The organism is Mycobacteroides sp. CBMA 271, assembly GCF_009729205.1.
Classification (GTDB): Bacteria; Actinomycetota; Actinomycetes; order Mycobacteriales; family Mycobacteriaceae; genus Mycobacterium.
Window position 1 is genome coordinate 1 of sequence record NZ_VTHB01000003.1, and the last position, 113,152, is coordinate 113,152.

General features: G+C 64.3%; 115 protein-coding genes, 2 tRNA genes and 2 pseudogenes (1 of these 119 cut by a window edge). 57 read left to right on the forward strand and 62 right to left on the reverse strand.

Going from position 1 to position 113,152, the window contains the following annotated elements:
* Positions 1-136 precede the first annotated feature (136 nt).
* The 7 genes from FZI91_RS08620 to FZI91_RS08650 form a co-directional block, all read right to left on the reverse strand.
* Positions 137-209 (reverse strand) — tRNA-Arg (locus FZI91_RS08620).
* Between the two features lie 117 nt (positions 210-326).
* Complete coding sequence (locus FZI91_RS08625) at positions 327-1,742, reverse strand: cytochrome P450 (protein ID WP_155938640.1); 1,416 nt, start codon at positions 1,740-1,742, stop codon at positions 327-329.
* Positions 1,739-2,962 carry a DUF6545 domain-containing protein gene (locus FZI91_RS08630; protein ID WP_155938641.1) on the reverse strand — a complete coding sequence of 408 codons (1,224 nt, stop codon included), beginning with the start codon at positions 2,960-2,962 and terminating at the stop codon, positions 1,739-1,741. Before FZI91_RS08630 ends, FZI91_RS08625 begins: the two co-directional genes overlap by 4 nt.
* Complete coding sequence (locus FZI91_RS08635) at positions 2,959-3,462, reverse strand: hypothetical protein (RefSeq protein ID WP_155938642.1); 504 nt, start codon at positions 3,460-3,462, stop codon at positions 2,959-2,961. The genes FZI91_RS08630 and FZI91_RS08635 overlap by 4 nt, the downstream gene beginning before the upstream one ends.
* A gap of 3 nt (positions 3,463-3,465) precedes the next feature.
* A complete protein-coding gene (locus tag FZI91_RS08640; protein WP_155938643.1) occupies positions 3,466-3,945 on the reverse strand; it encodes a helix-turn-helix domain-containing protein in 480 nt (159 codons plus the stop codon).
* 312 nt (positions 3,946-4,257) lie between these two features.
* Complete coding sequence (locus FZI91_RS08645) at positions 4,258-4,674, reverse strand: DUF5313 domain-containing protein (protein WP_155938644.1); 417 nt, start codon at positions 4,672-4,674, stop codon at positions 4,258-4,260.
* A gap of 111 nt (positions 4,675-4,785) precedes the next feature.
* Complete coding sequence (locus FZI91_RS08650; RefSeq protein ID WP_155938645.1) at positions 4,786-5,886, reverse strand: oxygenase MpaB family protein; 1,101 nt, start codon at positions 5,884-5,886, stop codon at positions 4,786-4,788.
* Between the two features lie 87 nt (positions 5,887-5,973).
* Here FZI91_RS08650 and FZI91_RS08655 point away from each other — a divergent pair, with 87 nt between their 5' ends.
* Positions 5,974-6,585, forward strand: a complete 612-nt coding sequence (locus tag FZI91_RS08655) for a TetR/AcrR family transcriptional regulator (protein WP_162525427.1) — start codon at positions 5,974-5,976, stop codon at positions 6,583-6,585.
* 136 nt (positions 6,586-6,721) lie between these two features.
* On the forward strand, positions 6,722-7,663 hold the full coding sequence (locus FZI91_RS08660) for a hypothetical protein (RefSeq protein ID WP_155938646.1): 942 nt from the start codon (positions 6,722-6,724) through the stop codon (positions 7,661-7,663).
* Positions 7,664-7,717: 54 nt separating this feature from the next.
* Here the strand turns inward: FZI91_RS08660 and FZI91_RS08665 are convergent, their stop codons facing one another.
* The gene (locus FZI91_RS08665; protein ID WP_162525478.1) at positions 7,718-8,623 is read right to left on the reverse strand and encodes an MPT63 family protein; all 906 of its coding nucleotides are present in this window, start codon (positions 8,621-8,623) and stop codon (positions 7,718-7,720) included.
* 120 nt (positions 8,624-8,743) lie between these two features.
* On the opposite strand from FZI91_RS08665, the gene FZI91_RS08670 reads away from it, so the two are divergent.
* Positions 8,744-9,745: an immunity 63 family protein gene (locus FZI91_RS08670; RefSeq protein ID WP_155938648.1), complete on the forward strand. Its 1,002-nt coding sequence runs from the start codon at positions 8,744-8,746 to the stop codon at positions 9,743-9,745.
* A 4-nt stretch (positions 9,746-9,749) separates the two neighbouring features.
* Here FZI91_RS08670 and cynS read toward each other — a convergent pair whose 3' ends face one another.
* The 3 genes from cynS to FZI91_RS08680 form a co-directional block, all read right to left on the reverse strand.
* Positions 9,750-10,190: a cyanase gene (cynS, locus tag FZI91_RS08675; RefSeq protein WP_155938649.1), complete on the reverse strand. Its 441-nt coding sequence runs from the start codon at positions 10,188-10,190 to the stop codon at positions 9,750-9,752.
* 36 nt (positions 10,191-10,226) lie between these two features.
* Entirely contained in the window at positions 10,227-10,355 is a 129-nt protein-coding gene (locus FZI91_RS24090) for a hypothetical protein (RefSeq protein WP_255455724.1), read from the reverse strand.
* Positions 10,356-10,467: 112 nt separating this feature from the next.
* A complete protein-coding gene (locus tag FZI91_RS08680) occupies positions 10,468-10,962 on the reverse strand; it encodes a MarR family winged helix-turn-helix transcriptional regulator (RefSeq protein ID WP_155938650.1) in 495 nt (164 codons plus the stop codon).
* A 53-nt stretch (positions 10,963-11,015) separates the two neighbouring features.
* Here FZI91_RS08680 and FZI91_RS08685 point away from each other — a divergent pair, with 53 nt between their 5' ends.
* The gene (locus FZI91_RS08685) at positions 11,016-11,429 is read left to right on the forward strand and encodes a DUF5313 domain-containing protein (protein WP_155938651.1); all 414 of its coding nucleotides are present in this window, start codon (positions 11,016-11,018) and stop codon (positions 11,427-11,429) included.
* A gap of 294 nt (positions 11,430-11,723) precedes the next feature.
* Here the strand turns inward: FZI91_RS08685 and FZI91_RS08690 are convergent, their stop codons facing one another.
* The 3 genes from FZI91_RS08690 to FZI91_RS08700 form a co-directional block, all read right to left on the reverse strand.
* Positions 11,724-11,915: a hypothetical protein gene (locus FZI91_RS08690; RefSeq protein ID WP_155939025.1), complete on the reverse strand. Its 192-nt coding sequence runs from the start codon at positions 11,913-11,915 to the stop codon at positions 11,724-11,726.
* 77 nt (positions 11,916-11,992) lie between these two features.
* Positions 11,993-13,222 carry an Nramp family divalent metal transporter gene (locus tag FZI91_RS08695; RefSeq protein ID WP_162525428.1) on the reverse strand — a complete coding sequence of 410 codons (1,230 nt, stop codon included), beginning with the start codon at positions 13,220-13,222 and terminating at the stop codon, positions 11,993-11,995.
* 94 nt (positions 13,223-13,316) lie between these two features.
* Positions 13,317-14,126 (reverse strand): Ku protein, encoded by an 810-nt coding sequence (locus tag FZI91_RS08700; protein WP_155938652.1) that lies wholly within the window; start codon positions 14,124-14,126, stop codon positions 13,317-13,319.
* Between FZI91_RS08700 and FZI91_RS08705 the strand changes: the two genes are divergently transcribed.
* Positions 14,116-16,431, forward strand: coding sequence for an ATP-dependent DNA ligase (locus FZI91_RS08705; protein ID WP_155938653.1), 2,316 nt, complete (start codon positions 14,116-14,118; stop codon positions 16,429-16,431). The two genes, FZI91_RS08700 and FZI91_RS08705, sit on opposite strands and share 11 nt — an antisense overlap.
* Here FZI91_RS08705 and FZI91_RS08710 read toward each other — a convergent pair.
* Positions 16,399-16,710 carry a DUF4873 domain-containing protein gene (locus tag FZI91_RS08710; RefSeq protein WP_162525429.1) on the reverse strand — a complete coding sequence of 104 codons (312 nt, stop codon included), beginning with the start codon at positions 16,708-16,710 and terminating at the stop codon, positions 16,399-16,401. The two genes, FZI91_RS08705 and FZI91_RS08710, sit on opposite strands and share 33 nt — an antisense overlap.
* Positions 16,707-17,609, reverse strand: coding sequence for a diiron oxygenase (locus tag FZI91_RS08715; RefSeq protein ID WP_162525430.1), 903 nt, complete (start codon positions 17,607-17,609; stop codon positions 16,707-16,709). The genes FZI91_RS08710 and FZI91_RS08715 overlap by 4 nt, the downstream gene beginning before the upstream one ends.
* Positions 17,610-17,718: 109 nt before the next feature.
* Between FZI91_RS08715 and FZI91_RS08720 the strand changes: the two genes are divergently transcribed.
* The 5 genes from FZI91_RS08720 to ppk2 are packed head-to-tail and all read left to right on the forward strand — an operon-like array spanning position 17,719 to position 21,773.
* Positions 17,719-18,372, forward strand: coding sequence for a TetR/AcrR family transcriptional regulator (locus FZI91_RS08720; protein WP_155938654.1), 654 nt, complete (start codon positions 17,719-17,721; stop codon positions 18,370-18,372).
* Positions 18,373-18,377: 5 nt separating this feature from the next.
* A complete protein-coding gene (gene cobF, locus FZI91_RS08725; RefSeq protein ID WP_155938655.1) occupies positions 18,378-19,124 on the forward strand; it encodes a precorrin-6A synthase (deacetylating) in 747 nt (248 codons plus the stop codon).
* 4 nt (positions 19,125-19,128) lie between these two features.
* A complete protein-coding gene (locus tag FZI91_RS08730) occupies positions 19,129-20,052 on the forward strand; it encodes an Fpg/Nei family DNA glycosylase (protein WP_155938656.1) in 924 nt (307 codons plus the stop codon).
* 9 nt (positions 20,053-20,061) lie between these two features.
* Positions 20,062-20,811 (forward strand): SDR family oxidoreductase, encoded by a 750-nt coding sequence (locus FZI91_RS08735; protein ID WP_162525431.1) that lies wholly within the window; start codon positions 20,062-20,064, stop codon positions 20,809-20,811.
* A 53-nt stretch (positions 20,812-20,864) separates the two neighbouring features.
* Positions 20,865-21,773: a polyphosphate kinase 2 gene (gene ppk2, locus FZI91_RS08740; RefSeq protein WP_155938657.1), complete on the forward strand. Its 909-nt coding sequence runs from the start codon at positions 20,865-20,867 to the stop codon at positions 21,771-21,773.
* Positions 21,774-21,786: 13 nt separating this feature from the next.
* Here the strand turns inward: ppk2 and FZI91_RS08745 are convergent, their stop codons facing one another.
* Entirely contained in the window at positions 21,787-22,827 is a 1,041-nt protein-coding gene (locus FZI91_RS08745; RefSeq protein ID WP_155938658.1) for a DUF6670 family protein, read from the reverse strand.
* A gap of 130 nt (positions 22,828-22,957) precedes the next feature.
* On the opposite strand from FZI91_RS08745, the gene FZI91_RS08750 reads away from it, so the two are divergent.
* Together FZI91_RS08750 and FZI91_RS08755 are read left to right on the forward strand one after the other, a co-directional pair.
* On the forward strand, positions 22,958-24,562 hold the full coding sequence (locus tag FZI91_RS08750) for an FAD-binding oxidoreductase (RefSeq protein WP_155938659.1): 1,605 nt from the start codon (positions 22,958-22,960) through the stop codon (positions 24,560-24,562).
* Positions 24,559-25,185: a TetR/AcrR family transcriptional regulator gene (locus FZI91_RS08755; protein ID WP_155938660.1), complete on the forward strand. Its 627-nt coding sequence runs from the start codon at positions 24,559-24,561 to the stop codon at positions 25,183-25,185. The genes FZI91_RS08750 and FZI91_RS08755 overlap by 4 nt, the downstream gene beginning before the upstream one ends.
* Before the next feature lie 32 nt (positions 25,186-25,217).
* Here FZI91_RS08755 and FZI91_RS08760 read toward each other — a convergent pair whose 3' ends face one another.
* Together FZI91_RS08760 and FZI91_RS08765 are read right to left on the reverse strand one after the other, a co-directional pair.
* On the reverse strand, positions 25,218-26,090 hold the full coding sequence (locus tag FZI91_RS08760; RefSeq protein WP_155938661.1) for an NAD(P)-dependent oxidoreductase: 873 nt from the start codon (positions 26,088-26,090) through the stop codon (positions 25,218-25,220).
* On the reverse strand, positions 26,087-26,581 hold the full coding sequence (locus tag FZI91_RS08765) for a VOC family protein (protein WP_155938662.1): 495 nt from the start codon (positions 26,579-26,581) through the stop codon (positions 26,087-26,089). Before FZI91_RS08765 ends, FZI91_RS08760 begins: the two co-directional genes overlap by 4 nt.
* An 81-nt stretch (positions 26,582-26,662) precedes the next feature.
* Between FZI91_RS08765 and FZI91_RS08770 the strand changes: the two genes are divergently transcribed.
* Positions 26,663-27,229: an ABATE domain-containing protein gene (locus tag FZI91_RS08770; RefSeq protein WP_155938663.1), complete on the forward strand. Its 567-nt coding sequence runs from the start codon at positions 26,663-26,665 to the stop codon at positions 27,227-27,229.
* Here FZI91_RS08770 and FZI91_RS08775 read toward each other — a convergent pair.
* Genes FZI91_RS08775 through FZI91_RS08785 form a run of 3 tightly spaced genes read right to left on the reverse strand, consistent with a single transcriptional unit; the run spans position 27,213 to position 30,038 of the window.
* Positions 27,213-28,355: a GTP-binding protein gene (locus tag FZI91_RS08775; protein ID WP_162525432.1), complete on the reverse strand. Its 1,143-nt coding sequence runs from the start codon at positions 28,353-28,355 to the stop codon at positions 27,213-27,215. The two genes, FZI91_RS08770 and FZI91_RS08775, sit on opposite strands and share 17 nt — an antisense overlap.
* A gap of 22 nt (positions 28,356-28,377) precedes the next feature.
* On the reverse strand, positions 28,378-29,250 hold the full coding sequence (locus tag FZI91_RS08780; RefSeq protein ID WP_155938664.1) for a dihydrodipicolinate synthase family protein: 873 nt from the start codon (positions 29,248-29,250) through the stop codon (positions 28,378-28,380).
* A complete protein-coding gene (locus FZI91_RS08785; protein ID WP_155938665.1) occupies positions 29,250-30,038 on the reverse strand; it encodes an aldolase in 789 nt (262 codons plus the stop codon). Before FZI91_RS08785 ends, FZI91_RS08780 begins: the two co-directional genes overlap by 1 nt.
* Positions 30,039-30,165: 127 nt before the next feature.
* Here FZI91_RS08785 and FZI91_RS08790 point away from each other — a divergent pair, with 127 nt between their 5' ends.
* Positions 30,166-30,687, forward strand: coding sequence for a helix-turn-helix domain-containing protein (locus tag FZI91_RS08790; RefSeq protein ID WP_155938666.1), 522 nt, complete (start codon positions 30,166-30,168; stop codon positions 30,685-30,687).
* Here the strand turns inward: FZI91_RS08790 and pgi are convergent.
* The 3 genes from pgi to FZI91_RS08805 are packed head-to-tail and all read right to left on the reverse strand — an operon-like array spanning position 30,680 to position 33,552.
* A complete protein-coding gene (gene pgi / locus FZI91_RS08795) occupies positions 30,680-32,317 on the reverse strand; it encodes a glucose-6-phosphate isomerase (RefSeq protein ID WP_155938667.1) in 1,638 nt (545 codons plus the stop codon). The genes FZI91_RS08790 and pgi overlap by 8 nt on opposite strands.
* A gap of 42 nt (positions 32,318-32,359) precedes the next feature.
* Positions 32,360-33,205, reverse strand: coding sequence for a hypothetical protein (locus tag FZI91_RS08800; protein ID WP_155938668.1), 846 nt, complete (start codon positions 33,203-33,205; stop codon positions 32,360-32,362).
* Between the two features lie 44 nt (positions 33,206-33,249).
* The gene (locus tag FZI91_RS08805; RefSeq protein WP_375234327.1) at positions 33,250-33,552 is read right to left on the reverse strand and encodes a chorismate mutase; all 303 of its coding nucleotides are present in this window, start codon (positions 33,550-33,552) and stop codon (positions 33,250-33,252) included.
* A 294-nt stretch (positions 33,553-33,846) separates the two neighbouring features.
* On the opposite strand from FZI91_RS08805, the gene pcrA reads away from it, so the two are divergent.
* Together pcrA and FZI91_RS08815 are read left to right on the forward strand one after the other, a co-directional pair.
* Positions 33,847-36,195 carry a DNA helicase PcrA gene (gene pcrA, locus FZI91_RS08810; RefSeq protein WP_203448761.1) on the forward strand — a complete coding sequence of 783 codons (2,349 nt, stop codon included), beginning with the start codon at positions 33,847-33,849 and terminating at the stop codon, positions 36,193-36,195.
* Positions 36,196-36,692: 497 nt separating this feature from the next.
* A complete protein-coding gene (locus tag FZI91_RS08815) occupies positions 36,693-37,388 on the forward strand; it encodes a helix-turn-helix transcriptional regulator (RefSeq protein WP_162525433.1) in 696 nt (231 codons plus the stop codon).
* Here FZI91_RS08815 and FZI91_RS08820 read toward each other — a convergent pair.
* The 3 genes and pseudogenes from FZI91_RS08820 to FZI91_RS08830 form a co-directional block, all read right to left on the reverse strand.
* Positions 37,368-38,162, reverse strand: a complete 795-nt coding sequence (locus tag FZI91_RS08820) for an alpha/beta fold hydrolase (RefSeq protein WP_155938672.1) — start codon at positions 38,160-38,162, stop codon at positions 37,368-37,370. The genes FZI91_RS08815 and FZI91_RS08820 overlap by 21 nt on opposite strands.
* A 71-nt stretch (positions 38,163-38,233) precedes the next feature.
* Positions 38,234-38,683 (reverse strand): annotated as a pseudogene (locus tag FZI91_RS08825) (M23 family metallopeptidase); the annotation flags it as partial.
* Positions 38,684-38,904: 221 nt separating this feature from the next.
* Positions 38,905-39,951, reverse strand: a complete 1,047-nt coding sequence (locus FZI91_RS08830; RefSeq protein WP_162525434.1) for a M23 family metallopeptidase — start codon at positions 39,949-39,951, stop codon at positions 38,905-38,907.
* 416 nt (positions 39,952-40,367) lie between these two features.
* On the opposite strand from FZI91_RS08830, the gene sucC reads away from it, so the two are divergent.
* Positions 40,368-41,531: an ADP-forming succinate--CoA ligase subunit beta gene (gene sucC / locus FZI91_RS08835; protein WP_155938673.1), complete on the forward strand. Its 1,164-nt coding sequence runs from the start codon at positions 40,368-40,370 to the stop codon at positions 41,529-41,531.
* A gap of 17 nt (positions 41,532-41,548) precedes the next feature.
* Positions 41,549-42,451, forward strand: coding sequence for a succinate--CoA ligase subunit alpha (gene sucD / locus FZI91_RS08840; RefSeq protein WP_155938674.1), 903 nt, complete (start codon positions 41,549-41,551; stop codon positions 42,449-42,451).
* Between the two features lie 138 nt (positions 42,452-42,589).
* Here sucD and FZI91_RS08845 read toward each other — a convergent pair whose 3' ends face one another.
* Positions 42,590-43,111, reverse strand: coding sequence for an STM3941 family protein (locus FZI91_RS08845; protein WP_155938675.1), 522 nt, complete (start codon positions 43,109-43,111; stop codon positions 42,590-42,592).
* 67 nt (positions 43,112-43,178) lie between these two features.
* Between FZI91_RS08845 and FZI91_RS08850 the strand changes: the two genes are divergently transcribed.
* A complete protein-coding gene (locus FZI91_RS08850; RefSeq protein WP_155938676.1) occupies positions 43,179-44,300 on the forward strand; it encodes an epoxide hydrolase family protein in 1,122 nt (373 codons plus the stop codon).
* A gap of 65 nt (positions 44,301-44,365) precedes the next feature.
* Positions 44,366-44,968, forward strand: a complete 603-nt coding sequence (locus FZI91_RS08855; RefSeq protein WP_162525435.1) for a hypothetical protein — start codon at positions 44,366-44,368, stop codon at positions 44,966-44,968.
* Here FZI91_RS08855 and FZI91_RS08860 read toward each other — a convergent pair.
* Complete coding sequence (locus tag FZI91_RS08860; protein WP_155938677.1) at positions 44,965-45,813, reverse strand: LLM class F420-dependent oxidoreductase; 849 nt, start codon at positions 45,811-45,813, stop codon at positions 44,965-44,967. The genes FZI91_RS08855 and FZI91_RS08860 overlap by 4 nt on opposite strands.
* A gap of 202 nt (positions 45,814-46,015) precedes the next feature.
* Between FZI91_RS08860 and sfnG the strand changes: the two genes are divergently transcribed.
* The 8 genes from sfnG (at position 46,016) to FZI91_RS08900 (ending at position 55,323) form a co-directional block, all read left to right on the forward strand.
* On the forward strand, positions 46,016-47,137 hold the full coding sequence (gene sfnG, locus FZI91_RS08865; protein ID WP_155938678.1) for a dimethylsulfone monooxygenase SfnG: 1,122 nt from the start codon (positions 46,016-46,018) through the stop codon (positions 47,135-47,137).
* 127 nt (positions 47,138-47,264) lie between these two features.
* On the forward strand, positions 47,265-48,284 hold the full coding sequence (locus FZI91_RS08870; protein ID WP_155938679.1) for a DUF5336 domain-containing protein: 1,020 nt from the start codon (positions 47,265-47,267) through the stop codon (positions 48,282-48,284).
* A gap of 26 nt (positions 48,285-48,310) precedes the next feature.
* Positions 48,311-49,657 carry a DUF6350 family protein gene (locus FZI91_RS08875; protein ID WP_162525436.1) on the forward strand — a complete coding sequence of 449 codons (1,347 nt, stop codon included), beginning with the start codon at positions 48,311-48,313 and terminating at the stop codon, positions 49,655-49,657.
* Complete coding sequence (purN, locus tag FZI91_RS08880) at positions 49,654-50,352, forward strand: phosphoribosylglycinamide formyltransferase (RefSeq protein ID WP_155938680.1); 699 nt, start codon at positions 49,654-49,656, stop codon at positions 50,350-50,352. The genes FZI91_RS08875 and purN overlap by 4 nt, the downstream gene beginning before the upstream one ends.
* A complete protein-coding gene (purH, locus tag FZI91_RS08885; RefSeq protein ID WP_162525437.1) occupies positions 50,349-51,902 on the forward strand; it encodes a bifunctional phosphoribosylaminoimidazolecarboxamide formyltransferase/IMP cyclohydrolase in 1,554 nt (517 codons plus the stop codon). Before purN ends, purH begins: the two co-directional genes overlap by 4 nt.
* Before the next feature lie 31 nt (positions 51,903-51,933).
* Positions 51,934-53,781 (forward strand): ABC transporter ATP-binding protein/permease, encoded by a 1,848-nt coding sequence (locus FZI91_RS08890; RefSeq protein WP_155938682.1) that lies wholly within the window; start codon positions 51,934-51,936, stop codon positions 53,779-53,781.
* 82 nt (positions 53,782-53,863) lie between these two features.
* Positions 53,864-54,016 (forward strand): hypothetical protein, encoded by a 153-nt coding sequence (locus tag FZI91_RS23805; RefSeq protein ID WP_155938683.1) that lies wholly within the window; start codon positions 53,864-53,866, stop codon positions 54,014-54,016.
* Between the two features lie 71 nt (positions 54,017-54,087).
* The gene (locus FZI91_RS08900; RefSeq protein ID WP_162525480.1) at positions 54,088-55,323 is read left to right on the forward strand and encodes a hypothetical protein; all 1,236 of its coding nucleotides are present in this window, start codon (positions 54,088-54,090) and stop codon (positions 55,321-55,323) included.
* On the opposite strand, the gene FZI91_RS08905 is transcribed toward FZI91_RS08900, so the two are convergent.
* The 7 genes from FZI91_RS08905 to FZI91_RS08935 all read right to left on the reverse strand — a co-directional run bounded on the left by FZI91_RS08905 (position 55,277) and on the right by FZI91_RS08935 (position 64,418).
* A complete protein-coding gene (locus FZI91_RS08905; protein ID WP_155938685.1) occupies positions 55,277-55,879 on the reverse strand; it encodes a DUF1707 domain-containing protein in 603 nt (200 codons plus the stop codon). The two genes, FZI91_RS08900 and FZI91_RS08905, sit on opposite strands and share 47 nt — an antisense overlap.
* Positions 55,880-55,965: 86 nt before the next feature.
* The gene (locus FZI91_RS08910) at positions 55,966-56,748 is read right to left on the reverse strand and encodes an enoyl-CoA hydratase family protein (protein ID WP_155938686.1); all 783 of its coding nucleotides are present in this window, start codon (positions 56,746-56,748) and stop codon (positions 55,966-55,968) included.
* A gap of 10 nt (positions 56,749-56,758) precedes the next feature.
* Positions 56,759-57,928, reverse strand: a complete 1,170-nt coding sequence (locus FZI91_RS08915; protein WP_155938687.1) for an acyl-CoA dehydrogenase family protein — start codon at positions 57,926-57,928, stop codon at positions 56,759-56,761.
* Complete coding sequence (locus FZI91_RS08920) at positions 57,925-59,925, reverse strand: biotin carboxylase N-terminal domain-containing protein (protein WP_155938688.1); 2,001 nt, start codon at positions 59,923-59,925, stop codon at positions 57,925-57,927. The genes FZI91_RS08915 and FZI91_RS08920 overlap by 4 nt, the downstream gene beginning before the upstream one ends.
* A gap of 49 nt (positions 59,926-59,974) precedes the next feature.
* A complete protein-coding gene (locus FZI91_RS08925) occupies positions 59,975-61,570 on the reverse strand; it encodes an acyl-CoA carboxylase subunit beta (protein WP_155938689.1) in 1,596 nt (531 codons plus the stop codon).
* Positions 61,567-62,715, reverse strand: a complete 1,149-nt coding sequence (locus FZI91_RS08930; protein WP_162525438.1) for an acyl-CoA dehydrogenase family protein — start codon at positions 62,713-62,715, stop codon at positions 61,567-61,569. The genes FZI91_RS08925 and FZI91_RS08930 overlap by 4 nt, the downstream gene beginning before the upstream one ends.
* Positions 62,712-64,418: an acyclic terpene utilization AtuA family protein gene (locus FZI91_RS08935; protein WP_162525439.1), complete on the reverse strand. Its 1,707-nt coding sequence runs from the start codon at positions 64,416-64,418 to the stop codon at positions 62,712-62,714. The genes FZI91_RS08930 and FZI91_RS08935 overlap by 4 nt, the downstream gene beginning before the upstream one ends.
* Before the next feature lie 470 nt (positions 64,419-64,888).
* On the opposite strand from FZI91_RS08935, the gene rpmF reads away from it, so the two are divergent.
* The 9 genes and pseudogenes from rpmF to FZI91_RS08975 form a co-directional block, all read left to right on the forward strand.
* On the forward strand, positions 64,889-65,062 hold the full coding sequence (rpmF, locus tag FZI91_RS08940; RefSeq protein ID WP_070936410.1) for a 50S ribosomal protein L32: 174 nt from the start codon (positions 64,889-64,891) through the stop codon (positions 65,060-65,062).
* Positions 65,063-65,128: 66 nt separating this feature from the next.
* On the forward strand, positions 65,129-65,815 hold the full coding sequence (locus tag FZI91_RS08945; RefSeq protein ID WP_162525440.1) for a response regulator transcription factor: 687 nt from the start codon (positions 65,129-65,131) through the stop codon (positions 65,813-65,815).
* A gap of 32 nt (positions 65,816-65,847) precedes the next feature.
* Positions 65,848-67,377, forward strand: coding sequence for a HAMP domain-containing sensor histidine kinase (locus tag FZI91_RS08950; RefSeq protein ID WP_162525481.1), 1,530 nt, complete (start codon positions 65,848-65,850; stop codon positions 67,375-67,377).
* Between the two features lie 41 nt (positions 67,378-67,418).
* Positions 67,419-68,744 (forward strand): S1C family serine protease, encoded by a 1,326-nt coding sequence (locus FZI91_RS08955; RefSeq protein WP_155938693.1) that lies wholly within the window; start codon positions 67,419-67,421, stop codon positions 68,742-68,744.
* Positions 68,745-68,779: 35 nt separating this feature from the next.
* Complete coding sequence (locus FZI91_RS08960) at positions 68,780-69,277, forward strand: molybdenum cofactor biosynthesis protein B (protein ID WP_162525441.1); 498 nt, start codon at positions 68,780-68,782, stop codon at positions 69,275-69,277.
* Between the two features lie 7 nt (positions 69,278-69,284).
* Complete coding sequence (locus FZI91_RS23940; protein WP_166548243.1) at positions 69,285-69,488, forward strand: hypothetical protein; 204 nt, start codon at positions 69,285-69,287, stop codon at positions 69,486-69,488.
* A 369-nt stretch (positions 69,489-69,857) separates the two neighbouring features.
* Positions 69,858-70,463, forward strand: coding sequence for an MspA family porin (locus FZI91_RS08965; protein ID WP_375234330.1), 606 nt, complete (start codon positions 69,858-69,860; stop codon positions 70,461-70,463).
* 90 nt (positions 70,464-70,553) lie between these two features.
* The gene (locus FZI91_RS08970; RefSeq protein ID WP_375234328.1) at positions 70,554-70,772 is read left to right on the forward strand and encodes an MspA family porin; all 219 of its coding nucleotides are present in this window, start codon (positions 70,554-70,556) and stop codon (positions 70,770-70,772) included.
* 409 nt (positions 70,773-71,181) lie between these two features.
* A pseudogene (locus tag FZI91_RS08975) lies at positions 71,182-71,754 on the forward strand (MspA family porin); the annotation flags it as partial.
* Positions 71,755-71,779: 25 nt separating this feature from the next.
* Here FZI91_RS08975 and mscL read toward each other — a convergent pair.
* The 4 genes from mscL to FZI91_RS08995 form a co-directional block, all read right to left on the reverse strand.
* Entirely contained in the window at positions 71,780-72,181 is a 402-nt protein-coding gene (gene mscL / locus FZI91_RS08980; protein ID WP_155938697.1) for a large-conductance mechanosensitive channel protein MscL, read from the reverse strand.
* Positions 72,182-72,190: 9 nt separating this feature from the next.
* Positions 72,191-72,874, reverse strand: coding sequence for an SAF domain-containing protein (locus FZI91_RS08985; RefSeq protein ID WP_155938698.1), 684 nt, complete (start codon positions 72,872-72,874; stop codon positions 72,191-72,193).
* A 64-nt stretch (positions 72,875-72,938) separates the two neighbouring features.
* Positions 72,939-73,268 (reverse strand): FmdB family zinc ribbon protein, encoded by a 330-nt coding sequence (locus FZI91_RS08990; protein ID WP_155938699.1) that lies wholly within the window; start codon positions 73,266-73,268, stop codon positions 72,939-72,941.
* 88 nt (positions 73,269-73,356) lie between these two features.
* The gene (locus FZI91_RS08995) at positions 73,357-73,986 is read right to left on the reverse strand and encodes a 5-formyltetrahydrofolate cyclo-ligase (RefSeq protein ID WP_309224043.1); all 630 of its coding nucleotides are present in this window, start codon (positions 73,984-73,986) and stop codon (positions 73,357-73,359) included.
* 29 nt (positions 73,987-74,015) lie between these two features.
* Between FZI91_RS08995 and FZI91_RS09000 the strand changes: the two genes are divergently transcribed.
* The 6 genes from FZI91_RS09000 to FZI91_RS09025 all read left to right on the forward strand — a co-directional run bounded on the left by FZI91_RS09000 (position 74,016) and on the right by FZI91_RS09025 (position 78,659).
* A complete protein-coding gene (locus FZI91_RS09000) occupies positions 74,016-74,984 on the forward strand; it encodes a UTP--glucose-1-phosphate uridylyltransferase (protein ID WP_155938701.1) in 969 nt (322 codons plus the stop codon).
* Between the two features lie 12 nt (positions 74,985-74,996).
* Positions 74,997-76,307, forward strand: a complete 1,311-nt coding sequence (gene glp, locus FZI91_RS09005; protein WP_162525443.1) for a gephyrin-like molybdotransferase Glp — start codon at positions 74,997-74,999, stop codon at positions 76,305-76,307.
* A gap of 28 nt (positions 76,308-76,335) precedes the next feature.
* Positions 76,336-76,989 (forward strand): GNAT family N-acetyltransferase, encoded by a 654-nt coding sequence (locus FZI91_RS09010; RefSeq protein WP_155938702.1) that lies wholly within the window; start codon positions 76,336-76,338, stop codon positions 76,987-76,989.
* A gap of 263 nt (positions 76,990-77,252) precedes the next feature.
* On the forward strand, positions 77,253-78,263 hold the full coding sequence (glpR, locus tag FZI91_RS09015; protein WP_155938703.1) for a gephyrin-like molybdotransferase receptor GlpR: 1,011 nt from the start codon (positions 77,253-77,255) through the stop codon (positions 78,261-78,263).
* A gap of 49 nt (positions 78,264-78,312) precedes the next feature.
* Positions 78,313-78,388, forward strand: a tRNA-Ala gene (locus tag FZI91_RS09020).
* Between the two features lie 19 nt (positions 78,389-78,407).
* Positions 78,408-78,659 carry a hypothetical protein gene (locus FZI91_RS09025; RefSeq protein WP_155938704.1) on the forward strand — a complete coding sequence of 84 codons (252 nt, stop codon included), beginning with the start codon at positions 78,408-78,410 and terminating at the stop codon, positions 78,657-78,659.
* A 7-nt stretch (positions 78,660-78,666) separates the two neighbouring features.
* Here FZI91_RS09025 and FZI91_RS09030 read toward each other — a convergent pair whose 3' ends face one another.
* On the reverse strand, positions 78,667-78,885 hold the full coding sequence (locus FZI91_RS09030; protein WP_155938705.1) for a hypothetical protein: 219 nt from the start codon (positions 78,883-78,885) through the stop codon (positions 78,667-78,669).
* A 163-nt stretch (positions 78,886-79,048) separates the two neighbouring features.
* On the opposite strand from FZI91_RS09030, the gene FZI91_RS09035 reads away from it, so the two are divergent.
* The 3 genes from FZI91_RS09035 to FZI91_RS09045 all read left to right on the forward strand — a co-directional run bounded on the left by FZI91_RS09035 (position 79,049) and on the right by FZI91_RS09045 (position 81,456).
* Positions 79,049-79,681 carry a sensor domain-containing protein gene (locus FZI91_RS09035; RefSeq protein WP_155938706.1) on the forward strand — a complete coding sequence of 211 codons (633 nt, stop codon included), beginning with the start codon at positions 79,049-79,051 and terminating at the stop codon, positions 79,679-79,681.
* Positions 79,682-79,710: 29 nt separating this feature from the next.
* Positions 79,711-80,472 carry a DUF1295 domain-containing protein gene (locus FZI91_RS09040; RefSeq protein ID WP_162525444.1) on the forward strand — a complete coding sequence of 254 codons (762 nt, stop codon included), beginning with the start codon at positions 79,711-79,713 and terminating at the stop codon, positions 80,470-80,472.
* Between the two features lie 90 nt (positions 80,473-80,562).
* Positions 80,563-81,456: a metal-dependent hydrolase gene (locus tag FZI91_RS09045; RefSeq protein WP_155938707.1), complete on the forward strand. Its 894-nt coding sequence runs from the start codon at positions 80,563-80,565 to the stop codon at positions 81,454-81,456.
* A 54-nt stretch (positions 81,457-81,510) separates the two neighbouring features.
* Here FZI91_RS09045 and FZI91_RS09050 read toward each other — a convergent pair whose 3' ends face one another.
* Together FZI91_RS09050 and FZI91_RS09055 are read right to left on the reverse strand one after the other, a co-directional pair.
* Positions 81,511-81,822, reverse strand: a complete 312-nt coding sequence (locus FZI91_RS09050) for a hypothetical protein (protein ID WP_162525445.1) — start codon at positions 81,820-81,822, stop codon at positions 81,511-81,513.
* Positions 81,823-82,090: 268 nt separating this feature from the next.
* Positions 82,091-82,414 carry a hypothetical protein gene (locus FZI91_RS09055; protein ID WP_155938708.1) on the reverse strand — a complete coding sequence of 108 codons (324 nt, stop codon included), beginning with the start codon at positions 82,412-82,414 and terminating at the stop codon, positions 82,091-82,093.
* Positions 82,415-82,510: 96 nt separating this feature from the next.
* On the opposite strand from FZI91_RS09055, the gene FZI91_RS09060 reads away from it, so the two are divergent.
* Complete coding sequence (locus FZI91_RS09060) at positions 82,511-83,197, forward strand: DUF5642 family protein (protein ID WP_162525446.1); 687 nt, start codon at positions 82,511-82,513, stop codon at positions 83,195-83,197.
* Here FZI91_RS09060 and FZI91_RS09065 read toward each other — a convergent pair.
* Positions 83,194-83,808 carry an alpha-ketoglutarate-dependent dioxygenase AlkB gene (locus FZI91_RS09065; RefSeq protein WP_162525447.1) on the reverse strand — a complete coding sequence of 205 codons (615 nt, stop codon included), beginning with the start codon at positions 83,806-83,808 and terminating at the stop codon, positions 83,194-83,196. The genes FZI91_RS09060 and FZI91_RS09065 overlap by 4 nt on opposite strands.
* A gap of 53 nt (positions 83,809-83,861) precedes the next feature.
* Between FZI91_RS09065 and arcA the strand changes: the two genes are divergently transcribed.
* Positions 83,862-85,079, forward strand: a complete 1,218-nt coding sequence (arcA, locus tag FZI91_RS09070; protein ID WP_155938710.1) for an arginine deiminase — start codon at positions 83,862-83,864, stop codon at positions 85,077-85,079.
* A gap of 47 nt (positions 85,080-85,126) precedes the next feature.
* Here arcA and FZI91_RS09075 read toward each other — a convergent pair whose 3' ends face one another.
* Positions 85,127-86,671 carry a phospholipid carrier-dependent glycosyltransferase gene (locus FZI91_RS09075; protein WP_162525448.1) on the reverse strand — a complete coding sequence of 515 codons (1,545 nt, stop codon included), beginning with the start codon at positions 86,669-86,671 and terminating at the stop codon, positions 85,127-85,129.
* Positions 86,672-86,757: 86 nt separating this feature from the next.
* Between FZI91_RS09075 and rsmI the strand changes: the two genes are divergently transcribed.
* Entirely contained in the window at positions 86,758-87,591 is an 834-nt protein-coding gene (rsmI, locus tag FZI91_RS09080; RefSeq protein ID WP_155938711.1) for a 16S rRNA (cytidine(1402)-2'-O)-methyltransferase, read from the forward strand.
* Here the strand turns inward: rsmI and FZI91_RS09085 are convergent.
* The 5 genes from FZI91_RS09085 to metG form a co-directional block, all read right to left on the reverse strand.
* Positions 87,575-88,828: an aminodeoxychorismate synthase component I gene (locus tag FZI91_RS09085; RefSeq protein WP_155938712.1), complete on the reverse strand. Its 1,254-nt coding sequence runs from the start codon at positions 88,826-88,828 to the stop codon at positions 87,575-87,577. The genes rsmI and FZI91_RS09085 overlap by 17 nt on opposite strands.
* Positions 88,829-88,832: 4 nt before the next feature.
* Complete coding sequence (locus FZI91_RS09090) at positions 88,833-89,651, reverse strand: GNAT family N-acetyltransferase (protein WP_162525449.1); 819 nt, start codon at positions 89,649-89,651, stop codon at positions 88,833-88,835.
* Between the two features lie 41 nt (positions 89,652-89,692).
* Positions 89,693-90,598 carry an RNA polymerase sigma-70 factor gene (locus tag FZI91_RS09095; RefSeq protein WP_162525450.1) on the reverse strand — a complete coding sequence of 302 codons (906 nt, stop codon included), beginning with the start codon at positions 90,596-90,598 and terminating at the stop codon, positions 89,693-89,695.
* A gap of 2 nt (positions 90,599-90,600) precedes the next feature.
* Entirely contained in the window at positions 90,601-91,764 is a 1,164-nt protein-coding gene (locus FZI91_RS09100) for an NAD(P)/FAD-dependent oxidoreductase (RefSeq protein ID WP_155938713.1), read from the reverse strand.
* Positions 91,765-91,922: 158 nt separating this feature from the next.
* Positions 91,923-93,506 (reverse strand): methionine--tRNA ligase, encoded by a 1,584-nt coding sequence (gene metG / locus FZI91_RS09105; protein ID WP_155938714.1) that lies wholly within the window; start codon positions 93,504-93,506, stop codon positions 91,923-91,925.
* Between the two features lie 31 nt (positions 93,507-93,537).
* On the opposite strand from metG, the gene FZI91_RS09110 reads away from it, so the two are divergent.
* The 3 genes from FZI91_RS09110 to rsmA all read left to right on the forward strand — a co-directional run bounded on the left by FZI91_RS09110 (position 93,538) and on the right by rsmA (position 96,483).
* Positions 93,538-94,413, forward strand: a complete 876-nt coding sequence (locus FZI91_RS09110; RefSeq protein ID WP_155938715.1) for a TatD family hydrolase — start codon at positions 93,538-93,540, stop codon at positions 94,411-94,413.
* Positions 94,414-94,495: 82 nt separating this feature from the next.
* Positions 94,496-95,623 carry a resuscitation-promoting factor gene (locus FZI91_RS09115; protein WP_155938716.1) on the forward strand — a complete coding sequence of 376 codons (1,128 nt, stop codon included), beginning with the start codon at positions 94,496-94,498 and terminating at the stop codon, positions 95,621-95,623.
* Positions 95,620-96,483, forward strand: coding sequence for a 16S rRNA (adenine(1518)-N(6)/adenine(1519)-N(6))-dimethyltransferase RsmA (gene rsmA / locus FZI91_RS09120; protein ID WP_155938717.1), 864 nt, complete (start codon positions 95,620-95,622; stop codon positions 96,481-96,483). Before FZI91_RS09115 ends, rsmA begins: the two co-directional genes overlap by 4 nt.
* An 81-nt stretch (positions 96,484-96,564) precedes the next feature.
* Here rsmA and FZI91_RS09125 read toward each other — a convergent pair whose 3' ends face one another.
* Together FZI91_RS09125 and FZI91_RS09130 are read right to left on the reverse strand one after the other, a co-directional pair.
* A complete protein-coding gene (locus FZI91_RS09125; RefSeq protein WP_162525485.1) occupies positions 96,565-98,025 on the reverse strand; it encodes an amino acid permease in 1,461 nt (486 codons plus the stop codon).
* Positions 98,026-98,101: 76 nt separating this feature from the next.
* Positions 98,102-98,899: a serine/threonine-protein kinase gene (locus tag FZI91_RS09130; protein WP_155938719.1), complete on the reverse strand. Its 798-nt coding sequence runs from the start codon at positions 98,897-98,899 to the stop codon at positions 98,102-98,104.
* A 203-nt stretch (positions 98,900-99,102) separates the two neighbouring features.
* Between FZI91_RS09130 and FZI91_RS09135 the strand changes: the two genes are divergently transcribed.
* Positions 99,103-99,561: a DUF1003 domain-containing protein gene (locus FZI91_RS09135; RefSeq protein ID WP_243733963.1), complete on the forward strand. Its 459-nt coding sequence runs from the start codon at positions 99,103-99,105 to the stop codon at positions 99,559-99,561.
* Between the two features lie 17 nt (positions 99,562-99,578).
* Here FZI91_RS09135 and FZI91_RS09140 read toward each other — a convergent pair whose 3' ends face one another.
* Positions 99,579-102,497: an RND family transporter gene (locus tag FZI91_RS09140; protein ID WP_155938721.1), complete on the reverse strand. Its 2,919-nt coding sequence runs from the start codon at positions 102,495-102,497 to the stop codon at positions 99,579-99,581.
* Positions 102,494-102,916 carry an MmpS family transport accessory protein gene (locus tag FZI91_RS09145; RefSeq protein WP_155938722.1) on the reverse strand — a complete coding sequence of 141 codons (423 nt, stop codon included), beginning with the start codon at positions 102,914-102,916 and terminating at the stop codon, positions 102,494-102,496. Before FZI91_RS09145 ends, FZI91_RS09140 begins: the two co-directional genes overlap by 4 nt.
* 222 nt (positions 102,917-103,138) lie before the next feature.
* Here FZI91_RS09145 and FZI91_RS09150 point away from each other — a divergent pair, with 222 nt between their 5' ends.
* Positions 103,139-103,801, forward strand: a complete 663-nt coding sequence (locus FZI91_RS09150) for a TetR family transcriptional regulator (RefSeq protein ID WP_155938723.1) — start codon at positions 103,139-103,141, stop codon at positions 103,799-103,801.
* Here the strand turns inward: FZI91_RS09150 and FZI91_RS09155 are convergent.
* A complete protein-coding gene (locus FZI91_RS09155; RefSeq protein ID WP_155938724.1) occupies positions 103,798-104,688 on the reverse strand; it encodes a helix-turn-helix domain-containing GNAT family N-acetyltransferase in 891 nt (296 codons plus the stop codon). The genes FZI91_RS09150 and FZI91_RS09155 overlap by 4 nt on opposite strands.
* 83 nt (positions 104,689-104,771) lie before the next feature.
* Between FZI91_RS09155 and FZI91_RS09160 the strand changes: the two genes are divergently transcribed.
* The 3 genes from FZI91_RS09160 to FZI91_RS09170 all read left to right on the forward strand — a co-directional run bounded on the left by FZI91_RS09160 (position 104,772) and on the right by FZI91_RS09170 (position 108,040).
* Positions 104,772-105,722: a 4-(cytidine 5'-diphospho)-2-C-methyl-D-erythritol kinase gene (locus FZI91_RS09160; RefSeq protein WP_155938725.1), complete on the forward strand. Its 951-nt coding sequence runs from the start codon at positions 104,772-104,774 to the stop codon at positions 105,720-105,722.
* Positions 105,723-106,010: 288 nt separating this feature from the next.
* Entirely contained in the window at positions 106,011-107,660 is a 1,650-nt protein-coding gene (locus FZI91_RS09165; protein WP_162525451.1) for a fatty acyl-AMP ligase, read from the forward strand.
* A 5-nt stretch (positions 107,661-107,665) separates the two neighbouring features.
* Entirely contained in the window at positions 107,666-108,040 is a 375-nt protein-coding gene (locus FZI91_RS09170) for a hypothetical protein (RefSeq protein ID WP_155938726.1), read from the forward strand.
* 157 nt (positions 108,041-108,197) lie between these two features.
* Here the strand turns inward: FZI91_RS09170 and FZI91_RS09175 are convergent, their stop codons facing one another.
* From FZI91_RS09175 to FZI91_RS09200, 6 genes are all read right to left on the reverse strand, one after another.
* Complete coding sequence (locus FZI91_RS09175; RefSeq protein ID WP_155938727.1) at positions 108,198-109,220, reverse strand: beta-ketoacyl-ACP synthase III; 1,023 nt, start codon at positions 109,218-109,220, stop codon at positions 108,198-108,200.
* 65 nt (positions 109,221-109,285) lie between these two features.
* Entirely contained in the window at positions 109,286-109,852 is a 567-nt protein-coding gene (gene pth, locus FZI91_RS09180) for an aminoacyl-tRNA hydrolase (protein ID WP_162525486.1), read from the reverse strand.
* A 24-nt stretch (positions 109,853-109,876) separates the two neighbouring features.
* Entirely contained in the window at positions 109,877-110,524 is a 648-nt protein-coding gene (locus FZI91_RS09185; RefSeq protein ID WP_155938728.1) for a 50S ribosomal protein L25/general stress protein Ctc, read from the reverse strand.
* Positions 110,525-110,680: 156 nt separating this feature from the next.
* A complete protein-coding gene (locus tag FZI91_RS09190; protein WP_162525452.1) occupies positions 110,681-111,553 on the reverse strand; it encodes an oxidoreductase in 873 nt (290 codons plus the stop codon).
* A 10-nt stretch (positions 111,554-111,563) separates the two neighbouring features.
* The gene (locus FZI91_RS09195; protein WP_309224040.1) at positions 111,564-112,856 is read right to left on the reverse strand and encodes an MFS transporter; all 1,293 of its coding nucleotides are present in this window, start codon (positions 112,854-112,856) and stop codon (positions 111,564-111,566) included.
* 17 nt (positions 112,857-112,873) lie between these two features.
* Positions 112,874-113,152: the end of an NAD(P)/FAD-dependent oxidoreductase gene (locus tag FZI91_RS09200; RefSeq protein ID WP_155938730.1), read on the reverse strand. The gene runs 891 nt beyond the window's last position; 279 of the gene's 1,170 nt are visible here — the last part of the coding sequence; its start codon lies beyond the right edge, outside the window; the stop codon is at positions 112,874-112,876.

Here is a 113,152-nt window from a genome sequence, read left to right on the forward strand (position 1 = left end):
TCGACCACGCTCAACTCCCTCATTCAGGGAGTGTCAAGGATCAACCGAAGTAGATGTAAAGCATCCGCCGAAACACTGTCGCCCATCACCCGAAGACGAAACGTCAAGCATCACCCGACGTCATACAGGCTCGAAGTGCCCTCGGCAGGATTCGAACCTGCGACACCGGCTTTAGGAGAGCCGTGCTCTATCCCCTGAGCTACGAGGGCGGGGACCTGTGTGAATAGGTGTCTAAAACTCTAACGGGTCGGCGGGGGTGGTTTGTTCGCGGTGTATGGGTGAGTCGTAGCCGGTAGGAAACTGCCCCACTGGTGGTGTGCGTGTTGTTAGGGGCGCTTCTTGAGGCGTAGCAGTAGGTCGGACGGTTTGAGGGTGAGCGTTTCTGAGACCTGCAGCTGGTAATCCGGGCGTGGTTCGAGGTCGTACTGGTGCAGGATCGCGGCAAGGGTGATCAGGATTTCGTGCTGAGCGAATTGACGGCCGATGCACGCGCGTGCGCCGACACCGAAAGGCCTGTGGATATGCGTGGGGAGCTTGCGGCGGTTCTCGCTCAAAAAACGGTCGGGGTTGAACTGATCGGCGTCAGGGCCCCATGACGGATGGCGTTGGGCAGCCAGCAGATTCACGAAAACCCATTCGTTCTCCTTGAAGGCGTAGGCGCCACCTCCGATGGTGTTGTTGCACTTGGCTTGCCGGAAGTAGCCGGGGGCGACGGGCCATAGGCGCAGGGTCTCGTCGACAACCAGACGCAGGTAGCGCAGTTTGGCGATCTGGTCGAACTGGAAGTCGGGGAAGGTGCGTTCGGGCCAGCTTTCGTTGACTTCGGCGCGGGCCTTGGCGGCGATCTCTGGGTGAGTGGACAGGAAGTGCAGCGCGAATGCGATTGCGTTGGCTGAGGTTTCGCTACCGGCGACTAGGAAGGTGAGGATCTGATTACCGATGTTGTTGTCGTCGAGCGTCTCCCCGGTGAGAGGATCCGGGGAGGTGAGCATGATGTCGAGCATGTCGGGGATTTGCCCGGTGCGCGGGTTAGCGCGGCGTGTTTCGATGATCGTGTCGACTTCGGCGCGGATGAACTTCTTGTCCGCGTCATGCTCGCGCCGGCGGGCGCGGCCGAAGAGCTGCTCGTAGAAGGGGATGGAGTCGGTGCGCCGGTTTGCGTAATGCAGCTCGCGCAGAACTGCTTTGATGAAGTTGTTCTCGCGGGGATCGGTCAGGCTGCTGAATCTGTAGCCGAATCCGGCGCGGCTGATGATTTCGATGGTGAGCCGGTTGGTGTCGGCGGGTACGTCGATCCAAGTTTCACCGTCGGCGTGGGTGTCCCAAGCGGCGATGAGCTCGCGGACCGTGTCGGTAATGCTGGCGTGGTAGTTGGTCATCGCCTCCTTGGTGAAGGAGGGGACGAGGATGTCATGGGCCTTGCGCCAGTTTGGTTCGTCGTTGTAGGCGGTGAACATGCCGTCGCCCGCGAGGCTGCGTATCTTGTGCAGCGTCGGGCCGACGTTCTTCTCCCAGAACTCCTCATTGTTGATGTCCTCGATCAGTTCTGGGCCGTCGACCACGATGACGGGAAAGTCGCCGATGCGCTGTTCAAAGATGCCGTTGTGGCGGCGAGCTTCCTCGGTGAGGCCCTGGACGGGTCTGGCGAAGTCGACGCTGACAAGGTCGCCGAGTATCGGCAGCCGGAACCGTGGGTGAGGCAGCGACCGCGCGGCGTGGGTGGCTGTGCGCGTATCTGTCATCGTTGTTCACCTTTGCGTTCGGGGGTGGTGAGTTCGGGTTGTGCCGCGGCCAGCAGAGATATGTAGGCCCGCGCCGGTTGCCACCAGCGTGAGAGTGCGAGCAATTCATCTGTTTCTTCGGCGAGGGTCGTGGACCGGGACTGCACGATCTGGCTGCCAGCCGCGGATGGTTGGACGCCGGATTCCTTGGCGCGCGCTGCGGCTGCCAACTGCAGGGCATATGCGGCCTCTGTCTTCTGCTCGGGCGGCACGGCATACTTGCGCAGGAATCGGTCCAAGCATTCGGGGCTGAGATCGGTGGAGTGAGGGCGCAACCTCAAGATAGCGTCGCGGATCTGGACGGTTGTTTGGTGCAATTCCAACGCTGTCTTGCGGCGCGCCGGACTATTGATTGCGATCTCGAAAGCCGAGTCGGGCACCGCTTCTGTCATGTCTGCGCGCAGCTGCTGCAGCTGGCGCCAGTCACGGCTATGGGTGTCCCAGCCTAGATGGGCGACAGCGGCCAACGCGATGGGTATGGCCGCCACGGCGGCGGCGCCGGTTGCCTCCCAGAAAAAGATGTAGGCGTGCTTGTCGAGCCGGTAATCCAGGGAATGGACCCAGCCGATTTCCTCGAGAAACTCAAGAGCCATAGCGATCAACGTGGTGGTTCCGATCGCCGCCCCGATCGTCCCAATGGATCCCGCAACTAGGCGTTCCCGGGGCCTGGCTTCGGGCCGCCGGAACTCATGCACGCACATGTTGAGCATCTGCGCTGCCAGTGCGACCGGCAATACCGCGTACAGGCCCCAGGCGATGACGTTATCCCAGCCGCCGGCTACCTCGAGTAGCTGGTCGCTGGCGCGTGCCCGCGTGGTGACAAGAAAGAATGCCGCGGCCAAGATTAGGGCCCCACCACGGTGATACCGGTGGCGTCGGCGAGTCTCTTCGGGGGAGAGCCGCGCCCACAAGGTGATGAAGCCCATGAATTCTGCGGCCATGAAGAACACCAGTACTAACGACAGGTGCTGGGCCATGGTGACGGTCATGACCGCGGCGCGCTTCAGCAGTTGCTCAACAGCATGCTCGCGCAGCAGCTGTGCCATGAACATGAGCAGCAAGGTGTTGTTGAAGTAGTTGTCGTACAGAGTCTTGTTGAACCACTTGTAGCGCAAGGCAATTACTGCTGCCATGGCGGCGATAAGCGGCCAGGCGATCCAGGCTGGAACCGATGACGTCATCGGTCGTTCTGAAAAAACACGCTGTGCATCATCGAGCCGCTCTTCTCTTTCTCGCGGCCAGCGATCATTAGCAGATTGGCGAAGGTCTCGGCCTCGCGCTCCTGCTCGTTGGCGAAGTCGCTGCGGCCGAGCACTGCACGCACAGAGTCGACGCTGATGTCAGGCAGGATATTTCGGAATAGCGCCGAGGCGGTTTCCGGTACAGGCTGATCGATGTGAGTGCGGTCGTGCCCCAGCACCATGTGCCCGATTTCGTGGCGCACTATCTGATCAATGTGGTAATTCGAGGTGCTGCGTTCGTGCAGGATCACGTCATCGTGCTCACGTACGAGCCATAGCCCGCACGGACTGCCCGCTAAACTAGCGGTGTCCGTGGCTATGAGATGGATTGGGCGGCTGCGTTGTTCAGCAAGGTTGGCGATGAACCTCTCCCGGTCCCATGGCACGGGGATGGGGAGTTCCCGGGCGATGGCGAGCATCTCTTCATTCGATAGCGCCATAACTCACCTGCCTCGGTTTGTCGATGCTTCATCGGGTGGCTCGACGGGTGGGAGTTGTTCGAGCGCGCGGGCCCGATCAATCAGGGCGGCGACGTTGACCAGAGCTTGCGGGGATAGCCCTGCAGCCCGCGTGGCGATATCGCGGACACCCGCGTCACGCAGGACGCGCAGCATCCCAAGCTGGGACTTGATCCGCTCGTCGGTGCCGGATTCGATGAGATAGCCGGCGGGGACGCCGAAGTACTCGGCTATCGCCCGCAGGTTTACGACCGAGATGTTGGTCTTCTTTCCCGAACGGATCTGCGATAGGTACTGCGGACTCAGGCTCACCCGAGTCTTTTCCTCAATCCCCTTGGCGGCGGCATAGTTTGACAGCTGAGGTGTTCCGGCCGCATGCATCGTTTCGAACAGCTCGTTTAGCTTGGCGGCAAGATCCGACCCGTCGATTTCGCTGGCGGGGTGCGCGGAGCGGTTCTTTTCCATGGACTCCCCAGTTTCAGTCTATGCACCCTGACGGAAACTGATATTACAGCAGCCGCGGTTCTCCGCATTCGCTGACGGCCACCGCTGTACTGGGCATTTGCAGCTGTTGAATACTGTGAGTTTCGCCTTGACGTGTCGAATGGAAACTGATATTTCTGTTCTGGCTGGCTAGGAAAGTTTTGCTGCCACCGCCAGCCCGGGACGCTAGCGGGACGCGGTGCTGCAGCCGAGGGTCGTCGAGGGGTCGACCATCGGTTCTGGGGTTCGCGTGAGCGTGGGGAGTCTCTTCTGCCCGGGTGAGCTTGCGCAGCTTTAGATGGGGTCGCTGCTGGAGTAGGCGTCCGATGTTTGTGGGCGCTCCCCGTAGCGCTGGGCGTACGCCTCGTGCTTGAGTGCGTTTTTCTCTCGGTTGACCATGTCGGCGAGTTTGGGATCCAAGCCGTGTGTGGCGAGCCGGTGGCGGCGCCAGATCTTGTTGAGCGCGTGCGTCATCAGGATGGCCCACACATAGATCGGCAACGTAATCGCGGTATGCAGCAGGAGGCCGCCGGGCAGAAGCCAGAGCGGGGCCAGGATGAAATGCGGCGGGATGACATATCGGATCATATGCCGGCGGACGGCTCCGGGACCCGACAGATCGTTGGCGACCCAGTCGCTCATGGTGTCTGGAAGGCGCCGCCCATATGAGTAGGCGATGTACTGCCATCTGGTGGGCCGGTCGGTGGCCATAAATAACTCCTGGGCGTCTGAATCAGCCCTGCTGATACACAGGTAAAGGCCCGGTGAGGGCCGACGGGAATTGTATCCCGAGGGCTCTCACCGGCTGTTGCCGCAGCGGTCTCAGCCGAACGGACAGGTCCCCGTGGCGCGTTCGGGCGCGGCAAAGGTATCCAGGCGATGGCTGTGATAGAAGGTCGCCAACTGCTCGTTCCGACGCGTCAACGATCGGGTGAGTTTGTCGTACTTACGTTGAGCGGAAGGTGATCCGTTGAGCCGCGACCGTGCCGCGTCGATGCGAATGTTGTTGTACAGCATGGGCTCTATGAGCAATCGATCGGGCGTCAGGCGCCACACCAACTGGAGTAGCCGTGTGTATAGCGCGAACTCGACATTGTGGTGAGGTTTGAGCTTGAACCCGATCATTTCGCGCAGACCCGGGTGCATGGCCTTGGCCGAGCACACTTGGATCATGCGTCCCGCGATAGGCCGAATGGTGAGCCAAAGGGGAAGGAGGGCTGGGCGCACCGCGGCGGGGAGCAGGAGCGTCGGCAGCGGTAGTCGCATCAGCCCGGCGAACTGCTCACGAAGAAAGCCGTTGGTCTGCAACCGGTTTTCCACCATGTCGTCGTAATAGTCGGCGAAGTCGGCGTAAGTCGCCGGAAGCTTTCCTTTCGCGCTGGGCAGTTCGAGGTCCTTGATCAGATACCGCTGATACTGGTACGCGGCCTCCTTTTCGGTGGGGGTCATCGCATACCCCGTGCAGTGCTGGAAGGACTCCAGCGTGGCGTTCATCGCGCTGGCGGCGATCCATATCCATAGCTCGGGATCCAATGCGCTGTAACGAATCCCCGCGTACTCGCCAACTCCTGTGCCTCGCACCGCGCGATGCTGCTCCTTGAGCCATTGCGCGGTGTCGGCCCGCTGTTGGCGATCACCGGTGAACAGTGTCAGTCCGCTGAGCGCACTCCGAATGCCGCGGTCGGTGAAGTTCTCACGGAACCGGCCCGAGCGGTCAACGGAGGCGGCTATCGGCATCACCGCCACCTCGTCGAACAGCACTCCGCCGAAGGCTCCGGTCAACGGACTGCCCAGGTGCTTGCGGAAGGCGGTCATGACGTGTGGACGTGTCCCGTCTGCGCGCAGGATCGCTGCGCCGTCGTCGAGGGAGTTTGGATCCAGGTCGCCGTCGTGGTGGGTGTCGTGCGGCAGTACATGCGTCATTGCAGCCTCCGTCGATGTTAGGAACTTACTTAAACGCTAACATTGCAACACTGGATTGGGAAGGGACTCTGCGTGAGAGACTGAGCTGTGTCCGCAGATCCGGATCCGACCGGCGACCGCATCCTTGAGGCCGCGCTGCAGACAATGATCAGCTTCGGCATCCGGCGCGCCACGGTTGAGGAGATCGCCAGGCGTGCGGGTGTTTCACATATGACGGTGTACCGGCGCTGGCCCAACAAGAACGAGCTGTTGGTCGCGGTCTGGCTGCGCGAGGCGCAGACGGTGTTCGCCGCCGTCGACCGCGAGGTGGCCGCCTTGACCAGTCCCGAGGACAAGCTTGTGGCCGGCTTCACCGGAATCTACTGGTATGTGCACACCCACCCGCTCATGCGGCAGACGGTGGAGATGGATCCGGAGTCGGTGCTGCCTGTTCTCACCAGCGGGGCGGGGCCGGGCCTCGACATGGCGACCACCTACCTCGCTGGCCATGTGAGTCGCAGCGCCGGAGACATCGTCGACGATCCGTACGGCGTTGCGGAAATATTTGTGCGCCTGACTCATTCGCTTCTTTTGGCGCCCAGCGCCAGGCACGCGCTTGAGACGAAGGAGGATGCCGAGCAGTACGCGCGACGGTACATCCTGCCCATCGCGCGGGCATTGGTCCCGACGCCGAGCCAAGAGGCGGCGAGCCTGCGCTGAGCGCGCGATTTTGCGCCGTCGACGATCTGAAGGCAGCCTCGGCGCGGCTCGTGCCAGACCGAGGCGCGTGCTTCGGCCGGTGTGCGCGGCGGGCCGACTAATGTCTAGGCCACTGACCACACCTTGGGGGTAGCGGATGGATATGGATATCGGAGCGGGCTCACCGGCGGCCGAGGGCTCGTCTGACGCCGCGGACACCGCGCCGCTGCCGGTCCTCAATGCTCTTCCGGGGATGTCGTCGGATCCCGGGCCGTTTGCGCCGCCTGCGTACGACTACGAACAGCCTCCGTTCATGGAGCAGCCGATGTCGCCGGAGCCCTACGCGGCTGGCCTCGGGACGCCGCCGTCCGCGGCGGCGAGCAGTCCATACATGCAATGGCCGAGCCACGAACTCTTCGGCGATACGACGCCGTCCGAATCCACGCCCGCGGCTTCGCAGCCGACGCCACCGGCTCTACCGTCGAGATCGGTTGATTTCTCCTCCTGGGAGGACAAACCCGAAAGAAGCAAGCGTCCGTTGATGATTGGTGGCGCGGCGCTCGCGGCGGTGGTTGTCATCGGGGGCGTCGTCGCCATATTCATGGGACGCGGCTCCGACGACGCTCCCGCGGACGCCACTGCGGCGCCGCAGACGCCGGTGTCCAGTCGGAACTCCGATGCGGAGAGTCAGCTGCTTTCCATGCTCCCCAACGGATACGCGCCGTCGGCGTGTAAGGCCGTCGAACCCGCCAATGAGGCAGTTGCACAAGTCAAATGCGGGCCCAATGACGACCCGGACGGCCCCAAGGAGGCCAGTTTTTCACTGGTGCGCAACAGGTCTGACCTTGCGGCAGGGCTGAGCCGCCTCACGAAGCGCAGCACGGTGGTGGTGTGCCCGGGAAAGATTCAGTCCCCGGGACCGTGGCGGCGTAACGCCACACCTGATCTGGTGAGTGGCACGGTGTTCTGCGGCTCCGTCCAGGGCCATCCAATGGTCGGATGGACAGATGAGGAGCGCCTGCTGCTCAGCGAGACCCGCTCGGGCGTGACGGGCCCGGCGCTTGACCAGCTGTACGCCTGGTGGGCATCGCACTCATAAACAAAAACCGTCGGCCGCGTGAGGCGGCCGACGGTCTTTGACGAGCTGTTTGAACTATCCCTCTGCGGGCGTGCCCTGGCTGACCGCTGGGCGCTGTCCGTGCGGGACGGTGTCGGCGGAGGCCGGAACCGCGGGCACGGCGGAAGCCGGCGGGTTGACGGTCTGTGGAGCGCCTTCGACGCCGGGAGCCGCGGGGGCCGGTACCGGTGCAGGAGTGGTGACGTTCAGCGGCGTGCCCTCGGCACCGGGTGCCGGGGTGGCAGGCGTCGGAGCCGGTGTCGGCGTCGCGGTCACCGGTGCCACCGTCGGGGTGGGTGTCGTGGCAGGCAGCTGCTCATCGACCGGGGTGCCCTGGCTGCCGGCGGGCAGCGGCGTGCCCTGGCTGCCGGCCTGAATGGCGGCCGGAACCGGGGTGGCGGTGGTCGGTGCGGTGCTGGTGGCCGGCGCCGGGTTGTTGCCCTGATGGGTCGAGCCTCCCGAACGCGTCGCGGGGGCCGCGGCGGGTGCTGCCTTCCAGGTGAGCAGATCCTCGTCGCCGGAGGTGTAGGTCACCGTCTCAGGGGCGGTACCGGTCACGTCGAAGTAGATCTTGCCGGTGGTCTTCTCGCCCTGTGACAGGGTTCCGGGGTTAACGCCCTGCGGAGTTGCTACCCCGTACAGCACCCGGTAGGACTCCCCGTCCTTGGCCTTCGCGTTGAAGTTGGCGACGATCGGAATGACGCTGCCTTCGATGGCCTCGTCGGTGGCGGTGGCCTCCCACAGCGTGCCCTTGGGCTCGTACGACAGCTGATCGGTGCTGACCTTGAGGTCGCTGATGGTCCAGGCCTGCACGACATCGCCGTTGGTGAGGCGACCCTGCTGACCCAGCGAGGTATCGGCTCCGGCGGTCGGCATCAGGGCCAGTCCGGTGGCCGCTGCGGCAGCGGCCGCCGCGGCGAAAATAGGCAGATTGAGCTTCACGATGGTGATCTCCTTGACGTCCAAATTGCTCCCCCCAGCGGGGACGGTCTGTGGGTAAAAATAACAGGTCTGGGTGCACCATCGTCGCCCGAAGTACACGATTGCCATACGGTTAAGAACATGACGGTTGATTCCACCGGTCACCAGGGGGCCGCGCCGGAGCCAGGGGACTGGCCGCCCGACGCACGTACGTTCACGATCCGCGCTGGCGTGGACGATTCTGCGCCAAGTCTGGTCGCCGAACTTCCTATCACCGCAACAGAACTCGGCATGCTGGACGGGGACGCCGACCACCCGGTGCAGTTCTGCAGCGTGCTGCTGGAACCGCCCGTCAAGCACCGGTTCGACGTGTCCAATGCCGCGCGATACGAGCTGGAGTACTGCGACCGGGATGATGACGGCGATTTCTTCATGGTGCACGTTGCGCTGCTGGGTCCTCGGCGCCCCGGGGTTTCGCTTGCGCCCGGAGCCCGCGATGTCCTCGTCGATATCGCCTACGTCGTCGACCTATCTCTGGAAGAGGACGGTGTTCTCAACCCGGCCAAGGTCGATTGGGCGGGCGGGGCAATCGTCGATGTTGCTGGTGAGATGCCGCCGGACCCACCGGTGGTCCCGGAGAAGCCCGCGGACCGGCCCCCCGCCGCCGACCCCGTGCCGTCGGCCGACCAGGCAGCGACTCCGGCCGAGCCGGGGAGCCCGGGAAGCTCGGAATGGATTCGTGAGCAGCTCGACGTGCGCATCGCGGTGCTCGGCCGCCTCGCGGGGGAAGTGGCAATCTCCGAGGTGCCGGTGCCCACTGAACTGGCCAAGGGCGAGCGTCACTCCAACACCGCGCCGCAGTATGTGCTCGACGGTGCCCAGTTTTGGTACCACACACGTGACCCGAAGAAGGGTTTCCTCTGGAGGACTACGACCAACCCGAACGAGCTCATCTACTGGTGCATCGATGATGTGGCCAGGGGATTGGCATGGCGGTGGACGCAGCAGGCGGCCACCTACAAGACGATGCCCCCGGCCATGGCGCAGCGCACGCTGTGGGCGCCCTATTGGCAGCTGCTGATGAATGCGCTCGACACCAAATGGGGTGCCATCACGGGCCGCAACATCCGCAGCCTGCTGTGAACGGTCACCAGCGGTAGTCGAGAAACTTCCCGTCGAGGGTCAGCACCACCCGGTCGCCGTCGGGGTCCGAACGACGTGCGATGTCGACCTTGAAGTTGATGGCGCTCATGATGCCGTCGCCGAATTCCTCGTGGATGGCTTCTTTGATCGCCGGGCCGTAGACGCTGAGCGCCTCGTAAAGCCGGTAGATCGTCGGGTCGGACGGCGCGACACCATCGAGCGTGCCGCGGTAGGGCTGGGCGCGCAGCGCCGTGGTGGCCTCAGGCTCCAGGTCGAGAAGCTTGGCCACCTTCGCGGCCTTTTGCTCGGGCACCGGGTGTTGTCCCAACAGTGCGGCGATGGTCCAAATCAGTGGTGAGTCAATCGCTTCCGCGATCTGCTGCCACGTCAGATTCTTTTCGACGCGGCGGGCGGTGATGAGTTCTGCGGCTTCGTCCTTCGTCATGGTGTTAGACAAACAGACGCGGGAGTGGGGCGCAAACTAGTGCCGCCACAGGCTTTTCTGGACGTCACGTTGGTAGTAGTTCATCGAATGTTCTCCGTTGACCGCCCAGAGAATGGCCACGATCACGAGCAGAGGGGCAATCAACATCATTGGGTCGTGCCACATGATGGTCTCCCTAGTATATCGATCGGTCTACTGCTGATTGCAGCATGTATACCGATCGGTGTACATGGGAGTGTGACAGACGTCACACCTGAAGCTCCGGCGGGGTGAAGGCCTATTCCGTGGCCAGGGTGCCCGCGGCCAGCGCGGCGGTGTTGATGCTGGTCAGCACCTGGTGCAGGTGCTCGAGTTCGGCGAGCTCGACGCCCAGGCGTGCCACCACGGCCCCCGGGACCTTGAGTGCCTCCCGGCGCAGCGCGGCGCCCTGTGTGGTCAGGGTGACATGCGTGGTGCGCTCGTCGGCGGCGCTACGCGGCCGGGTGATGAGCCCGAGTGTTTCGAGCCGCTTGAGCATGGGGGAGATGGTCGCCGAATCCGTTTGCAACAGGGCTGCTATTTGCTTGACGGACAAGGCTTCCGGGCTGGACGCAGGGCTCGCCTTGGCGTGATCCCAGAGCGCCAGCATCACAAGATACTGCGGGTGAGTGATCCCGAGGGGCGCCAGCAGAGGGCGGTAGATCGCGAGCACCGCACGGTTGGTGACGGCCAGTGCGAAGCACACCTGCCGTTCCAGGGCTAGCGGGTCGATGTCCTCCGAGACTGCGGTCATGCTCACACTCTAACAGTTGGTTAGTGCACTAATTATTAGTCTACAATCTAGTTATGCCCGCCGATCGTCCGAACGTTCTTCAGTACATCGCCTACTGCTACGGGCGGCGTCTGCCTGATTCGATGAAGGACTGGGTCGCCCGTGACCTGGCGGGCAAGGGGGCGGTGCGACGGCACATCTTCAGGTGTGCAATCCCGCCGCTGTTCATCCTCGGGCCGTTTTGGCTGCTGCCCGCCTCGCTCTACGTGCACCTGGAGATGACGGTGCCCATCTACGTGTGGGTGCTGATCATGGCGCACGCGCTCAACAAAGTGTGGCGCAGGCACCGCCTGGTTCAGCACGATCTAGATCCGGGCCTTGTCGATGTGCTCAAGCGTCAGAAAGATGCGCATATCCACGAGGACTACGCACGGCGCTTCGGGCCACGTGATCCGTCGGGTAGGAACTCGAGCAGCGGTCCCATCTAGCGGCGAGCCAGATAGCTGCCGATGACGACGGTTCGCGGGCCGGGCCGGGCTTGGCGCCGGTGCCGACAGTGCGGGCGGTGACCTCGAACGGCGACCTGTCCACGGGTGTGTCCATGGCTCATGGCGAAAAACTTTGGCCGACAACGCATCTGGCCGTTCAAGCGCCGGCGCGGACGTTGATCTCGTTGGCGTCAATGCGGGTGTCGAAGGCAGCGCTCACCAGACCGCAGCGCACTTGTAGTGCCAGCTCAGTCGACGTCGAGGCGCCGGCTATCCAAGGGGCGGCCGACTAGATCAGTCCCAGTCGCCGTGCTTCCAGTGGCCCTTGCCCCAGCCGCGTCCGCGATCGCCGCGCCAGCCGCGGTCCCAACCACGATCCCAGCCACCGTCTGCACAGACGGTGACCCGGGGATAGGTGTCTACGGAGCCGCAAAGGTCTGGATCGGCCTTTGCGGGGGTTGCAGAGGCGATTCCTCCAATGAACAAACCGCTAGCAACGACTCCAATTGCCAAGGCTGAGGGCAGGATTCGTTTCATGTCTCACAGCGTACTCCCAGGAGAAACTAGTTCGCAAGGGTAAGGAATATGAGCACTGCGTTGAGCGCGGTGATGAGGGCGGCAATGAGCCAGCCGAGCATCGTCGTCACACGATGGTTCACGTCCGTGCCCATCAGCAGGCGGTCACTGGTCAACCGGATCAACGGAATGAGGGCAAAAGGTATGCCGAACGACAGCACCACCTGCGATACCACCAGCGCGCGGGTGGGATCGATACCGGTCGCGAGGACAGCGAGCGCGGGTAGCAGGGTGACCAGCCGCCGCGTCACGATCGGGATCGAACGGCGCAGCAGACCTTGCATGATCATCGCGCCCGCATAGGCGCCCACCGAAGACGATGCGAGCCCCGAGGCCAGCAGGCCGATCGCGAACAGCAGCGCCACGGTCGGGCCCAGGCTGTCTCGGACCGCGGCATGGGCGCCTTCGATGGTGTCGACACCGTCGCGTCCCTGCAGATTCGTCGCCGCGACCAGCAGCATTGCCATGTTGACGGCCCCGGCGAAGATCATCGCCAGGCTCACGTCCCAGCGGGTGATGCGCAGCAGCCTGCGCCGCGGTTCACCTTCCTCGGGGTGTCCATGCCGGTCCCGGGCCAGGCCGGAGTGCAGGTACACCGCGTGCGGCATGACCGTCGCGCCCAGCATCGCCGTCGCCAGCATCAGACTCTCGGCGCCCTGGAAGTGGGGGATCAGTCCCGCGACGGCCGCGCCGAGCGGGGGCGGCTGCACCACGACGCTGGCCAGGAATCCGATCGCGATGATCGCCAGCAGCGCCGAGATCACGTACTCGAATGAACGCTGCCCCCGCCTGTCCTGCACGGCCAGTAGCACCATCGAGACCACTCCGGTGATCATGCCGCCGATGAGGAGCGGTAGGTCGAATAGCAGATAAAGCGCGATGGCCCCACCCACAACCTCGGCCAAATCTGTTGCCATGGCCACTAATTCGGCCTGTATCCAATAGGCGATTCGGGTTGGTCGTGACATGCGATCACCGATAGCCTCGGGCAGCGACTGTCCGGTGACGAGGCCGAGCTTGGCCGAGAGGTACTGCACCAGCCCGGCCATCGCATTGGCGGTGACGATCACCCACACCAGCAGGAAGCCGTACTTGGCCCCGGCGCTGACGTTCGAGGCGACGTTCCCGGGGTCGACATAGGCGATGGCGGCGACGAACGCGGGCCCCAGGAGGTAAAACCCCTGCAGTGGTCGCGCCTGCTTCTGCCGCTCCAGCACACGCGCCTCCTGTTTAGGTACCCGAATGGAAAAGTTAGAGTACCCGAAACTTTCTGGCGCGGCGAGACCCCTCGGATGGTCGGACCGGGCCGCCTTAGTTGGTGCTGGCCTTCTCGGCCTGACGCTTCTTGACGCTGGCCTCCAGTGCGGCCAGCAGATCCGAGACGTCGGTGGCGTCGAGCTCGGTGGGCGTGTCCTCCTTGGTGAACGCCTCGCCGCCTTCGAGCTTGGCCTCCACCATCTCCAGCAGCTGTGATTGATAGGTGTCGTTGTATCGGCTCGGATCGAAATCGTCGGCCATCGAGTCGACCACCTGACCGGCCATCGACAGTTCCGCCGGTTTGATGGTCACCTCGTTGTCCAGCACCGGGAAGTCGGGTTCACGAATCTCGTCGGGCCACAACAGCGTGTGGATGATCATCACCTGGCGCTTACCAAAGTCTTTGACCCGCAGTGCCGCAAGTCGCGTCTTGTTGCGCAGCGCGAAATGCACGATCGCTACCCGCTCGGTCTGCGCCAGTGTCTGAGCTAGCAGCACATACGATTTCGATGACTTGCTGTCCGGCTCCAAGTAGTAGCTCTTGTCGTACATCAACGGATCCAGTTCGGCGAGGGGCACGAACTCCAGGACTTCGATCTCGCGACTCGACTCGGCAGGCAGTGTTGCCATGTCCTCGTCGGTGATCACGACCGTGCGGCCGTCCTCGGCCTCGTAGGCTTTGTTGATGTCCCGGAATTCGACGATCTCGCCGCATTCCTCGCAGGTGCGCTTGTAGCGGATCCGACCGTTGTCCTTGTTGTGGACCTGATGGAACTTGAGATCATGGTCCTCGGTCGCGCTGTATACCTTGACAGGGACGTTCACCAGCCCGAAGGCGAGGGAGCCCTTCCAGATGGAACGCATACCGCAAGTATGGCCCACCCAGCCAACCGCGGGACCTTCTGTGCGCTTGAGTAATGCGGAAAAGGTGCTGTACCCGATGAGTGGGACCACTAAATCCGACATCTTCGGCTACTACACCGCGATTGCGCCATTCATGCTGCCGCATATCGCGGGACGCCCGGTCACCCGCAAGCGCTGGCCCAACGGCGTTGACCAGCCGTCATTCTTCGAGAAGGACTTGGCTTCATCGGCACCCGATTGGCTGCCGCGGCGGCGCATCGAGCACAAGTCCCGTTACGTCACGTACCCGTTGATCGACACCTCGGTTGCGCTGGCCTGGATCGCGCAGCAGGCGGCGCTGGAGGTGCACGTGCCGCAGTGGCGCTTCCTGGGCGAAAACCCGGGCCCCGCAACCCGGTTGGTCTTCGATCTGGACCCCGGCGAGGGGGTGAGCATGTCGCAGCTGGCGACCGTCGCCCGCGCGGTACGCGATGTGCTGGACGATATCGGCCTGACGACCTTCCCGTTGACCAGCGGGAGCAAGGGGATTCACCTGTATGTGCCGCTGGCGCAGCCGGTCAGTTCATCGGGTGCCGTCACCGTCGCGAAGAAGGTTGCGGTTCAGCTGGAGCAGGCGATGCCGGACCTGGCGACCGCGACGATGACACGGCAGCAACGCGGCGGCAAGGTGTTCGTCGACTGGAGTCAGAACAGCGGTTCCAAAACGACGGTGGCCCCGTACTCGCTGCGCGGTCGCCACGCGCCAACCGTTGCCGCGCCGCGCACCTGGGCGGAGCTCGACGATCCTGAACTGCGCCAGTTGCGCTTTGACGAGGTGCTGGTGCGTGCCGAACGTGACGGCGACTTGTTGGCGGGATTCGACGACGCGAAGTTCATCGAAGATCGGCTCTCCACGTACCGCAGCATGCGTGACCCCGCGCGAACCCCCGAGCCCGTGCCCGCCGTCAAACCGGAAACAGGACAGAACAATTCGTTTGTCATCCAGGAACATCACGCTACCGCGCTGCACTTCGACTTCCGACTGGAGCGCGACGGGGTGTTGGTCTCGTGGGCCGTTCCCAAGAATCTGCCGATGGAACCGTCGGTCAACCATCTCGCGGTGCATACCGAGGACCACCCATTGGAGTACGGCACGTTCGAGGGCTCCATTCCGAAAGGGGAGTATGGCGGCGGCGAGGTGACTATCTGGGATTCGGGCACCTACGACACCGAGAAGTTCATCGATCCCCGCGACGATTCCGAAGCCGCAGGCGGGCAAAAGGGAGAGGTCATCGTCACCCTGCATGGCACGCGAATCTCGGGGCGATACGCGCTGATCCGAACCAACGGCAAGCAGTGGCTTGCCCATCGGATGAAGGACCAGCGGTCGCCCGCCACGATGCCGGTCGGCCTGGCGCCGATGTTGCCGACCACCGGATCCGTCGCCGGCCTGGGTGCTGACGAATGGGCCTTCGAAGGCAAGTGGGATGGTTACCGGCTCATTCTCGAGTGTGACCGTGGGCAACTGCGGGCGCTGGCGCGCAGCGGACGTGATGTCACCGCGGAGTTCCCCGAATTGCAGCGGATCGCCCATGAATTGGCCGACCATCGTGTGGTTCTCGACGGGGAGGTGGTGGTGCTGGACCCGAAAGGGCTGCCGAGCTTCACGCTGCTGCAGAACCGGACGCCCGGCGCACGGACGCAGTTCTGGGCATTCGATCTGCTGTACCTGGACGGAAAATCGTTGTTACACACCAAGTACCGTGATCGGCGCCGACTGCTCGACGTGCTGGGTGCCGGTACCGAATCGATGACCGTTCCGGAATCACTGAGCGGCGACGGTGCCGAGGCCCATGCGTTTTCTCAGTCGCAGGGATGGGAGGGCGTCGTCGCCAAACGGCTGGACTCCACGTACGCCCCGGGTCGCACGCAGTCATGGGTCAAGGCCAAGAATTGGAGCAGCCAGGAGGTCGTGATCGGGGGCTGGCGCCAGGGGCAGGGTGGGCGTAGCAGCGGGATCGGCGCGCTGCTGATGGGCATTCCGGGCAAAGACGGATTACGGTACGCCGGTCGGGTGGGTACCGGGTTCACCGAGAAGGAGTTGGCATCACTTAAGGCGCAGTTGGAGCCCCTCCACCGCGCCGAATCACCCTTCAATGCACCGCTTTCCGCGGTGGAGGTCAAGGATGTGCAGTTCGTCGAGCCGGTGCTGGTCGCTGAGGTCCGCTACGGGGACCGCACCCCCGGCGGGATTCTCAAACATTCCAGCTGGCGCGGATTGCGCACCGACAAGTCAGTTCGCGACGTCGAGCTCGATCTCGGCTAGCGGGTACGGCGGCGCGCCGACACCCGCGACCGAGAAATGCCCCCACGGGGTCTGTTCGGTGATGCGTCCCTGCGCGCTGGTCTCGCCGACGGTGATGGTGACCTGCGTGCCGCCCCTCAGCTCGCCTCCCTCGGGCTTGGCGAAAATGGTTCCCTGCCAATGGAACTTGCCGTCCAGTGGATTGAAATACCCCATCAGGCGCACCCGGGATTCGACGGTGAACTCGCCCGCGGTGATGAAGGCGATGCCGTCGAAGACGTCGTCGTCGTCCGCACTCACGCGACGAAACCTGTTCTGCGCCACATCCGTCGGGACACCCGGCCCATCAGGCCCATGTCCTCCATGAATCTGTGCAGCGGCGCGAAGCCGGTCTGCGAGGCCTCCTGGAAGGCGGGGTTTCGCTGCGCCAGGAGCTGGGTCTCTCGACCCGGGAGCCCCACGGCCTCGTACATCTTCTTGTTGGTCAGCAGGTACCGGAATATGGGTCCGCCCAGGCCGTTGGTGAGCCGCAGGATGGTCTTGACACGCCTCGGCGTCCGATCCAGGCGCTGCCGGATGCCGTCGCGTGCGAACTGGATGTGGCGGGCTTCCTCGGTGACGTGAATCCGCATGAGCCGCTGCACAAGTGGCTGCAGTTCGGGGTCGTCCATGATCTCGCGCTGCAGCGAGTCGAAGATCTCCTCGCCGATGAGGGCGGCGACCCAGAGCACGGGTCCCTTGAGTACCAGGGGCAGCAGGTTGGCCATCACTCGCTGGTACCACGGCATCCGATACGGCGGCAGTCCCGTCTTTTCGATGGCCTTGGCGAACATGGTCATGTGCCGTGTCTCGTCGCCGATTTCGGCGAGGGAGTACAGCGTCTCGTGGCTGGTGGGGTTGGCGTGCATCATCACGCGCAGCAGGCCTTGGTTCAGCATGTTCTCGAACCAGATGCCGGTGGAGAGCAGGTTCACCATCTCGTGTCGTGACAGTTCGATCTGCTCGGCTCGCGACATGTTGTTCCACACGTCTGTGCCGTACAGCGAGACAACCTTGGGTGGCAGGTAATACTTGTTCGGATCCAGCGGCGCATCCCAGTCAAGATCCACGATCGGCTGGTACGAACGCCGAACTGTGCCCTTGAGTAGTCGGTCGGCGTACTCCTCACGAGTAGGACCGTTATTGAGGGTAGCGGTCACCGTTGACCATCCTTTCCGTTAGGATGTCAAACGTAAACGTTGCAGGTTGAGGCGTCAAGTGAGACGCGAAGTACCGCGTAGAACGCGTGGCGCACGAAGGAAGGCACCCATGAAAGTGAGCCGGTCGAGTCATCGCGGCCGTACCCGCGACCACGGCGAGATCCGCCGCCGCATCCTGGATGCCGCAGAAGAGTGCTTGCTGGAGCACGGGTACGAGGCACGTCTGCACGCACTGATCGCTAAGAAGGCCGGCCTGTCGCGGCCCACCGTTTACAAACATGTGGGTGATCAGTCGGCGATCATCGAGGCCCTGTTCCACCGTGAGTTTCTCCGGTTCGGGGAACTGCTGGAGCCTGTCTTTGCCACCGCCAAGACTCCCCGCACCGGATTCATCGACGCCATCGTCCGCATTGTCCAGCACGGTCGCCACCATCCGTTGCTGCAGAAGGGTCTCAAGGAGAACCCCGAGCAGGTGTTGCCGTATCTGACGGTGAAGGCCCGCCCGTTCATCGATCAGACCACCACATTGCTGGCTCCGTACATCCGCACGATGCTCACCGAGGCGCAGCTGACCACCGTCAACGTCAAGGCCGCCGCCGAATGGAGCTTCCGGATTGCTGCCTCGCTGTTGGTGACTCCCGGCGTCGTGGAGACCCAGACCGACGAGCAGTTGGGCGATTTCATCGGCAATTTGCTCACCGTCTCGGCGATCACCGATCAGGAAAACGCACCGGTACTGGTCTCCAAGTCGGCAGCGTCCTAGCGTCGATGCGGCGGATTCGCGTCATCGGGATCGGCGCCGGCCATCCCGAGTACCTGACCGTGCAGGCCATCGCGGCGCTGGGCGAGGTGGACGTCTTCTTCGTTGCCGATAAGGGCGACACCAAGGACGATCTGGTCGAGTTGCGCCGTCACATCTGCGCGCGGTACGTCACCGATTCCGAGTATCGCTTCGTCGAACTACCCGATCCGGTGCGCGGTAAGGGGGAGTACCACGGTGCCGTGCGGCAGTGGCATGGCGAGCGGGCCGCTTTGTGGGGCAAGGCGATTGCCTCCGAGTTGCCCGACGGTGGCACCGGGGCCTTTCTGGCGTGGGGCGACCCGTCCCTCTACGACAGCACGCTTCGGATTCTCGATGCGATCCTCGATGACGACGCGGCCGCCTTCGAGTACGACGTGCTGCCCGGCATCACGGCCGTCTCCGCGCTGACTGCCCGGCACCGGATCGTGCTGAATGGTATAGGGGAACCGGTGCTCATCACGACGGGGCGTCGGCTGCTTGAGGAGTGGCCTCGGACTGGCAACGTCGTGGTGATGCTCGACGGTGATTGTGCCTTCAGGCAACTGGAGCCGTCGACTCAGATCTGGTGGGGCGCCTACCTGGGCACCGAGCATGAACTGCTGGTATCGGGGACCGTGGGAGAAGTGGGCGACCGGATTGCCGAGGTTCGCGCCTCCGCCCGGGCCGAACACGGCTGGATCATGGACACGTACCTCTTGCGTTCTGCAGACTGACCATATGCCCGAACTACCCGAAGTCGAGGCGCTCGCCGATCATCTGCGCCGTCACGCCACCGGGGCGACCGTCGGTAGGGTTGATGTCTCCGCGTTCTCGGTGCTCAAGACGTTCGATCCGCCGATCACTGCCCTATACGGCCAGACGGTGACGGGTGCGACGCGCTGGGGCAAATACCTCGGTCTGCAGGTTGGAGCCGCGGAGCCGGCGACATCCAGCCCTGGAGCCGCGGAGCCGGCGACATCCAGCCCTGGGCCGCTGTATGTCATCACGCATCTGTCGCGGGCGGGCTGGCTGCGTTGGTCGGATAAGTTGGCGGCGGCTCCCCTCAAACCGGGCAAGGGTCCCATCGCGCTCCGTGTGCATCTCGGAACACCCGGTGAGGCACCGGGTTTCGATCTCACCGAGGCTGGCACCCAAAAGCGGCTCGCGGTGTGGGTGGTCGAGGATCCCGCCACGGTGCCGCAGATTGCCTCGTTGGGTCCTGACGCACTCGCCTTGACCGCCGACGGATTGGCCGAGATCCTCTCCAAGACCACCGCACGGCTCAAGAACGTGATTACCGATCAGCGGGTGATCGCCGGGATCGGCAACGCCTACAGCGACGAGATCCTGCATGTCGCCAAGCTCTCGCCCTTCGCCGCCGGCAAGACGCTTTCCGAGGGTCAATTGACGGCGCTGTACGAGGCCATGCAGTCGGTGCTCACCGACGCCGTGCAGCGCAGCGTGGGGCAGCAGGCGGCAACTCTCAAGGGCGAGAAGCGATCCGGGCTGCGCGTGCACGCCCGCACCGGGATGCCGTGTCCGGTATGTGGCGACGTGGTGCGCGAGGTGTCGTTCGCCGACAAATCGTTCCAGTACTGCCCAACGTGTCAGACCGGTGGCAAAGTGCTGGCCGACCGTCGGCTCTCCCGGCTCCTCAAATAAAGTGGCCACGTGACGCGACAGAAGATCCTCATCACCGGAGCAAGCTCCGGCCTCGGCGCCGAGATGGCCCGCCAGTTCGCCGCGAAGGGGCGCGACCTGGCCCTGTGCGCCCGCCGCACCGAAGCGCTGGAAGAGCTCAAGGCAGAGCTGCTGGCCGCCAACCCGGGAATCAAGGTCGCAGTGCGACCGCTGGACGTCAACGACCACGACTCCGTGCCGGTGGTCTTCGGCGAGCTGCGCGATGAGCTCGGCGGCCTGGACCGTGTGGTTGTGAACGCCGGTATCGCCAAGGGCTGGCATCTGGGCGGTGGCAAGTCGTGGGCCAACATCGCGACCATCGAGACCAATCTCATTGGCGCACTGGTGCAGATCGAGGCGTCGCTGGCGCTTTTCAAAGAGCAGGGTGCAGGGCACCTTGTTTTGATCTCGTCGGTGACGGCGGCCAAGGGTCTGCCCGGCACCAAGGCCGCATACGCGGCCAGCAAGGCCGGGCTGTCCTCGTTGGGAGAATCGCTGCGCGCCGAATATGCCAGCGGTCCAATCAAAGTCAGCACCATTGAGCCCGGCTACATCCAGACGGACCTGAGCGCGAAGTCGCCCACCACGCCGATGATGGTGGACACCAAGACCGGTGTGACGGCGATGGTGGACGCCATCGAGAGGGAGCCCGGCCGTGCCGCAGTGCCGCGTTGGCCGTGGGCGCCGGTGACGCTGATCATGCGCATGATTCCGCCTCGCTTGGCGGGCAAGCTCGCCTAACCGGCGTCAAGGTTCTCACGTGGGACTTTGGCCCCGCATGGGATGCTTCATCTATGGGCGATGAAGACAAGCGGAACGCTTCGGTCACGGTGGATTACGCCGCCGAACTCGATGAACTCGCGAGCCTGCGTGGCGGTATTGCACGCAACAAAGAGGCCAAAGATGCCTGGAAACAGGGCTATCCGTACGATGAGAAGCTGAGCCGCAAGGAGTACGAGAAGACCAAACGCACGCTACAGATTGAGCTGCTGAAGCTGCAGTTGTGGGTCAAGGAGCACGGCGAAAAGATCTGCATCATCTTCGAGGGCCGTGACGCCGCGGGCAAGGGCGGATCGATCAAGAGGTTCACCGAGCACCTCAATCCCCGCGGTGCCCGTGTGGTGGCGCTCGAGAAGCCGACCTCGGTGGAGCAGACGCAGTGGTATTTCCAGCGCTACACCGCGCACCTGCCCAGCGGTGGGGAGATCGTCCTGATGGACCGCTCCTGGTACAACCGGGCGGGCGTCGAGCGCGTCATGGGGTATTGCACCCCCGCTCAATGTGCTGAATTCCTGCGTGAGGCACCGGAATACGAACGCATGCTGGTGAATTCGGGGACGCACCTGGTCAAGCTGTGGTTCTCGGTGAGCAGGAACGAGCAACTCGCACGGTTCGCGGCCCGACGTACGGATCCCGTACGCCACTGGAAGCTGTCGCCCACCGACCTCGCTTCCCTCGATAAGTGGGACGACTACACCGAGGCCAAGGAAGCGATGTTCTTCGACACCGATACCGAGTTCGCGCCGTGGACGGTGGTCAAGAGCAACGACAAGAAGCGCGCCCGGCTGGAGGCGATGCGCCACGTGTTGTCGCAGTTTGACTACGACAACAAGGACGCGAAGGTCCTGGGCACGCCGGATCCGCTGATCGTGGGACCGGCGTCGGCGGTCTTCGAAGAGGGTGAGAGGGCGGGTTCGCGCTAGGTGGAGTTATCTCTCACCAGTCTTCGGTATCGACCCATTCGAAGTACCCACTGCCGGTGATGGATTCGTCCTTCCAGCGGCCCGTGTATGTGTACGCCCCCACGTATCCGTTGCCGTGACCGTACCGAGGTGGTGAATCGACGGTGGCCACCAGCTCGGCGACATCGGCAATCGTCCAGCGCATTCGTGCGGGCATCCGCATGGCCCGACCCGCGCGATCGACCTGCGATTCAGCCCATTCGAGGACATCGAAACGCACATCGGAGTACACCTCGGCCCGCTTGCCAGCGGTCCGGATGTACGCGAGCTTGCACGCGGTGACGCCCAGTGCGCGCACGTCGGTGAGGAGCAGTTGGACGTCCTCCGCGATGTTGATGATCTGGTAGGTGAAGAAGTCGACGGGCAGCTTGGCTGATGGTGGCAATACGCGAGAGGTGAAGGACTGTGGGGAAACACATTTCGCGTACTCCACGGTGCCAGTCCCGGAGATCTTCGTTGTGCCGTTGGCGTCTTCGATGGACCCGCTGTACGGGGCGAGCAGGCTCACGTGTTGATAGATCGGAGAGTCGACAAACCAGGACGCCTGCGGCTGTACATCCAGTTGTAGATGTACGCCGAATGATTCGTACCTTCCCGTGACCGTAAAGGTGGGGAAGTCATTCTCGATGGTCAGGTTCGTCCCCCACCGCAAACGCCGTCCATCGGTGCTGAACTCGCAGTCGTTGTCGATGTCGTAGGCGGCGTAATGGTGCTGGTCGGCGTACGCGGTGGAGCTGAGCACGGTGGCGTTGCGGCGGCAGTCCGCCGACGCGACCACGCCGTTGTCGAAACACCGGACGCCGGTGGGGCCGATGAAGGTCATAGTGTTGAGATAGCGCCAGGGTGCAGGCAGATCTGGGAGGAATACCCCGTAGTGCGTCCACGACCAGAGGCGAGAATCATCATGCGGCAACATCATTGATGCCCGATCGAACGGCAGGGTCGAGTTGGGGAGCCGTTTGTCGACGCGTGGCGCGAGTCCTTCGAGTAGTACCCGGCTAGCTGTCTTCCACATGGTGTCCTCGTCTGTTCGCGCGGCGAGCACGGCTCTTGTCGCGGCTTCCGGAAGTCTCGGCAGTGATGTACCGTCAGCCTATATGACTCAATCGTAAATTAGCGATCGGTCAATTGGTAAGGGTGGTCTGATGACACGCTCGTGGTGGGGCTGGGGATCGGTCTCCGATGCGGTCACGGGAACCGAAGCGGATCGGCTGGAACAGCGGATTCGGGCCCTGCTACCCACCGCGGACCTCGAGGCTCACGTACCGCCGTCCATCGAGTCGTTTCAGCTGGGCGCGCCGCGCATCCAACCACCGGCCGCACTGGTCGGTATCGCCAGCGCCGATCACACCGACCGGATTGCCCACAGCCACGGGCAGGCTTTTCGGGATGTGGTGCGCGCCCTGCGCGGACAGTTATCCGCGGTGCCGGACCTGGTGATGCGGCCGGAGTCGGAGGTGCAGGTTTCCACAATCCTGGACTGGTGCACCACCTCTGGGGTTGCGGTGATTCCCTTCGGGGGCGGGACCTCGGTGGTGGGAGGCGTCGAACCGCGTGGCCTGAACGATTACCCGGGTTGTGTGAGTATGGATCTCGGTGCACTGAACCAGGTACTGGAGGTCGACACAGTCAGCCGGGCGGCGCGTATTCAGGCCGGTGTGTTGGGGCCCGCGCTGGAGGCCCAGCTTCGACCGCACGGCTACACCTTGCGGCATTTCCCGCAGTCCTTTGAATTCTCGACGCTTGGCGGATGGTTGGCCACCCGGGCGGGTGGACACTACGCCACGCTGTACACCCACATCGACGATCTGACCGAGTCGATGCGGGTGATCACCCCGCAGGGCATCTGTGAATCGCGACGCCTGCCCGGCTCCGGTGCCGGCCCATCTCCCGATCGCCTCTTTCTCGGCTCCGAGGGCACGCTCGGCGTCATCACCGAGGCGTGGATGCGCATTCAGGAGCGGCCTCGCTGGCGTGCTCGAGCCGCGGTCAATTTCGCGGACTACACGGCGGGAGTTCATGCCGTGCGGATGCTTTCGCAGTCGGCCTTGTTTCCGACCAACTGCCGATTGCTCGACCCGATCGAGGCGATGATCAACGCCGGAGCTAGTACGGCCGTCCTGGTCCTCGGATTCGAATCGGCCGACCATCCCGTGACGACGCGGATGGAGCGAGCGGTCGAGATCTGCCGAGACCTCGGCGGCAGCCTCGATGATCCGGTCGCCTACGTGGACGCCGACGGAGCGAGCTCATCCGGCGGTGCTGCGGATGTCTGGCGATCGTCGTTCCTGCGGATGCCATATCAGCGGGATGCGCTGGCGGCGCGCGGCATGATTGCCGAAACCTTTGAGACAGCATGCACGTGGGATCGCTTCGCCGATCTGCGCGAGGCAGTCACCGATGCCGCGATGGACGCGATGCGGCAGGAACGAATCGCCGGCGTGATCACCTGCCGATTCACCCACGTCTACCCCGACGGCCCCGCGCCCTACTTCGGCGTTTATGCGGGCGGCGTGTGGGGAAAGACCGTGGAACAGTGGGATCAGATCAAAGCCGCTGTCTCCGAAGCAATTAACGATAATTCGGGAACGATCACCCACCACCACGCCGTCGGTCGCGACCATCGGCCGTGGTATGACCGTCAACGTCCCGAACCCTTCGCCGCCGCATTACGCGCCTCGAAGGCAGCACTGGATCCCGCGGGGGTTCTGAATCCGGGTGTGCTTATCGATCCCCGGGATGCGCCGTGACTGCTGAATCGCGTGACGTCGAGCGACCGCGGGCCGGAACGAAGGGCATGGCCCGGGAGGCGCGTGAACAACTGATCGTCGACGTGGCGACCCGGCACTTTGTTACCGCCGGACCTTCCGCGTCATTGACTGCGATCGCTCAGGACGCTGGCGTGTCCAAGGCGATGATCTACGCGTACTTCAGCAGCCGCGACGAGCTGTTGATCGCCTGCCTGGACCGTGCGGGCCACAATCTCACGAGGGCGGTCGGCGATGCGCAGCAGACCGTGCATCCTCCCAGCGACCAAGCGCTGCGCACGCTGGTCGCGCTTGTCGGCGCGATGGAAAATCATCGGTACGACTGGGAGTTGCTCCACCTGACTGGATTGCCGGACGGTGCACCCCAGGACACCGCCCGACGCTACCGAAAGATACTGAACCAGTACGGTTTCGACGGCATCGCGGGCTCCTTCGCCACCGACAGAGGCTTCGATGGAACGGACGCCGCGCTGACGATGGCTATCTGGTCCTCGACTCTTTCGGGTGTGACCAGCTGGTGGCGACGGCATCCCGAAGTCGGTATCGAGGACATCTCCGAGCGGCTAACGCGAATCATCGGCGTGATACGCGGGTATCACGCATAGCTCCGAATCGTAAGTCCTTGATGTCCTTTCGTTCACCGCGCATCGCGGGCCCGCTGCAAATCCGCGATCGAGGACCAGTCCAGATCGGCCTGGCCGTTCGCCAGTGCTTCGTCGAAGACTGACCGCAGCACCTCGCCGAACGGTAGGCGCAGGCCCGCATCGGCTGCCACCTCGAGCGCCAGCCCAACGTCCTTGCGCCCGAGCGTGGTTGTGAATCCGGCGGGCTCGTAGGTGGAGGTGGCGATCAGTGCGCCGTAGCTGCTATAGGCAGGGCCCTGGAACAGGGTGGTGGTCAGTAGCTCCACCAGGAGTCCCGCGTCGACGCCGGAACGCTCGGCCATGCTGACCGCCTCACTCAGCGATTGGATAGCCGATGCGATGAGGAAGTTCCCGATGATCTTGACGACGTTGGCTTGTCGCGGGTCCGCACCCAGTCGCCAGGTGCGTGCGCCGATGACATCGAAGAACGATTGCGCCCGGTCGATGTGCTCGCTCTGGCCGGCCGCCAGCACCTGAAGCTGCCCTGCCTGCGCTACCGCGACCCGCCCGAAGACCGGACCGGCGATGTAACCGGCGCAGTGCTCGGCGTGCAGTGCCGCGGCGCGGCCGGCCAGCTGTGTGCTGACGGTCGCGAGGTTGACGTGCACCGCACCCCGTGCCGACGCGAGAACGGTTGAATCCAAGAAAGTTTCGGTGACGGCTTGGTCATCGGCCAGCACCGAGAACACCACCCCGGATTCGAACGCCGCGGCAACCGACCCCAGCGGGCGGGCGCCTGCCGCCGCCAGCTCCTCGACCGGCGCGGGAGAGCGATTCCAGACCGAGACGTCGTGCCCCGCATCAACAAGATTGTGGGCCATGGCTTTTCCCATGGCTCCGAGTCCGACGACGGCGATTGTGCTCATTGGTGCGCTCCTGTCTCTGGTGGCCAATTGACGAAGATCTCGGTGCAGTCATGGCTCATGAGCTCGATGACGGTGCCCCACGGATCGGTCAGATAGGACATGGTCCAGGGCCTGCCGGCTACCACCGGCCGCGGCGCGGTGATCACCTGCCCGCCGTGCTCGGCGACGGCGTGTGTTCGTCCATTCACATCGGGAACCGTCAGGCAGAGATGCCAGGTGCCGCGCCGGGTGTACTCCACGGGTCTGTCCGGTGGCGGGTCCGTCACGGGATCAATAAATTCGAAGAGCTCGACGCCCACACCGTTTCCGGTCTGCAGACCGGCCATTCGTGCCCGGGTGAACCGGGCGTCGAGTCCAGGCGGGAGCTCGCCATCGGGTCCAGGTTCGAGCGTCCGGGGACCCATGATGCACTCGAATCCGAACACCTCCCGGTACCAGTCGATCGCTGCGGCGATATCGGGAACGGTAATCCCGATGTGATTGACGGACATCTCTCCTCCATGTGAACCGGTTTAGATGGTTCAACCGTAGACCACTGTCCGAGATCTGTCGAACCGGTTAAACTGGTTCGTATGACGCAGGGTGCATCGGAGGATGCGCGAACGATCTTTCGGCTGGATAACGCGGTGCTGGCCTTTCGGTTCACCGCGACCGTCATCGATCGTGCCGGTGACGCCTCCGAGCGGCTCACCGACCCGGCCCGCCTGCGCCTGTGGTTGCACGCCAACGGGCTCGACTTCGCCGGTGCGGCGGTAACCGGCGCGGAATTGAGCGCAGCCAAGGAGCTGCGCGAGTGCATCCACCGCGCGGGCGCGGCAGTCGCGGACGGTGGACGGATCGCGACCGCGGATGTTGGGACGTTGAATGCGTTGTCCCAAAATGGAAATCCGCACCGGGTGTTGGATATGGGCGCGGCGCGATGGCAGGGTGCGAGCATCGCTGATGCATTGTCCGTGATTGCCGCCGACGCCATCGAGACGCTGGGCGGCCCCGATCGTAACCGCATAAAGGCATGCTCCCAGGAGCAGTGCCACGGGATTTACGTGGATACCAGCCGCGCGAACAACCGGCGCTGGTGCAACATGAATACCTGTGGCAACAGGGCCAAGAAGGCTGCGATGGCTAGTGCGCGTGCATGACTCCCCAGGTGGGTAGCGGGTCCGGGTAGTTCCGCCATGCGTGCTCACCTTCCGCGATTTCGTCGTCGGTGAGCACCGCACAATCCAGCAGGAGCTGCAGGCGAGGCCGGTCCAGCCGCAGGCCGATGAGGACGATCTCCTGGCCCGGGGTGACGTCGGTGCTCTGCCAGAACTGAGCGGGTTCGATCGTCAGGTTCGGCCCGGCCTGCGACCAGATCGCCGCGATCTCGGGGCGGCTGGCAATCCAGCAGAATCCCTTGCTGCGCAACAGGCCTTGCAGATTCTCCAGTACCGTATTGAGTCGCTGCGGATGGAAGGGTCTGTCCGAGCGGAAGGTCATGCTGCTGATGCCGTACTCCTCGGTTTCCGGGGTGTGCCCGGCCGCGATCTCCTCGTCCCAACCGGGCGTCTGGGCAGCGAGATCGGGATCGAACAGTCCGGTCTGCAGCACCAGATCGAGGTCGACGGCGCCGCCGATCGACCGCGTGATGGTCGCCGTCGGATTGAGGCGGCGCAGTAGCGTTTCCACCATTCCGAGGGTCCGTTCACTCACCAGATCCACCTTGTTGAGGATCAGCACATCGGCGAACTCCACCTGGTCGGTGAGCAGATCGGCGATGGAACGTCCATCCCCGTCGGCCGCGGCCATCTCGCGGTCGGCGAGTGCCTCACCGCGGGCGAGTTCGGGCAGGAAGGTGGAGGCATCGACGACTGTCACCATGGTGTCCAACCGGGCCGCCTGCCCCAGACTGGTGCCGTCCTCGAACTCCCAGGTGAACGAGGCCGCGACCGGCATGGGCTCGGAGATGCCCGTCGACTCGATGACCAGCTGGTCAAATCGATTCTGCCGGGCCAGGTTTCCAACGGCCTCGATCAGGTCCTCGCGCAGCGTGCAGCAGATGCAGCCGTTGGTGAGTTCAACGAGCCGCTCCTCGGTGCGGTCCAGGTGTCCGGTGCCCGCAACGAGGGCGGCGTCGATGTTTACCTCGCTCATGTCGTTGACGATCACCGCGATCCGTCGTCCCTCGGTGTTGGCGAGGATGTGGTTGAGCAGGGTGGTTTTCCCTGCTCCGAGGAATCCGGAGAGCACGGTCACGGGCAGGAGGGAGGGTTGGGCTGTCGTCACCCCGTAATGATAACCATTATCATTAAGGAAGCGACGCGAGGATCCCCTTCAGGGTCTCTCGGCCCTCGGAATCCAGTGGGAGCAGCGGTCGCCGTGGGTCGCCGACGGCACGTCCCTGTAGTTCGAGGCCGGCCTTAACAGTGGTGGGCAACCCGCCCGCGACGATGAACTGCAGGAGGGGTTTGAGTCTTTCGTAGATCGCGGCGGCCTCGTCGCCGCGTCCGGCGCGCACCGCGTCAAACAGATCCAGACAGGGCTGAGGTGCCAAACATGGTGCGGCTGTGCACCATCCGGATGCGCCGGCGTTCAGAGCATCCAGCACCAGTGGGTTGCTGCCATTGTAGAAGGGCAGCTGTCCGTCGCTGAGACGTTGGATGTCGAGCATCCGACTCAAGTCACCCGTCGACTCCTTGACCATGGTGAAGTTGTCGATATCGTGGAACATCGACACCAGCAGTTCGGGTTTCATGTCCACACCGCTGGTGGCGGGATTGTTGTACGCCATCAGCGGTATGTCGATGGCCGCCGCCACGGAGGCGTAGTGCTGCGCGATCTCGCCGTCGCTGAGTTTCCAGTACGAGACCGGCAGCACCATCACCGCGTCGGCTCCGGCCTGCTCGGCGTGGCGTGCCCGCCGAATGGTGTTGGCTGTGGTCAGGTCCGATGCGCCGACGACGACGGGCACCCGCTTGTTCACTGCCGCGACGGTGGTGTCGACCACGGCGTCGAATTCGCGCTCCTCAAGGTAGGCGGACTCGCCGGTGCTGCCCAGCGGTGCGATGGCGTGGGCTCCGTCTTCGACGAGGCGGGACACCAGGTCGGCGAGCCGATCGACGTCGACGGTGTCGTCGGGAAGGAAGGGGGTGACGGGGTAGGCGATGATGCCGGACAGCATTACGAGCTCCTCAGTGTGTCGGGGTGATTGGCGAGTGCCCTACGGGCGTAGTAGGCGAAGTTGGCGACGCTGCGCTTGGGGGTCAGCGTCCAGTCGTGAGCCTCCCGGGCCAGTCGTTCGGGGAGGGGTGCGATGGTGCCGGCCGCCATCGCGGCGAGCTGCAGCTTGGCGCCCCGCTCGATCAATACCGCCAGTGAGCAGGATTCTTCCACGGAGGCACCGGCGACCACATGGCCGTGATGGGCGAGCAGGATTGCCTTCTTATCTCCCAGCGCGGCCGAAATGATCTCGCCCTCTTCGTTTCCGACGGGTACGCCGGGCCAGTCCGGAAGGAACGCGCAGTCGTCGTACAGCGGCGCGATATCCATCTGCGAGACGACTAGGGGGGTCTCCAGCATGGACAGTGCTGCGATGTGGAACGGGTGGGTATGCACGATGCATTGCACATCGGGGCGGGCTCGGTAGATCCAGCTGTGAAACCGGTTGGCGGGGTTAGCCATTCCGGATCCCTGAAGAACGTTCAGGTCTTCGTCGACGAGGAGCAGATTTTCCTCGGTGATCTCGTCGAATCCGAGTCCGAGTCGCTGCGTGTAGAAAGTGCCGGGCTCCTCGGCGCGGGCGGTGATCTGTCCGGCGAGGCCGGAGTCGTGTCCGCGATCGAAGAGTGCGCGACAGGTGAGTGCGACCTTCTGTCGTGCGGTCCACTGCGAGTCGGAGAAGTGGGTCTCCATGCTGCGCTCGGCGCGAACCATCAAGTCGGACTTGGTGTCGTGAAGTGTGCTCGCCATTTCCGTGCTCCTTCCTGATCTGGGGTGTTCGATCACCACCATAGGACACAAGGTGTCATCTAGTCAACAGTGTTGCCTAGTTGGCGTAAGGCGGTGCCGATAGGAACCCCCGTGTCACACTGGCCACATGACTTCGCTGGTTCGAGCGCTGCGACGGGAACGCGGCCTGACCCTAGAAGAGTTGGGCGGTCGCACTGGTCTGACCAAGAGCTACCTGTCGAAGGTCGAGCGCGAACACAGCACCCCGTCCGTGTCCGTCGCGATGCGCATCGCCCAGGCCCTCGATGTGGACGTCACGCGGCTCTTCACCGCCGACGCCCACGAATCTCGGATCGTGGTGGACCGTGCGGCAGATGAGTGGGATGACAGCAAGTTTCACGCGCTGAGCACCGAGATGCTCGGCAAGATCATGACGCCGTTCCTGGCGAGCCCGTCCACCGAGTTCGCCGAACACAGGTCGTCGCACGAGGGACAGGAACTCGTCTTCGTGCACCGCGGCTCAATCGAGTTGCAGTGTGGCCAGGATGATGACGTCATCAGCTACGTCCTCGGCGAAGGAGATAGCGCCTACCTCGACGCCACCCGTACCCACCGGATTCGTCGTACCTCGAAGACGCCGGCGCTGGTGCTCATCGTCGCCGCTACTTAGTCCGGCCCCGCGCTCCGCGGTAGTACCGCACCAACGCATCGGTGGAACTGTCGGTCTGCTGCTCCGGCGAGGCGTCCTCGGTGATGACGGGCAGCAGCGCGATGGCTTGCTTCTTGCCCAGCTCGACGCCCCACTGGTCGAAGGAGTCGATACCCCAGACCGTGCCCGCGGTGAACACCTCGTGCTCATAAAGCGCGATCAGCTGACCCACTACCGAAGGGGTCAGCCTGGTGGCCAGAATGGTTGTGCTGGGCCGGTTACCGGGCATCACCTTGTGGGGCACCACATTCGCAGGGGTGCCTTCGGCCGCGATTTCCTCGGCGGTCTTGCCGAAGGCGAGCACCTGCGTCTGTGCGAAGAAATTGCTCATCAGCAGGTCGTGCATGCTGCCGGTGCCATCCATCGTCGGCAGATCGTCGGTGGGCTCGGTGAATCCGATGAAGTCCGCCGGGATCAACCGGGTGCCCTGGTGTAACAGTTGGTAGAAGGCGTGCTGGCCATTGGTTCCCGGCTCGCCCCAGTAGATGTCGCCGGTGTCGACCTTCACCGGAGCACCGTCGGCCTGCACCGACTTGCCATTGGATTCCATCGTCAGCTGCTGTAGGTAGGCGGCGAACCGGGCCAGGTCGTTCGCGTAGGGGAGTACCCCACGCGATTGCGCGCCAAAGAAATTCGAGTACCACAGGCCGATCAGGCCGAGCAGCGCGGGCGCATTCTCTTCCAGAGGAGCGGTACGGAAGTGCTCATCGACGGTGTGGAACCCGGCAAGGAACTCACCGAACGCCTGGCGTCCGATCACTGCCATCACCGACAGTCCGATCGCCGAGTCCACCGAGTATCGACCCCCGACCCAGTCCCAGAAACCGAACATGTTGGCGGTGTCGATTCCGAACTCCGACACCAACTTCGCGTTGGTAGAGACGGCGACGAAATGCTTGGATACCGCGTCACTGCCCAACTTGTCCACGAGCCAGCGCCGGGCCGCCGTCGCGTTGGTGAGCGTCTCCAGTGTCGAGAACGTTTTGGAGGCGATGATGAAAAGTGTTGTTGCCGGATCCAAGTCGGCGAGCGCGGCCACCAAGTCGGCCGGATCGACGTTGGAAACGAAGCGCGCCGAGATCCCGGCATCCGCGTAGTGGCGCAGCGCCTGGTAGACCATCACCGGTCCCAGGTCAGAACCGCCGATCCCGATGTTGACCACGGTGGTGATCCGCTCACCGGTGGCGCCGGTCCACTCGCCGCTGCGCAGCCGGTCGGTGAAGTCGCCCATGGCGTCGAGCACCTGGTGCACATCGGCAACCACGTCCTGCCCGTCGACCACCAGCTGCGCGTCGCGGGGTAGACGCAATGCCGTGTGCAGCACCGCGCGGTCCTCGGAGGTGTTGATGTGCACGCCCGCGAACATTGCGTCGCGCCTGCCCTCAAGGTCGGCGGCGCGCGCCAAATCCACTAGCAATGAAAGGGTTTCGCGAGTCAGGCGGTGCTTGCTGTAGTCGATGTAGAGGTCGCCGACCGTCACAGTCAGGTCGCTGCCCCGGGTGGGGTCGTCGGCGAAGAACTGTCGAAGGTGGGTGGAAGCGATCTGCTTGTGATGAGTTTCCAGTGCCTGCCACGTCGCCTCGAGTGTCATGCAATCGAGCCTAGTAGTGGTGGTCGATCGACGCAGCCCTGCCTATTGGTTGGCGCAGGTCACCCATCTATTACTGATCCGTGCGAACCCGGCGGTGCCGGTTTTGCTCTCAGTCTTCCCTCCGGCCGTCGCCGTGATCGTTACCCGCGACGAGGCGGTATCGCCATCGACGACCGACTTCTCGACCTTGTCCACGCTGACCTTCAGATCATCGGGCTGCCCCTCAAGATCCGCTTCGGTGATCTTCACGCAGGACAGCGCGTTGAGCACGTCGAGGTTCTTGGCACCGAGCGCGGCGTAGAACGCCTTGAGCACGTTCGTCAGCTCATACTCCTCGTCCTTGGTCGCCGGACGCGGCGCCGAGGTAGTGGTGGGGCCTGGCACCGAGATGCTGGTGGTGGTCCCGGTCGTCGAGGTGGAGGTGGAGCTGCCTGTGGTGGTCGAACTGGTGCTGACGCTGGTCGTCGAGGCGACGCTGCTGGTTGTCGTCGTAGTCCGCGAGCGGGTGGTGGTCGTCGTACTGGTACTGGTCGCCGCGGGGTTCACCAGAGGAACGCCAAGCTTCACGGTGGGCCGTGACTGCGGCGCATCCTCGATCGTCCGGTTGTTCTCCACCCACAGGCCCGCGGCGACCGCTGTCACCGCGGCGAGGCAGACCGCCAGCACGCCGATGACGATCTTGGTGGCATGTCTGGCGACAAACTTGCGGCTTGGAGTGGGCTCCGCGGCAACGGCTGCCTCCAGCTCGTAGTCGACCTCTTCGACTTCCCCCTCGTCTTTCGAAGCGGGTTCGCCAGGTCGGCCGTCCTTGCTGGAAACGTCCTTGCCCGCGCCCTCGGGTGCGTTCGTACCGTCGTCCTTGGCATCGGGCTTATCTTCGTTGCTCAACGGATCCCTCCCTCATCGGCATTCCCCACCGGTGTTCGGCCGGATTAGTGTCCCAATCTGCCGCGGCCCAGGCGCAGCAGCAGCATTGCGAGAGTATGGCCTTCTTGGCCCAATTCGCTGAAGCGTTGGAGAACTTTCATTTCGCGGCTGTGCACCAGGCGGGGGCCACCGGAGGCCATCCGCGCCCTGCCGATCGACTGGGACACCTCGGTGCGACGCTTGATCGCGGCGAGGATCTCGGCATCGAGGCGATCGATTTCCTTGCGCAGCTCATCGATGTCGGGGCTTGGATCCTCGGCCCTGGCAGCGTCGCCTTTGCCGGCGTTCTCGGTCATTTGAGTAGTCATTCTTTCTCACACTTTCTCTTGGAGCGGTTCGCCCCGCATGCCACCCCGGAATCCGGCCTCTCAAGAGATGAGCCCCGTAGTCCGGTAGCGGACTGCGGGGCTCGTGAATCGGCTAGACCACGGGCACCGGAGTCCGATACCCGTAAAAAAATCGCCAGCCGTGGTTGAGCACGTCGTTGATTGTAGCTGACGTGTGTTGTCCCTCGTCAGCGGTAAGTTGGACCGGTCATGGCGAATCTTTCTGAACCAGCACTTTTTGACATGCCTTCCGGCTCCTCATCCTCTAGCGATGCGTTGCTTGACGGCCTGAACCCGCAGCAGCGGGCCGCCGTCGCGCATCAGGGGTCGCCGCTGCTGATCGTGGCGGGTGCCGGGTCGGGGAAGACGGCGGTGCTGACCCGCCGGATTGCCTACCTGTTGGCCGAGCGGGACGTCAGCCCGGGACAGATCCTGGCCATCACCTTCACCAACAAGGCCGCTGCCGAGATGCGCGAGCGGGTCGGTGCGATCGTCGCGAATCGTGTGTCATCGATGTGGGTGTCGACGTTCCACTCCAGCTGCGTGCGCATCCTGCGGAACCAGGCCTCACTGCTGCCCGGGCTGAACTCCAGCTTCTCGATCTATGACGCCGACGACTCCCGGCGGCTGCTGCAGATGATCGGCCGCGATATGGGCCTGGACATGAAGCGCTACTCGCCGCGGCTGCTCGCCACCGCGATCTCCAACCTGAAGAACGAGCTCATCTCGCCCGAGCAGGCGGTGGCCAATCTCAGCGTGGATGCACGATCGGAAGGAGAGCTGCACGGGGATCTCCCCAAAATTGCCGCCGACGTGTACAACGAGTACCAGCGGCGGCTGCGCGCGGCCAATGCCCTTGACTTCGACGACCTCATCGGTGAGACCGTGGCTGTGCTGCAACAGTTTCCGCAGATCGCGCAGTTCTACCGCCGCAAGTTCCGGCACATTCTGGTCGATGAGTACCAAGACACCAACCATGCGCAGTATGTGCTGGTGCGGGAACTCGCCGGTGCACATACCGAAGACCCCGACAGTCCGCCCCCCGCCGAGTTGTGCGTCGTCGGTGACGCGGACCAGTCCATCTATGCGTTCCGCGGTGCCACCATCCGCAACATCGAGGAATTCGAGCGCGACTACCCGAACGCGAAAACCATTCTGCTGGAACAGAACTATCGGTCCACGCAGAACATACTGAGCGCCGCCAATGCCGTCATCGCCAAAAATGCGAACCGCCGCGAGAAGCGGCTGTGGACCGATTCCGGTGAGGGCGAGCTGATCGTCGGATACGTCGCGGACAACGAGCACGACGAGGCGTCGTTCATCGCGAGGGAGATCGACGGGCTCTTCGATCGCAGCGACGCCAACTACGGTGATGTCGCTGTGTTTTACCGCACCAACAACAACTCCCGGTCGGTGGAAGAAATATTCATTCGATCCGGTATCCCCTACAAAGTCGTTGGGGGAGTGCGGTTCTACGAGCGCAAGGAAATCCGCGATATCGTCGCCTACCTGCGGGTGCTGACCAACCCGGGCGACGCGGTGAGCCTGCGCCGGATCCTCAATACCCCGCGTCGCGGCATCGGGGACCGGGCCGAAGCGTGTGTTGCCGTGCATGCGGAGACCGCCGGCATCGGTTTCGGTGAGTCGCTTGCGGATGCTGCCGCCGGCAAGGTGGCGATGCTGAACTCTCGCTCGGAGAAGGCAATTGCTGCCTTCATGGACATGCTCGACAAGATCCGTGCCACGCTGCGCACCGACCCGGGGGCATTGCCCGACATCGGTGACGTGGTGGAGGCGGTGCTCAACCACACCGGATACCGCTATGAGTTGGAGAACAGTAGCGACCCGCAGGAATTGGCACGTCTCGATAACCTCAACGAATTAGTCAGCGTCGCACACGAATTCAGTGCCGACGCGGCCAATGCCCAGGCCGCGGGGCAAGATCTTCCGGTCGACGACGAGGATGTCGGTGCGCCTCCGGGAAGCCTTGAGGCGTTCCTGGAGCGGGTGTCGCTGGTCGCCGATGCCGACGAGCTTCCCGAATCCACCGCCGGAGTGGTCACCCTGATGACGCTGCACACGGCCAAGGGGCTGGAGTTCCCGGTGGTGTTCGTCACCGGCTGGGAGGACGGCATGTTCCCGCATATGCGGGCCCTGGGCGATCCGGTGGAGCTGGCCGAGGAACGACGGCTCGCGTACGTCGGGATCACTCGGGCGCGTCAGCGCCTGTATCTGAGCCGGGCCAAGGTGCGTTCATCGTGGGGGCAGCCCATGATGAACCCGGAATCGCGTTTCCTGCAAGAGATTCCGCAGGAACTCATCGACTGGCGCCGCACCGATCCGATACCAGGACGCATCGCGACCGGCGCGGGAAGCTACGGCGGTGGAGGCTACGGGGCCAGCGGGGCGCGCGGCGGCGGAACCTCGATGGGTGCCCCCTCCAAGAAGCGCACCAAGCCGCTGCTGGTCCTGGAACCCGGCGATCGCGTGAGCCACGACAAGTACGGGCTGGGCCGGGTCATGGAGGTCACCGGGAACGGTGAGGCCGCCACCTCGCTGATCGACTTCGGCAGCGATGGACGCGTCAAGCTGATGCACAACTTCGCGCCCGTGCAAAAGCTCTGATACGCATGCCCAGCTGTAGCTCGGCGCCGGAGCTTCATGCGCGAACCGCAGTTCGCCATGCGAATGCGGTGGCAGGTGGGAAGAACTAGCCTTCACCTCGATGCGAAGTGTATTACGCCCGAACGGCACTGCGATGTGCACCGAGTGTGAGCGTCAGGGCACGAAAAACGCCGAGTGTGCGCACTGGCGCTCACACTCGGCGTTAATCGAAGCGAATTAGTCGCGAAGCGGCTGAAGGTGATGCCCTTGTTGGCCAACCCCTCGACGGCCAACAGGGACACCTCAAAGGGGCGCGAACCCATCTCTGATCGGCAATCAGGGCAATTACCCGCGGTCGCCACCGTCCCGTGTCGACCTCTCCAGGTTTGCCCGTTGCTTTGACCTCGACGGAAATCTTCCGATTCGGTCGAAGTCTGCGCGAACTCGAATTCGCACACAGCTAAGTAACCATCCCGTCCAATTGGTCGTCAAGAGGTGGGAAGGCGTACTTTTTGTACGTGTCCAACGCTAATTTGCTCGGGTCTCTGGTGAAGGCTGCACGAGAACGCGCGGGTCTTACCCAGCTGGCGCTGGCGAGCGTGACCGGTTACAGCGAAGCGTGGGTGCAGAAGATCGAAGCTGGGACGCGGGTCCCCGGGGTGAAGGTGCTCGCCGCATTGGCCTCGGCTCTCGAATTGTCACCGTGGGAAACCCAATATCTGCACCGGTTAGGCGGCAGGGCGATGGTGGACACTGCAACGCTGCCGACCAACGTCGAGGTCTACTTGGCATCGCTCATGCCGCACGCGGCAGCATGGATAACCCCGGGCTGGACCATCGTTGGTTCCAACGAGAAGTTCCAGCAGTACTTCCCCGGCGTGTGGATGGCCCCCAACTTCATCCATTGGCACTATCACTCGGTGAGGTCGCGCAATGTGATCCCCAATTGGGAACAATCCTCACAGTGGTGCATCGGTCGGCTGAAATGGAGCCTTGCGGCCAGCCCCGACCATCCTGACTTGAAACGAATCGTCAACTCGCTCATGCCGATCACGGTCTTTCAGGAGCAGTGGAAGCAACCCATCCCAACCGATCCGGAAACTCGGCCGTGGGTTCTGAACGACGTGGACGGGACGGTGCGCACGTTGGACATGCGGGCGTGGCACACCCCGCAGTCCAGTGGGTCTCTCTTGTTAGGCGTTGGTCTTAGTTAGCCAGGCTGTCACGTGCTCGGCGACGCGGGGGTTGAATGCCACGCTGATCGTCTGCCGCTCGCCGTCGATAGTTTCGAAAACTGTTTCACCGCCGAGATTTTCAGCGACGGTCTTGCCTAACTGAATGGGCACGAAGAAGTCTTCAGTACCGTGGAGAACCAAGGCTGGGGCGACGATCGAACCTAGCTGGGCCACGAAGTCGGTGCGGTTGGCGAGTGCGTTGGAAGCCTCGCGGTAGTGCTTCCAGTCGGAGCGCTGCCAGCGTTCGAGCAGGGCGTCGGCGTCTTTTTGCGTTCCAGTGGCGAACTGGGCGACTAGCCCATATACCGCGGGGTCGGGGCCGTTTGTGCACCAAATGTCCATGGCGGCCTCTAATGCGGCGTTTTCTGAGGCATCCGGGGCCGCGGCGGTGGAACCGAGCAGCACCAGACCCTTGATCCGCGCTGGTGCTGCTAGGGCGGTACGCAACGCCAGTACCGCGCCCTGCCCCTCCCCGAGGAACGTAAATGATTGCACGCCAAGGTGGTCCATTAATCCGACGGCGTCGCCGACCATATCTTCGATCATGTACGGGTTCTTGTCGTAGACCGTCTGACCGTGGCCGCGCAGATCGAAGGTCACCACTCGAAAGCCCGCTTCGCTGATGCGCTTGGTCAACTCCTCGAGCGACACCGTGTCCATCAACGTTGCGTGGGTGCCCAGCACTACGGGAAGGTCATGCTCGCCGGTGTCGGTATAGAAGATGCTCTGGCCGTTGAGCTCAACATGTGGCATGCGACGAGCCTACGGCCCCCGCGAATCTTGATGGTCCGCCGCCTGATTCGCGCCGGTGCCAAAAGGTCTGACTATCCAAACCTCGTGAAGACGATGCCGCGCTCGGCTAGCCAACCCTGCGGGTCGATGCGCTGAGTGCCGCCTAACAGCACCTCAAAATGCAGGAGAGGGCCGGTCGTCGAGCCACGCGCACCCATCGTGGCGATCTGATCGCCCGCCAGCACGCGCTGTCCTGTCGACACCGTCCACGTATCGACATGGCCGTACACGGTGACGGTGCCGTCCGAGTGTTGGACCTTGACCCAGGTCCCGAAACTCTGGGCGGTGGTGGGTCCGGCGGCGATCACGACGCCGTCGGCGGCTGCCAGGATCGGGGTACCAATGCTGTTTGCGATGTCGATACCGCCGTGCAGCACACCCCAGCGAACACCGAAGCTGCCGGTGAACGTGCCGTTGGCCGGCATCACGAAACGTGGACCCACCAGACGCTTCTCGCGATCCGCACGCTCGGAGGCGTACGCCACCTCGTGTGTTGGACTGCCCGCGACGATGTCGCTGGTGAGGACCGCGGCTGCCGCGATGACGAGGACGAACGGCGCAGCCTTGTGGAATCCGTCGCGCACGCTCACCCCCTCGGAGGGAAGCTTAGACTCCGCGGCACGGCCATCGAGTGTGAGCGTCAGGGCACGAAAAACGCCGAGTGTGCGCAGTGGCGCTCACACTCGGCGTTGATCGAAGCGAATTAGTCGCCGAAGCGGCTGAAGGTGATGCCCTTGTTGGCCAACCAGCCTTGCGGGTCGATGCGCTGCGAACCGCCCAGCAGCACCTCGAAGTGCAGGTGCGGCCCGGTGGAGTTACCGCGGTTGCCGATGGTGGCGATGCGATCGCCAGCCATCACGCGCTGGCCCACGGCAACTTCCCAGGTGTTGATGTGGCCGTACAACGTCACGGTGCCGTCCGAGTGCCGGATCTTCACCCAGGCGCCGTAGCCGGCGGTGGGGCCGGTGGCGATGACGACACCGTCTGCGGCGGCAGAGATCGGGGTGCCGATGCTATTGGCAATATCGATACCGCCGTGCAGCGCGCCCCAGCGGTATCCGAAGCCCGAGGTAAAGGTGCCGTTGGCAGGCATCACGAAGCGGGGGCCGGACAGTCGTTTTTCGCGGTCGGCGCGTTCTGTCGCGAACGCGACACCCTTCGCCAGCTGCTCCTCGGTGATGGACGCGTCGGCGGCCAGCGGAGCGGAGATCAACTGCGGTCCGTGAGCGGCCATGACGGCCTGGGAGTTACCGAGCGCGAGGCCATGGTGATCCGCGGCCGTCGCGGCGTCGTGCTCACCTAGTGCGGTGTACCCGGCGGCGGCAGCCGCACCGGCGGCCATGGCGGCCAGCGCGATGCGCGTCTTGCCGACCTGACCGATCTCGCGGCGGCGGTGTGCGCCTCCGCTGCTGATCCGGGGCAGCTTGTCGGTGGGGGTATCGCGGGGGTCTCTGGTGCGTGCAGCCGAGGCGGCGAACCAATCGGCGGTCGCCTCGATGGAGGCGCGGATCCGGTCCGCTTCGTCGGTGTCTTCTACCCAGTCCTGCTCGAGCTGGTCGAGAGCTGTCAGAGATGGAACTTCAGTGTCATTCTCGGGCGCGTCCTCGTAGACGTCGTAGTCCTCGAGTTCGGGGCGCTCCAGAGCGTCACGAAGGCCGAATTCGTCAATCGGCACGATGTTGGTGATCTCGTTCTCGCTCGGTGACGCGTCCCGGTCCCCACGCGTGCGTGTCGCTCGATGCTGTGTCAAAACCCTGCCAGTCTTCCGTCGGCGTCACGAACCAGCGTGACCAAAACGTGATCTAACCCAAGAGAAGGTAACGGTTGGGCAAGGGGAGTCGCAACTCAATGCGTGGATACGCATCTAAAATGTGAGCTGTGTCACGAAGTCGCTGATGGGACTCCCAAGCCCGGGCATCGTTGCCGAATCTCGCCGGGGCTACCTCACCACAGATCACGGAGATATGGCGACCCCTCGTGACCGAACTGAAACCGGTTGCAGACGGGATTGAGTCCTAAACCGCACGTCGTGCAGATGGCCAGGTGGTGAATTCGGCCACTTACTCGGAAGTAGTGAGAGGCCCTCGTGTGGCGGTGGCTACAGTCCGTAGTGCAATCAGCAAGTCGCGGACATTCATAGCCGAATGAAGACAAGGGTTAGCACATATGGATCTATTCGAGTACCAGGCCAAGGAGCTGTTCGCCAAGCACGGTGTGCCTACAACACCTGGTCGCGTGACCGATTCTGCCGAGGATGCCAAGGCGATCGCCGAGGAAATCGGCAAGCCGGTGATGATCAAGGCGCAGGTCAAGGTAGGCGGTCGCGGTAAGGCCGGTGGTGTGAAGTACGCCGCCACCCCCGATGACGCTTTCACGCATGCGCAGAACATCCTGGGCCTGGACATCAAGGGCCACGTCGTCAAGAAGATCCTGGTCGCCGAGGCCAGCGATATCGCCGAGGAGTACTACATCTCCTTCTTGCTCGATCGCTCGAACCGCACCTACCTGGCCATGTGCTCGGTCGAGGGTGGGGTCGAGATCGAAGTGACCGCGGAGGAGAACCCGGACGCACTGGCAAAGGTGTCGGTAGACGCCGTCAAGGGTGTCGACCTGGCGCTGGCCCGTGAGATCGCCGAGAAGGGCAAGCTGCCGGCCGAGGTGCTGGACGCGGCAGCCGTGACCATCCAGAAGCTGTGGGAAGTGTTTATCGGCGAAGACGCCACCCTGGTGGAGGTCAACCCGTTGGTGCGCACGCCCGACGATCAGATCTTGGCCCTCGACGGCAAGGTCACCCTCGACGCGAACGCTGACTTCCGTCAGCCCGGCCACGCCGAGTTCGAGGACAAGGACGCCACCGATCCGCTGGAGCTCAAGGCCAAAGAGAACGACCTCAACTACGTCAAGCTCGACGGCGAGGTCGGCATCATCGGCAACGGCGCGGGTCTGGTCATGTCGACCCTCGACGTGGTCGCCTACGCCGGCGAGAACCACGGCGGCGTCAAGCCTGCCAACTTCCTCGACATCGGCGGCGGCGCTTCGGCTGCCGTGATGGCTGCGGGCCTCGACGTGATCCTGAACGACACTCAGGTCAAGAGCGTTTTCGTCAACGTCTTCGGCGGCATCACCGCGTGCGACGCGGTGGCCAACGGCATCGTCGGCGCACTGCAGACCTTGGGCGCCGAGGCGAACAAGCCGCTCGTGGTGCGTCTCGATGGCAACAACGTCGAAGAGGGCCGCAAGATCCTCGCAGACTTCAACCATCCACTGGTCACAGTGGCGACGACCATGGATGCCGGGGCCGACAAGGCCGCCGAGCTGGCGAACAAGTAAAGGGAGACAACAGACAAATGGCTATCTTCCTGACCAAGGATTCAAAGGTCATCGTTCAGGGCATCACCGGCGGCGAGGGCACCAAGCACACCGCGCTGATGCTCAAGGCCGGCACGCAGATCGTCGGTGGCGTCAACGCCCGCAAGGCCGGCACCACCGTCAGCCACACCGCGAAGGATGGTTCGGCCGTCGAGCTCCCCGTCTTCGGTTCCGTCGCCGAGGCGATGGAGAAGACCGGCGCCGACGTGTCGATCGCGTTCGTTCCGCCGGCGTTCTCCAAGGACGCCATCATTGAGGCCATCGACGCGGAGATCCCGCTGCTCGTGGTGATCACTGAGGGAATCCCGGTGCAGGACTCGGCGTTTGCCTGGGCATACAACGTGGACAAGGGCGAGAAGACCCGGATCATCGGCCCGAACTGCCCCGGCATCATCACCCCCGGTGAGGCGCTGGTCGGCATCACGCCGAACAACATCACCGGCACCGGCCCGGTCGGTTTGGTGTCGAAGTCTGGCACCCTGACCTACCAGATGATGTACGAGCTGCGCGATTTCGGTTTCTCGACCGCTATCGGTATCGGCGGCGACCCGGTCATCGGCACCACCCACATCGACGCCATCGAGGCGTTCGAAAAGGATCCCGAGACCAAGATCATCGTGATGATCGGCGAGATCGGCGGCGACGCCGAGGAGAAGGCCGCCGCCTACATCAAGGCCAACGTGACTAAGCCTGTCGTCGGCTACGTCGCGGGCTTCACCGCGCCCGAGGGCAAGACCATGGGCCATGCCGGCGCCATCGTGTCCGACGGTGCGGGCACCGCTGCGGGCAAGCAAGAGGCCCTGGAGGCCGCGGGTGTGAAGGTCGGCAAGACGCCGTCCGCCACTGCCGCGCTCGCCCGGGAGATCCTGCAGAACCTGTAGATCTACATCGCAGGGGCCCCAGCCGGTTGTCCGGTTGGGGCCCTTGTTATTTCGCCCTGTCGCCGAGTGTGCGCACTGACGCTCACACTCGGCAGAATTTGCGCACTGACGCTCACACTCGGCGAGCGGCCTCAGCGCCTAACCGAACTTCGGGCGGTTGGCTTCGAACTTGGCGACCAGATCATCAAAGTCAATCTTGAGGGAGCTCGCCGGTATCGCGATCGGGCTGCCTGTCATGCGCATATTGGCGCGGTTCAGGTATCGCCGCACCGCCCCGCCCCTTGCGATGTAGTCCGCGGGGTTCTTGACAGCCACCATCAGCATGCGCTGTCGCTTGATGTCGACGACGCGGATGTCGGTGACATCCGCCCACGGGACGAATCCGGCGGCGACGGCGCTTGCGTTGTCGGTGAATCCTTGGCCGCCCAGAATGAGTCCTGGTCTGGTATCGAAGAGCTTCCGCAGTGCGAACACGGCGCACAGTCCAAATAGCGGAATGCCGACACCGACAATCACGCGACGAACGATGCTGACATCGTTGAGTGTCACCACCCAGATGCATAACGGCACAAATGCGATCGCGCCGAGCGCGATCAGCCCCAGCTTCAATTTGCTCAACGCGATGGTCAGCTCGCCGCCGGTCCCCTCCGGATTCTCCATGAGCAGATGATAGGACGTGGGTGATTTCAAGGTGGAATTCGCCCCCTGAAGCGCACATTCGACGAGAATGCGGGGCACGGCGCCCTTCGAGCCCTTCCGGATCGAGATCCCACAGAACGACCTTGACGACCTGCACGACCGGTTAGCCCGGACACGCTGGCCGGATCCGCTGCCCGGTGAGCGCTGGAGCAACGGGATGCCCGTCGAGTACGCGCGCGAGCTGGCCGACTACTGGCGGACCGGATTCGACTGGCGGGCGGTGGAAGCTGAATTGAACTCCTGGTCGCACTTCCTCACCGAGATCGATGGGCAGCGCGTGCATTTCATTCATGCCCCGTCGGCGAAACCGGGTGCGTTGCCGTTGCTGATCACCCATGGCTGGCCAGGGTCGGTGGTGGAATTCCTTGACGTGCTGAGGCTGTTGACCAAGGACTTCCATGTAGTGGCCCCCTCGCTGCCCGGCTTCGGGTTCTCGACACCGCCGACTGCCGGATGGGGTGTGAAGCGGATTGCCAACGCGTGGGCGGAGTTGATGACGCGGCTCGGGTACCGGCGGTTCGTTGCGCAAGGTGGCGACTGGGGGAGCGCGGTGACACGATCCTTGAGTCTCAATCACCCGGATCACGTTGTCGCGGTGCATTACTCGACGTTGATGCACGGAATTCCGGCTGAGCCAAAGGATCTACAGGGGCTTACCGATGCCGAGCTTGGTCTCATCGAGTCGGGCCGCAGGTTCGCGGTAGACGGTGTGGCGTACGCACAGATTCAGCACACCCGCCCGCAGACGGTGAGCTATGCGTTGGCCGATTCCCCTGTGGCCCAGATGACCTGGATCGGGGAGAAGTTCTACGAGTGGACCGACAACGACGGGTCGCCCGAAGACGCGATCTCCCGCGACCGGATGCTCGCCAACATCGCGTTCTACTGGTTCACCGGTACCGGAGGTTCGTCGGCGCAGATCTACGCCGCGCAGGCGGGTGCGCGCGGATCGGGCCCGCGCAAGGCCGAGGTTCCGGCCGCCGTGGCGGTCTTTCCAGCCGAAATCAGGCCTCCGATACGACGATTCGCCGAACGCGAGAACAACATCGTGCGGTGGACCGAGTTTGAGCGAGGCGGCCATTTCGCCTCTCTGGAGGTGCCCGATCTACTGGCAGGCGATATTCAAGTTTCATTCAGTGAGATTGCGTGACGTACGCATGAACAATCGGAGTACGAGGTTCCAGATCGCCTGGTGGGCGGCTACCTTTTCGGTTCGTGGACCTCTTGTTCGACACATCCGGGTTGGTGCCGAGCGAGGATGGTTGGTACGACCCGGCGACCGGGGATCAGTTTTGGGCCTCGCATGCGCGGGGCGCGTATCTGTCGGTGCCGCTGGATGATCTGAGCACGGTACGGCGTGCGCTGGTCGAGACTGTGGTCAACCGCCGCGCCGGAGTCATCGAGGCGTTCATTGTGGGGGTGGACGCGCTCCCAGGTGTGCTCTACGTGGTGAAAGTGCCGAAAGCCGATGCCCCGCAGGGGCTCACCTTCATGGCCTCGATAGTCGTCCCGCGCGCGCATTCGTATGCGATGGTTTGCGGCGCATTCGCGGAGGGCCCGACTACTGGCATGAGAGAGGCTGCCGTGCTCCACGAGCTGTTGGCTCGCGGCGGTGCCTCATCCGAAATGTGGCCCCGGCACCCGTACGCGCCCGACCTCGAGCCGGGCATTCCATACAGTATTGCGGACGAAATTCATTGGGATAAAAGGTTTCCCGATCATCCGTTGTCGCGTCTGCGCCGATGGGTGGCGCGGGTAACGCCGACGATCAGGCTCGAACAGCGGTTCGCCGCCCTGCCGCCGTTTTCCATGCGTTAGGCGAACGCGGCGAGTTTCCCGGCCAACCGCTCGATGTACGCCCGCGTCTCTTCTTCGGAGCGGTCGGGCATTCCGAAGATGGCCTCGGTGACACCCAGCTCGCGCCACGCTGCCAGCTGCTCGGGGTCCGGCTTGCCTGCCAGCACGTAGATCAGCGGGTCGCCGTCGCGCCCTGCCGCCGTCCAGGCATCCTTGAGGGCCACGATCTTGCCGGTGATGTCCTCGTCGCGCGGGGTGGACATCCAGCCGTCGGCGTTCTTCGAGATCCACGCGAAGTTCTTCTCGGTGCCGCCCGCTCCCACGATCACCGGCACGTGCTTCTGCACCGTCTTGGGCCAGGCCCAGCTGGGGCCGAAGTTGACGAATTCGCCTGAGTAGCTGGCTTCTTCGTCTTCCCAGAGCTTGCGCATGGCCTCGATGTACTCGCGCAGCATGGTGCGACGGCGGCCCGCGGGAACGTTGTGATCGGCTAGTTCGTCGGTGTTCCAGCCGTATCCGACGCCCACGGTGACCCGACCGCCACTCATATGGTCAAGGGTGGCAATGGATTTGGCGAGGGTGATGGGATCGTGTTCAACGGGGATGGCGACGGCGGTGGCCAGCCGGATCTTCGACGTCACGGCGCAGGCCGCGCCGAGGGATACCCAGGGGTCCAGGGTGCGCATGTAGCGGTCATCGGGCAGCTCGGCACCGCCGGTGCCGGGGTGTGCGGCCTCGCGCTTGATGGGGATGTGCGTGTGTTCGGGAACGTAGAAGGTGCTGAACCCGCCGTCTTCGGCCGCCTTGGCGGCGATGGCCGGCGAGATGCCGCGGTCACTGGTGAACAGAACGAGCCCGTAGTCCATCCGTCAATTAGAACGTGTTCCAGTTTTGATGTCGAGAGCAGGGCGCAAATTCCTCCGCAAGATCTTGCCGAGTGTGAGCGCCAGTGCGCGAAAAACGCCGAGTGTGAACAGCAGTGCTCACACTCGGCGAAGGGGCAAGATAAAGCGATCACCGTGAGTCAGACGGATGACCGCCCAACGGGTCCACTGTTTGCATAGCCCCATGACGACCGAACGGATCGCCGACCACATCAAGTTCGCCTACTGGGTCCCCAACGTCAGTGGCGGGTTGGTCACCAGCACCATCGAGCAGCGCACGGACTGGGGCTACGACTACAACGTCAAGCTCGCACAGACCGCCGAGAACAACGGTTTCGAATACGCGCTCACACAGGTGCGCTACGAAGCCAGCTACGGCGCCGAGTACCAGCACGAGTCCACCAGCTTCTCGCTCGCGTTGCTCCTGGCCACCCAGCGGCTCAAGGTAATTGCCGCCGTCCACCCCGGATTCTGGCAACCAGGCGTGCTTGCCAAGCTCGGCGCCACCGCTGACCAGCTCAGCAAGGGCCGATTCGCCGTCAACGTGGTCTCGGGATGGTTTAAGGACGAGTTCATCCACCTGGGTGAACCCTGGCTCGAGCACGACGAGCGGTATCGCCGCAGCGGCGAGTTCCTCCAGGTGCTGCGAGAATTGTGGACGACCGACAACGTTGATTTTCGCGGTGACTTCTATCGGATCCACGACTTCACCCTGAAACCGAAGCCGTTCCACACTCCCGAGCTATTTCAGGGCGGCAACTCCACGGCCGCGCGCCGCAACGGTGGCCTCTACTCCGACTGGTACTTCTCCAACGGCAAGGATTTCGCCGGCGTCACCGATCAGATCGTGGAGGTTCGGGACCACGCCCGCACCGTCGGGCGCGAAGTCAAATTCGGGCTCAACGGTTTCATCATCGCCAGGGACTCAGAGTCGGAAGCGCGGGAGGTCCTCCGGGAAATCGTCGCCAAGGCCAACCGGCCCGCAGTCGAGGGTTTCCGCGGTGCCGTCCAGCAGGCAGGCAGCTCTACCGGGGACAAGAAGGGGATGTGGGCGGATTCCTCGTTCGAAGACCTGGTGCAGTACAACGACGGATTCCGGACCCAGCTGATCGGCACGCCGGAACAGATCGCCGAGCGGATCGTCGACTACCGGCGCCGCGGGGTGGACCTAATCCTGGGCGGCTTCCTGCATTTCCAAGAGGAGATCGAATACTTCGGAGCCAAGGTGCTGCCGCTGGTCCGTGAGATCGAAGCCGCCGACACTCAGGAAACCATCAGCGAAGAGCGAGTACCCGTTTTGAGCTAACCGATGCCGTCTCAGTGTCGTCTCGGCTTGTCTTCGGCTTGTCCCCGCCCCAACGGGGATAAACGTGCAGTAGCGTGGAGGCGATCTACCCCGAGACCACGACCGAAACCGTGACGTAGGAGATGTAATGACGTATTCGACCGGTGGGCCCGGATACCAGCCCGCGCAGCCGTCCAACCCGTACGGCACGCCGTCCTTTGTGTCCGAGCCCAACACGGGTGCGCTGGGGGTCTACCTGCCCGGCGGTGTCCTGGTGCTGAGCCTGATCGGCTTCATTGTCGGATTCGGGCCCTTCTACACCGGGAAGGCCAGCGCCGGAACATCAGGGAGCTTCGGCGGATTCGATGCCCTTGTCTCGACGCCGATCTTCGGGTTCGCGCAGTTCGCGTTGCTGATCGCCGGTCTTACCGCGGGCGTCTCCCTGCTCTCCGGCAAGGACGACAAGCAGGCTCCCGTCGCGATCCTCTCGATCGTCGGCTTCCTGTTCGTGCTCGGCGGTCTGTTCGGCACTCCCTTCGCGGGCGCCCTGGGTGAGGTCGGCGTTGGATGGGGCCTGATCACGCTCGCCGTGGTGTCCGGTTTCCAGGCCGCAGCCGCCGTGTACGCACTGCTCACCGAGGTGGGCGTCGTCAAGGCCAAGGCCGCCGCCCCGGCGACCAACCCGTTTGGCAACCAGTACCAGCCGCAGCAGAGCCAGTACTACACCCCCGCTCAGCAGTCACAGCAGCAGCCGCCCAAGCAGACGCCGGCCCAGGGACAGGGCTACGGCCAGGCACCGAGCTACGGCCAGCAGCAGGGTTTCGGTCAGCAGGGTGCTCAGGGTTACGGCCAGGCCGGTGCCCAGGGTTACGGCCAGCAGCAGGCCGCTCCCGCCGCCCCGCCGTCCTACGGTGGCTACGGCCAGCAGCCCCCGCAGTCGGCGCCCCCGACGCCTCCGCAGGGATTTAGTAGCTCCGGCTTCACCCCGCCGTCCTCGCAGCCGGTGCAGCAGGCCGGTTCCGCGCAGCCGACCCAGCAGTACCCCACCTTCGGTGGCACCAGCGGTCAGGCTGCCGGCGGCGAGCAGCAGGGCGGCGCGGCGACCGGCGGCGGTTCCGCCTCCGCCAGCGGTGACGATCTGTTCGGCACCTCGCGTCCCTCTAACTAGACGGTGTCTACTGCCGTGATCGGCGCGTGAATCAACCCTCGCGCGCCAATCCCGCACAGGCTCGCGCACTGCTGACGGTTGCCTTCGGCCCGTCAGCAGTTGCGTTGGTCATCATTGCGGCAATCGTTTTGGTGCAGTTGGTCATTGCCAACAGCGATATGACCGGGACGTTCGGTGCGGTGGCCAGCATGTGGCTGGGCACGCACCTGGTACCGATCTCGATCGGCGGACGAGTCATCGAGGTGCTGCCGCTGCTGCCGGCGGGGGCCATGGTGTGGGGCGTTGCCCGGACGGTCGCGTCGACGCTCGCGCCTACCGCGTCCTGGTACGTGATTCGGTGGGTGATCGCCTCCGCGCTCGCCGGGCCGCTGCTTATGACGGCGATATCGCTGGCGATCATCCACGATGCGTCGACGGTGCTTACTCAGCTCCAATCCCCGAATGCGCTGCGCGCCTTCGGGTCCGTACTCGGCATCCACGCCGTCGGGGCGGCCGTCGGGGTTGTTGTGCGGGTCGGCAAGCGGCTCGCGGTGTCCCTGCAGCTGCCCCCATGGCCGGTTGACGCCGCCCGCGGTGCCCTCGCCGGTGTGCTCGCGCTCTTCGGGCTGTCGGCGGCCGTCACGGCCGGGTCGCTGGTGGTGCATTGGGCGACGATGGACCAGCTGTACTCCGTTACCAACGATTTCGTGGGCCAGCTGAGCTTGACCCTGCTGGCAATTCTGTACGCACCCAACGTGATTCTGGGTGCCTGTGCGTTGGCGGTCGGGTCCAGCGCACAGGTGGGAACTGCGACCTTCAGTGCGTTTGCCGTGTTTGGCGGTCAGCTGCCGGCGGTACCGATCCTGGCGGCCGTACCTACGCCGCCACTCGGTCCGGCGTGGGTGGCACTGATGATCATCGGCGCGGTGTCCGGGGTGGCCGTCGGACAGCAGTGCTCGCGCCGGCCCACCCCATGGCCCACCGCCATCCATAAGGTGGTGACGGCCGCATTGCTCGCGGCGACGTTCCTGGCGATCGTCGGGAAACTGAGTGGTGGGCAGCTAGGCAATTTCGGCCGCCTGGGGATCGACCAGGGCACATTCGGGCCTGGGGTGTTCTTCTGGTTCCTGGTAATCGGTCTGTTGACGGTGTTCATGTTGGGCGGCGCGACCCGACTTCCGGCCGCGGCCAGGCCCGCCCGGGAGGAAAGAGTCGAGCCCGACGGGCCCGGGGAGTTCGCGCCGGAGGAGCCGGAGGACGCCGACGAGCAGCCAGGGGACGAGGCGGAACCCGAATCACAGTCCGAACCGGCACCGGCACCGGAATCGGTGCCGGAGCCTGATGAAGCCGCTGCGGACGAGCAGCCCAGCGACCCTCCGGAACAGACCAAATGACTCGCCCGGCTACGCTCAGCGGCGTGTCGGAACCCGGTCCTCTTCGCGCGAGCGGCTCGTCGGCGCCAGCGCAGGCCGTTGAGATTGCCCCGTCCGCCCCGGCGCGGGTCGTGGTGCTGGCTTCCGGCACCGGCACGCTGCTGCGTTCCCTGCTTGACGCGGCCTCCGGCAACTTCCCCGCCCGCATCGTCGCGGTGGGCACCGATCGTCGATGCGCAGCCGTCGACATCGCCGCCGACGCCCAGTTGCCCAGTTACACCGTGCGGCTCGGCGATTACGACACCCGCGAACTGTGGGACGCTGCTATCGCGGAGGCGACCGCCGAGCATCGCCCCGACCTGGTGGTGTCTGCCGGATTTATGAAGATTCTTGGACCGCAGTTTCTTTCGCAGTTTCTCGGTCGGGTGATCAATACTCATCCGGCGCTACTGCCGTCTTTCCCCGGAGCGAATGCCGTGCCCGATGCGCTGGCGCATGGCGTCAAGGTCACTGGTTGCACGGTGCATCTGGTGGACGCCGGGATGGACACGGGGCCGATCCTCGCCCAGCAGGCCGTCCCGGTGCATGCCGACGACGATGAGGCGACCCTGCACGAACGCATCAAGGTGGTGGAGCGGACGCTGCTGGTCGATGTTCTGGCCGCGGTCGCCACCAGAGGTTTGACATGGAACGGAAGAAGGGCCTCCATCAAGTGAGTACGCAGCGACCCGTACGGCGGGCATTGATCAGCGTCTACGACAAGACCGGACTGGAAGAGCTCGCCGCCGGGCTGCATGCCGCCGGCGTGGAACTGGTATCCACCGGTTCGACCGCGAAAACCATTGCCGCCGCTTCGATCCCGGTAACTCCGGTGGAAGCGGTCACCGGGTTCCCGGAGGTGCTGGACGGCAGGGTGAAGACATTGCACCCGCACGTGCACGCCGGCGTGCTGGCCGACACGCGCCGTGAGGAGCACCTGACCCAGCTCGAGGAGCTGGGCGTCAAGGGATTCGAGCTGGTGGTGGTCAACCTGTACCCGTTCGCCGCCACGGTGGCCTCGGGTGCCTCCGAGGATGAATGCGTCGAACAGATCGATATCGGTGGCCCCTCGATGGTGCGTGCCGCTGCGAAGAACCATCCGAGCGTGGCGGTGGTCGTCGATCCCGCCTCGTATGGGGAGGTACTGGCCGCCGTGACCGCAGGGGGATTCACCCTGGAGGCGCGGAAAGCACTGGCGGCCCAGGCTTTCCGTCACACCGCCGAGTATGACGTCGCCGTTGCCGGCTGGCTGTCGGGGATCGTGGAATCTGGCAACGAGGCACTGCCGTCATGGATCGGCGGAACCTGGAATCGCTCGACGGTGCTGCGCTACGGGGAGAACCCGCATCAGCAGGCGGCCCTGTACACCGGCGCCGTGGGGAACGGTCTGGCTCAGGCGGAGCAGCTGCACGGCAAAGAAATGTCGTACAACAACTACACCGATGCCGACGCCGCCTGGCGCGCCGCCTGGGACCAGGACAAGGCGTGTGCGGCGATTATCAAACACGCCAACCCGTGCGGTATCGCGGTGTCGGACATATCGATTGCCGATGCGCATCTCAAGGCGCACGAATGCGATCCATTGAGTGCATTCGGCGGTGTCATCGCCGTCAACCGTGAGGTGAGCGTGGAGATGGCCGAGCGGGTGGCCGAGATCTTCACCGAGGTGATCGTTGCCCCGGGCTACGCCGACGGTGCGGTGGAGGTGCTGAGCCGTAAGAAGAACGTGCGTTTGTTGCGCGCGTCCGAGCCTCAATCCGGCTGCACCGAGTGGCGACAGATCAGCGGTGGCCTGCTGGTACAGGAGCGTGACGCGCTGGATGCCGAAGGCGACGACCCGGCCAACTGGACGTTGGTGGCGGGCACCGCCGCGGATGCGGACACGTTGGCGGACTTGGTATTTGCCTGGCGGGCAGGGCGGGCCGTCAAGTCCAACGCGATTGTCATTGCCTCCGGCGGAGCGACCATCGGCGTGGGGATGGGGCAGGTCAACCGGGTTGATGCGGCACGCCTTGCGGTGTCCCGGGGCGGGGATCGCGTCTCCGGTGCGGTGGCCGCCTCGGATGCCTTCTTCCCGTTCCCCGACGGCCTTGAGGTGCTGACGGATGCCGGAGTGCGTGCCATCGTGCATCCGGGTGGGTCGATGCGCGACGAGTTGGTGGCCGACGCCGCCAAGGCTGCGGGAATCACCTTGTACGCCACCGGAGCACGCCACTTCGCGCACTAGGCCGTCGTAAGTCGGCCCGAAAGGGGGAGCGATGGTTCAGCCCAGTTTGGATTGGCCGGGCGAGCCATTGCGCTCGCTGGTGTGGACGCTGCAGGCGTGGGCCATCACCATGGTGGTGTTCGTTGCGGTGGCCTTCGCTATCACCCGTTTCACCCAATGGGGACAACAGTTCTGGCGAGTCAACGCACCCTTCTTCTGGGGCCGTGACAGTTGGCGCACCTGGGCATTGCTGGCGTTCATGATGTGGCACACCGTGTACATGGCTCGCGTGACGGTGATCTTCACGTACCAGTACAAGGACCTGATGAACGCGCTGCAGGTCGGCTCGGAGGCCCTGGTCACCCACGACTCGGCGCTGCTTGGGGATGCGCGTCAGGCGTTCTTCACCTCGTTCGCGATCAGCGGCATCCTCGTGGTACTCACCGTGACGTACACCGTGGTGGACTTCTTCCTGCGCAGGGTGTTCGCCATTCGGTGGCGGGTATGGCTTAACACGCGCCTCGTCGACGACTGGATGAGCAAGGATGCGTTCTACCGCAACCGTTTCCTGGATGTTCCGGTAGAAAACCCCGACCAGCGAATCCAGAATGACATCGAGACCCACACCACCAAGTCCGTGGATCTGACCCTCGGTGCTGTGAACAAGACGCTGCTGATCATCATGTTCACCGGCGTGCTGTGGCAGCTTTCGGGTCCGCTGCAGTTGTGGGGCTTCGAGATCCCGCGAGCCATGGTCTTCATCTCGTTCGTGTTCTCCATCACGGTGACCCTCATCGCGTTTTGGATCGGCCGCCCTCTCATCCGGTTGAACTTCTTGAATGAACGGTTCGGCGCGAGTTTTCGGTACGCACTTGTGCGGCTGCGCGACAGCGCGGAGCGCGTGGCCTTCTACCGAGGCGGCGAACGTGAACGGCGACTGCTGCATTCGCGGTTCGATGAGATCATCGCCAACATGTGGCGCATCGTGTACGCGCAGTTGCGTCTCAACGGCTGGAATCGCGGCATCGGTGATGTGACCACTGGCATGATTCCGTACCTGGTGCAGGCGCCGCGATTCTTCACCGGCCAGATTAAGGTCGGTGACCTCTTGCAGACCGTCGCCGCCTTCGGAAATGTCTGCGGCGCAATGTCCTTCTTCAGGGACAGCTATGACGAATTCACCGTCTACCGCGCCGCTCTGCTGCGTATCGATCAGATGCTGGACAGCGACCGGCAGGCGCGCGAGCTGCCGCGCATCGATGCGACGGACGCCGACGACGCGCTGAGGCTTGCCGATGTGGATGTGCGAGACCTACAGGGGCAGAGCATGATCACTGGACTGAACCTGGTGCTCACCCCGGGTGGCAGCGTCGTGGTGAAGGGGCCGTCTGGATGCGGGAAGACCACCCTGCTGCGTAGCCTGGCGCAGCTGTGGCCACAGACCTCGGGTGTGGTGGCGCGCCCCGGCGGGTGGAACACCCTGTTCCTGCCCCAGTTGCCGTACCTGCCGCTGGGCAATCTGCGCGAGACGGTCGTGTATCCGCTCCCGGTGGATGAAGTTCCGGATCGGGAACTAAATGATGCGCTGCGTGACGTCTCCCTGGGGCACCTGACCGGGCGATTGGACGAGGAAGCCGACTGGGCTGCCGTGCTCTCGCTCGGCGAGCAGCAGCGCGTGTCCTTCGCACGGGTGCTGTTGGTGCGTCCGCGCGTTGTGTTCCTCGACGAGTCGTCCTCCGCATTGGACGAGGGGCTGGAGGACGCGATGTATGCGCTGGTGCGGGAGCGGTTACCGGACTGCGTGGTGGTCAGTGTGGGGCATAGGTCAACTATCGATCGCCACCACCAGTCGCGGTTGGAGCTGACGGGCACGGGAGCGTGGGAACTTACGGCGGTGTGAATTCCCGCTCGGCAGAAGGCGCCGCGGGAACTTTTGGTCATCAGCGTGCGACTGATGTAGTGACGGCGTCCGCGGGTTGGGCGTGCGTCCACCGCGGTGGCGCCATGCGACGGATGTCACCACGGTGTTCCTGACCGCCAAAGTGAAAGGAATCACCATGCGCGATATCGCTGTTGAGATCGTTGTTGAGGATGACGAGATCGTCTCTGCGACGGAAATGGTTGCCAGCCACTAAGAGTGGGTGCCGGGCGTGCGCGAATGACTCACCGTCCGCGCACGCCCGGACGCACGCAAGGAGGCGAAGCGGTGTTCATCGATGATCCCCGATGGCGGCAGTTTGTCGCGGATCGGGCCCCTCACTACAAGGAGACGGTCTTTATCCCCGGGCTCATTCCCGACTCGGATGCGATCGTCGGCAAGATAACCGCGGCGGTTGCCGCAGCGACGGGTGCGCATGGAAAAGGACTGCGGCTGCGTGGATTCCGGGGCAGCGAGTTTGATTTCAAGCTCACCGAGCGACTCTCGCGTACCGCGCCGCGTGCCGGACAGGTGTTGACCGAGTGGCTCTCCGATAACGCCGACCGGCGTCCCGCGTGCGTGGCCATCAACGACGTCTCCTCGTGGGACCTTGGTCTTGGCGCACTGGCTCAGTCGGTGGTGCGCAGCCTTGTTCCAGGCCGAGATCTGGTGTCCGGCGCCGACATCTACACCTTCATCGCCGATGTGGAATGGACACCGTTCGGCATCCACAAGGATGACGAGCCGTCACTGATTTTCCACCTCGGCCCGGGCGTGAAGGAACTCTGGGTGTGGCCCACCGATGGAATCGACCCACACCAGCTCTTCGAGAACCCGTCGCTGGGCCGGGTCTCCTTCGACTTTGAACGGCTGCTTCCCGAGGCGAGCCGGTTTACCCTCCGGCCGGGCGATTTCGTATGTATTCCTCGGGGCCGCTTCCACCTGTTTCGCAACACGGGACCCTCAGTGTTCCTGGGCGTCACGCTCTTTCCGACGGACGTCCGGAAATCTTTTGCCGACTTGATGATCGGCCACTTCGGTGCACGGCTCGATGCCGCGGGCGAGCAGTCCAGCTTCGACGATGTTCGTCGGCTGGTGACGGAAACACTCCGCGACCCCGAGGCAGCGTCCGGACTAGAGGCCACCATGGATCTGACGGCGGCCAAACAACGCACCGCCGGGTACCTACGCCCACCGAAGGTCGCTGCCCTGCGCACGTGCGAGCCTCAGGTAGATGCCGCGTTCGGATGGGCCTACCCGGAAGTGGTGGAATCCGTGACGGGCGCAGGACGCACCCATCTGGTGGCTCGCGGGCGGGATATCGCGTTCGGCGGCGTCATCAACCTTGACCAACTGCTCGCGCTCACAGGGGAGTTCACCGTGGACGATATCGATGCCGCCCTTGCGGCCGAGCTCGATATCGACCGGCGCCGCGAGGTCGTAAGGGCGCTGTGGCGCTGTGGCGCTCTGAACCTTGTTAACGCTCTTCCAGCGACTGGCGTCGCTTGCGCCGCTTGCGCTTGACGTTCACGCCACCCCACAGCGAGAAACCCTTGACCGTCACATGCGGGGCACCTTGCACGCCTTGGCCACTGGCGGAGTGATCGAAGCCACCCATCACCGCGACGCCCTTGACGTCAACGTTGACCTCCGGCGGCAACAGGATCGTCTGCCCGCCCATGATGGAGAAGGAACGGATCTCGACCTCATTGGAGGTGAAGTCCGCGTACCGCAGGTCCAGTACGCCGCCGCCCCACAGCGCAAATGAGGTGAGCTTGCCCGGAACGTTCCAGCGGCCACGACGCTCGAAGCCGCTCATGATCGCCATCAGGAACGTCGAAGGCGCTGGCTTGTTGGCATGTCCGCGGACCTGCGTGGTCGAGACGGCGGGGAGGTCGGCGCTCAGCTGATCGAGTTCGCCATATGTGTTTGCCGAGTACACCTTGGTGAGGCGCTCCTCGAACTCGGAGAGCTGCAGGCGGCCCTGCGCGGCGGCATCGGACAACAACTGCGCGACGCGCATGCGATCGGCGTCTGCGGCCCGCATCGATGCGGTAGCCCGCTCAGGGAGGTTGCTCATCACCGCCGAGCCTACGACGAACTGCGCTTAAAGGCACGCGGTTCATTAGTGTTGCTCGGCGCACTACAGCCGTAGTGGTGTGTGGTTCACACCTGCCAGGCGGGCGGACGCTTCTGTAGGAACGCCAACATGCCCTCCTGCGCCTCCGGGGACACGAACAACCGCGCCGAGGTTTCCGTCAACTCGTTGGCGCGCGCATCGAAATCGGCGAGTATCGGCGCGGCGGTGAGCTTCTTCGATTCGGCCAGCCCCTGCGGCGAACCCAGTGCAATATCGTCCACCAACGAGGTGACCGCGGCCTCGACGGCCTCCGGGCTGTCGACGGATTTGGTCACCAAGCCGATCTCGGCGGCTACCCGCGCATCGAATTTCTCACCGGTGACGAAGTAGCGTGCGGCCGCCCGGCCCGTGAGGCGGGGCAGCAGCGTCAACGAGATGATCGACGGCGCCACACCGATGCGCGCCTCGGTGAGGGCGAAGGTGCTGTCGGGTCCAGCGACCGCGATATCGGCGGCGCCCACCAGACCGAAGCCGCCGGCGCGCACATGGCCGTTGACGGCGATGATGACGGGCAGCGGCAGCTCCAGGATGTCCCGGAGCAGTGCAGTGAGCTGACCGGCCCGATCCTTGGCGGTGTCTTGCGGCGAACCTTCGGATGCCTCAGACAGATCAGCACCCGCACAGAAGGTATTGCCGGTGTGGGTCAGCACCACGGCACGGACCGTCTTGTCGGCCGCGGCGCGCTGAAGTCCGTCCTTCAGTTGCGCTATCAATCCGGTGGACAACGCGTTGCGGTTGTGCGGCGAGTCGAGCGTTAGTCGGGCGGCGCGGCCCTCCACCTCGTAGTGGACAAGCAATGTTTCGCTCATTGGTTTCTCCTTAGTACGAGCGGGGCAGGCTGAGCGATGTCTGCGCGACGAAGTTGAGGATCATCTCCCGGCTAACCGGGGCGATACGTCCGAAGCGCGACAAGTTCAACAGCGGCGCCACCGCGTACTCGGAGGTCAATCCGTTGCCGCCCAGGGACTGTACGGCGCGGTCGGCAGCGCGGCAGGCCACCTCGGCGGCGGCGTACTTGGCCATGTTGGCGGCCTCCGCGGCGCCCCAGTCGTCACCGCAGTCGTACAGGGTGGCGGCCTTCTGCATCATCAGCTTGGCCAGCTCCAGCTCGACCTTAATCTCGGCCAGCGGGTGCGCGATGGCCTGGTGCGCACCGATCGGCGTCTTCCACACCTGGCGGGTCTTCACATACTCGGTGGCTTTGTTCAGCGCGAGCCGCGTAAGGCCAACTCCGCTGGCGGCACCCATGATTCGTTCCGGGTTCAAACCGGCGAACAGCTGCATGAGCGCGGCATCCTCGGAGCCCACGAGGGCGTTACCCGGCACGCGCACATCGTCGAGGAACACCTGGAACTGCCGCTCGGGCAGCGTGAGCTCCATATCGATGGGCGTGTACTCGAAACCCTTGGTGTTGGTAGGTACCACGAACAGCGCGGGCTTGAGCTTGCCGGTCTTGGCCTCTTCGGTGCGGGCAACCACCAGCACGGCGTTGGCCTGGTCGACGCCCGAGATGAAGACCTTGCGCCCATTGAGGATCCAGTCACCACCGTCGCGCTTGGCGGTGGTGGTGATGTTGTGCGAGTTGGAGCCGGCGTCAGGCTCGGTGATGGCAAACGCCATGGTGAAGCTGCCATCGGCCATCGACGGCAGCCAGGTCTTCTTCTGCTCGTCGGTGCCGTAGCGGGCGATGATGGTGGCATTGATGGCGGGGGAGACCACCATCATCAGTAGCGGACAACCGGCCGCGGATAGCTCCTCGAAGACGAGGCCGAGCTCGTACATGCCGGCACCGCCGCCGCCGTACTCCTCGGGGATGTTGACTCCGAGGAAGCCGAGCTTGCCTGCCTCATCCCATAATTCGGTCAGGGGGGCGTGTGTCTTGGACTTCTCTAGGTAGTACTGGTGACCGTAGTTGCCGACGAGGGAGGCGACGGCCTGACGCAGCGCCTTGCGCTCGTCGGACTCGACGTACGGGTTGGTTGAGGTCATGCTGGCTCTCCTTCTGTGTTGGCCTCGGTGGCCAGCTGGGCGAGTACGGTGCCGAGTTCGACTTGTTGTCCCGGTTCGACATTCAGGATTTCGATGACACCGTCGGCGGGGGCGACGATGGTGTGCTCCATCTTCATCGCCTCCAGCCAGACGATCGGCGTGCCTGCGGTGACGGTGTCTCCGACAGCGGCGCCGACGCGCAGCACCACCCCCGGCATGGGTGCGATCAGTGAGCCTGCGGCCACCTCGGTGCTGGGATCGGTGAACCGGGGCGCCACGGTGAGCGCCACCGGACCGAGCGGTGAATCGATGTCGACAGTTGCCCCATAGCGGGCCACGTCGAATCCGCGACGGACGCCATCCAGGACGAGTGCCACATGATCGGGTGTGGCCGAGACCAGTTGGATCTCCGGCCAATCGCCGTCGAGTTCCAGACCGCTGCGGGTCAGCCGATACCGGACGCTTATCGTGCTGTCGCCCGCCAGGAACTCCTTGGTCTGGTAGCCGGAAGCCAGGTTCCGCCATCCGCTGGGTAGACCCGCGCACACGGTGGCGGCCGAGCGGTTGGCGGCGGCGTCAGCCAATGCGGCAGCCAGTGCCGAATACCGTTGTGCTGCTTCGTCGGCCAGCGGCCTGGCAAGGACGTCAAGCCCATGCTTGTCCAGGAACGAGGTATCGGTGTCGCCGTCGAGGAACGCCTGGTGGCGTAGCACGTTGACCAGTAGATCGCGGTTGGTGGTCAGGCCGTGTAGCCGGGTGCGTTCCAATGTGGACGCCAGTAGCCGTGCGGCTTCGGTGCGGGTCGGTGCCACGGTGATGACCTTGGCGAGCATCGGGTCATAGTGCACTGAGACTGCGCTGCCATCGACGATCGTAGAGTCCAGCCGAACCCCGTTGCGCCCCGGATGCCCCGGCACGTGGAACTGGGCGCTGGCGCCGGGAACGGCGAAACGGTGCACGGTTCCGCTCTGTGGCTGCCAGCCCGCGGCGGGGTTCTCTGCGTACAGCCGCGCTTCGATGGAATGCCCGTGAATGACAGGAGGTTCGGCGGGAAGCTCGCCCCCGTCGGCCACCTGTATCTGCAATGCCACCAGATCAAGTCCGGTAGTGCATTCGGTGACGGGGTGCTCCACTTGAAGGCGGGTGTTCATCTCCAGGAAGAAGAACTCGCCGTCCTCGGTGGCCAGGAATTCCATGGTTCCGGCACCGACGTATCCGATGGCCTCCGCGGCGGTACGTGATGCCTCAAACAGGCGCTCGCGCATCCCGTCGACTCGGGCTACCAGCGGGGAGGGCGCCTCTTCGATGACCTTTTGGTGCCGGCGCTGGATGGAGCATTCGCGCTCACCGATGGCCCACACCGTGCCGTGGGTATCGGCCATCACCTGTACCTCGATGTGACGGCCGGTGCCGAGGTAGCGTTCGCAGAAGACGGTTGGATCGCCGAAGGCGGACTCCGCTTCGCGTTGTGCCGCAGCGATTTCGGCAGGCAGGGAGTCGAGGTTGTTGACGATCCGCATGCCGCGACCGCCGCCGCCGGCGGAAGCCTTGACGAGCACTGGCAGCTGGTCGGCGGTCACGGTATCGGGATCGAGCTGTCCTAGCACCGGCACACCGGCCGAATCCATGAGTTTCTTGGACTCGATCTTGGAACCCATCGACTCGATGGCCGCAACGGGCGGACCGATCCAAGCGAGGCCGGCATCGGCCACCGCGCGAGCGAAATCGGCATTCTCGGAGAGGAATCCGTACCCCGGGTGGATGGCGTCGGCACCGGTGGCCTTGGCGGCGGCGATGATCAGCTCACCGCGCAGATAGGTCTCGGCACTGGAGGTACCGGGCAAGTGGACCGCGGCGTCGGCTTCGGACACGTGTGGGCTATCGGCATCGGCGTCCGAATAGACGGCGACTGTGCCCAGACCGAGCTTGCGGCAGGTGGCGAAGACTCGGCGGGCGATCTCGCCGCGGTTGGCAACTAAAACGGAGGTGATAGTCATATGGAGGTTCCCCTGTGCTTTCGATTCTTCGCGCAAGTGCTCATCACAATCACATCCGGAAGACGCCGAAGTTTGACGTCCCCTCAATCGGCCCATTAGCGATGGCGGACAAGCACATACCGAGCACGGCGCGGGTGTCCCGGGGGTCGATGACCCCGTCGTCATACAGGCGCCCGGACATGAACATTGGCAGCGACTCGGCTTCGATCTGGGCCTCGATGGCCGCCTTCATTGCAGAATCGGCCGCGTCATCGACCTCTTGTCCGCGTGCTGCCGCGGCGGCACGGCTCACGATGGAGATCACGCCCGCGAGCTGGGTGCCGCCCATCACCGCCGATTTGGCGCTGGGCCACGCGAACAGGAAGCGTGGGTCGTAGGCGCGGCCGCACATGCCGTAGTGGCCGGCACCGTAGGAGGCGCCGACGATCAGTGACAGGTGCGGCACCGTCGAGTTGGATACGGCGTTGATCATCATGGAGCCGTGCTTGATCATGCCACCCTCTTCGTACTCCTTGCCCACCATATATCCGGTGGTGTTGTGTACGAACAGAAGTGGAGTGTTGGTCTGGTTGGCCAGTTGGATGAACTGGGTGGCCTTCTGTGATTCCTCACTGAACAGCACGCCGCGCGCATTGGCGAGGATGCCGATGGGGTATCCGTGTAGCCGTGCCCAGCCGGTCACCAGCGAGGACCCGTACTGTTCCTTGAATTCGTCGAATTCTGAGCCGTCAACGATGCGGGCGATGATCTCGCGCGGATCGAACGGGATGCGCAGATCTCCGGGAACGATGCCGAGCAGCTCGGCCTGATCGGCGATCGGCTCGACCACTGCCGCCGGCGTGGGGCCCTTCTTGACCCAGTTCAGGCGCGAGACGATCTGCCTGCCGAGGCGCACGGCGTCCTGTTCGTCAACTGCCAGGTAGTCGCCCAAACCTGAAATACGGGAGTGCATTTCGGCACCGCCCAGCGATTCGTCGTCGGACTCTTCGCCGGTGGCCATCTTGACCAGTGGGGGTCCGGCCAAGAACACCTTGGAGCGTTCCTTGATCATCACCACGTGGTCCGACATGCCGGGGATGTAGGCGCCGCCGGCGGTGGAGTTGCCGAAAACCAGGGCGATCGTCGGGATGCCCGCGGCCGAGAGCCGGGTGAGGTCGCGGAACATCTGCCCGCCAGGGACAAACACTTCTTTCTGGGTGGGTAGGTCGGCGCCGCCGGACTCCACCAGCGAGATCACCGGCAGGCGGTTCTGGAAAGCAATATTGTTGGCCCGCAGCACCTTACGCAGCGTCCAGGGGTTACTGGTGCCGCCCTTTACGGTGGGATCGTTGGCTACGATCATGCACTCGACGCCCTCCACCACGCCGATGCCGGTGACCAGCGAGGCGCCGACGGTGAAGTCGCTGCCCCAGGCCGCCAACGGGCATAGTTCTAGAAAGGGTGCGTCGGCGTCCAGGAGAAGCTCGATGCGCTCACGCGCCAGCAGCTTGCCGCGTTCATGGTGGCGGGCAACGTATTTGTCGCCGCCACCGGCGATTGCCTTGGCGGTTTCGGCATTGACTTCAGCCAGCTTGGTCGTCATGGCCTCGGCCGCGGCGACATATTCGGGGGAGTTGGTGTTGACGGCGGTGCGGAGAGTGGTCATGCCTGGTACCCCAGGAGCTTCGCGGCCAGCGAGGTGAGGATTTCGGTAGTGCCGCCGCCGATGCCGATAATGCGCATATCGCGATACTGGCGTTCGATCTCACTCTCGGTCATGTATCCCATGCCACCGAACAATTGGACGCCCTGATTGGCCACCCATTCACCGGATTCGACGGCGGTGTTCTTGGCGAAGCACACCTCGGCGATCAAGTTGGTCTCGCCAGCAAGCGCGCGATCAACCAACGCGTGCGTGTAGACCCGGGCGATATCGACCCGGCGGGCCATCTCGGCGAGCGTGTTCTGCACCGACTGGCGGGAGATGAGCGGACGTCCGAAGGTCTCCCGATTCCGGCACCACTCGACCGTCAGGTCCAGGCACCGCTGTGCACTCGAATATGCCTGTGCAGCAAGCCCGATACGCTCGGAAACGAATGCCCCGGCGATCTGCGCGAAGCCGGTGTTCTCGCCGCCAACCAGGTTCTCGGCGGGAACGCGCGCATCGGTGAAGGCCAGCTCGGCGGTATCCGAGGAGCGCCACCCCATTTTATCGAGCTTGCGGGCCACCTCGAATCCCGGTGTGTCCTTGTCGATCAGCAGCAGTGAAACCCCGGACGCGCCCGCTCCGCCGGTGCGTACCGCGGTCACCACATAGTCGGCGCGCACGCCGGAGGTGATGAAGGTTTTGGCGCCGTTGACGATGTAGTGGTCACCGTCCCGCTTGGCAGACGTGGTCAGGTGTCCCACATCGGATCCGCCGCCGGGTTCGGTGATGGCCAGTGAGCCGATGAGATCCCCACGCAGGGTGGGCTTCACGTAAGTGTCGATAAGCCGTTGATCGCCGGAGGCGATCATGTGCGGCGTGGAGATCCCGCAGGTGAACAGCGACGCGAATACACCGCCGGGCACACCCGCGTAGTGCAGCTCCTCGCACACAATCACCGTATCTATGGCATCTCCGCCGCCGCCGCCAACATCTTCCGATGAGGCCGGCCCGAGTAGGCCCAGATCGCCCGCCTTGCGGTGCAATTCGCGAGGCAACAGCCCTTCGCGCTCCCACTCGTTGACATGTGGAAGGATCTCGCGCTCGGCGAAGTCACGCACCGTCTCCCGAAGCGCCTGGCGCTCCGGGGTGTTCCATTCGGTCACTGTATTTTCTCCAGGAGGGATTCGGGGATCTCGATCTCGCGGGAACGCAGCCATTCGCCAATGCCCTTGGCCTGAGGGTCGAATCGTGCTTGATACGCGACACCCTTGCCGAGGATGCCTTGGATGACGAAGTTCACTGCACGCAGCTTGGGTAGCAGGTAGCGGGCTACCTCCAGATGCTCGGTTTCCGGGAGTAGTTCCCGTAGCGCATCGACCGTCAAAGCGTGCGCAAGCCAGCGGTATTCCTCGTCGGTGCGTACCCACGCGCCGACGTTGGCACTGCCGCCCTTGTCGCCGCTGCGGGCGCCGGCGAGGACGCCGAGGGGGACGCGTCGCGTGGGTCCGGCGGGCAGGGGCTCGGGCAGGGCGGCCGCCGGTGCGTCGGCAAGCGGCTGCGTCTGGGAGGCTTGCGCGATATCGACCCGGGTGCCATCCGCAAGCACCGCCACATGCGGAACCTTTTCCGCGGGAACATATCCCGGCGTGAAGACGCCGTACGGTTCGGCCTCGGCGGGGCGTGATGTCACATGGAATCCGGGGTAGCTCGCCAGTGCCAACTCCACTGCCGCGTTAGAGAACTGCCGACCGACCTTGTTGGGATCGGAGTCGCGCACCATCACGTGCAGCAGCGCGCTGGCGGCCTGCTCGGTGTCGGCGTTGGGGTGGTCGGTGCGGGCCAGGGTCCACTGGGTGTCCTCGGGCGCCACCGGCATCTCGGCCTCAAGCTGCTTGCGGGTCAGATCCGCTTTAGCGTCGATATCGAGACCGGTGAGTACGAAGGTCATCTGATTGCGGAAGCCGCCCAGCGCATTCAGTGACACCTTCAGATCCGGAGGCGGTGCCTCGCCGGTCACACCCGAGACGCGCACCCGGTCGGGGCCGTCAGCCTCCAACTGCAGGGTATCCAAGCGGGTGGTGACGTCCGGGTTGGCGTACCGCGCTCCGGTGATTTCGTAGAGCAGCTGGGCGGTGACGGTGCCCACGCTGACCGCGCCGCCGGTGCCTGCGTGCTTGGTGATCACCGAGGATCCGTCCTGGTACACCTCGGCCAGCGGGAACCCGGCATGCGAGAGGTCGGGGATTTCGGTGAAGAAGGCGTAGTTGCCGCCGGTGGCCTGGGTGCCGCACTCGATGATGTGCCCGGCCGCTACCGCGCCGGCCAGTTTGTCGTAGTCGTCTCGGCGCCAGCCGAAGTGTGCGGCCGCGGGACCGACGATCACCGACGCATCGGTGACCCGGCCGGTGACCACGACGTTGGCCCCGGAGTTAATGCACTCCACGATGCCCCAAGCGCCGAGGTAGGCATTGGCGGTCAACGGCGATCCCAGTCCGAGCTCGGTCGCGCGGGGCAACAGGTCGTCACCCTCGACATGGGCGACATTGGTCGCGATGCCCAGTTTCTCGGCGAGCGTGCGGATGGCATCGGCCAGGCCGGCCGGGTTGAGCCCGCCGGCGTTGGAGACGATCGTGACGCCCTTGTCCTGGGCCAGGCCCAGGCATTGTTCGAGCTGGCGCAGGAAGGTCTTGGCGTAGCCGCGCTCGGGGGCTTTGGCGCGGTCGCGACCGAGGATGAGCATCGTCAGTTCGGCCAAGTAGTCGCCGGTCAGATAGTCGAGTTCACCCCCGGTGAGCATCTCGTGCATGGCTGACATTCGGTCTCCGTAGAAACCCGAACAATTGCCGATCCGAACCGGAGCAGTCACCGAGCTCTTCCTTTCGGGATGTCCTTTATAGGAATGCCGCGCCCAGTGACACAGGCCACCATGGCGCTCGTGCGCTGTTAAGTTACCCCACCGTCGGAAACGTCAACCAAGGGGTCCAACCAAGTGGTTGGCCGAGCTATTGACCGGCGATTTCGGGCCTAATTCGCCAGTTCAGACGTCGAGGAGAGCGGGATGTCGCACGTCACCGAACGGTTCTACGAACGGCCGCCGTCGGGAGTTTTCGGCACCAGCACCGATCCGATCTCTTGGCTTGATACGGCCGGCGGGCGACGCGCTCGGAAGACAAACAGGTCTTCCAGGCCTGATCACACGGTGGGTAGGGGAGCGAATTTGCAGCTCATGACGGCTACCGGCTATCGTGTGTTGATTGTCGCTGGCTGCGCTACAAGATGTTGGCGCGGCGCGAGCGAATCACACAGAAACCTGAGAATTAAGGAGAGGGCTCAACCATGGCCGTCCCCAAGCGGAGAATGTCCCGCTCGAACACCCGTAGCCGGCGCGCACAGTGGAAGGCGACCGCTACTGAGCTGGTCAACGTCACTGTCGGCGGACAGAACCACAAGGTTCCCCGTCGCCTGCTCAAGGCTGCACGCCTCGGGCTCATTGACCTCGACCGTCGCTGAACGCGCCGGGACTGAATCTCAGGCATCCTCAGTAATATCTCAGCCGCACGGTTAACACTGGTGCCTGTGCGAATTCTTGTAGTCGATGACGACCGCGCTGTGCGCGAGTCGTTGCGACGGTCCCTGTCCTTCAACGGCTATTCGGTAGACCTTGCCGAAGACGGCGTCGATGCGCTGAATTCCATCGCCAGCGACCGGCCCGATGCGTTGGTCCTCGATGTGATGATGCCCAAGCTCGACGGTCTCGAGGTGTGCCGCCGCTTGCGTAGCACCGGAGACGATCTGCCGATCCTGGTGTTGACCGCCCGCGACTCGGTCTCCGAGCGGGTCGCCGGGCTCGATGCGGGCGCCGACGATTACCTGCCCAAGCCCTTCGCGTTGGAAGAACTCCTCGCGCGGATGCGTGCCCTGCTGCGCCGGACGACGTCCGAGGAAGACGCGGATGCGGCCACGCTGAGTTTCGGCGACCTGACCCTGGACCCTGTCACCCGCGAGGTGCACCGCGGCACCCGGTCAATCAGCCTCACCCGTACCGAGTTTGCGCTGCTGGAAATGCTCATGGCCAACCCGCGCCGTGTGCTTACCCGTAGCCGCATCCTCGAAGAGGTGTGGGGATTCGACTTCCCGACCTCCGGCAACGCACTTGAGGTGTATGTCGGATACCTGCGACGCAAGACCGAAGCCGACGGAGAGATCCGGCTCATCCACACCGTGCGCGGTGTCGGCTACGTGTTGCGGGAAACCCCTCCGTAATCCCTATGGCGACATTGAGAATGCCGCAACGGATGCGGGGCTCCACTGCTGCCATATTCTCGCCCCTGCGCGCGACGAGTTCGTCGGTGTCGTTGCGTTGGCGCGTGATGCTGCTGGCCATGTCGATGGTGGCCATGGTCGTGGTGCTGATGGCGGTGGCCTCGTACCTTCTGGTGTCGACGGCGTTGTATCGAGACGTCGACAAGCAGCTCAACGATCGAGCCAACCTGCTGATCGGTAGTGGATTGTTGTCGGTGGATCCGCGCCGCGCCATTGAGGGCACCGCATATTCGGCGGATGTGAACGCCAAACTGATCTTCCCCGGGCTCATCACGTTCTCGGCCACGCAGCAGGGACAGACGATTCCTTACGGCGCCCCCGAGCAGGCGGTCACCCGCGGCGAGCTGGATCATTCGTTGCGCACCGTCAATCACCAACGCGTGCTCGCCCTTAGGCTCGATAACGGCAGCACGCTCATCATGGCCAAATCGCTCGACCCCACCGATACCGTGCTGCGGCGGCTCGGCTGGGTGCTGCTGATCGTCGGCGGCGTGGGTGTTGCGGTGGCAGCCGCTGCCGGCGCCGTGGTGGCAGGTACCGGGTTGCGCCCCGTGGCCAGGCTCACTGACGCCGCCGAGCGGGTGGCCCGAACCGACGACCTGCGGCCCATCGCCGTCACCGGCAGCGACGAATTGGCGCGCCTCACCATCAGTTTCAACACGATGCTGCGCGCGTTGGCCGAGTCGCGAGACCGCCAGGCGCGGCTGGTGACTGACGCCGGGCACGAGCTGCGCACCCCGCTGACCTCGCTGCGCACCAACACCGAACTGCTGATGGCCTCCATGCAGCCGGGCGCCCCGCGGTTGCCCGACGAGGAGATGGAGGCGCTGCAGCGTGATGTGATCGCGCAGATCGAGGAATTGACTACGTTAGTGGGCGATTTGGTGGACCTGGCGCGCGGCGACGGTTCCGATATTGTGCACGAGCCGGTGGACATGGTCGAGGTAGTGGAGGGCACTCTGGAACGAGTTCGCCGCCGTCGCAACGACATTGAATTCGACGTCGTCATGCAGCCGTGGCAGGTGTACGGCGACGCCGCGGGGTTGTCGCGTGCGGTTCTCAACCTGCTCGACAATGCCGCGAAGTGGAGTCCGTCGGGTGCCACGGTGTCGGTGCGGCTGGCTCAGGTTGACGCCGCGCACGCCGAGCTGGTGATCTCCGATCGCGGCCCCGGGATTCCGCCCGCCGAACGCGATCTGGTCTTCGAGCGCTTCTATCGCGCCACCCCGGCGCGGGGAATGCCCGGATCCGGTTTGGGGTTGGCCATCGTGAAACAAGTGGTGCTGAAACATGGTGGCGCCATCAAGGTCGAGGAAACAGAGCCCGGGGCCGTCATCGACGGTAATCCGGCTCCCGGGACGTCGATGCACGTGTTTCTTCCGGGCCGCCCCGGAGGGCCCGGAAGCCTGGGGGACAGCACAGCCCGCCGAAACTCTGCGCCAAACGAGAGGCAGATCTCAGTGGATTCTCAGTCCACTTCGGCAGCGTGGCATCCGAGCTAGTCGATCTTGAACGCCTATGAAGGACCTGTGAGGAAGTACCTATGACCAACGACCCCAACGGCAGCTGGGCCTATCGGCCATCCGGTACCTACTCCGGACAACAAGGGCACCAGGCGCCGACGCACCACGCCCAGTCCGGCCATCACTATCCGGGACAGTCTTATGGCTACCCGACGGGGCAGCAGCCGAATCAGCATCGCCCGGCCCCGCAGCCGCCGCGTCAGCAGCAGGCTCACGCTCCGCGCAGAAGTAGCGGCGGGCTCGTCATCGGGGCCACCGTCCTGGCTCTGGTCTCCGGTGGTCTGGGCGGCACGGTGGGCGCCGTCGTCGCCGACCGTCAACACACAAAGGGGCCCGCGGTCGCCGGCAGCAGCACCGGCCTGACGCCGATCGCCCCGGGTCGTCCGCCGATGGCCCAGCCGGTCTCGGCACTGCCCGCCGGATCGGTGGAACAGGTTGCGGCCAAGGTGCTTCCGAGTGTCGTGAAGCTAGAAACGATCATGGGCCGTTCGAGCGAAGAAGGTTCGGGGGTCATCCTCTCGGCGGACGGGCTGGTCCTCACCAATGCGCACGTTGTCCAGGCGGCGGGCGAGCCAGGCGCTAAGACCACGGCCACCGTCACGGGCGGAAAGACCTCTCCTTTCACGGTGGTGGGGATCGATCCCGGCACCGATATCGCGGTGGTGCGAATCGGCGGCGCCTCCGGCCTGACGCCCATCGCGATCGGATCGTCCGCGAATCTGGTTGTGGGCCAGTCGGTTGTCGCTATCGGTTCCCCGCTGGGGCTCGATGGCACGGTCACCACCGGCATTGTCAGCTCGCTCAACCGTCCGGTCTTCACGGCGGGACAGGCGGGCAACCAGGACACCGTGCTGGACGCGATCCAGACCGATGCCGCCATCAACCCGGGCAACTCCGGCGGTGCTCTGGTCAACCTCAATAGCGAGTTGGTCGGCATCAACTCGGCCATCGCCACCATGGGTGGCGATTCCAGCGGCGAGACGCAGGGCGGATCTATCGGCCTGGGCTTCGCGATCCCGGTGGATCAGGCCAAGCGGATCGCCGATCAGCTGATCGCTAACGGCCATGCCACTCATGCGTCCCTCGGGGTCCGGGTGGGCAACGAGAAGGAGATCCAGGGCGCCAGGATCGTCGAGGTAGTCGCCGGTGGCGCCGCCGAGAAGGCCGGGGTGCCCAATGGGGCCATTGTCACCAAGGTGGACAACCGTCCGGTGAACAGCGCCGATGGGCTCGTCGCCGCGGTGCGGTCTAAGGCCCCGGGCGACAAGGTGACGCTGACGTATACCGATGGCAGCGGCGGGGCGGAGAAGACCGTCGACGTGACGCTGGGTGAGGTCGCCCGATGACCCAGATGTCCCCGGGAGCCGTTACGGTTGCTTCTATGGCAGATATCGAGGCACGACCGGTGGGGCGCTCGTTGGTGGTCGTGGTCAATGACAGGACCGCTCATGGCGATCAGGACACCATCGGCCCATTGGTGACTGAGCTGCTCGCCGAGGCGGGATTTGTCGTCGACGGTGTGATTGCCGTCGAGTGCGATACCGACGAGATTCAGGACGCCATCAGCACTGCCGTGGAAGGCGGTGTTGACCTGGTACTCACCGTCGGTGGCACCGGTGTCACGCTGCGGGACGTGACGCCCGAGGCCACCCAGGAGCAGTTAGATCGCGAATTGCTGGGTATCGCCGAGGCGCTGCGCTCGTCCGGTTTGGCGGCGGGCGTGACCGAGGCTGGACTGTCACGCGGTGTCGCAGGGATTTCCGGGAGCACCTTGGTGGTCAACATCGCCGGCTCACGGGCAGCGGTGCGCGACGGAATGGCCACCCTCGGTCCGCTGGCCAGTTATATCGTCGAGCAGTTCTTCACCCTGGAGATCTGACCCACCAGTGCCGACCCCCTCGGACCGCGATTGTGACCTTCGCCACAAAAGTGACGAAGGAGGAACAAGCGCTAGCAATGCGGATGTCGAGCGGATTTTCGGGCAGACCATGCCAACTTTGGGCCCAGATGAACGAGACATGAACGATTCCAGTGGCTCGCGGGATGGCGATCGGTGGTTGCGGGATAACGTGCCGCCGCATCACGGCTAAGGAATTCGCGCATATCGAACGCGTAAATTCGGCAGGTCGGAATGTCTAGATACCCATCCGGGGTGTCGGTTCCCCTCGGGTCGGCGGCTGTTTTCCAGCAAATCCTTCGTTCACCCGATTGTTAACCCACGGATGTCTTGGGTTTGGCTAACTTCCGGCTCACAGGCCGCCTCGGAACCGGGTGAATCGGGTGAGAACAGAACTCGCGTCCAGATTGCCGCGCCCCCGCCGTGCCGATATCGTCCATCTGTCCGTCGCTAAGGAATTTCTCATGTTCGCCATGAGGGGACTGATAGGAACAGAATGAAGCTGTTGGGCAAGGTATCGGGCTGGGCCCGCCGCGGTGTGCTGGCGGTTGGCGCCCTGCTCATGACTCTTGTTGCTCTCTTCGCGACGGCGGCGACTGCGCATGCTGGGCTGGACGATGAGATGACTCTGGTCGACGGCAAGGGGCGGACGCTGCGGATCCAGGAGTGGGACACCTTCTTGAACGGCGTGTTTCCGCTGGACCGTAACCGCCTCACCCGTGAGTGGTTCCATTCGGGCCGTGCGGTCTATGAGGTGACCGGTCCGGGTGCGGATGCCTTCGAGGGCACCCTGGAGCTGGGCTACCAGGTGGGTTACCCCTGGTCGTTGGGCGTGGGTCTGAACTTCAACTACACCACGCCGAATACCTCGATTCTCTACGGTATTCCGAACGCCTTCGGCGGTAGCCCGGAAGCCTCGTACATTCAGACCACCAACCTGCTGCCGAGCGCCGGCATCAACGTTGACCTGGGCAACGGCCCCGGTATTCAGGAAGTGGCCACCTTCTCCGTTGCCATTGCGGGCCCCAAGGGTGCCGTCGCGGTGAGTAATGCGCACGGCACGGTGACCGGCGCGGCCGGTGGCGTGCTCTTGCGTCCCTACGCCCGATTGATCAGCTCCGCCGGTGACAGCGTCACCACCTACGGCGAGACCTGGGACATGAAGTAGCGGAACTCCTCTAGATAACAAACGTTTCCAGATAGCCCGTCTCCTGCTGGCCTCGCGGACTTTCGAGGCGCGCCATCGTGCGGGAATGGCATGTTTCCGCTGGACCGTAGCCGCCTCACGCGCGAGTGGTTCGATTCGGGCCGTGCGGTCTACGCGGTAACCGGTCCCGACGCGGATGCCTTTGAGGGCACCCTGGAATTGGGCTATCCCTGGTCACTGGGTGCGGACATCCAAGAGCCGGCAACCTTCTCGGTCGCGGTGGCCGGCGCCAGGGGGCCGTTGCTGTGGCCAATGCCCACGGCACGGTGACCGGGGGTGGCTGGCGGTGTGTCTTGCGTCCGTTCGCGCGATTGATAAGTAGCGCGGGCGACGGCGTGACCACCTGTGGCGAGCCCTGGGATATGCGTTAGTCGCCATTACTCAATAGGCGCGATCTGGTAGCAGACTGCACCGCAGCCGAACCTATCTATCGCTTGATCGAGTTAGCCTCCTGGAAACATACAGGAAACTCACAGGGACGATTCGGCCGTTACGTTAGGCCAGCCTGAGCAACAATGTGGTTCTGGCGAAGTCGGCTTTTGCCCTGGCGCGCACCCGCCACGACGATTGAGGGAACTAAATGACATCAGTTGGCATCCGGCAGGTCGCGCACAGCACCCTCATGCGCTTGATCCTGGTCCTCGCCACCGTGGCGGGACTGTCGGTAATGGGGATGGGCACCGCGACTGCGGGTTTGGACGATGAGCTGACCCTGGTCGACGGCAAGGGCCGGACGTTGCGTGTCCAGCAGTGGGACACCTTCTTGAATGGTGTGTTCCCGCTGGACCGCAACCGCCTCACCCGTGAGTGGTTCCATTCGGGCCGCGCTGTGTATGAGGTGACGGGTGCTGGTTCGGATGCCTTCGAGGGCACCCTGGAGCTGGGTTACCAGGTGGGTTACCCCTGGTCGTTGGGCGTGGGTCTGAACTTCAACTACACGACCCCCAACGTCTCCGTCCTCTACGGCATTCCTAACGTCTTCCAGGGTTCGCCGGAGGCCTCGTACATTCAGACCACCAACCTGCTGCCGAGCGCCGGCATCAACGTTGACCTGGGCAACGGCCCGGGCATCCAAGAGGTCGCGACGTTCTCGGTCGCCATTGCCGGTGCCAAGGGGGCAGTTGCGGTGAGCAATGCCCACGGCACCGTGACCGGTGCCGCGGGCGGCGTGCTGCTGCGGCCCTTCGCGCGGCTGATCAGCTCCGCCGGTGACAGCGTCACCACTTATGGCGAAACCTGGGACATGAAGTAATCGGCCGCAGGGCGAGCAGAAGGAGCTAGGACGCCTTCCTCTGCTCGGCCAGCAGGTCGCGGATCTCGACCAGCAGTTCTGCCTCGGTCGCTGCCGCCGCATCCTCGCCAGAGGTTGACAGGCGGTCCTTGAGTGCCTTGTACGGCAGGACGATGAGGAAGTAGACGACCGCCGCGGTGATGACGAAGCTGATGGCCGCACTCAACAGGGCATCGAACTGCAGGAACTGTTCGGGGTTCCCACCCAGGCTGACCTGCAGCACACCGTGCTTCTGGTCCCCGCTCGCACCTACTCGGCTCAGCAATGGCTGGATGATCGCGTCGTTGAATGACTTGACGATTGCCGTGAACGCGCCACCGACGACCACCGCGACCGCGAGGTCAATGACGTTGCCGCGCAGCAGAAAATCTCTGAATCCCTTGAGCATGGTCTGACCTTAACGGAAGGTCAGCGTTACCGCCTGCACTAACGCGATTGCGGCAACGCGGTTAGCCTGCTGCGGCGGCAGCGCGACCATGACGACGCGCTCGGATCCGATGCCCTTGGTAGCGGGCTTCGGTGACACCAGCACGACCACCGCGCCGGTGGCCAGCACCGTGGGCTCCGGGGGAGCGTCGCTCGTCCGGCCCGATCCGGCGGCGTCTCCACCGGCCACGGTGAGGATGTCGACGACATCTCCGGTCCTGATCATGTCGAGGGTGGCGGCATCGGCCAGGGGCACCGGGACGATGCGGGCATCGTTGCCCGCGGCCGACTCGGCCAATCGCGGGCCCAGTACTCGCAGATCGGTCAGTACTTCCCCGCGTCGAACCGGCCCGGCTAGCGTTGCGCCCACAACGGTCCTGGTATCAGTGCTGACCCCGTCGGGAAGGATTGTTGCGGAACGTTTTTCGACTCTGACGTCTTCGCTGGCCAGGATTATGCCTGGTGGCAGATCGCGGGCGGCGACCACCACATCGGAGCGATCGTTGGCCGGATCGGGTCGGAAGGCCAGTACGGCCGCGAAGAGGACCAGGGTCGCCGCGATGATTCTGCGAGCCAGCGCTGTCCGTGCCCAGTCGGGTCGACATGCCGCCGATACGCGCTGAAAAACGGTGGGATCAAGAGGCGATGGGGCCATGCCCTCACGCTAGGGCCGCGCCCGCCGCGTAGTCAGTACCCAGTTGGCCGCTGTGGATAACTCGTCAGCCGGCGGCAGCGGAAGCGGTGGCGGTGGAGGCCGACGACGAGCTCGAGGTCGAGGAGCTAGAACTGCTCGAGCTCGACGACTCCGAAGTCGAGGACTTGGATTCAGTCTTGGTGCCGGAATCGCTCTTGGCGGCGGCGTCCACGCTGCCTGAGCGGCTGTCGGTGCGGTAGAAGCCGCTGCCCTTAAACACGATGCCCACAGAGTTGAACAGCTTGCGCAGCTTGCCCGAGCACTTTTGGCACACGGTCAACGCGTCGTCAGTGAACGCCTGCACGATGTCGAACTTATCGCCACAGTCGGCACACGCATAGGAATAGGTGGGCATGGGGGTCCTCCGGAACTGGCAAGCCATGAAACGCCACTAGCACTCTACCTTTTGGAGTGCTAGGTCTGCCACTGGGTGACCTGGGGATTCAGCCGAGTGTGACCAATCCGTCGGCGGTCACGGCATGTGTCACTGGCACATCATGAGCACCGGCGGGCACCTTCTGGAGGATCTCGCCGAGATACAGCGGCGCGATCAGGTGCACCGACGGCGCTGCGAACCCCAGTGATCTGTCGTAGAACCCGGCCCCGCGGCCCAGCCGATTACCCCGATGGTCCGCCGCGAGCGCCGGAATCAACACCAGCTCGGCTTCGCCCAGGGTGGCCCGGCCGAACACCGGAGGCGCCGGCTCCCGCAGGCCGAACGGGGCATCGACCAGCTCCCCCGGACGGTATTGACCCCAGGTCAGCGCGGTGGGCGTGCCCGTGTCGTCGTTGCGTGCAATCGGCAGCAACACCCGCACGCCGCGGGTGACGAGGGCATCGAGCATTTCCACCGATCCGGGCTCGGATCCCACCGGGAGGTAGGCGGCGATCACCGACAGTCCGGAGGTCGCCGCCAGGACATGCGCGGTGATCGCGTCATTCTGTTCTTCGCGCTCGGCACGTGACATCGCCCGTCGTGCCTGCACAATCTGTTGCCGCAGGACCTGTTTGATGTTCTGTGTTGTGCTTTGCGGAGTGCTGATTCCGTGACGGTACCGCCTTATCCGCGCAATTCCGTGGTCAGTGGTTAGGGTGAGTGGCTATGACAGACCCGGACGTTCTTCGCGCAAGCGGCTCATCAGCCCCTGACGTGTTGATCCCACGCACCGCCGTGGTGCCCGCCGCGGGCCTGGGCACGCGGTTCCTCCCGGCCACCAAGACGGTGCCCAAAGAACTGCTTCCCGTGGTCGACACCCCAGGCATCGAGCTGGTCGCAGAAGAGGCCGCCGAGGCAGGCGCCGAGCGCCTGGTGATCGTCACCTCCGAAGGCAAGGACGGCGTCGTCGCGCATTTCGTTGAGGACCTGGTGCTGGAGGGCACGCTCGAAGACCGCGGGAAGCACGCGATGCTCGAGAAGGTGCGACGAGCGCCCGGGCTCATCAAGGTGCAATCGGTGGTGCAGGCCGAGCCGCTTGGCCTCGGACATGCCGTCGGCTGTGTCGAGCCGGTGCTCGATGACGACGAAGACGCCATCGCCGTGCTGCTGCCCGATGATCTGGTGTGGCCCCGGGGAGTGTTGGAGACCATGGCCAAGGTTCGGGCCAAGCGCGGCGGCTCGGTGCTCTGCGCCATCGAAGTCAAGCCCGAGGAGATCAGTTCCTACGGAGCCTTTGACGTCGAGATCGTGCCGGACGCCGCCAATCCAAATGTATTGCGCGTCAAGGGGATGGTGGAGAAGCCCAAGACCGAGGACGCGCCGTCGAATTATGCGGCTGCGGGACGCTACCTGCTGGACCGGGTGATCTTCGATGCGCTCAAGCGGACCCCACGCGGCGCTGGTGGCGAGATACAGCTCACCGATGCAATCGCGCTGCTGATCGATGAGGGGCACCCGGTGCACGTGGTCGTGCATCGCGGATCCCGACACGACCTGGGAAATCCCGGCGGCTATCTCAAGGCTGCTGTTGACTTTGCGTTGGACCGTGACGACTACGGTCCAGGCTTGCGGCAGTGGCTGGTCGAGCGGCTCGGTCTGGAGCCGGTCACGCTGCCGGATCCGGAGTCGGCGTAAAGAAAGGGACCAGTGCGTTCGGTCGAGGAGCAGCAGGCCAAAGTCACGGCGGCTGCGGTTGCGCCGCGCCCGGTTCGGGTGGCGATCGCCGAAGCCCAGGGTTTGTTGTGCGCCGAGGAAGTGGTGACGGTTCGGCCGCTGCCCGGGTTTGATCAGGCCGCCATCGACGGATACGCCGTGCGCAGCGTCGACGTGCAGGCCGCCGGCGGCGTGGTGCGCGTGATCAGTCCCGGTGAAGGTGGCGGCCCGGGCGAAGAGGACGAGGACGAGGAACCGAGCGGCGAGATCGGGACGGTTGAGCTGCCCGTCGTCGGCACCGTTCGGGTGGGGGAGCGCACGCCCACCCGGCTACAGCCGCGTCAGGCGGTACGGGTGCAGACCGGCGCGCCCATGCCGACCTTGGCGGACGCGGTGCTGCCGCTGCGCTGGTCCGAGGGCGGGGAGTCGCGAGTCAAGGTGCTGCGCGCGGTGCGCTCGGGTGATTACGTGCGCCGCACCGGAGATGACGTGCAACCCGGAGATGTGGCCGTGCGAGCCGGCACCATCATCGGCGCCGCTCAGGTGGGGCTGCTGGCGGCGGTGGGTCGCGACCGGGTCTTGGTACATCCGCGTCCGCGGCTGTCGGTGATCAGCGTCGGCGGCGAGCTTGTCGATGTCGATCGCACTCCGGGCAACGGCCAGGTGTACGACGTGAATTCGTATGCGCTGGCGGCCGCGGCGCGCGACGCCGGTGCCGACGTGAACCGTGTGGGCATCGTCGGTGCGGAGCCTGCCGCGTTCCGCGAGGTGGTCGAGGGTCAGCTGAACCGGGCCGAGGTGGTCGTCATCTCCGGTGCGGTGGGTGGTGCCGCCGCCGAAGGGATTCGCGAGGCACTTTCGGCGCTGGGCGACATGGAGGTTGGGCGCATCGCGATGCATCCGGGTTCGGTGCAGGGCTTCGGTCAGTTGGGCCGCGACGCGGTGCCGACCTTCCTGCTGCCCGCGAACCCGGTCGGTGCGCTGGTGGTCTTCGAGGTGATGGTGCGACCGTTGATTCGACTGGCGCTGGGGCGTCGGCAGGCGCAACGTCGAATTGTGCAAGCGCGCACCATGTCTCCCATTGCTTCCATCGCGGGACGCAAAGGGTTCCTGCGTGGTCAGCTGATGCGCGACCAGGACACCGGCGAGTATTTGGTGCAGGTTTTAGGCGGCGCAGCTGGGTCTTCATCGCATCTGCTCGCGACACTCGCAGAGGCGAACTGTCTGGTGATCGTGCCTGCAGAGGTTGAGCAGGTTCGGACCGGGGAGATCGTCGAGGTCGCGTTCCTGGCCCAGCGCGGATGAGCCGCTTGCGCGAAGACCAGGAGTACGGATGAGCGTCTGGCGTCAGGAGAGCGCGCATCCCGGTTGGCCGATGTCGCTCGGGAAGCTGCGTGTGCCCGCGGGGGTGGTGACGGTACGGCCCATCCGGTTGCGTGACGGGATGACGTGGAGCCGGGCGCGGCTGGCTGACCAGTCACATCTGCAACCGTGGGAGCCGTCCTCGGAGGTCGACTGGATGGCACGGCACGGTGTGTCGTCGTGGCCGGCCTTGTGCTCGGGTCTGCGGGCCGAGGCGCGCAAGGGCCGGATGATTCCGTGCGCCATCGAACTCAACGGGCATTTCGTTGGACAGCTGACGATCGGCAACATCGCACATGGCGCGCTGCGCTCGGCGTGGATCGGGTACTGGGTCGTCAGTACGGTGACCCGGCAGGGGGTGGCCACCGCGGCGCTCGCGCTGGGGCTGGACCACTGTTTCGGGCCCGTCACCCTGCACCGGGTCGAGGCGACGGTGCGGCCGGAGAACGGAGCCAGCCGCGCGGTACTCGCCAAGGTCGGGTTCCGTGAGGAGGGCCTGCTCAAGCGGTACCTCGACGTTGACGGCGCCTGGCGTGATCACCTGCTGGTGGCGATGACGGTCGAAGAGGTGCGTGGTTCGGTGGCCGCGATGTTGGTGCGTTCCGGCAACGCCAGCTGGGCCTAGCTTCCTCGTGCGCCGAGCCGCCCGTTCACGGGGGGAATCGGCCCAAAAACCTGGCCAGGTGGCGCCTCAGCGGCGGGATTCCGAGATATTACTGAGACTGGTGTGACTATTGGGGCCTGTGATGCTTGCCCCTGTAGAATTACAGGTGTGTAATTGGTATCGGCGCGCCTCGTAACGTGCGCAGATCGCCAACCTAGCCTTGACCTGAGGCTTAGTCCCTGAGGCACTAGGGATAGCGCGCACACAGAAAGGAGCAGGCCGACATGCCGAGCATCCCCCAATCGGTGTTGTGGATCGGACTGGTCGTGCTGTGGCTGTTCGTCCTGGTGCCGATGCTGATCAACAAGCGTGACGTGGTCAAACGCACCAGTGACGTCGCCCTGGCGACGCGGGTTCTCAACGGGAAGGCAGCCAAGCTGCTGCGCCGTACCGGACCCGCCGCCGGCCACCGCAGCGACCCGGACTTCCGTCGTGAAGACATCGACGGCCTTGAAGACGACCTGGACGACGAAGCCGCGACCGGTGTGATCTCGAGTGCGCCCACCGAGGACGACGAAGACGCCGCGCGGGCCGTGAAGGCCATGGCCGTTCGCAAGGCCGGGGCCGTTCGGGCCGAATCGGTGCTGGGCGACGAGCCCGTCGACGTCGATATTGTCGACGAGAATGCGACCGCACTGCCCGCTGGCGACGCCGCCCTTTCCGACGAACTCGAAGACCTGGAGGAGGCGCCCGTCGCCGAAACCGATTCGGGCACCTACGAATACATCGACGACACGTCAGGTCTTACCCTTCCCGCCGAGCCGTCTCGGGAGCGCCATCAGGCGCCTCCGGTGTACTCCTCGTCGCGGCGTCGCCGGTTCGACCCGGAGACCATGGCCAGGGAGAACGCGCGCAAGTTCGTTTTCCGCAAGCGGGTGCTGATGGGCCTGGTGGCGGCGATGGTCGTCGCCGGTGTGGTCGCCGCGACCGCGTCCACCACCTTCTGGTGGGCCTGCGGTGCGCTTGGTGTGGTCGCCGTGATGTACCTGGGCTACCTGCGCCGTCAGACGCGCATCGAGGAGCAGCTTCGGCGTCGTCGCGCCGCGCGCTACCAGCGGTCGCGTGTGGTGGGCGTGGAGAACGTGGCGGACCGTGAGCTGGATGTGGTGCCGCAGCGTCTGCGCCGGCCCGGTGCGGCCGTCCTCGAAATCGATGACGAGGACCCGGTTTTCGAGCATCTGGACTACTACGACGAGCCGCGGCAGTACCGCATGCCGCACGCGGTCGGTCAGTAGTTATCCAATTCGGTCTGACGCGGGCCGGCTGGTAAGGTCTTAGCGTCTTGGGGCTATAGCGCAGTTGGTAGCGCGTCTCGTTCGCATCGAGAAGGTCGGGAGTTCGATTCTCCCTAGCTCCACCACCAGGCTGTAGGGGCGTTGATGAGACGTGCGGGGACTATGGCCGCGGCGTTGGCCGTTCTGACTGGGCTAGTAGCGCCGAACGCGGTCGCCGATGTGGTCTACGTCAGATGTGAGTTCTCTGTCGACCGGCTCATCGACCTCAAGCCGGGATCCTTCATGTCCAGTGGCACGGCGACATCCACCATCGAAGGATTTGAGCACCCCAGATTCATCGATACGAAAATCGCGACGTGGGGCGTCAATTGGGGCTCGCTCCCCAAGATGTCCTAAGTCGCCTTCACTCAGCGGGTTTGTCGGGCGATTCGGGCTCAGCGCGGCGAGCGCGGCCCGGATTGCCAATACGGCGGTTAAGCGCATAAACGGGCGCTGCTGCCCGGGCCACCAGCGGTGGTATCGCCTTTCGTGCCCTGTGGGTATTGAAGAGCCCGGCATTCATGCCGATGCCGATAAAGGTCATCGCGACGATCACTGCTATCCCGACGAACGTTGTCGTCATACACCCCACAGTATCGTCATGCGCTGCCCCGTGCGGGCGAGGCGGGCAGTAGCGGAGGTTGCGCTGGTCGAGGGGATATCCATACCCGGGTGGAAACAGCGGTACGGAAGGCCTGGCTTGTGACCCACAGCGTGTTCCAAGGTTGGTCGTTCACACTCTTGAGATGGCGCGTGCACGGTGGGCCGGATTAGGTCTCCTGGCAATGGTTGGGGTCGCCGGCTGCGCGCATCCGGCGAGTCCTGTCGCGGAAACATCCGCTCCCGAAGTGACCGAGCTCAATGTCAGTGCATCGGCGGCAGATTCACTCTTTGCCGGCATCGATGAGGTCAAATTCCTGGGTTTCCCGACTGCCGACACCACGCACACCGACACGGCGCCGATTTCCGGGCCCGGTGTCAATCCGGCGGACCCGTGCGGGTTGTTGCACTTGGCGGCGCAAGGTGATTTGGGCGATGGCTGGCAGGCCTTCCGCCAGCTGAATGTCGGCAGCTCGGCCAACCCCCGTCAGGAGCTGCACGAGGCCATCGCAATCTATTCGAACAAGCCCGCCGCACAGGCCGAATTCCACCGTCTTACTGAGGCATTCGATACCTGCAGGGTGCAGCGGCCGGACGCCTACGCATTCGGCATGCGCAACGTGATCACTCTCGAATGGGCCGATAACGCCGGCGCCACAGACGTCCACACCACCGGCAACGTGGTCTACGCGGCGACGTCCTCGGGCGCTGTCGACAACATCGAGGTCGCCGGTCAGATCGCCAATCAGATGAAGACGAACATCATCGACCCTGCTTAGAACCAGCGTCCACTGGGTACTGTCCCGGTGTGCTTACCGAGCTGTATCACGCCGCGATCATCTTCCTGATCGTCCTGGCCGCCGTCACGTTCATCAGCGGATTCTGGATGACCAATCCCTACGGGCGGTTCGCCAAACCCGGCGAGAAGTTCACCGCGCCCGCGAAGATCGGATGGCTGATCTTCGAATGCCCGCAATGGTGGGCCTTCACCGTCACCTTCTGGATTGTCGCGCACCACCACGGCGCACCGGCGCTTGTGCTGTATGTGTTGTGGCAGTGCCACTACCTGTATCGCGGACTGATCTACCCGATCTCCCGCAAGGACAGCGGAAAGCGCTTTCCCTACAGCGGGATTGCGTTCGGATTCACCTTCAATGGGGTCAACGGTTTTGCCAACGGATACGCGGTCGCATTCGCCGCGCATCTACAGACGGCCGCGTGGTTCACCGACCCCAGGTTCATCCTCGGCGTGCTCGTCGCCGTCACCGGCTGGATTGTGAACTTCCATGCCGACCGCATTCTCATCAACCTACGGTCTGACGGTTTCGACGGCTACCGCATCCCGTATGGCGGCGCCTTCCGCTGGGTGTCGGCGGCCAACTACTTCGGCGAGATCATCCTGTGGGCGGGCTGGGCGCTGATGGCGTGGACCCTGCCGGGCCTGATCTTCGTGCTGTTCTCGATCGCCAATCTGCTGCCGCGGGCGTTGGCGATCCACCGCTGGTATCGCGAGACGTTCCCTAACGAGTACCCACCCGAGCGCAAGGCCATCGTTCCCGGACTGCTGTAGAGGCCTGGCCTTAACTTTTACGCACTACTTCAAAACGTAAGCGATTCGTGTAACACTGAGTTACACCATCGACGTGGAGGTTAGTGCGACATGGCTGCTCCGGTAACGGCCTCATACCCAAAGACGCGACGCATCAGGTTCTGGTTTGGCGACCCGGTGCCCATGCGACGGCACTTTGCCGACAATGACATTGCGCTGAGTCATGTCCTCGCGGGCGCCTCGGCGGTGTTCCCGCCCGGTGAGGAATTCTTCGTCCGCTCGGTGCGCCGCTATGCCGACCGAATCTCTGAGCCGACGCTCAAGAAACGCGTCGCCGGATTCATCGGCCAAGAGGTCACCCACGGCCTGCATCATCGCGAGCTCAACGAGAAGCTCACCGAAATGGGCTATCGCAGCAAGATGGTCGAGACGATTGGACGCCGGGCCGGCAAGGTCGAGGACTTCGTCGACAAGCAGCTGCCGAACATGGATCGCCTCAAGTACGCCCGGCTGACCATGCTGGCCGCCACCGCTGCCCTTGAGCATTACACCGCGGTCCTGGCCGAACGCCTACTGGAAAGCGGCGAGCTCCAGGCCATGGTGACCGACGACGAGGTGCGAAATCTGTTGTACTGGCATGCGATCGAGGAGCTGGAGCACAAGTCGGTCGCCTTCGACGTCTACCGTGCGGTCGGCGGACCCGAATGGCTTCGGCGTGCGGTGATGGCCGTCATCTGGACGGCGACGGTACCGTTCGCTACCGCGGGCTCGTGGTTCTCCATTGCGTGGAGCGATCCGGGCGGACGTCGTCAGCCGGGACGGGTGGTTCGCGAGACGGTCGGATTGATCCGTGGCCCCTTGCTCAACGACGGCATGATCCTTCGACTGGCCCTCTATATGAAGAAGGGCTTCCATCCCGACGATCTCGACACCGATGCGCTGCTGGACCGGTGGAGCGTCGAGCTGTTCGGTGCCGACGGCACCCTGGTCGATCATTTGAAGTAGAGACAACAATGACCCGGGCTTTTGGCTCGGGTCATTGTTGGTTGTGGGCTGTGTTCAGCAGCTCAGCGCGACGTGCGCGATCTTGCGATCGACCGTCGGCACGGTGGTGGGGTTGTTCCGCACATCGCGGGCCGGTTGCACGTTGTTGACGGGCGACTCATGGGTCACCGACTCGACGGTGCACTTTGTCAGGTCGCCGGCGCCCGTCTTGGAGACGATCACTCGGTACCCGTTGGACTTGAGGTCATTGATGACGGTGCTGGCATCGCCCGATCCTGCTGGCCCGGCGAGCGCGACACTTGCCGATCCCAGCGACGCCCCGATGACGCCAACTGCGGCAATACCTGCAAATAACAATTTCTTCACGATTTCTCTCCTCTCGCCTCACTCCGCGTTGGCCAAGGTGTTACGAGCACGTAACCCCATATCACACAAAGGCCCAATCCGCGACTCGCTAAACCATCAACGTTCGCGAATCTGTCCAGTCCAACGCGGTGATAAGTGGATTGATTCCCGCTCAGCGGAATTAACGCCAAATTCATAGCCTGGCTTGCGCGCCTTCTCAGGTGACGGCGCTAAGGGGCCTGTCGGTAGGCAGTAACCAGCGAACCGGCAAAATGCCAGGTGATGCTAATTACACGTTGCAGTTAAGTGAGATGTAGACCAATTTGTGGTCGAGGACCCGGACCGGCAGCACCAGCCACTTGCCGCTGGGCATCCAGGTGCGCTGGTACTCGGTGCGATAGACATCTTGTCCGTTGCGAATGCCGGAGACCGTGCACTTGCTCATGGGGCCAGTGCCGCTGCGGTCGATATGGACCTGGTATCCCTGTGACTCGTACTGGTTGATGACCGATTGCGCATCGTCGGCGAGCGCTGTCGCGGGGGTGAGTGCCATTAGTGTGCCGACGCCCACTGCCGTCAGGCACACCTTGGTCAGCCGAAGGGCTGTCTTCATCTCACACCATCCTCACAGGTTCTAACGCCGGGCCACACTGACATTGTTCCTTACTAGTGCCATCGATTTTTCGTTCCGAATCGATACAGTGGCCGGGTGTTAAAGCCGGTGACCGCCAAGAGCTGGGGAGTTTGGGCCGCCTGCGCACTTGCGCTGGTTGTGCCGGGCTGCACCCGAACCGTCCAGAATCCCGTCAACCACCACGTCACGATCGGAAACATTGCCTCGCTGAAGGGCCAGTTCGGGCCGGAGTTCGCGGTCAAGGCGATGGAACCGGCGGGGATGGACCCCAAGTTGCTCTCGCCGGCTCCGCTGCCGCCCGGCATGACGGTCGATCCCCCCGGATGCGCTAAGTACAGCGGTGGTAGCGCCGTCCCCGCGGGACTCAAGGGGAATATGGCCGCTCTGACGGCGACGGGCGCGGGTAATCAATATGTGGCCGTCGCGGTGGAAACCTCGCAGGAGGTTCCTTTCGACCCCGCCGTGTCGGAGGAATGCAAGAAGGTGGGCTTCCGCGGCAACGGGATCGCGGGGCAGACCGAGGTGATTGACGCGCCCGTCATCGATGGTGCCCGCACGCTCGGCATGAAGCGCGACGTACTCAGCGGAATCTCGGGCAAGGCGGTCGGCCAGGAGGTGCTCAACTACTCCGCGTATCTGGGCCGCTACATGGTGGTAGTCACGGTCAGCCCAGTCGCCGTTGGAAACGTTCCGCCCGCCCCGCCGGACGGTAAGCGCGCCTCGGATCTGCTGGTTAAGGCGGTTGCGGCCGTTCGTTCTTAACGGACGTCGCGTGGGCGGTACTGCAGGCTGATTCGCGGCCCCACCGGTTTTGATGTCTTGGGGATCGCGTGTTCCCAGGTTCGTTGGCACGAGCCGCCCATGACGAGCAGGTCGCCGTGGCCCACGTTGATGCGGATGGAGTCGCCACCCAGGCGCGGCCTCAGTGCGAAAGTGCGTGTAGCACCGATGCTTACGATCGCGACCATGGTGTCCTCGCGCAGCCCGCGACCAATGGTGTCGCCGTGCCAGGCGACACTGTCGGTGCCGTCGCGGTACTGGCACAGGCCCACCGTGGTGAACGGCTCGCCGAGCTCATCGGTGTACTCGCCGTTGAGCCTTTCGCAGATCGTCTCCAGCACCGGGTGCGGCGGTGGACCTATGGACAGGTCGTGGAAACTGACCAATCGTGGGACGTCGAGGGTGCGGTCATACATGCGGCGACGCTCGGCCCGCCACGGCACCTGTGTCATCAGCTGGCCCATGAGATTGTCTGCGCGCCCGAGCCATTCATGGTGCACCTCGAGCCAGGCGCCGCCCGCCAGGTCGCGGCGCGGCACCGAGGGGGCGCCGAAGAGGGATGCCTGGACAGCATGTGGTGCTGCACTCGTCACACCGCCATGGTATCGCACAAATGTTCGATTGCGTGGCAAGCTAGCGTCATCTCATGACGGATGCGCCAGTGCTGGGTGCCAATTCAGAGGTGGGGCGGCTGCGGGCTGTCGTGTTGCATCGGCCCGGTGACGAGCTCAAGCGGCTGACGCCGCGCAATAACGACCAGCTGCTGTTCGATGGTTTGCCGTGGGTGGCCCGCGCCCAGGAAGAGCATGACGCCTTCGCCGAGGTGCTGCGCGGCCGCGGTGTTGAGGTGTTGCTGCTCGCCGACCTGTTGCGTGCTGCGCTGGCCAGCGGCGCGGCCCGGGTGCAGGGCATTTCGGCGGCAGTCAGCGCGCGCAGGTTGGGTTATGCCCTGGCGCAAGATCTTTCGGAGTACCTTCGATCGCTGGACCCTGCGGATCTCGCGTATGTGTTGATGTGCGGGATGACGTTCGACGAGCTGCCGGTCGGCGGTAGGGCGGCGCAGCCGTCGCTGGTGCGGACCATGCACCACGGCTCGGATTTCGTCATCGAGCCACTGCCCAACCTGCTGTTCACCCGCGACTCGTCGTTTTGGATCGGTCGCAAGTTCGCGATTACCTCGTTGGCGCTGCCGGCGCGGGTGCGCGAGACCTCGCTCACCGATCTGATCTATGCCCACCATCCGCGGTTTCTCGGGGTGCGCCGAGCCTACGAATCGCATTCGGCGCCGGTCGAGGGCGGCGACGTGCTGCTGCTGGGGCCCGGTGTGGTAGCCGTTGGAGTGGGGGAGCGGACCACCCCCGCGGGCGCGGAAGCCTTGGCGCGCAGCCTGTTCGACGATGACCTGGCGCATACCGTGCTTGCGGTGCCCATCGCCCAGGAGCGGGCGTCCATGCACCTGGATACCGTCTGCACCATGGTCGATACCGATGCCGTCGTGATGTATCCGGCAATTCAGGATTCACTGTCGGCGTTCACCATTCGCCGGGGCGGCGACGGTACTGTCAGTATCTCGGGCTCGGATCCGTTCGTGGAGGCGGCGGCCGATGCGATGGGCATCGGCAAGCTGCGCGTCATCGACACCGGGCTGGATCCCGTCACCGCCGAGCGCGAGCAGTGGGACGACGGGAACAACACCCTGGCATTGGCGCCCGGAGTGGTCGTCGCCTACGAACGCAACGTGGAAACCAATGCACGCCTAGAGGCTTCGGGTGTTGAGGTGCTGGCCATCTCGGCATCGGAGCTCGGCACCGGCCGCGGCGGGCCGCGCTGTATGTCCTGCCCGGTGTCCCGCGACATGCTTTAGCTACCAGTCGAGTGTGAGCAGCAGCGCTCACGCTCGGCGGGAACGGGCTAGCGCCAGCTGGGCAGCCACATCTCCATGTTCCACATGAACGGCGAGATTGCGGCCCCGGTCAGGATGGGATACAGCCACGCGAAGTTGGTGACCACCAGAGCCAGGTAGAACGTTGCGATAAACATTCGCAACGTCTTTCGCTCCGGGTTGGCGACGGGTTTGCGCAGAAAGTCGCCGATGATGAACGCGATCATCATCACCAGGAACGGGATCATCGGTGTGGCATAGAAGAAGTACATCTGCCGGTCGATGTTGGCGAACCACGGCAGCCACCCCGCGCAATACCCGACGAGCGCTGCCGCATAGCGCCAGTCACGCCGGACCAGCGTCGCCCACAAGGCCCAGAGCAGCACCGGAACGGCCAGCCACCAGATGGCCGGCGTGCCCACCAAAAGCACCGCGCGCACACAGGAGTTGGCTCCGCAGCCGGCGACGTTCTTGTCCTCGATGGCGTAGAGCAGCGGGCGCAGCGACATCGGCCAGGTCCACGGTTTGGATTCCCAGGGATGGTGATTGCCATTGGCATTGGTCAGCGTCGAATGGAAGGTGTACACGCTGTGCGTGTAGTACCAGAGCGACCGGAGGGCATCGGGCATCCAGCTGCCGATGCCGATTTGGCGTCCCTCGGCGTGCCGATTGATACCAGTTTCGGACGCGAACCACGACCAGTACGAGGCCAGGTAGACCACGAACGGAATGACCAGCAGCGCGTACAGGGCAGGCCCCAGATCGCGCACCGCGGTACCGGACCACGGGCGCTGCACCCCGTACGCGCGTCGCGCGGCGATATCGAAGGCGATGCACAGCACGCCGAAGAATGCGATGAAGTAGAGCCCGGACCACTTTGTGCCACAAGCTAATCCGAGCAGCACTCCGGCGCCCAAGCGCCACCAGCGCACCCCCAGGCGCGGACCCCACGTCGTGTCGCCGATGCGCCCGTCCAGGTACGCGTGGTAGAGCCGTTCACGCACTTGGTCGCGGTCAACGATCAACGCGCCAAATGCCGCGACGACGAACAGCACGTGGTACACGTCGAGCAATGCAGTGCGTGCGGTGACGAAGCTGACCCCATCCGCGATCAGCAACACCCCGGCAATAGCGCCCACCATGGTCGATCGGCTAATCCGTCGCGCAATCCGGGCGACCAGCAGGACGAGGATGGTGCCCGAAAGCGCGGCCGCGAATCGCCAGCCGAAGGAGTTGTATCCGAACAGCCATTCGCCGAGGGCGATCATCTGTTTGCCGATGGGCGGATGCACCACGAGTCCGTAGCCGGGGTTGTCCTCGACGCCGTTGTTGGTGACGACCTGCCAGCCTTGCGGCACGTAGTGCTTCTCGTCGAAGACCGGCGTGCCCCGATCGGTGAGCGCACCGAGGTTGATGAACCGGGTGAGCGCCGCGATCGCCGTGATGACGGCCGTCATCACCCAGCCCTGGAGCCGGTCGGTGGGCCCGAAGTCCGCGGGTGGCATGCGGGGGCCGGGGGACGCCAGATCCGACTCGGCTGCCGAGGACGGCGGCAGGGTTGCGGGTGCGGTCACACGGTCGATCGTAGGGGAGGTCCTGGATCGGGCAATCTAGGTCTGGCGGGCAGGAGCGCGGCGACCTGGGGATCTAAACTGCCGGGATGGGGAACTTGCTGTTGGCGGCGACGCCGCTGGGGGAGCCGGGCGATGCGTCGCCCCGATTGCGGGAGGCGCTGGCCAAGACGGCGGTGGTGGCCGCCGAGGACACCCGTCGGGTGCGGGCGCTGGCCAAATCGCTGGATGTGCAGATCAGCGGGCAGATCATCAGCTTCTACGACCAGAACGAGGCCAGTCGTATCGAACCGCTGCTGGCCGATCTGGCGGCCGGGTACGACGTGCTGGTGGTCACCGATGCGGGCATGCCGTCGATCAGCGACCCCGGGTATCGCCTGGTCGCCGCGTGCGTCAAACAGGGGATACCGGTCAAGTGTCTGCCCGGCCCCTCGGCGGTGACGACCGCGCTGGCCGTCTCGGGGCTGCCGGTGGACCGCTTCTGTTTCGAAGGATTCGCGCCGCGCAAGCAGGGGCCGCGCAAGCGCTGGCTGGCCGAGCTCGCCACTGAGCGGCGTACCTGTGTGTTCTTCGAGTCGCCGCGACGGTTGGCCGACACGCTGGCCGACGCGGTGGAGGTACTGGGGCCGGTTCGTCGCGCGGCGGTATGCCGCGAGCTGACCAAGACGCATGAAGAGGTGTTGCGGGGCACCCTGTATGAGTTGGCGGCCTGGGCCGAGGGGGATGTGCTCGGGGAGATCACCGTGGTGCTCGACGGCGCGACTCCGGCGGTTCCCGAAATCGATGTCCTGGTGACCCGGGTGCAGGACCTGACCGACGACGGGATGGGGCTGCGCGAGGCCTGTGCGACGGCCATCGGGGAGTCCGGTGCCACGCTGTCGCGTCGCGACCTTTACGACGCGGTGGTCAAAGCGCGGGCTTGAGTACGCCGGTCGCCGTCAACGCCACAGTGGCGGCCGCCTTGTGCAGGCACTCCTGCCATTCGGCGTCGACGTCGGAGTCGGCGGTGATGCCGCCGCCCACGCCCAATACGGCGGTTCCGTCGGGTGCGATCTCGACGGTGCGGATCGCGACGTTGAGTTCCAGGCCGGCCGCGGGGGACAGCATGCCGACGGTGCCGCAGTACACCCCCCGATGATGTCGTTCCCATTGCTGAAGAAGTTGGCGGGCTCGGGTTTTCGGTGTTCCGGTGACCGACGCCGGCGGGAAGGTGGCTTCGAGGAGGTCGCCGACGGTCGTTTCTGGAGGCACCTGCGCCGCGACGGTGGACACCAGGTGCCACACGCCCGGTGCCGGATGGACGGTGAGAAGTTCGGGGACGGTGACGGTTCCGGTGACGGCGAGGCGTCCCAGATCATTGCGCACCAGGTCGGTGATCATGATGTTTTCGGCGACGTCCTTGACCGAGGTCAACAATGCAGTCGGGTCCTCGGTGGCGGCCAGGGTGCCTTTGATAGGGCTGGATTGAACGTCGATACCGTTGCGCCGCAGGAACAGTTCGGGCGACAGCGAGGCTACGGCGCCCCAGGTGCCAGATACGAAGGCCGCGCGGGCCGGTGCCGTCTGGGTGATCGCATCGGCGAAGAAGTCCAGCGGGTCGCCCGAGAGTGTGCCGCGGAACTGTGTGCACACGCAGGCCTGGTACACCTCTCCCGCCGCGATGGCCTCCAGGCAGAGTTCGACGGCGATGCGGTGATGCTCGCGTTCGGGTGCGGTCCAGTCGATGGACCACGGCACAGGATTTCGGGGCTGTGTCAGCGCATGGAGAATCCACTCGGGGCATTCCTGGTCGAGAAGGCTTTCGTACCACCAGCATTCGTCATCATCGAGGCGTAGCACCGCATCGGTCCATCCGCCTGCGGCGTCAGGGAGTCGTGGTGCCCCGCCCTCCGTGGTTAGGTCGGGATATCCGAGGTAGCCGATCCAGCCGCCACCCACCACACCCGGTGGGGCGTCGATGGCGTCAGAGCTATTGTGGTTAAAGGCTTCTCGCGAAAGTACGGGGCGGACGGATATTGACGGCGCGATGATCGCTCGTGCGCCGAACCAGGAACCGACCAGCGCCGCGGGTGCTGGTCGATCACTCTCGCGTGCCGCCGCGGTCAGCAATCGCAGCACCGTCGGCACCGGGCCGAGGTCGCCGAGCTGCTGAACACGCATTGAGTTAGTTTCGCAGACCCTTCACCAGGATTGCGCGGGTGTACAGCAGCGAGAACCCCAGCCGCTGCGTGTTCTGCTGGGATCTGGAACCGGGCTGGGTGGTGACCACCGCCAGATCGGCACCGGCCTGGGCCGCATCGTGGAGCCGAGTCGTCAGCAGCGCCGTTTGGATTCCGCGGCGGCGATGCGGGGCCGCGGTCGCTGCACCGTTGAGCTGGGCCACGCCGTCGAGGACACGCATGCTGGCTGCGCCCGCGACCACTCCGTCGCGTATCGCGATGTACCGCTGCTCGCCCTCCACGGTGGCCAGCGCGGAGATGGCGTGCGCCAGCACCTCCCGCGGGAACGACTCGTGGGAGGGCACACCCTGCTCGTCGGGGGTCGCGAATCCGTCAACGATGACGTCGAGCCAGCTGGCCAGCTCATCGGTCCCGCTGTGTCGCACCGCGATGCCGTCCGGGATCACCGGCCCTGACACGTTAACCAGCGGCAATCCGAGGACATCCTCAAAGGACACCAGCAGGTAGCCCCGCTCGCTCAATAGTTCGCAGATGGCCGGATCGGCCAGGCTCGCCACCTCGGCCTGCACCGGGGTGTTACGAGCGGCGAATTCCCGTTCGACGGCGTCGAGCTCGGATTCGGTTGGTGCACCATGGAACCCGAGCCCGGCGATCTTGTTCAGCGGCGAGCCCGGTCCGGCGAAGGACGCGACGCCTCCGGCCAGCGGTACTGCGAGACCGTCGGGGTATCCGGAGGTCCCGGCGGCGACGGTGTCGGCCTCGGCACGCTCGATGCGTGCGGCCGTATCGGTATTGCAGAACACGCGGGCAATTGTGTCCGACGACAGCCGGTCTCCGCCACCGGTTATCGGCTGACGCGCCGGGTTGTTTCGGCGGTAGCCAGCTTCTCTGGGTTGCGGATCGCGAAAACATGCGCGACCTTGCCGTCCGCGATCGCGAGGGTCAGGACGGTGTCGAGACGGCCTTCGCTGTAGATCAGCAGGGCCGGTGTGCTGTTGTAGGTGCTGAATTCCAAACGCACATCGGGGAACTCCGCGGAGGCGCGCGAAAGCCCGATGGCGACGCGCGCCACCTTGTCTGCCCCGTAAACCGGCCGTCGCGCGGCGCTGACCTTGCCGCCGCCGTCGGATGTCCATACCGCGTCGGGCGCCAACATCTCCATCAGCGTGTCGACGTCGCCACCGGCAGCCGCCAGCAGGAACTTGGTGGTGATTTCCTCGGCCTGCCGGTCGGTGGGGGTAAACCGGCGTCGCCGCGACTGCACATGTTCGCGGGCGCGGTGCGCCATCTGACGCACCGCTGCTTCTGATTTACATACCGTGGAAGCGATTTCGTCGTAGTCGAAACCGAACACCTCCCGCATGACGAACACGGCGCGCTCGTCAGGTGCCAGGGTTTCCAGCACCACGAGCATCGCCATGGAAACAGATTCGGCCAACACGATGTCCGTCGAGGCGTCCCCGACGTTGTCATCGAAGGTCACTCGCACCGGCTCCGGCAGCCACGGTCCGACGTACTCTTCGCGCCGACGGCTGTTGGTGCGCAAGGTATTCAGGGCCTGACGGCTGACGATCTGCGCCAGATAGGCCTTGGTGTCGGTCACCGTGTCCAGGTCCACCTGCGCCCACCGCAGGTAACTCTCCTGCAGTACATCGTCGGCTTCCGTTGCCGACCCGAGCATTTCGTACGCGATAGTGAATAGCAGCGGGCGCAGGTTGGTGAACAGCTCGCCGTGCGCAGAGTCGGACACCTTTAGGCCCTCGCCTTGAGGGCTTCGGCGCGCTTGCCGCCCTGCGGCCAGAAGTACCACGTGGGATGCTTCGCAGTGGTCGCGAGTATGGAAATCGTTCCGTTGCAAACCATTTCCTTGATGGCCGCGCCCGCGCGCCCGCCCACATACAGCTTGCGGGGAGTGTCGTCGGTGTGGCCCATCTGGATGACTGCCGCGCGCCGACCGATGCTGACGTTCTGCCCGGTGAAGATTTGGGTCCGCGCCTCGGGTTGCAGGCCATCGACCAGCGCGAGGACCGTCTTGACGGCTCGGGCGGCCAAGGGTCCCGCGGCCTGGCAGCTCATCCGCAGCGGTACGCCTGACGGGCTGGCGGCGTCGCCGGCGGCGATGACGCGGGGGTTGTCGATGCTCACCAGGGCCTCGTCGGTGAGCAGTCGGCCCAGGGCGTCGGTGCTCAACCCGCTGTCGGCGGCCAGTTGTGGCACGCCGAACCCCGCGGTCCACACCGTCAGGGCACTCCCCAGGACGCGTCCGTCGGACAGCGTCACCGAATCCTCGTCGACGCGAACGACCGTGGCGGGCACCAGCACCTCGACACCCAACTTCTCCAGTCGCTTGGTTGCCGCTCTCCGTGCGGGTTCGCCTATTGACGAGATGAGCTGTGCACCGCAGATCAAGGTGACGGAGCCGCGCGGTCGAATTTCCCCGAGTTCGCCGGCCATCTCCACGCCGGTGAGGCCCGCGCCCACCACGACGACGGGTGCCTCGGGCGCGAGCCGCTCGTACCGGGCGCGTACCTGCTGCGCGTGTTCAAACTCGTTGATGGACAACGCATGTTCGGCGACGCCGAGGACGTTCGGTGTGCTGACGGTGCTCCCGACGGCGTACACCAGGTAGTCGTAGGGCAGGTTCGCGCCCGAGGCCAATTCGACCTTCTGGCCCCCGGGGTCAATGCGGGTCACTGTGTCGACCACGAGCCGCACCGCGGGGTTGAGCAGCTTGTCGTACTCGGCGGTCGCGGTGCTGTTCCCGACGACCAGCTGGTGCAGGCGGATCCGCTCGACGAAGTGCGGTCGAGGGTTCACGAGGGTCACGGTCACGTTCTTGTTGGCGAGCAGCTGGTTAGCCGCCAACGTGCCCGCGTAACCGCCACCGATCACGATCACTGTGGTGTTCTCGGTCATGTCAGTGCATTCCTTTCCATCGCTGATGCCCTTTAGACACCGCCACGGCGGAATCTGTGACAGACAGTGACCGGGATCACTTGGCCGATTCGCGTCGAGTGTGAACACCAGCGCGCACACTCGACGCGAATCGCGCACTGACGCTCGCACTCGGCGGGCTACTTGGCCACCTGGTACTTGGGGAAGACGCCGCTGGGTGCGGGCAGGCTCAGCCCGGCCTTTAGGCGCGCACCAATGGACGCAAAGTCGCGCTGATCTTCAGACTGGCCCAGTAGGTCCAGCAGCTTGGCTGCGGAGTCCGGCATCACCGGCTGCACCAGCAGCGCGACAATCCGCACCACCTCCAGCGTTGTGAAGAGCACCGTGTCGAAGCGCTTCTTATCGGCCGGGTCGTCGCTCTTGCCGAGCACCCACGGCTCCTGCGCGGAGAAGTACCGGTTGCTTGCGCCGAGCACCTGCCAGATCGCCTCCAGCGCGAGATGCATCGCAGGCACCTCGAAATGCGTGCGCGCCTGTTCCAACAGGGCGTCCGCAGCACCGAGTAGTTCGGCGTCCTCGGGGGTGGGTTCACCCGGCTCCGGCACGATTCCGCCGAGATTCTTGGCCACCATGGACAGCGACCGCTGCGCGAGATTGCCCAGCTCGTTGGCCAGGTCGGCGTTGATCCGCCCGATCAGACCATCCTCGGTGTAGCTGCCGTCCTGGCCGAACGGCACCTCGCGCATCAGGAAGTAGCGCACCTGGTCCAGCCCGAAGGTGTCGATGAGGTTGATCGGATCTACTACATTCCCGATCGACTTGCTCATCTTCTCGCCCTTGTTGGTGAGGAAGCCATGCGCGAAAACCCGCTTGGGTAGCTCGACCCCCGCCGACATCAAGAATGCGGGCCAGTACACCGCATGGAACCGAATGATGTCCTTGCCGATCATGTGCACATTGGCAGGCCAATACCGCTGGAACGACTCGGCCGAGGTGTCCGGATAGCCGACGCCGGTGAGGTAATTGGTCAGCGCGTCGACCCACACGTACATGACGTGATCGGGGTGGTCGGGCACCGGCACACCCCAGTCGAAGGTGGTGCGGGAGACGGACAGATCGTTCAGGCCACCCGAGACGAAGCTGACTACTTCGTTTCGGCGTGCGTCAGGGCCGATGAATTCCGGATGTGCCTCGTAATGCGCCAGCAGTTTGTCCTGATAAGCAGAAAGCCTAAAGAAGTAGGTCTGCTCCTCGGTCCAGGTGACGGGGGTCCCCGTCTCGATGGCCACCCGGCCGCCGTCGGGCTGCAGTGTCGTCTCGTCTTCGGTGAAGAACCGTTCATCGCGCACCGAGTACCAGCCGGAGTAGGCATCTAAATAGATGTCACCGTTCTCGGCCATCCTGCGCCAAATCGCCTTGGACGCCTCGTAGTGATCCGGGTCCGTGGTGCGGATGAACCGGTCGAAGGAGATGTTGAGCCGTTCCTGCAGTCGCTGGAACACATCGGAGTTGTGCCGCGCGAGATCTGCAGTTGGTATGCCCTGCGCCGCCGCAGTCTCCACCATCTTCAGCCCGTGGACGTCGGTGCCGGTGAGGTACCGCACGTCGAAGCCGTCTAGCCGCTTGAAGCGGGCGACGGCGTCGGTCGCCACGTACTCATATGCGTGCCCGATGTGCGGCTCGCCGTTGGGGTACGCGATGGCGGTGGTGATGTAAAAGGGTGCCGATGAGCCGCTTGCGTGAAGAGATTCTGACTCAGCCATAGTGGCTGTCACTTTATAGACTGGTGGTCTCATGACGCCCGGCCATAAACGGCAAGCCCCGCCCGACCCTCAGCCGCTCGCCCCCCTCATCGATGCTCACACCCATCTGGACGCGTGCGGGGCCGTCACGGCCGAGGACGTGCGGGGCATCGTCGATCACGCCGCGTCCGTCGGAGTGGGGCGTGTGGTGACGGTGGCCGATGACCTGGAGTCGGCCCGATGGGCGGTGTCGGCGGCCGAGGGCGATCCCCGGGTGTACGCGGCCGTCGCGTTGCATCCCACCCGCGCGGATGACCTCACCGGCAGCGCGCGTGAGGAGCTGGAGAAGCTGGCCGCGCATCCGCGGGTGGTGGCGATCGGGGAGACCGGTCTGGACCTGTATTGGCCGGGTCGATTGGAGGGATGCGCGGAGCCTTCGGTTCAGCGCGAAGCATTTGCTTGGCATATCGATCTGGCTAAGCGGACGGGCAAGCCGTTGATGATTCACAACCGCGATGCCGACGCCGACGTGCTCGATGTGCTGCAGTCGGAGGGCGCGCCGCCCTCGGTTATCTTCCACTGCTTCTCATCGGATGCCGAAATGGCCAAGAAGTGCGTCGCTGAGGGTTGGATTTTGAGTTTGTCGGGAACGGTGAGTTTCAAGAACGCGCGCGCTCTGCGTGAAGCGGCCGTGCTCATCCCCGAGGAACAACTGCTGGTAGAGACCGATGCCCCGTACTTGACGCCGCATCCGTATCGGGGTGCACCCAACGAGTCGTACTGCCTGCCGTACACGGTCCGCGCGCTCGCCGAAATAACCGGACGCCCCGCCGAACGGTTAGCGGCTGCATCCACCGCGACGGCCGTTCGGGTGTTCAACATCGTTGATGAGTTGCCTCCGTGCGATGCTTTCGTTACCGTGTCGTGATCACCCACCAGGATTATCGGGCCGGGTTAGCCCCGCGTTTTCCGGTATCGACGCACCGAAATGAACGCAGGAATCGCCCCTCGTGAATGCACTGACGAAGCTCAACGCAACGCGATCACCCTTGCTACGCGCCCTTGTGGCCGCGCTGCTGGTGGTGATCGGCGCGGGCGGCGGCTACGCCATCGCTGCGCACAAGACTCTTACGCTCAACGTCGACGGAAATGCGATGACGGTCACCACCGTCAAGTCGCACGTGTCCGACGTTCTCTCCGATTACGGATACGCGCTCTCCGAGCGTGACGACGTCGCCCCCGCCAAGCACGATTCGGTGCGCGACGGCGACACCATTGTTCTCAAGCGTTCCCGGCCGCTGGAAATCTCGGTGGACGGCGAAGGAGGCCAGCAGGTCTGGACCACCGCGACCACCGTGAACGAGGCGCTGTCGCAGCTGTCGATGACCGATACCGCACCGACCGCCGCCACCCGCGGCAGCCGCCTCCCGTTGGAGGGTATGGCGCTGGCCGTGGTGAGTGCCAAGACCGTGCAGCTCAACGACGGCGGCACGATCAGCACTCCGCGGATCGCCGCACCCACCGTCGGCACGCTCCTGGAGGCCTCCGGTAACCCTCTACAGCAGTTCGACACTGTCGAGCCTCCCGCGAGCACCCCGGTGACTGCTGACATGCCGATCACCGTGACTCGCATCCGGGTCAGCCAGGTGACCGAGCAGGCCGCTCTGTCGCCGACGCCGCAGAAGATCGATGACGCCAGCATGAACATGAGCCGCTCCGTGGTGGAGGATCCGGGCGCGCCCGGATCGCAGAACATCGTGTACTCGGTGCTCTCGATCAATGGTCGTGAGACCGGGCGCATGCCGGTTTCCAACAATGTGTTGGCGCCCGCCCGCGACTCGGTGCTGCGGGTTGGAGCCAAGCCGGGCACGGAGGTGCCCACCGTCACTCGCGGCTCGGCCTGGGATGCCTTGGCGTCCTGTGAGGCCGGCGGCAACTGGGCCATCAACACGGGCAACGGTTTCTACGGTGGTGTGCAGTTCGATTACGGCACCTGGCTGGCACACGGAGGCGACAAGTACGCGCCTCGCGCTGACCTCGCGACGCGCGAGGAGCAGATCGCCATCGCAGAGAAGACGTTGGCAGTGCAGGGTTGGGGCGCATGGCCGGTGTGTAGCGCGCGAGTCGGTGCCCGCTGACCATCAGGCTGCTCGGCCGTACCGAGATCCGACAACTGGCCAGGGATCTCGACTTCCGACCGACGAAGACGCTGGGCCAGAACTTCGTTCACGACGCCAACACCATTCGCCGCATCGTGTCGGCATCCGGTGTGGGCAAGGCTGATCACGTTATTGAGGTGGGGCCTGGTCTGGGCTCGCTGACGTTGGGGCTGCTTGACAAGGGCTGCACGGTAACTGCGGTTGAGCTGGATCCCGTGCTGACGCGGCGGCTCCCGGCCACCATCAAGGAACACTCACACAGCGAGTTCAACCGGTTTTCGGTGATTCATCAGGACGTCTTGAAGCTCACCCCCGCCGACATTCAAGGTGAGCCGACGGCGATGGTGGCCAACCTGCCGTACAACGTCGCGGTGCCGGCGCTGTTGCGCATCCTGACCGAATTCGATTCCGTGAAGACCATTTTGGTGATGGTTCAGTCCGAGGTGGCCGACCGGTTGACCGCCGAGCCCGGTTCGCGGATCTACGGTGTGCCGAGCGTCAAGGTGCGCTACTTCGGCAAGGTGAAGCGTCTGGGGACGGTGTCCCCGGCGGTGTTCTGGCCGATTCCGCGGGTGTACTCGGGTCTGGTGCGCATCGATCGGCATCCGGATGCGACGTGGCCCTCCGACGCCGAGTTCCGTCGTGAGCTGTTCGAGCTCGTGGACATTTCGTTCGCTCAGCGCCGCAAGACATCTCGTAACGCGTTCGCCGAGTGGGCGGGCTCGGGCGATGAGTCTGCGCGTCGGTTACTGGCCGCCAGCATCGATCCGGCACGTCGCGGTGAGACGCTGGATGTTGCCGATTTTGCGCGGCTCCTGCAGCGTTCCGAGGCTGTCTAGCGCTCTCCGCACTTCCGCGCCGCGCGTGCGGATTGTGTTGGCTTCGGTGCGAATTTCCAAAGAAATTCGCACACTCGATCTCTATTTGTCGCCGAGATTGGGTGGGTCGTCCATCATGGGAGTCTCCGCGATCACCGGATACTGCCCGGTGTAGCCGACCCGTTCCTGCGCGAGGGCGAGCACTCTGTCCTTCGACAGGTACCAGCCGATGATCAGTAGCGGCGTGAAGATCGCCAGAGCCACTAGGTTCCAATAGTTTTCGTAACACATGAGGAGTAGGACCAGGGCGAGGAAGGCGAGCGTGACGTAGCCCGTGTAGGGAGCGCCGGGCATCTGGAACTTGCCGCGCCGCAGGATGCCACGCTGTGACCACTGGTACAGCCGTAGTTGGCAGATGACGATAGTGGCCCAGGAGGCGATGATGCCGAGTGCGGCCACATCCAGGGCCGTCTCGAATGCCTTTGCCGGGATGAGCATGTTCATGAACACGCCGACCACGGTGAAGCATGCGGTCAGTGCGATACCGGCAAAGGGCACACCATTGGATGTCATACGTGACAACAGCTGTGGCGCACTGCCGTTCATCGACATGGAGCGCAGAATGCGCCCGGTGCTGTACAGGCCCGCGTTCAGGCTCGACAGCGCGGCGGTGAGCACCACGAAGTTCATGATGTCACCGGCGTAGGGCAGCCCCACCCGCGAGAAGAATGTCACGAACGGGCTCTCGCCCTCTTTGTACAGGGTGTACGGCAAGAGCAACGCCAGCAGAATCAATGAGCCGACGTAGAACACGGCGATACGGACGACCACGGCGTTGATCGCCTTGGGCATGACCTTGTCGGGGTTCTCGGTCTCGCCGGCCGCGGTGCCCACCAGTTCCACCGAGGCATAGGCAAAGACCACCCCGGAGGTGACGACCACTAGTGCCAGCAACCCGGTAGGGAAGAGCCCGCCGTTGTCGGCGAGTATCGAGGGCCCGGTGGTGGCCCCCTGAACGGTGAACCGTCCGGCAAGGAACACGATACCCACGATCAGGAAGGCCACCAGTGCAACGACTTTGATGAGTGCGGCCCAGAACTCCATCTCGCCGAACAGCTTGACGCTGATCATGTTCATGGTCAGCACGATCACCAGGGCGATGAGCGCAATGGTCCATTGCGGAATGGCCTTGAAGGAGCCCCAGTAGTGCATGTACAGGGCGATGGCGGTGACGTCCACGATCGAGGTGGCCGCCCAGTTGACGAAGTACATCCACCCCGCGACGTATGCGGCCTTCTCCCCGAGGAATTCGCGTGCATATGAGACGAACGAACCGGAGGAGGGACGGTGCAGCACCAGCTCGCCCAGCGCCCGCAACATGAAGAACACGAAGATGCCGCACACGGCGTAGACGAGCCACAGGCTCGGGCCCGCCTCGTGGAGGCGTTTGCCCGCGCCCATGAACAGGCCGGTGCCGATGGCGCCGCCGATCCCGATCATCTGGACTTGCCGGTTCTTCAGGCCCTTGTGATAGCCCTCATCCTCGCGGGCGAGGCCGGACATGTCGTAGTTAGCCGGGGGGGCCGTTGACGAGCCGCTCGCGCGAAGACCATCTGCCATGGGGCGACGGTACCGGGGATTAGGTCACCGCGTGTGTCAAAAGTGTTATGAATTCCGTGCATGTCGGGTATCGGCTTAACGGATCTTTGGCCATGGCCTTCGCGACGATGGAATCGAAAGCGCGGGGGATGTGCTTATGCCGGTAGGAGATAGGCCAGGGCGTGGCGTTGAGATGCAGATCGACCAGTTTCATGGCGGTGCGCGCGGTGAACGGCGGTTTGCCATCGAACAGTTCGACGGCGGTGCAGGCCAGGGCGTACTGGTCGGTCGCGGCGGTGACCGGCTGACCGCGAAGCACCTCGGGCGCGGCGTAGGGCAGGGATGTCTGCACGACGGGTCGGCGCGGTCCGTCCGCAAAGGAGAGTTCCTGCGCGATGCCGAAGTCGGTGAGTACAGCGCCGCCGGAGCGCGCGCGCATGATGTTGGACGGCTTGACATCGCAATGCACGACCTGTGCGTCGTGGATATAGTCGAGCGCTCCGGCGATCTGTTGTAGGGCAGTCAGTTTGATGGGGATGATCCAACTTTGATCGGTTCCCACCAGGTCTTTCGCCGAGCCGCCGTCGAGCGCCTGCATGGCCAGCCAATCGTCACCGCATTCATAGACCGTGACGATGCGGGGGTGTGAGAACTGTTGGGCCAGCTCGAATTCTCGGTGCAGACGGTTGATGTCCTCCGGGTTGCGGTGTCGTGGGTTCAACACCTTTAGAGCCACCTGCTGAGTGTCCTTGTGCGCCAAGAACACCTGGGCCGTGCCGCCGCGACCCAGTAGGGTGTCGACGACATAACCCGCGACGACATCGCCTGGTGTTGGCATGGCAAAAGGGTGCCACGGGGCGAGGGCTGGCGGGTTGGAATGTCGTGAGTGGCGTCGGCGGGCCCGACGGTGTTGATTCGCTCCCATTCAAGCAAATCCACGTTGAAGAGGTGTTTTCTTCCTATTCCTGTGAATGACCTGGGAATTGGCGTCACGCGTCGACCGAGTCCATCGGCCCTGGCACACTTGCGCGAGACCACCACATGACCGAGGGGCACACGATGGAATGGCAGCGGCATTGGCACAAACACCCGGCGGTTCGTACGGGGGACCAACTGACCCTCGGTGAACGCGCGGCCGATCACATGCGTAACAGCATGGGTTCGTGGCCTTTCGTGTTCGGTTTCGTCGTGATCATGATTGTTTGGGCGATCGCGAACAGTGTGTTCTATCTAGGCGGAGCCGAGGGCGAGCACGGATTCGACCCGTATCCCTACATCCTGCTCAACCTCATTCTGTCGATGGTTGCGGGACTACAGGGGGCAATTCTGCTCATCGCTGCCAAGCGTTCCGATCAGGTCAGCTCGGAGCTGGCGATGCACACGTACGAGAACACCACTCAGCTCACCGAACTCTTGCAAAAGGTCGACGACCTCACAACTCAGATCCACCGGCACATCTGCACAACGGATGGGCAGAAGGCTCCAGACCCGGTCGTTTGACGAGACAAGGCGAATGCCTACCGAGTGGGTACGGGAATCTCCCCAGTCGAGTCGTCATCAGTTGATCCCGAGCCAACTCGAGCGAGCGTTCTTGGTGGAGGCAGCGGTCTTTCGCGTACATTCAGTGGCCACCAGAACCACCGGCCCAATAGCGTTGCGATGGCCGGCGTCATGAACGATCGCACCACCAGGGTGTCGAACAGCAGACCCAGGCCGATCGTCGTACCCACCTGGCCGATGATGGTCAGGTCGCTGATGGCCATGGCCATCATGGTGAACGCGAACACCAGGCCGGCGGAGGTCACCACGCTGCCGGTACCGCCCATGGCCCGGATCATGCCCGTCTTCAGGCCACCCGGAATTTCTTCCTTCAGCCGAGAAACCAGCAGCAGGTTGTAGTCGGAGCCCACGGCCAGCAGCACGATGATCGCCATTTGCATGACCATCCAGTGCAATTCCTTGCCAAGGATGTACTGCCAGATGATCACCGACAGGCCGAACGATGCGCCCAGGGACAACAGCACGGTGCCGACGATCACCAGCGAGGCGACGAAGCTGCGGGTAATGAGCAGCATGATCAGGAAGATCAGGCACAACGCGGAGATGCCGGCGATCAACAGGTCGTAGCGAGCGCCGTCGGACATGTCCTTGAATGTCGCTGCGGTGCCACCTAGTTCGATCTTGGCGTCCTCCAGCGGCGTGCCCTTGACCGCCTCGACAGCCGCCATCTTGATCGGCTCGATATGTGAAAGCCCTTCGGGCGATGTGGGATCGCCGCGGTGCGAGATGATCATGCGCAGTGTCTTGCCATCGGGGGACAAGAACATTTTGAGGCCGCGCTTGAAGTCGGGGTTGTCGAAGATCTCCGGCGGCAGATAGAACGAGTCGTCGTTCTTGGCCTTGTCGAAGGCCTTGCCCATGGCGGTCGAGTCCTTGCTCGTCTCGTCCTGCAGGTTGTACATGCCGGCCATGGTGCTGTGCATCGTCAGCATCATCGTCTGCATGGATTCCATGAGCGGGATCATGTCGCGCATGTCCTCAACCATTTTGGGCATCAGGACATCCATCTTGTCCATGGTGACAATCATGCCGTCCATGGTCTCGGTCAGCTCGTCGATCTTGTCCAGCACATCAAAGATCGAGCGGAACGCCTGACAGATTGGGATGTCGAAGCAGTGCTTCTCCCAATAGAAATAGTTCTTGATCGGCCGGAAGAAGTCATCGAAATTCTCGATGCTGTCCCGCATGTCGTGGATGGTGCCCTGCAGGTGGTGCATATCGCCGACCATCTGGTGCATGACGCCGGTCAGCTCGGTCATGCTGGCCAGCATCTTCTTCATGGTGCCGACCATGACACCCATTTGATCGGCCTGGACCTTCATGTCCGCCATCCGGTCCTTCATCAGCTTCAGGTTCTGAATCTGGCCGACACCTTGGGCGCTGATGAGGAACGGGATGGAGCTGTGCTCGATGGGGGTGCCCTGCGGGCGGGTAATCGCTTGCACGCGTGCAATTCCGGGCACGCGGTACACGGCCTTCGCGAGCTTGTCGATCACCAGGAAGTCCGCGGAATTGCGCATATCGTGGTCGGATTCCAGGACGAGCATTTCCGGGTTCATCCGGGCCGGGTCGAAGTGTCGGTCGGCGGCTTGGAATCCCTGATTGGCGGGGATGTCCTTGGGGATGTACTTCTTGTCGTCGTAGCTGGTCTTGTATCCCGGCAGGGCGGCCAAGCCGATGATCGCAATGGCCATCGAGGCGGCCAGGATAGGGCCGGGCCAGCGGGTGATGGCGGCGCCGATGCGGCGCCAGCTGCGAATGCGCATGGCGCGCTTGGGTTCGAACAGCCCGAACTTGCTGCCGATGGTGATCAGCGATGGTCCGACGGTGAGGGCCACGGCCACCGCGGTCACGACGGCAACGGCGCACGGCACGCCCAGGGTCTGGAAGTACGGCATGCGGGTGAAGCTCAGGCAGTACATGGCGCCCGCGATCGTCGATCCGGTGCCCAAGATGACATGTGCGGTGCCATGGAACATCTCGTAGTAGGCGGCCTCGCGGTCCAGCCCGTTGACCCGTGCTTCCTGATATCGCCCGATCAGGAAGATCGCGTAGTCAGTGCCCGCCGCGATGACCAGCACCACAAGGAGATTCACCGCGAACGTGGAAAGCCCGATGATGTGGTTGTCGCCGAGTACCGAGATCATGCCGCGCGCGGCGCCCAGCTGGATGCCCACCATGAGCAGGACCAACAGCACCGTGAAGATCGATCGGTAGAAGAACAGCAGCATGACGATGATGACGAGGAAGGTCAGCCCGGTGATCTTGATCATGCTGCTGTCGCCGGCGTGGCCCATGTCGGTCTGGAGGGCGGCGGGGCCGGTGACGTACGCCTTGAGACCGTCCGGCATCGGCTTCGGATTGCCGTGCTCGTCCGTTGTCAGTTTCTTGACGATGTTGCGGACGGATTCGATCGATTGGTTGGCGAGAGTCTCGCCCATGTCGCCGGAGAGGTTCACCTGGACGTAGGTGGACTTGCCGTCGGTGCTTTGTGCACCGGACTCGGTGAGCGGATCGCCCCAGAAATCCTGAACGTGTTGAACGTGTTTGGTGTCGGCGCGCAGCTCCGACACCATGTGGTCGTAGAACTTATGGGAGTCGGGGCCCAGGGGTTTGTCGCCTTCGAGCACGATCATGGCGACGCTGTTGGAGTCGGACTCCTGGAACAGCTGCCCCATGTTCTTCATGGCCTTCATCGACGGCGCGTCGGAGGGGCTCAGCGAAACCGCGTTCTCTTGACCCACCTGTTCCAGCTGGGGTGCCGAGAGGGCGAGGATGACGACGACTGCTATCCAGCCGATGATGATCGGAATCGACAGGCGCCGAATCCATTTGGCTAGGAAGGTGGGCTCACCTTTTGCGTGCGAGCCGCTCATGCGGACTTCACAAAGCAGTAGACGTAGGCGCTCACCTCGTTGACATACCTCTCATCTTTTTTCTCATCATTGGCGCTGATGCGGCAACCCAGACTGTCGGCATTACGCGTCTGCGCCAAGATGTTGCCCGTCATGGACGGCGCCGTGGTGATGATCTCGATGGACCACGGTAGTTGGGCCCCGTTGATCTGGTGGGGCTCCCCTTCTTTGTCGATGTAGTTGATGTCCGCGACAGTGCCCGGGGGGCCGTAGATCTCATAGACCACGTGTTTGGGCTTGGAGTTGTTTTTGTCATCGGTCATGCTGCCGGCATAGGTGGGCATCTGTTGAGAACCGAAGATGCCGCGAATCCGCCATACCGCAAAGCCGGCGATGGCCAGGACAAGCACCATCACTACCGGAATCCACGCCCGCTTCAATACGCTGAGAATCGCAGGACCCCTTCACCCGTTGCTGTAATACAGATCGCTTGCCGCGGACTAGCTGCACAACGAGTGCTTCACGCAGGACATCGGGGTGAACCGTCGGGCCTGAAAGCGTATGAAGCATTCATTTCTTAACGCATGGCATGTGCGTTACGGACAACTTACCAGCGGGTCCATTGGGCCGCAAGTCACACGCCGTGCGTTATCTTGAGATGGATGACACACCTGGGTTTCCGGCGCGCACGTTCCGAGGAGAACAAGCGCCAACGTGCGGCGACGATCATGGAAGCCGCGCGCTCGCTTGCGCTGGAGACCGGTGTCGCGTCAGTCACCCTGACCGGTGTGGCCACTCGAGCCGGGGTCCACCACTCCGCGGTACGCCGCTACTTCAGCTCGCATAAAGAGGTGCTGCTGCGACTGGCGGAGGAGGGGATGGCTGAGCTTGCGGATGCTGTGTGTGCGTCGCTGCGCGACGGGCAGGAGCGATCACCCGCTGGTGTTGCCGACGTGTTGTCCGGTGCCCTCATCGCGTCACCGCTGCTGTGCGACCTCTTAGGCAGTCAGCACCTGCACCTTGAGCATGAGGTGGAGATCGACCTTGTCAACGAGTCTCACCGCGCCAACAGGGCGGCGGCGATGACGATGGTCCAGGCGATCGTGCAATCGGCGCCCGAGTTGGAGCGGGAGAGTGCCCTCGACATCGTCACCGCGGCCTTCGCGTTGGCCGCGATGTTGTGGCAGTTCACCCATCCCCCGGAAGGGCTCGAACACGATTTCTGCGAGGAGCCCGGCTTTCCGGAGGACTGGGACACCGACTTCGGCAGCACTCTGTCCCGGCTGCTCACGGCCACCTGCACCGGGTACGCAAAACCGTCCTAGGAGCTGAGCCGCTTCTCGAACCAGTGGTGCGCGTATTGCTCGTCGTTGAATGCCGAGATTTCCCGGTAACCCGCCGAGCGGTACATGGCGATAGCCTCGGTGAGTGCCCGGTTGGTATCCAAGCGAATCATGTTGGCGCCGTGCGATTCTGCCTGTCGTTCGAGTTCTGCGAGAATTCGTTTCCCGAGTCCCATGCCGCGGACCGTGGGTGAGATCCATACGCGCTTGATCTCGGCGACGCCTGCGCCGCCGTGCATCTTGAGCCCGCCGCAGCCGACGGGTTCCTCGTGCAGGGTCGCCACGAGAAACAGCCCGGCGGGTGTGGAGAGTTCGACGTCGCCGGCGGGGAGCGTCAGCGCTGGGTCGAAGCCGCCGGAGAATCTGGCGGTGATTTCCTCGAAGTACGCGCGGATGCAGTATCGGGCTTCGGGGGAGCGGGTGTCCATGACCGCGACCCGCACCTGCGAGGCCACGAAGAGTCGTTCGACCTCGGCCATGGCGTCGGCAAGTCGCGTCCGCTGATGCGCGGTCAGCGGTTCCAGGATCGACCGCGCCAGGTCATCGGAGCGGCGGTCGAGTTCGGCCAGCTCGTCGCGGCCAGCGTCGGTGAGCCGTGCAGTGCGCACCCGGGTATCGCCGTCGGCGGCACTCACCTCGATGAGCCCGGCGCCTTCGAGCGCCCGCAGCAGCCGGCTCAGGTATCCCGAGTCCAGGCCCAGGCGGGCGCGCAGCTCGCGGATATCGCACCCTCCGGCGCCGATCTCCCACAGCACCCGCGACTGCCCCAACGGGCGATCCCGCGCCAGGTATTCGCTCTCGAGAACTCCTATTCGCTGCGTCACGGTCCTGTTGAAGCTCCGCAGGCCGTCGACCAGGGCGTCGGTCATTTATCTGACTTTAGTCAGAGAAAGCCGCGATGTCACTGTTGTCCGGTGGGTAGCGGCCATTCACGTCGCCAGAACGTACCCTCATGGGCGTGTCTGAGACCGTCTCCGATTGGGTGCCTACTGGCGCGGTGACCGTTCGGGCGCCCGGCAAGGTCAACCTGTACCTGGCCGTCGGGGATCTGCGTGACGACGGCTACCACGAGCTGACCACCGTTTTTCACGCGGTTTCGCTCTCCGATGACGTCACGGTGCGGGATGCCGATGTGCTGTCGGTCGACGTCGTCGGGCAGGGCGAGGGGACGGTGCCCACGGACGAGCGCAATCTCGCGTGGCAGGCCGCCGAGCTCTTCGCCGACCATGTGGGCCGCGCCCCCGACGTCTCGATCTTCATCAATAAGGACATCCCGGTCGCGGGTGGCATGGCCGGCGGGTCGGCCGATGCGGCAGCCGTATTGGTCGCGATGAACGAACTGTGGCGGGCGGGTGTGCCACGCCGCGATCTGCACCAGCTGGCCGCCCAACTAGGCAGCGATGTGCCGTTCGCGTTGCACGGAGGAACCGCGTTGGGCACCGGCCGCGGTGAGAACCTGGCCACCGTGCTGGCCCGCAACGTCTTTCACTGGGTGTTCGCATTCGCCGACGGCGGGTTGTCGACGCCCGATGTGTTCCGGGAGATCGATCGTCTGCGTCAGAACGGCGATCCGCCACGGCTTGACGAGTCAGATGAATTACTCGGGGCGCTCGCCGCCGGTGATGCGCGCCGGCTAGCACCGCTACTCGGCAACGAGCTGCAGGCCGCGGCGGTGAGCCTGAACCCCGACCTGCGACGCACCTTGCGAGCAGGAGAGGCCGCGGGTGCTCTGGCTGGAATCGTGTCCGGATCTGGCCCTACCTGCGCGTTCTTGTGCACCTCCGAGACCGACGCGATCCAGGTGAGCGCGGAGCTGGCCGGTGCCGGTGTGTGCCGGACGGTTCGGGTGGCCAGCGGGCCTGTGCACGGCGCGCAGGTGGTGCAGGGCCGCTCGGACGGGTAGAGCCCGCTGAGCCGTCAATTCATGCCGGGCGGCTGAGCCGGCTGACGTCTCGTGTCGACACGCCGAGCGCCGCGACACGCCGGACATCAAGGCCACACTAGGTTTGGTCGTTCATTAAGAAAAGCCTAAGATGCTACCGGACCATAAGAAGGCACCCGGACTGTCACCTGAACGATATGAATCCGCTGCTAACGGGCCTGCGCGCGCCTACCGTGCGTCGCGACCCTGGTGGCGGACCATCCGATAAGAAGCGTGACACGCCCACGTAGGCCGAGGCAGGGAGAAACTGTGAGCAGGTTTACCGACGAGCTGTACGCCAATGCGCTCTCCAGCAGCAAGGGCATGGTTACCGGCGATCCCGACACTCCGGTTCGGCACACCTGGAAGCAGGTGCACGAGCGCGCCAAGCAGCTCGCTGGCGGGCTGGCCGCCGCAGGCCTAGGCCCCGACGACGCGATCGGCATGTTGGTCGGTATGCCCGTCGAGATCGCCCCGGCGATCCAGGCTGTCTGGATGCGTGGCGCCTCGCTGACGATGCTGCACCAGCCGACCCCGCGCACCGATCTGGCGGTGTGGGCCGAGGACACCCTCAAGGTCGTCGACATGATCGGCGCCAAGGCCGTCATCGTGTCCGCGCCGTTCGATGCCGCCGCCCCGGTACTGGAGGAAAAGGGTGTCATCGTCGTCCAGATCAAGGATCTGTGGGATGCCGATCCGATCGAGCCCGTCGAGGCCGACGAGGACTCCGTCGCGCTCATGCAGCTGACGTCCGGATCCACGGGTTCCCCGAAGGCGGTGAAGATCACCCACCGCAACCTGTACGCGAACGCGCACGGCATGTACGTCGCCTCCAAGTACAAGCCCGATGTCGACGTGATGGTCAGCTGGCTGCCGTTGTTCCACGATATGGGCATGGTCGGCTTCCTGACGGTGCCGATGTTCTTCGGCGCCGAGCTGGTGAAGATCACCCCGATGGACTTCATGCGCGATGTTCTGTTGTGGGGCAGGCTGATCGACAAGTACAAGGGCACGATGACGGCCGCCCCGAACTTCGCGTACTCGCTGTTCGCCAAGCGGCTGCGTAACCAGGCCAAGCCTGGCGACTTCGACCTCTCGACTCTGCGGTTTGTGCTCTCCGGCGCCGAGCCGGTGGACCCGGCCGTGGTCCACGACCTGTGTGACGCCGGAAAGCCGTTCGGGTTCAAGCCATCCGCGATGGTGCCCGCCTACGGTATGGCGGAAACCGCTCTGGCCGTGTCCTTCTCGGAGGTTGAGGCCTCGGGCTTGATCGTCGACGAGGTCGACGCCGACCTGCTGGCCGCGCTGCGCCGCGCCGTGCCCGCCACCCGCGGAAACCTGCGCCACCTGGCGACGCTCGGGCCGCTGCTGCCCGGTATCGAGGCCCGTGTCATTGACGATGAGCTGAATGTGCTGCCCCCACGCGGCGTCGGTGTCATCGAGCTGCGTGGCGAGTCGGTGACCCCCGGGTACATCACTATGGGGGGATTCCTGGCGGCGCAGGACGAAAATGGTTGGTACAACACGGGTGATCTCGGTTATCTGACCGAGCGGGGACACGTGGTGGTGTGTGGTCGCGTGAAGGACGTCATCATCATGGCGGGCCGCAACATCTACCCCACCGATATCGAGCGTGCCGCCGGACGTGTCGAGGGTGTGCGTCCCGGGTGTGCCGTCGCGGTGCGCCTGGAGGCCGGTGTGGATCCCAAGAATCAGCGCGAGACCTTCGCGGTTGTGGTGGAATCCAATGCGTTCGAGAACCCCGAAGAGGTGCGGCGCATCGAACAGCATGTTGCCCATGAGGTTGTTGCCGAGGTCGATGTGCGTCCGCGCAACGTAGTCGTGCTCGGGCCGGGCAGCATCCCGAAGACCCCGTCGGGCAAGCTGCGCCGGTCGACGTCGGTGGCGCTCGTCATCTAACGGCGATGCTGCTGCTTCTGGCGCTGATCGGCGGTGCGATATGGCTGGTCGTACATCTCAGTAACCAGGGTTCCAGGAACGCGCAGGCCCGCCGGGCGATTGCTCATCACCAATGGGCGCATGCGGTTCAGGTCTGTGCGTATGACCCGCGATTCCAGCTCGCATACATCGCAGCGATCATCGAGTCGTACCCCAATAAGGGAACCAAAGCGTGGGTCACCTGGTACGGATCGAATGTTCAGCAGGATGCCTGGATTCCGCTGGCCTGGCCTATGCCGGGTAACTGGCTAGTGGTCAGTGGAAGCACCGGCTACGGGCCGCACCACGACAACCCGAACACGTTCTTCGTCGAGCAGGTCCACGACATCATCGCGTTCTGACGCTGAGCCGCGCTGCTTCGGGACGTGTCCGCGGCCCGCAGTTGCAGCCCGCGTGCGGTGAATAGTGCCGGGACGAACGGATTCGGCAGCATCACTTGGGTATTCGTGGTTGGTCCAAGGGAATTCGAGCTCGGCACCACCGTGCTGCTCGACGGAATTACTCGAAGGGCACCGGTGGCATCTTGACCACCTGCGCGGCATAGCTGAGCCCGGCGCCATAGCCGATGAGCAGCGCCGTGTCGCCCGGCTTGGCCGCGCCGGTGGACAGCAGCGTCTCCATGGCCAACGGCACCGATGCCGCCGAGGTGTTTCCGGTGTGCTCGATGTCGTTGGCAATTACCGCATCCGGGCGCAGATGCAGGTTCTTGGCGAGCAGCTGGTTGATGCGGGTGTTGGCCTGATGCGGGACGAAGACGTCGATCTCTTCCGGCCCGACCTTCGCGGCCTCCAGGGCGCGCTGACCCACCTTGCCCATTTCAAATGCAGCCCAACGGAATACCGAGGTGCCTTCGATGCGCAGGTAAGGCCGCGGACCCTCCGGGTCGGGCGCTGCCGCGAAGTCCATCCAGTCGATGTCCTGACGAATGGCGTTGGCCTGGCTGCCGTCGCTGCCCCACACTACGGGGCCGATGCCCTGTTCAGCTGTCTCGCCGACGACAACCGCGCCGGCTCCGTCACCGAAGATGAAACAGTTGCCTCGATCGGTCATATCCAGTGCGGGAGAAAGCTTTTCCGAGCCGATTACCAGCACCTTGCTGGCACTGCCGCCGCGGATCATGTCGCCGGCCACGCCCACCGCGTACCCGAATCCCGCGCAGCCGGCGGACAGGTCGAATGCGGGGACCCCCTGGGCCCCCAGTGCGGTGGCGACGGCCGGGGCGGAGGCCGGTGTCTGGAAGTAGTGGGTGCTGGTCGCGACGATCACCGCGTCAATCTCGGCGCCGGTGAGCAGCGCGTTCGCAATCGCCTTGCGTCCGGCCTCGATGGCCAGGGTTTGCGCAGATTCGTCGGCGGCGGCGAACCGACGGGACTTGATACCGGTGCGGGTGTAGATCCACTCGTCCGAGGACTCGATGTGCTCGCAGATCTCGTCATTGGTGATCACGCGTTCGGGCCGGTACGCCCCCAGGCTGAGCAGGCCGATCTTGTTGACGCCGGTGATCTCCGCGATGTCGGTCATGGACAGACCATAGCGGGCACATCCGGGCGTCTAGCCTGGGGCTGGACGGTCTTCGCGCGAGCGCGTCATCCCCAGGCGTGCACCTGATTCTGCGCGGGCTCAAGGCCCAGGCGGATCAGGAGCTCGGTCGCATCGACGCCCTGCTCACACAGCAGCGGGACCTGTTCGGTCTCCGTTTTGCTGAAGTTCTCCAGCACGTAGTCCGCCGGATCCTTGCGCCCGGGCGGGCGCCCGACGCCCAGGCGGACCCGCAGGTAGTCCTTGGTGCCCAACGACTGCGACACCGAGCGCAGCCCGTTGTGGCCGCCCTCGCCGCCGCCGATCTTGAGCCGCACGGTGCCGAAATCGAGATCCAGCTCGTCGTGCATCACAATCACGTTCCCCGGGGGCACCGAAAAGAACTTGGCCAACGCGGCCACCTGCGGGCCGGAGGTGTTCATGAACGTGCGCGGTTTGGCCAGGTTCACTGCCCGGCCGCCGAGACGAATCGTCGTCGCCTCGGCGCCGGACTTCTTGTGCGGCTTGAACGTTGCACCGTCCTTGGCCGCCAGCAGATCGGCGACCATGAATCCGAGATTGTGTCGCGTCTTGGCGTAGGTCGGCCCGGGATTGCCCAGGCCGACCACCAACACGGCATCGTCGGATAGCGGCACGAACTACTCTTCCGTGGAGCCCTCGGCGGCCTCGGCGGCAGGCGCCTCGGCACCCTCGCTGCCGCCACCCTCGGACTCGAGATCGGCGGCGGACGGTGCGGTGACGACGTTGACGACAAGCGTCTCCGGATCGGACACCAGCGACACACCCTTGGGCAGCTCGATAGAACCTGCGGTGACCTGCGTGCCGGCCTCCAGGCCCTCGACGGACACGGTGAGGCTCTCGGGGATCGAGAGCGCCTCGGCCTCGATCTCAAGGGTGTTGGCGTCCTGGGTCACCAGGGTGCCGCTCGCGGCCTCGCCCTCGATGTGGACGTTCACCTCGACGTGGACCTTCTCGCCCTTGCGCACGACCAGCAGGTCGGCGTGCACCAGGTTGCGACGGATGGGGTGAATCTCGATGGTCTTGGTGAGGGCCAGCTGCTCGCGTCCCTCGATGTCCAGGGTCAGCACCGCATTGGTGCCGGAGTTACGCAGCACGGCCGCGAAATCGCGGGCCGGCAGGCTCAGATGCTCGGGGGCGGTGCCGTGGCCGTACAGCACGGCCGGCACCTGGCCGTCGCGGCGAGCGCGACGTGAGGCGCCCTTACCGGTGTCCTTACGGACGGTGACGGCGATGTTATTGCTAGTGGAGGCGTTCTTCTTGGACATCTGGTCAACTCCTTGCGTCTGGTGAGGCACGGCGCAGGGAGGACATCACGATGATGCTCATAATCCCGTCGATAACGGTGGGTAAGGACCCACCCTCGCCGTGACAGCCCGCTCAGAGTAGCCGAGCACGAACCCGAAGGCCAATCAGCGCGGGCGTCAGAGAGGAAACGAGACCCCGGTGAGCTGCTCGGACAGCTCCCAGAGGCCCTTGGCGCTCTCGGCATCCTGGGCTCTGCGACTGCGGCCCACCGGCTTGGGATAACCCTTGGCTTCGAACGGTCCGTCTGGCCCGATGTAGGTGTCACCCGGCAGGTCCTGGGACGTGGCGTACAGCGCCGGCAGCGCGCCGTGCGCGGCATCCTGGGCGAAGATGTTGCCGGTCTTCAAGGCGATGTCGAAGATCGGGTTTCCGCTGTGTGACTGCAGCTCGGTGGCGGCCACACCTGGATGAACGGTCAGCGCGCGGACCGATGATCCTGCCGCGCTCAGGCGGCGCTGCAACTCCTTGGTGAACAGCAGGTTGGCGAGCTTGGAAGCTCCGTACGCCCCTGCGCGGGTGTACCCGCGGCGCTCGTAGTTGAGGTCGGCGAGGTTGATCTTTCCGGCGCGATGCGCGACGGAGGACACCGCGATCACCCGGTCGGTGATCTTGGGCAGCAGCAGGTTGGTGAGCGCAAACGCGCCGAGATGGTTTGTGCCGATTTGGCTTTCGAAGCCGTCGGCGGTCTTGGCTTGCGGCACCATCATGATGCCGGCGTTGTTCACCAGGATGTCGGCTCTGTCGACGCTGTCGGCGAAGGCACGCACCGAGGCCAGGTTGGCTACGTCGACTTGACGCAGCTCGGTGCTTCCCTTGATCGACGCCTTGGCTGCGTTGCCTTTCTCGGTGTTGCGCACTGCCATGATCACGTGCGCACCCACGCGGGCCAGCTCACGCGCGGTTTCCAGACCGAGTCCGCTGTTGGCCCCGGTGATGATGACGGTGCGGCCCTCGAATGACGGCAGCTCGGCAGCGGTCCATGTGGTCACGGGAGCGACCCTAGGTGCTGGAGCCGCCGATCACCAGGCTCGGGTATCCGCCCGCTGCCACGGGCGGATCCTGTTCCGCCCATGCGTGGGCATACAGCGAGCAGCCGAAGACGACGAAGCTGGCGGCGATCAGCACGGAGCGCCAGACCCGCATCGGCCGAATGACGGTCACCCAGTACGCCATCGCCAACACGCCCGCCCCGAGGGCGAGCCAGCCGAAGCCAACCGCCCCGACGACGAGCCCGGACAAGAGCCCCGCCAGCGCACCGGCCACCGACATCGCGGCGTCTACGCGGCCTTGGGTGCGCGGCCGGGTCTGGTCGGTAGCGGCATCGGTGACGGCGGTGCTGCCCGCGACTACGCCCAGGCTCCAGCCCCATCCGAGGAGAACCAGTGAGATGACGGTTCCGGCTAGTGAATGTCCCGGTGCGGCGACGGCAGCGCCGGCGGCCGCGGCGAGTACTAGAGCGGCGAGCTGTCCGACCGATCGCGAACCAAAGCGGTCGACCAGATAACCCGATAACGGGGCCGGTAAGTACATCGAAGCGATATGCAACGAGATGGCCAGCCCGGTGGCGGAGAGGCCGAATCCGTTGTGACGCATATGCACCGGCGTCATCGTCATTATGGCAACCATGACCGCTTGGGCGCCGCAGATCGTGACCGCTCCGAAACGCACTCCCGGACCTGTGGCGTGAGCGGGCTCCTCGACGGTGTGCGGCGCATGCGCGCGCGGAACCTTCGGTAGCGCGGTGATGACGATCAACGCCACGATGTAGGCCCCGCCCGCCAGCATGAACGGGCCGGCCATGACGGGTAGGTGCGAGCGCGCGGCGATTGCTTCGGCGGCGGGTAACAAGGCGGGGCCGAGGAGCACTCCCACCGAGGTAGTCATGAGGACCACGCTGATGGCGAAGGCCTGACGTTTCGGCGGGGCGAGATCGGCCCCCGCATATCGTGCCTGCATGGTGGCGGCGCTGCCCGCTCCGTACGCGGCCAGGGCCAGAAGAAGGATTGGCGCGTTCGCCGTGGCTATCGCGACCACCGCCATCAGGCTTCCAATGGCCGCGGCGCCGTAACCGAATGCCAACCCGATACGCCGGCCCCACCGTTGCGACAAGCTGCCAACAATTGCCGCGGCTACAGCGGTGCCGGCCGTCGCGGCGGCATTGGGCAAGCCTGCCAAAAGCTCTGTCCCAAAAGTTCTTTGCGAAAGTAGCGCGCCGACCGTGACTCCCGCCGCCAGGCCGGTCCCACCGATCAACTGCGAGACGAGCAGAACCGTCGCGGCTCTGCTCGTCACGAGTGGGCGGTGACGTGTCAGCGTTGCCACCGGTGGATCCATTCGGATTCCTCGCGCTGCTTGCGTTCATGGAGTTCTTCGGACGGCTCGGACAGCAGGAGGCGTGGGGCGGGGAGGGCGAAGAAGTCGATATGTGCCAAACCGGAGCGGTGAGCGCCGACCTCGACAAAGCACTCGCCACGGCCATGGAACAGATGGTCGCGGTCAGACAGATCGTCGCTCAGATGGCCGATGATCTGTGAAGCAACCGCTGCGGCTTGTGATTTGGCGAATGTGGCGGCCTTGGGCACGAGTTT

Bases quoted from the DNA above. Each gene is read 5' to 3' on its own strand.
- sucD (WP_155938674.1), top strand. From the start codon at position 41,549: ATGGCTATCTTCCTGACCAAGGATTCAAAGGTCATCGTTCAGGGCATC.
- FZI91_RS09085 (WP_155938712.1), bottom strand. From the start codon at position 88,828: ATGCGTGTTCAGCAGCTCGGCGACCTCGGCCCGGTGCCGACGGTGCTG.
- FZI91_RS08650 (WP_155938645.1), bottom strand. From the start codon at position 5,886: ATGACGCATGTACTGCCGCACGACACCCACCACGACGGCGACCTGGAT.
- FZI91_RS08925 (WP_155938689.1), bottom strand. From the start codon at position 61,570: ATGACCACTCTCCGCACCGCCGTCAACACCAACTCCCCCGAATATGTC.
- FZI91_RS08700 (WP_155938652.1), bottom strand. From the start codon at position 14,126: ATGCGTTCCATCTGGAAGGGCTCCCTCGCCTTCGGGCTGGTGAACGTC.
- FZI91_RS08685 (WP_155938651.1), top strand. From the start codon at position 11,016: ATGCCCGCCGATCGTCCGAACGTTCTTCAGTACATCGCCTACTGCTAC.
- FZI91_RS08635 (WP_155938642.1), bottom strand. From the start codon at position 3,462: ATGGCGCTATCGAATGAAGAGATGCTCGCCATCGCCCGGGAACTCCCC.
- FZI91_RS08960 (WP_162525441.1), top strand. From the start codon at position 68,780: ATGGCAGATATCGAGGCACGACCGGTGGGGCGCTCGTTGGTGGTCGTG.
- FZI91_RS08625 (WP_155938640.1), bottom strand. From the start codon at position 1,742: ATGACAGATACGCGCACAGCCACCCACGCCGCGCGGTCGCTGCCTCAC.
- FZI91_RS08820 (WP_155938672.1), bottom strand. From the start codon at position 38,162: ATGCCACATGTTGAGCTCAACGGCCAGAGCATCTTCTATACCGACACC.
- FZI91_RS08870 (WP_155938679.1), top strand. From the start codon at position 47,265: ATGACGTATTCGACCGGTGGGCCCGGATACCAGCCCGCGCAGCCGTCC.
- sfnG (WP_155938678.1), top strand. From the start codon at position 46,016: ATGACGACCGAACGGATCGCCGACCACATCAAGTTCGCCTACTGGGTC.
- FZI91_RS08910 (WP_155938686.1), bottom strand. From the start codon at position 56,748: ATGAGCGAAACATTGCTTGTCCACTACGAGGTGGAGGGCCGCGCCGCC.
- FZI91_RS09010 (WP_155938702.1), top strand. From the start codon at position 76,336: ATGAGCGTCTGGCGTCAGGAGAGCGCGCATCCCGGTTGGCCGATGTCG.
- FZI91_RS09030 (WP_155938705.1), bottom strand. From the start codon at position 78,885: ATGACGACAACGTTCGTCGGGATAGCAGTGATCGTCGCGATGACCTTT.
- FZI91_RS09000 (WP_155938701.1), top strand. From the start codon at position 74,016: ATGACAGACCCGGACGTTCTTCGCGCAAGCGGCTCATCAGCCCCTGAC.
- FZI91_RS08645 (WP_155938644.1), bottom strand. From the start codon at position 4,674: ATGGCCACCGACCGGCCCACCAGATGGCAGTACATCGCCTACTCATAT.
- FZI91_RS09175 (WP_155938727.1), bottom strand. From the start codon at position 109,220: ATGACCGACATCGCGGAGATCACCGGCGTCAACAAGATCGGCCTGCTC.
- FZI91_RS08920 (WP_155938688.1), bottom strand. From the start codon at position 59,925: ATGACTATCACCTCCGTTTTAGTTGCCAACCGCGGCGAGATCGCCCGC.
- FZI91_RS08860 (WP_155938677.1), bottom strand. From the start codon at position 45,813: ATGGACTACGGGCTCGTTCTGTTCACCAGTGACCGCGGCATCTCGCCG.
- FZI91_RS09150 (WP_155938723.1), top strand. From the start codon at position 103,139: ATGACACACCTGGGTTTCCGGCGCGCACGTTCCGAGGAGAACAAGCGC.
- metG (WP_155938714.1), bottom strand. From the start codon at position 93,506: ATGGCTGAGTCAGAATCTCTTCACGCAAGCGGCTCATCGGCACCCTTT.
- FZI91_RS08730 (WP_155938656.1), top strand. From the start codon at position 19,129: ATGCCCGAACTACCCGAAGTCGAGGCGCTCGCCGATCATCTGCGCCGT.
- FZI91_RS09100 (WP_155938713.1), bottom strand. From the start codon at position 91,764: ATGACCGAGAACACCACAGTGATCGTGATCGGTGGCGGTTACGCGGGC.
- FZI91_RS08965 (WP_375234330.1), top strand. From the start codon at position 69,858: ATGACTCTTGTTGCTCTCTTCGCGACGGCGGCGACTGCGCATGCTGGG.
- FZI91_RS08680 (WP_155938650.1), bottom strand. From the start codon at position 10,962: ATGACCGCAGTCTCGGAGGACATCGACCCGCTAGCCCTGGAACGGCAG.
- FZI91_RS09155 (WP_155938724.1), bottom strand. From the start codon at position 104,688: ATGACCGACGCCCTGGTCGACGGCCTGCGGAGCTTCAACAGGACCGTG.
- FZI91_RS08850 (WP_155938676.1), top strand. From the start codon at position 43,179: ATGCGGGGCACGGCGCCCTTCGAGCCCTTCCGGATCGAGATCCCACAG.
- rpmF (WP_070936410.1), top strand. From the start codon at position 64,889: ATGGCCGTCCCCAAGCGGAGAATGTCCCGCTCGAACACCCGTAGCCGG.
- pgi (WP_155938667.1), bottom strand. From the start codon at position 32,317: ATGACACTCGAGGCGACGTGGCAGGCACTGGAAACTCATCACAAGCAG.
- glpR (WP_155938703.1), top strand. From the start codon at position 77,253: ATGCCGAGCATCCCCCAATCGGTGTTGTGGATCGGACTGGTCGTGCTG.
- FZI91_RS08790 (WP_155938666.1), top strand. From the start codon at position 30,166: ATGACTTCGCTGGTTCGAGCGCTGCGACGGGAACGCGGCCTGACCCTA.
- FZI91_RS08760 (WP_155938661.1), bottom strand. From the start codon at position 26,090: ATGAGCACAATCGCCGTCGTCGGACTCGGAGCCATGGGAAAAGCCATG.
- FZI91_RS09035 (WP_155938706.1), top strand. From the start codon at position 79,049: ATGGCGCGTGCACGGTGGGCCGGATTAGGTCTCCTGGCAATGGTTGGG.
- ppk2 (WP_155938657.1), top strand. From the start codon at position 20,865: ATGGGCGATGAAGACAAGCGGAACGCTTCGGTCACGGTGGATTACGCC.
- FZI91_RS08705 (WP_155938653.1), top strand. From the start codon at position 14,116: ATGGAACGCATACCGCAAGTATGGCCCACCCAGCCAACCGCGGGACCT.
- rsmI (WP_155938711.1), top strand. From the start codon at position 86,758: ATGGGGAACTTGCTGTTGGCGGCGACGCCGCTGGGGGAGCCGGGCGAT.
- FZI91_RS09185 (WP_155938728.1), bottom strand. From the start codon at position 110,524: ATGTCCAAGAAGAACGCCTCCACTAGCAATAACATCGCCGTCACCGTC.
- FZI91_RS08780 (WP_155938664.1), bottom strand. From the start codon at position 29,250: ATGCTGTCCGGCATCATCGCCTACCCCGTCACCCCCTTCCTTCCCGAC.
- FZI91_RS24090 (WP_255455724.1), bottom strand. From the start codon at position 10,355: ATGTGGCACGACCCAATGATGTTGATTGCCCCTCTGCTCGTGATCGTG.
- FZI91_RS08915 (WP_155938687.1), bottom strand. From the start codon at position 57,928: ATGACCTCAACCAACCCGTACGTCGAGTCCGACGAGCGCAAGGCGCTG.
- FZI91_RS09110 (WP_155938715.1), top strand. From the start codon at position 93,538: ATGACGCCCGGCCATAAACGGCAAGCCCCGCCCGACCCTCAGCCGCTC.
- FZI91_RS08950 (WP_162525481.1), top strand. From the start codon at position 65,848: ATGCGGGGCTCCACTGCTGCCATATTCTCGCCCCTGCGCGCGACGAGT.
- FZI91_RS08720 (WP_155938654.1), top strand. From the start codon at position 17,719: ATGAAAGTGAGCCGGTCGAGTCATCGCGGCCGTACCCGCGACCACGGC.
- FZI91_RS09125 (WP_162525485.1), bottom strand. From the start codon at position 98,025: ATGTCCGGCCTCGCCCGCGAGGATGAGGGCTATCACAAGGGCCTGAAG.
- FZI91_RS09135 (WP_243733963.1), top strand. From the start codon at position 99,103: ATGACCGAGGGGCACACGATGGAATGGCAGCGGCATTGGCACAAACAC.
- FZI91_RS08905 (WP_155938685.1), bottom strand. From the start codon at position 55,879: ATGAGCAACCTCCCTGAGCGGGCTACCGCATCGATGCGGGCCGCAGAC.
- purN (WP_155938680.1), top strand. From the start codon at position 49,654: ATGACTCGCCCGGCTACGCTCAGCGGCGTGTCGGAACCCGGTCCTCTT.
- FZI91_RS09160 (WP_155938725.1), top strand. From the start codon at position 104,772: ATGGGCGTGTCTGAGACCGTCTCCGATTGGGTGCCTACTGGCGCGGTG.
- FZI91_RS08805 (WP_375234327.1), bottom strand. From the start codon at position 33,552: ATGACTACTCAAATGACCGAGAACGCCGGCAAAGGCGACGCTGCCAGG.
- sucC (WP_155938673.1), top strand. From the start codon at position 40,368: ATGGATCTATTCGAGTACCAGGCCAAGGAGCTGTTCGCCAAGCACGGT.
- arcA (WP_155938710.1), top strand. From the start codon at position 83,862: ATGACGGATGCGCCAGTGCTGGGTGCCAATTCAGAGGTGGGGCGGCTG.
- FZI91_RS08845 (WP_155938675.1), bottom strand. From the start codon at position 43,111: ATGGAGAATCCGGAGGGGACCGGCGGCGAGCTGACCATCGCGTTGAGC.
- FZI91_RS09055 (WP_155938708.1), bottom strand. From the start codon at position 82,414: ATGAAGACAGCCCTTCGGCTGACCAAGGTGTGCCTGACGGCAGTGGGC.
- FZI91_RS08660 (WP_155938646.1), top strand. From the start codon at position 6,722: ATGGATATGGATATCGGAGCGGGCTCACCGGCGGCCGAGGGCTCGTCT.
- FZI91_RS08765 (WP_155938662.1), bottom strand. From the start codon at position 26,581: ATGTCCGTCAATCACATCGGGATTACCGTTCCCGATATCGCCGCAGCG.
- FZI91_RS08785 (WP_155938665.1), bottom strand. From the start codon at position 30,038: ATGGCGAGCACACTTCACGACACCAAGTCCGACTTGATGGTTCGCGCC.
- FZI91_RS08990 (WP_155938699.1), bottom strand. From the start codon at position 73,268: ATGCCCACCTATTCCTATGCGTGTGCCGACTGTGGCGATAAGTTCGAC.
- FZI91_RS08955 (WP_155938693.1), top strand. From the start codon at position 67,419: ATGACCAACGACCCCAACGGCAGCTGGGCCTATCGGCCATCCGGTACC.
- FZI91_RS08640 (WP_155938643.1), bottom strand. From the start codon at position 3,945: ATGGAAAAGAACCGCTCCGCGCACCCCGCCAGCGAAATCGACGGGTCG.
- FZI91_RS08745 (WP_155938658.1), bottom strand. From the start codon at position 22,827: ATGTGGAAGACAGCTAGCCGGGTACTACTCGAAGGACTCGCGCCACGC.
- mscL (WP_155938697.1), bottom strand. From the start codon at position 72,181: ATGCTCAAGGGATTCAGAGATTTTCTGCTGCGCGGCAACGTCATTGAC.
- FZI91_RS08985 (WP_155938698.1), bottom strand. From the start codon at position 72,874: ATGGCCCCATCGCCTCTTGATCCCACCGTTTTTCAGCGCGTATCGGCG.
- FZI91_RS08630 (WP_155938641.1), bottom strand. From the start codon at position 2,962: ATGACGTCATCGGTTCCAGCCTGGATCGCCTGGCCGCTTATCGCCGCC.
- cobF (WP_155938655.1), top strand. From the start codon at position 18,378: ATGCGGCGGATTCGCGTCATCGGGATCGGCGCCGGCCATCCCGAGTAC.
- FZI91_RS08770 (WP_155938663.1), top strand. From the start codon at position 26,663: ATGACGCAGGGTGCATCGGAGGATGCGCGAACGATCTTTCGGCTGGAT.
- FZI91_RS08750 (WP_155938659.1), top strand. From the start codon at position 22,958: ATGACACGCTCGTGGTGGGGCTGGGGATCGGTCTCCGATGCGGTCACG.
- FZI91_RS08970 (WP_375234328.1), top strand. From the start codon at position 70,554: ATGTTTCCGCTGGACCGTAGCCGCCTCACGCGCGAGTGGTTCGATTCG.
- FZI91_RS09130 (WP_155938719.1), bottom strand. From the start codon at position 98,899: ATGCCAACACCAGGCGATGTCGTCGCGGGTTATGTCGTCGACACCCTA.
- FZI91_RS08670 (WP_155938648.1), top strand. From the start codon at position 8,744: ATGACGGTTGATTCCACCGGTCACCAGGGGGCCGCGCCGGAGCCAGGG.
- FZI91_RS09140 (WP_155938721.1), bottom strand. From the start codon at position 102,497: ATGAGCGGCTCGCACGCAAAAGGTGAGCCCACCTTCCTAGCCAAATGG.
- FZI91_RS09025 (WP_155938704.1), top strand. From the start codon at position 78,408: ATGAGACGTGCGGGGACTATGGCCGCGGCGTTGGCCGTTCTGACTGGG.
- FZI91_RS08890 (WP_155938682.1), top strand. From the start codon at position 51,934: ATGGTTCAGCCCAGTTTGGATTGGCCGGGCGAGCCATTGCGCTCGCTG.
- cynS (WP_155938649.1), bottom strand. From the start codon at position 10,190: ATGACGAAGGACGAAGCCGCAGAACTCATCACCGCCCGCCGCGTCGAA.
- FZI91_RS09170 (WP_155938726.1), top strand. From the start codon at position 107,666: ATGCTGCTGCTTCTGGCGCTGATCGGCGGTGCGATATGGCTGGTCGTA.
- FZI91_RS09045 (WP_155938707.1), top strand. From the start codon at position 80,563: ATGGCTGCTCCGGTAACGGCCTCATACCCAAAGACGCGACGCATCAGG.